The organism is Pseudomonas sp. GW821-FHT02A11 (genome assembly GCF_059421985.1).
The window spans coordinates 1-108,166 of sequence record NZ_JBWKWB010000019.1 but is presented as its reverse complement, the minus strand read 5'-3'; the positions used below and the strand labels follow the sequence as shown (position 1 = coordinate 108,166).

Sequence of the window (108,166 nt, the reverse complement as noted above, 5' to 3'; positions counted from 1 at the left end):
CCGATTTTTCGCGAATGAATTCGCTCCCACAGTTGGATCCGGGCCCGGCCTTGCACTCGCAGCGACTGCGGATTTCTGTGGGAGCGAATTCATTCGCGATTGGCCGGTACATCCGACACATCTGCATCGCCCGTCCGATTTTTCGCGAATGAATTCGCTCCCACAGTTGGATCCGGGCCCGGCCTTGCACTCGCAGCGACTGCGGATTTCTGCGGGAGCGAATTCATTCGCGATTGGCCGTTACATCCGACACATCTTTATTGGTTGTACTGACGTCTCGCGAATGAATCGCTCCCACAGGGAGAACATCGTCAGTCTAGATTCCGCTAAACCAGTTGTACCCCTGATCCTCCCAATACCCGCCCGGGTAATCGTTGGTCACGAAGATCTCGACGATGTGCTTGGGGTTCTTGAAGCCCAGTTTGGTCGGTACGCGGATGCGCAGCGGGTAGCCGTAGCTGGGTGGCAGCGCGACCTCACCGAAATCCAGCGCCAGCAGCGTTTGCGGGTGCAGCGCGGTGGGCATGTCCAGGCTTGAGTAATAACGGTCAGCGCACTTGAAGCCGACGAACTTGGCCGTGGTGTCTGCGCCCACATGCTCAAGAAAGGTCTTGAGCGGCACACCGCCCCACTGCCCGATCGCGCTCCAGCCTTCAACGCAGATCAGCCGCGTGATGTCGGTGCGCTGCGGCAGTTTGCGCAGGCCGTCCAGGGTCCAGGGCGCCTTGTCGCGCACCCGTCCCGAGACGCCGAGTTTCCAGTCGGCGACGTCCAGATCCGGAATGTCGTCCTCGGCGTAAAAGGCGTTGAACGGGAATGGATTGCGGATTTGCTCTTTGCTGAAGGTCGGCGCCAGTTTCTGCCCGCTGAACAACCAGGCCTGAACTCGGTCGTTCCAGCGCGACATGGTCCACAGCACCTTGTCCACCTGGTCGCCATCCTGCAGGTTGCAGCCGCTGAGCATGGCCATCGCGCCGACGGTCAGGCCGCCTTTGAGGAAGTGACGACGTTGAAGGTTTTCCAGCTGTGTCTGTTGCGCCGGTTCCAGCCGGATGCGCTGGATGGCGCGTTTTTTCGGTTCAATCATGCTCGACCTTCCCGCTTTCAATCACACGCGTGCCGCCGGTGATCATCGGCAACAGGGTTTTGGGCACCAGCAACACCAGCGCCAGGTGCATTACGACAAACGCGCCAATGGCCGCCATGGCGGCAAAATGCACGAAACGGGCGAAGTCATAACCGCCCAGCAGCGCGGTGAGTTCCTGCAGCTGAATGGGCTTCCAGATCGCCAGCCCCGAGACCACGATCAACACCCCTGCCGCCAGCACCAGCCAATACATCAAACGCTGGACGGCGTTGTACACGCCCTTCTCGTGCTTGAGGCGAAAGCGCAGGGCGTCGAGCAGATCGCGCTTCACGGCGTTGGGTGTGACCGGCAGGAAGTCGCGCTTGAAGTGTTTGCTGAACAGCCCGTACAGCACGTAAATCAGGCCGTTGATCACCAACAGCCACATCACTGCAAAGTGCCAGGCCAGCGCCCCGCCGAGCCAGCCGCCGAGAGTGAAATCCCGGGGGAAGGAGAAGCGGAACAGGGGCGATGCGTTGTAGATGCCCCAGCCACTCATGAACATGCAGACCATGCCGAAGGCGTTGATCCAGTGCGTGAGGCGAATGGGCCAGGGGTGGATTCTGGTTTTTTTCATGGTTTCTCCGGCAGCAAACTTACCCCTGTGGGAGCGAATTCATTCGCGAAAAATGGGCCAGACGATGGAGATGCGCCGTCTGAACCCACGTCTCGCGAATGAATTCGCTCCCACAGGGTTTCATGTCAACCGTCGATTCAACGGTGTTTCAAAAAACACATTACATCGGCGGCTGGAAACCATCCTTGCCAACGGCTACACCGCGCGCGGTCTTGCCATCTTCAGCCGGGAAGACCACTACCTTGGCGCCCTTGACCAGCTCGTCAACCTTGCCGGCCTGTACATAGGCGATCGGCACGTCGTCCGGCACCACCAGCTGCTTCTCGCCACCTTTATAGCTCACGCTCAGGGTGCGGCCGTTGGCGTTGGTCAGCTTGCCCACGGTGCCATTGGTCATGGTGCCGGTGCTGCCGTCGGCGTTTTGCCAGCCGTAGTGGCCTTCGCCGCTGCCCTTAAGGCTCGCTTCGAACACGGTCACTTCCAGCGCTTTCAGGGTGCCGTCGGCCTGTGGCGTGGCGGCCGAGCCGATGAAGCTGTCGGATTTGATCGAGCCGATGTCCGTCTTGGACACCAGACGCACGCCAGTCTTGTCGGTCAAGCCAATACTTTGATGAGCGCCGGCACGGGTGGTGAAGTTCAAGGTGTTGTTTTCGACGCTGTCGACCGTGCCACGCAGCGGCTTGACCACCGGCATGTCGGCGGCCGAGGCCATCACGGCAGCGCTAAGCGCAAGCAGGCCGAAGGTGGCGGACAGTGCAGTCTTGATTTTCATTGTGACGATCCTTGAGGGCAGGTTGATGAAGCACATGATGCGTTGGATGACAGCCATCCTCCGCCCGCAACCGGTACCGCACAATGACCGGGCGATGACATTTTTGTCATTCGCGCGCCTGTCTTCACGACCCGGAATCAATGACAAAAATGTAACCGACCGCGCGCCCCCAGTTGGTTAAACTCCGCACACGACGCGGCATCCAGCCGTTTCGGCTTTTCATCTGATGCACGTCCGGTCCTGCCCCGCGATGTGAAGCGAGCCCCGCACACGATGCACATCCTGCTTATTGAAGACGACACCAAGACCGGCGAGTACCTGAAAAAGGGCCTCAGCGAATCCGGCTACAAGGTCGACTGGACCCAGCACGGCGCCGATGGCCTGCACATGGCGCTGGAGCAGCGTTACGACCTGTTGGTGCTGGATGTGATGCTGCCGGGGATCGATGGCTGGCAGATCATCGAAATCCTGCGGGCCAAACAGGACGTGCCGGTGCTGTTCCTCACGGCCCGCGATCAGTTGCAGGACCGCATTCGCGGGCTGGAACTGGGGGCTGACGACTACCTGGTCAAGCCGTTTTCCTTCACCGAACTGCTGCTGCGCATCCGCACCATTCTGCGCCGTGGCGTGGTCCGCGAGGCCGATCACTTTCACCTGGCCGACCTTGAGCTGGACCTGCTGCGCCGCCGGGTCACGCGCCAGCAACAGGTGATGACCCTGACCAACAAGGAATTCGCCCTGCTGCATCTGTTCCTGCGTCGCGAAGGCGATGTGCTGTCACGGGCGCAAATCGCCTCGGAGGTCTGGGACATGAACTTCGACAGCGACACCAACGTGGTCGACGTGGCGATCAAGCGCCTGCGCAGCAAGGTCGACCTGCCCTACCCGGTCAAACTCATCCACACCGTGCGCGGCATCGGTTATGTCTGCGAGGTGCGGCCATGCGAGCCCGACGCCAGCCCTCTCTGACCCTGCGCTCGACCCTGGCGTTTGCCGTGGTGGCCATGCTCGCCGTGGCCAGCGCCGGAATGTACCTATACGAGACCATGAAAGCCTCGGTGATGACCCGCAGCGATCACGCCGTGTTGGCGCGGCTCGATCACTTTCGCAAGCTGCTGCAATACGACCTCACCCTCGACACCCTGCAAAGCAGCCCGCAGCTGTTCGAGAACATGCTCGACAGCGAGGACGACATTTTCATTATTGGCGAACCGGGCAAGGCGCCCGTGATCATGGTCAACCCGCTGCACGCGACGTTGCCCCAGATGCCGGTTGTCCAGGCGGGTCAGCCGCTCAGCGTCGCCGACATGCGCAGCGGTGTGGTCAGCGACGACGTGCCGATGCGCGCAGCTACGGTGGCGGCGATCTCCGGCGGCCGGGTCGTGCATCTGACGGCTGCACACCTGGCCGTGAAAGAAATGGCCACCTTGACCAACTTCCGCAATCGCATCCTGTTTTCGGTGGCGCTGGCGTTCCTGCTGACCGCAGGGCTTGGCTATCTGCTGCTGCGTCGGGGGTTGCGACCGCTGCGCAGAATGGCCGATCACGCCACCGCCATCACCCCGGCGCGCCTGGACAGCCGCATGGACAGCCGCGACACCCCGGTGGAACTGCAGCAGTTGAGCGACGCCTACAACGCGATGCTCGACCGGCTCGCCGACGGCTATCAGCGCCTGACGCAGTTTTCCGCCGACCTGGCCCATGAAATCCGCACGCCCGTGGGTTCATTGATGGGCCACTGCCAGGTCGCCCTCAGGCAGCCGCGCACGGCCGATGAATACCAGATGCTGCTGGCTTCCAACCTGGAAGAACTGGAGCGGATTTCGCGCATGGTCGAGAGCATCCTGTTTCTCGCCCGCGCTGATGACGCCCAGGCTGCGCTGAATCGGCAGTCGCTGAACCTGCACGATGAACTGCAGCGGGTTACCGGGTATTTCGAGGGGTTGGCCGAAGAACGGCAGATGACCTTCAACGTTTCAGGCGACGGCTTGCTCGACGCCGACCCTCTGCTGCTGCGCAGGGCGTTGAGCAATCTGGTGGCCAACGCCATCCGCTATGCCGACGAGGGCAGCGAGATTGAGATTCGCGTGGCTCGTAGTACAGCGCGCTGCCGGATTGAAGTGGAAAATCAGGGGCCGGTCCTGAGCGAATCGGCCTTGGGCAAGCTGTTCGACCGCTTCTACCGCGCCGACGCTTCCCGCCATCAGAGTTCCGATTCCAACGGGCTGGGACTGGCGATCGTCGCGGCGATCATGCAGTTGCATGGGGGTGAAGTGGCGGTGAGTCAGCCGGTGCAAGGGAGAATCTGTTTCTCGCTGATCTTCCCGGCAACCTGAATCACGGCCCTGCCCCCCACAGGTCCTGTAGGAGCACTGGAGCTGTGCAACAGTGGCGAATGCGGTTCATCTGAAGCACCGCATTCGCTGCCGTCGTAACCTCCGACGTCTCCTACAGGTTTTGTGCAGGCCCGGAAGATCGCGACCGATCCCTTTCACGCCTTCTTGTCGTGAGAGATCTGCAATTTGTAGAACGTTGCCGCCCCGCCTTCGGTTGCGTACCCGGTGTTGTCCTGGGTGTAGACCCCCGCCTTGAAGTACAGCTGTTTGCCATTCCAGCTCGCGTCCAGCTTGCTGCCCCACTGCATGTCGTGGGCGTTGACCGTCAGGTTGCCGGTCGGAGTCAGGTGGATGGTGTAGGTGAAGCGCTCCTTGAGCAGCACGCCGGTGGCGATCTGGATCACCTCGGGCTCTGAAGTTGGTGTCACCCGAAACTTGGCGACGATGTTGCCGGTCTGAGTTTTTTCCTTGTACTGGTACTCCAGCTTGATCAGCGGCTCGGTGCTGCCATAGCAGTGGATCTGGCCGATGACGATCTTGCCGGACGAGGGCACCTGATCCACGGTCAGCGCTGCGCGCAAGAAGTTGTCCGCCTGATTGTAGGTCCAGTTGTGTACGGCGCCGTTGGCGTAGGTTTCGCGCAATTCCGTGCGGGGGTAGACGGCGTTGTCCGTTTTCGAGCCGGTCACCGGCGCCCAGAAAAACAGTGTGTCGCCGGAGCGGAAATAACCATCCTGGTAGCCCGACATCAGCTTGGGGGTGTCGATGGTGGCGGCAGGAACGCCGACAGGTACGGAGAGGTTCCAGGTAGCAAGGTCGATCATGTTGCGCTCGTGGGTGCGCAACGCGCACCAGCTAAGGAATGTCTCTGGCTCGGGGGTTTGCGCCCCGCTGCCCGTCGCCTTAGCTATCGGCTGAATCGGTTGTTCTTTAGCCTAAGGCCCCAGTCAAGAAACCGCCGAAATCGATCAAAAAACAGACAGTGCCACCATCTTGAGATCACGCAATTCAAACGCTTGATTGCGCGATATTTGATCAACGTCCCGATTTCGGGACACGACACGCTTGATTTATGGCGTCATTTTTTTGGACATGCGAGAGAGCAAATCTGCGATTAGGTTCAAAAATCCCTCAAAAGCCCGACAGACGGTCCGCAGATTTCCTATGGGAGCGAATTCATTCGCGATGCAATCGCTCAAACGATGACCTCAGTCGTGTGTCCCGGCCCCTCGCGCATAAATTCGCTCCCACAGCGACACCACCCATCTGGGTCTTCCACATTTCAATTGACGAAAAAACTTTGTTACCGGATATTAATAGTTAGCTACCTAATAATACGGCGTCTAATCATTCACTGCCTAACCAAATTCTGTCTGTCGATCAACCCAGTGGCACTCTCATGACCCTTGACTCATTGCAAATGCACATCACCGGCGGCGTGGTCGCAGCGTCCCGACAATGGCGCCGCGTGTGTCAGACCACGCTGATGAATTACGGCGTCTCCGAGGCCTGCGCAGGTCCGCTTTTGATGATCGCGCGGCTGGGGGAAAACGTGCGTCAGGTCACCGTGGCCCACGCCTGTGGCCTGGAAAGCCCATCGTTGGTGCGTCTGCTCGATCAGTTGGGCAAGGCCGATCTGGTGCAACGTACTGAAGACCCGACCGACCGCCGCGCCAAGGTCCTGAGCCTGACCGAACAAGGTCGCACCCTGGCCAACTCCATCGAAGACGAGCTGATCCGCCTGCGTCGCGACGTGTTCGGCGACCTCGATCCGGCTGACCTGGAAGCCACCCTGCGCGTGTTCAAAGCCTTCGCCAACGCCAGTCCCGTGGGGCCGGAGCTGTCATCTTGAAAGACATGTTCAAAGGCTTCTTTCAGGGCGTGCCGCCCTCTCGCGACTGGTTCTACGGCGTGCGCACCTTCGCCGCGTCCATGCTCGCCCTGTATCTGGCGCTGATTTTCGAACTGCCGCGCCCTTACTGGGCAATGGCCACGGTGTATATCGTCTCCAGCCCCTTCGTTGCACCCACCAGTTCCAAGGCGCTGTACCGCGCGGCGGGGACATTCCTTGGCGCTGCGGCGTCGGTGCTGGTGGTGCCGATGTTCGTGCAGACGCCGTTTCTGCTGGCAGTGGTCATCGCCCTGTGGACCGGCACCCTGCTCTTCCTGTCGCTGCACCTGCGCACCGCCAACAGCTACGCGCTGATGCTGGCGGGCTACACCATGCCGCTGATTTCCTTTCCGGTGGTCGACAACCCTCAGGCGGTGTTCGACATCGCCGTATCGCGGACCGAAGAAATCCTCCTTGGCATCGTCTGCGCCGCCGTGATCGGCGCGATGTTCTGGCCCCGTCGGCTGGCGCCGGTGCTGGTTGATTCCATGGGCAAATGGTTCAAGGACGCCTCGACCTACAGCGACCTGTTCCTGGCCCGCAGCGCCACGCCGGAAAGCGTCGGAGCCTTGCGCACCGCCATGGTCGGCACCTTCAACACGCTGGAACTGATGATCGGCCAGTTGCCCCACGAAGGCGCCCATCGCCAGACCGTGCGCAACGCCAGGGAACTGCGCGGCCGGATGATCCATCTGCTGCCGGTGATCGACGCCCTCGACGACGCGCTCTGGGCCCTGGAGCGTCGCACCCCGGAACTGGTGGCCGACCTCGCGCCGCTGATCATCGAATGCCGCGACTGGGTGGACAAGACCGCCGAAGGCGCACCGGTCAACTACTGGGAAGCGCTGCACGCCGAGCTCGATCGCCTGCAACCGACCCCGGCACAGCTCGACGATCGTCGCCAGTTGCTGCTGTCCAACGCGCTGTATCGCCTGCGTGAGTGGATCGACCTGTGGCAGGACTGCCGCAGCCTGCAACACGCCATCGAAACCGACGATCACCGCCCATGGCGCGCGGTATATCGTCACTGGCGTCTGGGCCGACTGTCGCCGTTCCTCGACAAGGGCATGATGCTGTATTCGGTGGCCACCTCGGTCAGCGCGATCATCGTAGCCTCCGTGCTGTGGATTCTGCTGGGCTGGCAGGACGGCGCCAGTGCCGTGGCCCTGGCGGCGGTGTCGTGCAGCTTCTTCGCGGCGATGGATGACCCGGCCCCGCAGATCTACCGGTTCTTCTTCTGGACCTTCATGTCGGTGATCTTCGCCAGCCTCTATCTGTTCGTGGTGCTGCCGAACCTGCATGACTTCCCGATGCTGGTGCTGGCCTTCGCCGTGCCGTTCATCTGCGTCGGCACCCTGACCGTGCAGCCGAAGTTCTACCTGGGCACGCTGCTGACCATCGTCAACACCTCATCGTTCATCAGTATCCAGAGCGCCTACGACGCCGACTTTCTCAACTTCGTGAATTCCAACCTTGCCGGTCCCGCAGGCTTGGCGTTCGCCTTTGTCTGGACCCTGATCGTGCGACCGTTCGGCACCGAAGTGGCGGCCAAGCGCCTGACCCGCTTCAGCTGGAACGACATCGTCTCGCTCAGTGAAGAAGCCACCCTGGCCGAACACCGGCAGATGGGCGTGCGCATGCTCGACCGCCTGATGCAGCACCTGCCGCGTCTGGCCATCACCGCCCAGGACAGCAACATCGCCCTGCGCGAGGTGCGCGTGGCGCTGAACATGCTTGACCTGTTGGCCTACATGCCAAGGGTGCAGGCCGTGCCGCGACAGTTGCTGCGGCAGGTAGCCACGGAAGTCGGCACGTATTTTCGTGCCTGCCTCAAGGCTCGCGAGCGTTTGCCCGCGCCCAAGGGTCTGTTGAGGACCATGGACCGCGCGCGCCGCTCGCTGACCTTTGACTGGATGGGCGATGACGAATCGCGCCTGCACCTGCTGCATGCCCTGAGCGGCCTGCGCCTGGCGCTGTTGCCGGGGGTGGAAATCGTCGACGTGCTCGCCGAGCAGGAAGAACAACCGCCGTACGGCATCGATGGAGCGCCACTGTGATCGGTGATCTGGATATCAGCGGGATTTTCCTGCCTACCTTTCTGGTGCTGATGGGCATCGCCTATGTGATCTTTCTGGTGGTCCACGCCGTGCTGTCGCGTGTCCACTTCTATCGCCTGGTCTGGCACCGGGCTTTGTTCAACGTCGGTCTGTACGCCCTGCTGCTCGGCGTGGTGGATACCCTCAGTCGCTACTTGATGAGCTGAAATGAAAAAACCTCTACTGACTTTGGGCCGTGTGGTCCTGACACTGCTGGTCATCATCCTCGCTGCCGTCGTGGTCTGGCGCATGGTGATGTATTACATGTACGCACCCTGGACCCGCGACGGCCACATCCGTGCCGACGTGATCCAGATCGCCCCGGACGTCTCCGGCCTGATCGAAAAGGTCTCGGTCACCGACAACCAGGCGATCAGCAAGGGCCAGGTGCTGTTCACCATCGATCAGGACCGCTTCCGTCTGGCCCTGCGCCAGGCCCAGGCGACCGTGGCCGAACGCAAGGAAACCTGGGAACAGGCCCAGCGCGAGAACAAGCGTAACCGTGGCCTGGGCAACCTGGTCGCCCGCGAGCAACTGGAAGAAAGCCAGTCCAAGGAAGCCCGCGCACTGTCGGCGTTGAACGAAGCGCAAGTGGCGGTGGACGCGGCCCAGTTGAACCTGGACCGTTCGGTAATCCGCAGCCCTGTGGACGGCTACCTCAACGACCGCGCGCCGCGGGATCACGAGTTCGTCAGCGCCGGTCGCCCCGTTTTGTCGGTGGTGGACAGCGCCTCTTACCACATCGACGGCTATTTCGAAGAAACCAAACTGGACGGCATTCGCATCGGCTCCGCTGTGGACATCCGCGTGATCGGCGACAACGCCCGTCTGCGTGGTCACGTGGTCAGCATCGTCGCCGGTATCGAAGACCGCGACCGCACCAGCGGCAACAACCTGCTGCCCAATGTGAACCCTGCATTCAGCTGGGTACGCCTGGCTCAGCGTATCCCGGTGCGTATCGCCTTCGATGAAGTGCCGCAGGACTTCCGCATGATCGCCGGGCGTACCGCCACGGTATCGATAATCGACAATGCACAGGCTGACCAGCACGCCGCCAAAACCACGGATAAAGGAGTCGCTCAATGAAACACAGCGCGCGCCTGCTGACCGTCGGTTTAGGCATGCTTCTGTCGGCGTGCACTGTGGTTGGCCCCAATTACAGCCTGCCCAAGGACGCCGCCGTCAACCGCGTGGACCTGCAGGACGAGATTGCCGGATCGTCGTCGAATGTGATCTCGGCGCCGGTGCCAGCTGACTGGTGGCGCCTGTACCACGACCCGAAACTCGACGAGCTGGTGCGTCAGGCGCTGGTGTCCAGCACCGACCTGCGCGTCGCTGCCGCTAACCTGCAACGGGCGCGTTATCAGACGGATGAAGCAGACGCCGCCGGTGGTTTCACCAACACCGCCAAGGCGGGGGTGCAGCGCCTGCAGGAAGCCGGTCAGGCGTTTCTGCTGCCGGAAAAGGTCCCGGTCGCCAACGTCGCCGATGTCGGCCTGACCACCTCGTATCAATTCGACCTGTTCGGCGTGCTGCAACGGGGCATCGAAGCAGCGCAGGCCAGCACTGACGCGGCCCAGGCGGCGGTCGACACCGCGCGTATCACCCTGGTGGCGGATGTCGTGCGTTCGTACACGCAGATTTGCGCAGCCAACGAAGAGCGCAACATCGCCCTGCACTCTCTCGATCTGCAAAAGCAGAGCGTCGACCTGACCCAGCGCCTGCGCGATGCCGGCCGTGGTGACGAGACGCAAGTGACCCGTTCGCAAACCCAGTTCAAATCCCTGCGCGCCGAACTGCCGCGTTATGAAGCCGCGCAACGGGCCGGGATGTATCGCTTGTCGATGCTGCTGGCCAAGCCGCTGGATCAACTGCCCAAAGGCGTGGCCGACTGCGCCGAGCTGCCGCACATCGCCCAGGTGATGCCGGTGGGCGATGGCGCCGCTCTGCTTAAGCGTCGCCCCGATGTGCGTCAGGCCGAGCGTCGTCTGGCGGTGTCCAGCGCGGCGATTGGCGTGGCCACCGGCGAGCTGTATCCGGACATCAGCATCGGCGCCACCGTCGGCACCGTAGGCATCCTCAAGGAACTGGGCGATCCGTCGACCAACCGCTGGGGCTTTGGCGGCGTGATCAACTGGACCATCCCGTCCAACGGCGCCCGCGCGCGAATTCACGTGGCCGAAGCCTCGAACCAGGCGGCCCTGGCGCATTTCGACGGCGTGGTGCTCAACGCCGTGCGCGAAGCCCAGACCAGCCTGTCGCAGTACACCGCCCTGCTGGAACGCCGTGATGCCCTGGCTGACACTGAAGCGTCCGCCAAACAGGCCGCCGACCAGACTCATCGCTTTTTCATGGCAGGCCGCGAGTCATTCCTCGCGGACCTGCAGGCCACTCGCACCTACACCGACGTGACCGCGCAACTGGCGGCGGCCAATACCCAGGTGGCCATGGGGCAGATCGATCTGTTCCTGGCGCTGGGTGGGGGTTGGGAGAACAAGCAGGCGGAACAGGCACCCAAATAAAGGCGCAGAGCGAAACCTGTGGGAGCGAATTCATTCGCGATGCGGTGGTACACACGATATTTCTCTATCGGGTGTACTGGCCCGTCGCGAATGAATTCGCTCCCACAGAGGTTTCGACCGAAACATCGCGTTTGCCGCCCCTCCCCTGCACCGGCCACATGAAATTGAACCACTGCCCGCCTGCACTGCCTGAGTTCTCACGACACCCACTGGCAGGAGGCACCCCATGCGTACGCTACTACTGGCTGACAAACTCGTCCCTGTCATTGGGCAGGGCACCTGGCACATGGGCGAGGATCGCCATCAGCGTCAGGCCGAGGTGAAGGCGCTGCAGTTGGGTATCGACCTGGGTCTGACCCTGATCGACACCGCCGAGATGTACGGCGAAGGGGGCGCTGAAGAGGTGGTCGGTCAGGCCATCGCCGGCAAGCGCGATCAAGTCACGCTGGTGAGCAAGGTCTATCCCCACAACGCCAGCCGCAAAGGCATTCCTGCCGCATGTGAGCGCAGTCTGCAACGGCTGAAGACCGATCACATCGACCTCTACCTGCTGCACTGGCCGGGCTCCTACCCCCTCGATGAGACCATCGAAGCCTTTGAGCGTCTGCGTGAAGCCGGCAAGATCGGCCGCTGGGGTGTGTCCAATTTCGACGTGTCGGACCTGCTGGAATTGAACGACCCACGCTGCGCCACTAACCAGGTGCTCTACAACCCCGAAGAGCGCGGTATCGAATACGACCTCCTTCCCTGGATGGAAACCGCCAACATGCCGCTCATGGCCTACTGCCCCATCGGTCAGGCCGGTAACTTGCTGATGAACCCGGCCATTCTCGAAGTCGCGGAACGCCACGACGCCACCCCTGCGCAAATCAGCCTGGCCTGGGTGCTGCGCCAGGAAGGGGTGATCGCCATTCCCAAGGCCGTCGATCCGCACCACCTAGCGTTGAACGCCGACGCGCTGCGCATCGAACTGAGCATCGAGGATGAATTGCTGATCGACACTTCCTGGCCCGCACCGATTCGCAAGCGGCCCCTGGCGATGGTTTGACAGCCCTTGTAGGAGCGCGCTCGCCCGCGATAGCGATGCACCCATGAAACACGTTGGGCTGACACGCCGCCATCGCGGGCAAGCGCGCTCCTACAGATGAACGTGCAATCAGCTGATACAAACGGTCACAAAACTGTCAAAAACCCTTGCCATGATGCCGCTTTCGATCCTGTGCCCTCCGGCACTTTTCGCCTGCGAGCCTTCATGAATCAAAGCATCGCCCGCCATCAGGACTCTGACATTTTCGGCCTGCTGTACGGATTCCGCTTTCGCCCAGGCGAGCCAGCACGTGAGGTCGATTCACTCACGGCATTGCAGTGTCTGCGCAACCCGGCCGACCCCACCGAATTCGTCTGGCTGCACCTGAACCTGGCCCATGCCAGTTGCGAGCGCTGGCTGAAAACCAATCTCGAACTGCCGGACGAATTTCTTGAAGCCCTGCATGAGGGCTCGCGTTCGACCCGCATCGAGCACGTCGACTCCGCGCTGCTGGCGGTGGTCAACGACGTGGTGTTCGATTTCAACCGGGTGTCCACCGACATCGCCACGTTGTGGGTCTGCGTGCGCAGTAACCTGATGATCTCGGCGCGGCATCAGCCGTTGCGCTCGGTGGACAAGCTGCGTTCGTCGGTCAAACAAGGCGAGATTTTCCGCTCCCCCCTCGAACTGCTGGCGCATCTGCTGCGCGATCAAAGTGAGGTGCTCGCGCAATTCATGCGCAAGACCAGCATCAGCGTGGACAAGATCGAAGACCAGCTGTTGTCCCAACGGCTGAGCAACAACCGCACTGAGCTTGGCACCATGCGCCGGGTGCTGGTGCGGCTGCAACGTCTGCTGGCGCTGGAACCGGGCTCGCTGATGCGCCTGCTGCATCGCCCGCCGCAATGGTTGCTGGAAGAGGATTTGCAGGAGCTGCGCCAGTCCACCGAGGAGTCGGCACTGGTGATCAGCGACCTGACGGCGCTGGGCGAACGCATCAAGCTGCTGCAGGAAGAAATCGCTGCCAACCTCAACGAACAGAGCAGCCGCACCCTGTTCACCCTCACCGTGGTGACCGTTCTGGCGCTGCCGATCAACATCGTCGCGGGTTTCTTCGGCATGAACGTAGGCGGCATTCCCCTTGCCGCCGACCCCCATGGTTTCTGGATTCTGGTGGCGCTGGTGGCGTCGTTCACCTTTATTGCCGGGCGCTGGGCGTTTCGCAAGAGCCGGGATTATTAAGACCCGCTAAACCGCTTCTGGCCGAAGGCCGAGCGTGACTTGTCCGCGATCAGGTGCGCAGCAACCGTAAAACCGGCACACGTGATTTATCAGGCATATTGAGTCGTCAGGTTTCGCTGCCGCTTCGCGGCAGATCGCGAGCAAGCTGCGCTCCCACGCCCTGCGGGGCAGAATCAACAGCGGCGTTTATTCGATTTTTCGAACACCATCCATCCCTTAGCGCAACAAATCCGTCGCTTCCCTGACCTGCGTCGCATCTCTGTCACATTTTGTAATGATCATTGGCGCCATCCCATCTCAACAGGATTGTGAATCATGGCGACCCCCTCACTGGCCCAAGGCGCTGCCGGGCTGAGTTCTCAATTCGGGCGCAAGCCCGGTGTTCTGACGATGGTGATCTTCTTTGCCGTGCTGGCGCTGGGTCTGCTGTACACGGCCTATAGCCTGAAATCGGACATGGACGATTTGGGCACCGTGGTCACCACCTGGGTGCCTTTCCTGTTGCTGGGGGTTGCGCTGCTGATCGCCCTGGGCTTCGAGTTCGTCAACGGCTTTCACGACACCGCCAACGCCGTGGCGACGGTCATCTACACCCACTCCCTGCCGCCGAACTTCGCGGTGGTCTGGTCGGGCATGTTCAACTTCCTCGGCGTGCTGTTTTCCAGCGGTGCCGTGGCCTTCGGCATCATCGCCCTGCTGCCTGTCGAGCTGATCCTGCAAGTGGGATCGTCTGCCGGTTACGCCATGATCTTCGCCCTGCTCATCGCCGCGATTTTGTGGAACCTGGGCACCTGGTGGCTGGGCCTGCCAGCCTCTTCGTCGCACACCCTGATCGGTTCGATCATCGGCGTGGGTGTGGCCAACGCGCTGATGCATGGCCGTGATGGCACCAGTGGCGTGGACTGGTCGCAGGCCACCAAGATCGGCTACTCGCTGCTGCTGTCGCCGCTGGTGGGTTTCACCTGCGCGGCGCTGTTGCTGCTGGCCCTGCGCGCGTTCGTGAAGAACCGCTCGCTGTACAAGGCGCCGGAAGGCAACACCCCGCCGCCCCTGTGGATTCGCGGTCTGCTGATCCTGACCTGCACCGGCGTGTCGTTCGCCCACGGCTCCAACGACGGTCAGAAAGGCATGGGCCTGATCATGCTGATCCTGGTCGGCACCCTGCCGATGGCCTATGCACTGAACCGCGCCATGCCCGCCGATCAGTCGGTGCAATTCGCAGCAGTGGCGCAAGTGACCCAACAGGCGCTCAGCAAAGCCGCGCCGCTGCCTGCTCCGGCCGATCCGCGCAAGACGCTGTCCGAGTACATCCGCGACAAACAGGCCACCCCTGAGCTGGTGCCTGCGCTGGCGGTGATGGCCGGCAAGATTGGCATTCAGGTCGCCAGCTACGGCTCGCTGGCCAAGGTGCCTGCCGAAGCCACCGCCAACGTGCGTAACGACATGTACCTGACGTCCGAGGCGATCCGCGTCATGGACAAGAACAAAGTCGGCAACTTCGACGCTGACACTCAAGGCAAGGTCATGCAGTTCAAACAGCAAATCGACAGCGCCACGCGCTTCATCCCGCTGTGGGTGAAGATCTCCGTGGCCATTGCGCTGGGCCTGGGGACCTTGGTCGGCTGGAAACGCATCGTGGTCACCGTCGGCGAGAAGATCGGCAAGACTCACATGACCTACGCCCAAGGCGCCTCGGCTGAAGTGGTGGCCATGCTGACTATCGGTGCTGCGGACATATACGGGCTACCGGTGTCGACCACCCACGTGTTGTCGTCGGGTGTGGCGGGCAGTATGGTCGCCAACGGCTCGGGCCTGCAGATGCGCACCCTGCGCAACCTGGCCATGGCCTGGGTGCTGACCCTGCCGGCGGCGATCCTGTTGTCGGGCGGCCTGTATTGGCTGTTCACGCAGATGTTCTGATTCGCAACGCTTCACGTGCTCTCCTTCACAGGCGCTCAGGCGCCTGTTTTTTTGCGCGCTGAAAGCAACATCCACAACGTCTCGGTGCACCGCGAACCCTGTGGGAGACGCCGGAGTTTACGACGGCAGCGATGCAGCGGGTCTGAAAGATGTATTGCCTGACACACCGCATTCGCCAGCGTCGTAACCTGCGCAAGCTCCCACAGGTGCTGCATTGATCCTGCGAATCGTAGCAGGCTCAAATATAAGACGACCCCATCAAACACGATCCATGTCCCAAGTCCTCACCCTTCAGGCATTGATGCCCCTCCCCGCCTGCCTAAGATGGGCGCTACAGCCAGCCTGAACCGTGAGCCTCACATGACACCAACAAGAACCCTCTACGACAAGTACATCGACTCGCACACGGTGTGCACCCTCGACGATCAGGGCCATGTTCTGCTGTACATCGATCGTCAGGTGATCAACGAATACACCAGCCCCCAGGCCTTCAGCGGTCTGCGCGAGGCCGGGCGCAAGGTGTGGCGCCCTGAAACCGCGCTTGCCGTGGTCGATCACGTCAACCCCACCGCGCCTGCGCGAGTCGCTGCCATGGCCGATCCGGGTGGCGCGTTGCAGGTGTCCTACCTGGCCGACAACTGCGAAAAATTCGGCATCGAACTGTTCGACGTGCTCGACCAACGTCAGGGCATCGAACACGTGATCGCCCCCGAACAGGGCTTCATCCTGCCGGGCATGGTCATCGCCGCGGGCGACAGCCACACCACCACCTACGGCGCGCTGGGGGCATTCGGCTTTGGCATCGGCACCTCGGAAATCGAACACCTGCTGGCCTCGCAAACGCTGGTCTACAAACGCCTGAAAACCCTGCGGGTGACGGTCGATGGCGCGCTGTCGAGCGGCCTGACCTCCAAGGACGTGATCATGGCCCTGATCGGCAAGATCGGCGCGTCAGGCGCCACCGGCTACGCCATCGAATTCACCGGCTCGACCATCGCCGCCTTGAGCGTGGAAGCGCGCATGACCATCTGCAACATGGCCGTCGAAGCGGGTGCGCGAGGCGCCTTCATGGCCCCGGACGAGAAGGTCTTCGCCTACCTCAAGGACAAACCCCGCGCGCCAAAAGGCGAACTGTGGGAACAGGCCGTCGCGAAATGGAAACAGCTTTACAGCGATCCGGATGCCGTGTTCGACAAGGAAATCAACCTCGATTCCAGCGACCTGCAACCCATGGTCACCTGGGGCACCAGCCCCGATCAGGCCGCCGCGATCAATGGCAGCGTCCCGGACCCGGAGGCCATCGCCGACCCGATCCTGCGCCAAGACATGCGCCGCGCCCTCACCTACATGGGGCTGGAGGCGGGCATGCCGCTGAGCGACATCGTCATCAGCCACGCCTTCATCGGCTCCTGCACCAACGCGCGTATTGAAGACCTGCGGGAAGCCGCCAACGTGGTGCGCGGCAGACACGTGGCCGAGCACGTGCGGGCGATGATCGTCCCCGGCTCGACTGCCGTGCGCGATCAGGCCGAGGCCGAGGGGCTGGCGTCGATCTTTCGCGACGCGGGATTCGAATGGCGTCAGTCCGGCTGCTCGATGTGCCTGGCGATGAACGACGACGTGCTCGCTCCCGGCGACCGCTGCGCCTCCAGCACCAATCGCAATTTCGAAGGCCGTCAGGGCGCCGGTGCGCGCACCCACCTGATGAGCCCTGCCATGGTCGCCGCCGCTGCCATTACCGGTCATCTGGCCGACGTTCGCAGCCTGCAAGGGAGTTTCTAAAGATGCAGCCGTTCAACCAAGTCACCGGCAAGGCCGCGCCCATGCTGGCCGCCAACATCGACACCGACGTGATCATGCCCAAGCAGTTCCTCAAGGGCATCGACCGCGCGGGGCTGGATCGGGGTGTGTTCTTCGACCTGCGCTTCTTGCCTTCAGGCGCGCCGAACCCGGATTTCGTCCTCAACCAGCCCGGCTGGCAGGGCGCGAAATTCCTCGTGACGGGGCCCAACTTCGGCTGCGGATCGAGCCGCGAACACGCCGTCTGGGGGCTCAAGCAAATGGGTATTCAGGCGCTGATCGGCAGCAGCTTTGCAGGGATTTTCTACGACAACTGCCAGCGCAACGGCGTACTGACCATCGTGCTGGACGAGGCGCAGGTTCAGGCACTGGGTCGTGTGATCAGCCAGGCCGACAGCGCGCAGATCGCGGTCGACTTACCTGCCCAGGAGATTCGCCTGCAGGACGGGCGCGTGATGCCCTTCAACATCGATGAGCTAAGAAAGAACGCCCTGCTGCTGGGGCTGGATGCCATTGGCAGCACGCTGCAAAAGCGCGAGCAGATTCTGGCGTTCGAGCACAAGCACCTGGCGGAGAATCCGTGGCTCTCGTGAAAACCTGTTGACCCAACGCTTACCTACTGTGGGAGCGAATTCATCGCAAGACGGCGGTACATCCGACAGAGGTGTTTCAGGCATACCGGCCCCTTGCGAATGAATTCGCTCCCACAGATTCAGCATGCAGATCATGATCAGCGCGCTACAACGACAACCCCTGAAAATGCGCCTGCAAGAACTCCACACACACCCGCAATTTCCCTGAGTTGGCCAGGCGCGTCGGGTACACCGCCCAGACGTTGGCGCTTTCGGTGTACTCGGGCAGCACCTGCACCAGCCGGCCCTGCTCCAGAAACGGTTTGACGTCCCACAGCGAACGCTGCAGCACCCCTCGCCCGTCCAGCGCCCATTGCAGAACGATCTCGCCGCTGTTGGACGACAACGGCCCGCTCACGCGCACGCTCTCCTGCATGCCGTCGCGCTCGACATGCCAGATGCCAAAGGCGTTGTCGCGCTCCTTGAGTACCAGGCAATCGTGCTGCTCCAGCTCGATCAATTGTTGAGGCGTACCGCGTCGGACAAGGTAATCCGGCGCTGCGCACAGCACGCGACGATTGCTCACCAACTGACGCCCAATGTGCTGGCCGGGGATGTCGTCGCCCACGCGAATTTCCAGATCGAACCCTTCGCTGACGATATCGACCACGCGGTCGAACAGGTCCAGACGCACCTCCAGATCGGGGTAAGCCTCGGCCAGTTTCGAGATCGCGGGGGCGACATGATTGCGCCCGAATCCGAACGAGCTGCACAGGTGCAACTTGCCTCGGGGCGCGGAGTGGGCGTCGGACAGCTCATCGTGCAGCAGCTGAAAGTCTTCGAGAATCCGCACCGCCCAGCGCTGCACGCGCTCGCCATCCTCGGTCAACGCGACTTTGCGGCTGGTGCGATGCAACAGGCGGGTGGCCAGGGTCGATTCCAGGATCTGGATGCGCTTGCTGACGTAGGCGGGTGACAGCCCGAGTTCATCGGCGGCGGCGGCAAAACCGGCCTTGCGAATCACGGTGAGAAATACCCGCAGGTCTTCGGGCAGTGGCGCCACTTCTTTTTTTGAGGTCATGCGGCTTCTTTTTGTGAGGACGAAGGCAACAGCTGTAGCAGCGCGTTTGCCCGCGATGTGATTGTCCGTGCCAAAGGTGAGACTGACACGACGCCATCGCGGGCAGGCGCGCTCCTACGGTTCTGATCGCGCATAACAATAACATTCCTCGCAGCGCAATCGTTTCAAGACGTAAACATCGGCATATCTCTTTAGGTTCTAAAAATATGGAATTCAGTTCTTTTACGGAATAAATCGCAGCCTCTATAAATAGCCGACTTATTCCAAAAGCCACCGATTCCGCTCGAAGGATTTCTCATGGATGTTTTCTGGTTTCTACCGACCCACGGCGACGGCCATTTTCTGGGCACCACCAAGGGCGCACGCCCGGTCACGCTCAACTATTTGAAGCAAGTGGCGCAGGCCGCCGATGATCTGGGCTATCACGGCGTGCTGATCCCGACCGGCCGCTCTTGCGAAGACTCCTGGGTGATCGCTTCGGCACTGGTGCCATTGACCGAGCGCCTGCGTTATCTGGTGGCGATTCGTCCTGGCATCATCTCGCCGACCGTTTCGGCGCGCATGGCCGCAACGCTCGATCGCCTGTCTGGCGGGCGCTTGCTGATCAACGTGGTGACCGGTGGCGACCCTGACGAAAACCGCGGTGATGGCAGCTTCCTGGACCACAGCGAGCGCTACGAAGTCACCGACGAATTCCTGAAAATCTGGCGCCGAGTGTTGCAAGGCGAAGCTGTCGATTTCGAAGGCAAACACCTCAAGGTGCAGAACGCCAAGGCCCTGTACCCGCCGATCCAGAAGCCTTACCCGCCGCTGTACTTCGGGGGTTCGTCGCAGGCCGCTCACGAGCTGGCTGCCGAGCAGGTCGACGTGTACCTGACCTGGGGCGAACCGCCCGCCGCTGTTGCCGAAAAACTGGCGGACATCCGCGAACGCGCTGCCCGCAATGGCCGCACCGTGAAGTTTGGCATTCGTCTGCACGTGATCGTGCGCGAGACCAGCGAAGAGGCGTGGAAAGCCGCCGACACCCTGATCGAACACATCAGCGACGAAACCATCGCCGCCGCACAGAAGTCCTTCTCGCGCTTTGATTCCGAAGGCCAGCGCCGTATGGCCGCGCTGCATGACGGTCGTCGCGACAACCTGGAAATCGCGCCAAACCTGTGGGCCGGTGTCGGCCTGGTGCGCGGCGGCGCAGGCACGGCACTGGTGGGTAACCCGCAAGAAGTTGCAGCTCGCATCAAGGAATACGCGGACCTGGGCATCGAGAGCTTCATTTTCTCCGGCTACCCGCACCTGGAAGAGGCCTATCGCTTCGCCGAACTGGTGTTCCCGCTGCTGCCTGAGCCGTATCGCAGCCTGGCCGGTCGCGGCATCACCAACCTGACCGGCCCGTTCGGCGAAATGATCGCCAACGATTTGCCGCCGCAGAAGTAAGCCGTACCCCGCATGACCTGTAGGAGACGTCGGAGGTTACGACGGCAGCGATCGCGGTGTGTCAGACAACTCACCTGTCGATGACATACCGTTTCGTCCGATCGCGGCCCGCACCGTCGTAACCTCCGCAAGCTCCTACAGGGTATCCGGCGGCATTCGTACAAGGAGTCCCCCACATGACCGCCAGCGTTCCGTTTCAACCACAAGTGATCCCCATGCAGCTACTGACCCTACCGCCCTCACCGGCCCTGGCGACCTCGATCCGTGCCACGGCGCAGGTGTTCGAAGACCCCAAGTCCCAGGCCGTGCTGGCCCATGTGCAGCAGGTCGCGCCCAGTGACGCCAGCGTGCTGATCATCGGCGAAACCGGCACCGGCAAGGAGTTGGTGGCGCGTCATATCCACAATCTGAGCGCCCGTCGTCACCAGCCGTTCGTGGCGGTGAACTGCGGCGCGTTTTCTGAATCGCTGGTCGAGGCCGAGCTGTTCGGCCACGAAAAAGGCGCGTTCACCGGCGCCCTCACCGCCAAGGCCGGCTGGTTCGAAGAGGCCAACGGCGGCACACTGTTCCTTGACGAAATCGGCGATCTGCCGATGGCCATTCAGGTCAAATTGCTGCGGGTGCTGCAGGAGCGCGAAGTCGTGCGCCTGGGCTCGCGCAAAAGCACGCCGATCAACGTGCGTGTGCTGGCGGCGACCAACGTGCAGCTGGAACGCGCGATCAACGCCGGGCATTTTCGTGAAGACCTGTTCTATCGCCTGAACGTGGTCAATCTGGAGCTGAGCACCCTGCGCGAGCGGCCGGGCGACATCATGCCGCTGACCCGCCACTTCATCGAGGTCTACAGCCAGCGTCTGGGCTGCGGACCGATCCAGATCAGCAGCGACGCCGAACACAAGCTGCGCACCTACAGCTGGCCGGGCAACATTCGCGAGCTGGAAAACGTCATTCATCACACCCTGCTGATTTGCCGCAACGGCGTGATTCAGGCAAGCGATCTGCGCCTGTCCAACCTGCGTCTGGAGCGTCAGGAAGAGTCATCTGCGGTCGTGGACGATTCCACCGACGCACTGCTGACGCGAGCGTTCCAGAACCTGTTCGAAGAACAGGCCGGCGCGCTGCATGAGAAGGTCGAAGACGCCCTGCTGCGGGCTGCGTACCGCTTCAGCCACTACAACCAGGTACACACTGCGCAACTGCTGGGCCTGAGTCGCAACGTCATCCGCGCGCGGCTGATCAAGATCGGCGAGCTGGCGGTGAACAAGCGACGTCCCGGCGAGCAATTGCAGGGTGACCGCATGGTGCAGGTTTCGGTTTGAGAATGGGCCGCGATGTCAGCGCGGCCCGACGGTTTCACTCACCAACTCATAGGCGTTGAAGGTCATCGCCTTGGTCTGGTACGCGCGAATCAGCCCCCACAGATCCCCCTCCCCCTGCTCGGCATTTTCCACGGCCCGCTCGCAATAGGACTTTGACTTCCACAACACGTGGCTGAGCACGCGCTGGCGGTCCTCGCTGACGTGCACGCTGGCGCGGATAAAACCTGGGTAGGTGCGGGTAAAGCTTTCAAAGCGCTCGTTGAGGGCGGCAATCAGGCCCACCTCATGACGCGGATCGATGGTGAACTCGACAAACTGACTGAAAGGAAGGGTTGAGTCTTGTGACGTCATGAACGCTCTCCACAGATGACTGATGTCGCTGAACAGAATGCTGCATCCCTTGATCGCCAAGAACTACGTTTCTTGCGTCGTATTGCCTGTTGCGAACCGAGGCTGCGAAGGGTAAAACCTCCACTTAACTAGAGGTCAAGCACCATTTGGCAATCACTACGGTTTCGAAGGCACTTCATGACCATCCTTGACTCCTTGCATCTGGCCCGGGAACTGACCGTCGGCCAGCTCTCCGCACGCAGCGGCGTGGCCATCACCGCGCTGCGCTTCTACGAATCCAAAGGGTTGATCAGCAGCCAGCGCAATGCCGGCAATCAACGTCGCTATCCCCGCGATGTGCTGCGCCGGGTCGCCTTGATCAAGACCGCCCAGCGCCTGGGCATCCCGCTGGCGACCATTCAAGCCGCGCTGGACACTCTGCCCCAGGACCGCGCGCCTACGCTGGACGACTGGAACCGGCTGTCCGAATGCTGGAAAACCGACCTGGACGAACGCATCAACCGCCTCACCGCCCTGCGCGACCAACTCAATGGCTGCATCGGCTGCGGCTGCCTGTCCATGGAGGCCTGCCCGTTGCGCAACTGGGGCGACAGCCTGGGCGAAAACGGCGCCGGGCCACGCCTGCTGGATCAGGATTGAAGGTTCTGCGGGCTCACAAGTGTGCCGGCCAGCGCCCGGTCTTCCAGTGACAACTGCATCTGCTGCATCGCCTGATTAAGCTGGTTGGTGGCCTGAATCAGCGAGTTGGTCATGGCCGAAATCTCCAGCTGCAACTGACGAATCTTGCCTTCGCGAGCCCTGGGCGACAGCGAGCGGTCGCTCATGAACGCCTGCATGTCTTTCATGCGTTTGGCGATGCGTTCCTGGATCGAGCGAATCATCTTCAGCTGATCCTTGATGCGATCCGGCAGGTCGGTCGCGTCGATATCGGCGTCCTTCTTGCCGGTCTTCGCCGTCTTCTGCGCTTCGGGCGACAGCAACACCTCGACGCTCTGGCGCATCTGCTCGGCGGCCGTGGGCAGCTCACTGGCGTCCTCGACCACCTGCTGAGTCTTGGCAGCAGTCAGTTGCACCTGCGCTGCGGCATCGGCGGGGTTTCTGAAACTCAAGCTCAACATGAATGAATGCCTCCATAGCCTTGGCTGATCCTGTGACGCACCGGTGAAACCGCGCACGGTTTCACCGGGTCGATCTCTGGCTGTCGGCCCGTTCGGATAGCTCTTTAGGGTCAGGAGGCGAAATTGTGTCGGGGTCGACACAATCTTCGGAGGCGTTCGGGATCTGCGTTTCTGATTCTGCCCGGAGGGCGTAGGAGCCAACTGGAGCTACTGGAGCTGTGCGACAGTGGCGAATGCGGTGTGTCAGGCAAGACGCTTTCGCGGCCGTCGAACCTGCGACTGCTTCTACAGCGATTGGGGTGAGCCGAATTCTGGCGACCACCACCGAACCTGTAGGAGCTGCCGGGGTGGCGCTGCTACGCCCTCCGGGCAGAAGCCTTACGTTCAAATCTCATGAATCCTCACCAATCGCGCCGCCAAGGCCTTGGCCTGCAAGGCAACGTCGGTGACCGCCGTGCTTTCCCACCACTGGCCACGCAGCGGCGGGCCCATGGCGAACAGGCGCGCCGACACATCCCCGGCAGTATCCCTTACAGCGCCACCGGCATCGGCGGCAATGCCAAGGGCCAGGGGGCCTGGCTGGATCAGCCCGCGAGCCAGCAGTTGCCGAGGCAAGGCCTTGTCCACGCGACGCCAGTCGTACTGGATGCCAGTAGAATTGATCAGGGCCTCGCCACTGATCTCGGTGGGCTGATCCTCGCCGCGATAGCGAACGCGGATTCGCACCTGCCCCGCCTCGCGTTCCAGCACGTCTTGCAGTGAGGCAGCGTGAATGTTCAAGCGGCCTTCCTGCACCAGTCGATCAAGCAACCTGGCGCTGGGCGGCGGCGAGCGGTGATGATGGCTCTCCCACCAGGGCCGCACATGACGGACGAATTGGCGACGCTCGCGATCAGACGCCTGACTCCACAGGCGTGGGATATGCACCCGAACGGTATCCAGCGGCGCTTGCCAGTCGATACCCTCGGCAATGGCCTGGGCGCATTGCTCACGTAAAGCGCGTAGAAGCTGCCGGGTGCTGCGGATGCTGGGGTCGGCGGCGAGAAAATCCGGCCAAGCTGGCGGTTGACGGCGCACGTGAGGCAACAGCCCATGGCGGGAAAAAACGTCGATGGGGCCGCGGTGCCCAGCCTGCTCAAGGGACACCACGGCATCGACCATGGTCAGGCCCGAGCCGATGATCAGCACACGGCCTTGAGGGTCAAGGTGACGCATAGCCTCTACGTCCCATGGATCCACAGCGGCAGCGTTGAGGGCATTGGACTCGCGCTGAGGGGTGCGCGCGGCGGCGAACATGCCCGTGGCCAGCACGCCGAAGCGGCCGCTGAGTTTGCTGCTGTCGGCCAGGGTGATCAGAACGTCGGAAGGCTCGGTTTGCAGGTCGACGGCCTCGCCGTGCACATGCTCGACGGTCGAACCGTGTTGCGCGCCCACGGCCTGGGCCTCGGTCAGACGCTGCTGAACGTACAGCCCGAAAATCCCCCGAGGCGGGAACAGCTCGGCCACCGGCACGTGCTGTTCATCTGACTCCGGCCAGCCGCCGGCGGCGATGAAGTCGCCCAGCCAGCGGGTCAGATCGTCCGGGTCGTCCGGGTCGACGCTCATGCGCGCGGCATTGCCGTTGAGGGTGTGGCCCAGTTCGGTGGCGCTGTAGGCCTCGCCGCGTCCCAGCTCCGGGCGCGGCTCGATGATGACGATGCGCCGCTGTCCCGGCAGGCGCAGCAGTTGCACCGCCAGCAGGGTGCCACTGAGGCCGCCGCCGACGATCAGGACGTCTGCGTCAGTTGGGTTGTTCTCTGAGCTCATTATTCTTCGCCTTGTCTTCGCCACGATGGCGCGCACGCCTGATTATGGAGAGCGTGCGAATGGATTCAAACAGGACGTTGGTCGGCCCGTTCCGGTACGAAGGATGCAAGGCACGGAACATGCCGGGATTGGACGGGTTTGCTGGGTGAATAGCGGGCAAAGTGTTGATGGGGTGTTGCCTGAAAAACACTGACCGGGGATGGACCAAAAACATTGGCAATACCGCACGTCCCCTGTGGGAGCGAATTCATTCGCGAGACGTCGGAACATCCGGCAGAGAGGTGTCAGGTATACCGGCACCTCGCGAATGAATTCGCTCCCACAGGTCAGGGATACAGGCAGCCGCGAGGCTCACGACACCACATTCCTTACAAACCGCACCATGACCTCACCCTCATTGCGATAGGCATGGGGCCGGTGGCTGGCGAACATAAAGAATTCCCCCGCCGCGACCTGCCGGGTTTCATCCGGCAAAGACACGCTCAGATGCCCCTCGATCACGTACACCTGCTCGCTCCAGCCTTCAGGGTCGGCCTCGGACAGGTAGGCCTCCCCCGGCGCCAGGGAAAACTCCCACAGTTCCACCCCATGACGGGCCGACGCCTTGGCCAGCAACACCGCCTTGCTGCCCGGCTGCGTGCCGGCCCAGGCGAGTTCGTTGATGCGGCTGGCATCGGGCTCGTCTGGCGCCTGAATCAGATCGCTGAACGCCACGTCCAACGCCTCGGCGACACGATCGAGAGTCGCCAGGCTGACATTCTTCTCCCCCGCCTCGATGGCCACCAGCATGCGCCGACTGACGCCAGACTTTTCGGCCAGCGCCGTTTGACTCAAATCCGCTCCGTGGCGCAACCGCCGCACATTGAGGCTGACGTGCTGCAACACCGATGCGCGTTGTAAAGGGTCCTTGTGCACTTTGATATTCACTCCTGCGGCGTTGAGCGACACAGCATTTGTTTATGATCGCGTAGGAGCGCGCTTGCCCGCGATGGGGCATCACCAGACACAGCGTCTATCTGGGACTGCCTCAGCGTTATCGCGGGCAAGCGCGCTCCTACAGGCTATCCAGACCCCATCACCCCTTGCGCTTGATATCCAGCCGACGCAAATGGCAGGTCACTTCTTCGCGGTCGTGGTACAGCTGTTTGCAGCCGATGGACACCTTCACCCCTCGCGCCTTGAAACCTTCTTCGATGCGCTCCAGCAATCGCCGCACTTCGGCGTAACGCTGCTTCATCGGCAACTTGAGGTTGACCACGGCCTCGCGGCACAGCCCTTCACCGAGCCAGGTTTCGAGCAAGGCGGCATTTCGCGCAGGTTTCTCGACGATGTCGCACACCATCCAGTCCACGGTCTGACGCGGTTTGTAGGTAAAACCGTCGGCCATCAGGTGCTGCACCAGCCCGGTATCCATCAGGCTTTCGGCCATCGGCCCGTTATCGATAGCGGTCACCAGCATGCCGCGCCGGACCAGCTGATAGGTCCAGCCACCCGGCGCGGCCCCCAGATCGACACCGGTCATGTCGCCGGACAACCGCTCGTCCCACTGATCGCGAGGGATGAAGTGATGCCAGGCCTCTTCCAGCTTCAGGGTCGAACGGCTTGGCGCCTCACGGGGAAACTTCAGACGCGGGATGCCCATGGGCCACATTGCCGAGTTGTCGGCATCCGCCACACCGAGGAAGACCTCCCGGCCGCTTTTGAAGGTCAGCAGCAGACGCGGCAGGCAGGCGTTGTCCACCAGCTTGCCAGCCTTCTCCAGCGCCTTGCGCAGTGGACCTTCGAATTTGCGGCAGAAGGTCGAAAGCTCCTTGCCATCATTGGTGTCGACCACTTCCAGCCACAGGCTGCCGCAGGTGGCAAAACCGGCCATGTGCTCAAGGATGACGCTGATACGGTCGGTTTCCGGCAAGGCGACGAACACCCCCCGCGCCCACTGCCGAGGGAAAATCAGATCGGCGAAACGCAGGCCGGTCATCAAGCGCTCGGCGCCGTCCGGGTCGGTGCAGACGAACTCGGCGCAAGCCGTATCCGCCTTGGCCTTGGCATAACCGGACACGCCCAGCTGCGCGGCGTGCTCACTGATTTCCGAGCAGACTTCGCTTTCGAAACCGGGACGGCAATGCATGAAAAGGGTGTTCACGGGGTGTTCTCCACGGCGCGTCGGTGAGAATTCCCACGCAACCTATACTTGAGGATTAGCCTCAATGACTCGAAAGCCGCGCATGATAGCGGAATCAGGAACCACTGGCGCAGGCCAACGGTCCAGTACTACTCAATGACCATTTGAAAGCCGCCAATCAGAGGGCTGGAACAGATCGTCTTACCGTTTTGTGTGATACGCCCGTCCGTACCGTGCGGACTCGTCAAGGAGTTAGTTCATGCCCTCCCTCGATAGCCTGAAAAGCCTCAAGACACTCGACGTTGGCAACAAGACTTACCACTATTTCAGCCTGCCCGACGCGGCCAAAACACTGGGTGATCTGGACAGACTGCCCATGTCGCTCAAGGTATTGCTGGAAAACCTGTTGCGCTGGGAAGACAACCAGACCGTCACCTTTGAGGACTTCAAATCCCTGGCCGCCTGGCTCACCGAACGCAAATCCGACCGGGAAATCCAGTACCGCCCGGCCCGCGTACTGATGCAGGACTTCACCGGCGTACCCGCCGTGGTCGACCTGGCCGCCATGCGCGCCGCCGTGGCCAAGGCCGGGGGCGATCCGCAGCGCATCAACCCGCTGTCGCCGGTGGACCTGGTCATCGACCACTCAGTGATGGTCGACAAATTCGGCGATCAACAGGCTTTCGGCGAGAACGTCGACATCGAAATGCAGCGCAACGGCGAGCGCTACGCCTTCCTGCGCTGGGGCCAGAGTGCGTTCGACAACTTCAGCGTGGTGCCGCCGGGCACCGGCATCTGCCACCAGGTCAACCTCGAATACCTGGGCCGCACGGTGTGGACCAAGGAAGAAGACGGCCGCACTTACGCCTTTCCGGATACGCTGGTCGGTACCGATTCCCACACCACCATGATCAACGGTCTTGGCGTTTTGGGCTGGGGCGTGGGCGGGATCGAAGCCGAAGCGGCCATGCTCGGCCAGCCGGTGTCGATGCTGATCCCTGAAGTCATCGGCTTCAAACTCACCGGCAAGCTCAAGGAAGGCATTACCGCCACGGACCTGGTGCTGACCGTGACCCAAATGCTGCGCAAGAAAGGCGTGGTCGGCAAGTTCGTCGAGTTCTACGGCGACGGCCTGGCCGACCTGCCCCTGGCCGACCGCGCGACCATTGCCAACATGGCCCCGGAATACGGCGCCACCTGTGGGTTCTTCCCGGTGGACGACGTGACCCTGGAATACCTGCGCCTGTCGGGCCGTCCGGATGACACCGTCAAGCTGGTCGAGGCCTATAGCAAAGCCCAGGGCCTGTGGCGTCTGCCCGGTCAGGAGCCCGTGTTCACCGATGCACTGGAGCTGGACATGGGTTCGGTGGTCGCCAGCCTCGCGGGGCCGAAACGACCGCAGGATCGGGTCGCGTTGCCGGATGTTTCCCAGGCGTTCAGCGATTTCCTCGGCCTGGCCCTGAAACCGACCAAACACGAGGAAGGCCGTCTGGAAAGCGAAGGCGGCGGTGGCGTGGCGGTGGGCAACGCCGATCAGGTCGGTGAAGCCGAATACGAATACCAAGGCAACACCTATCGCCTGAAAAACGGCGCGGTGGTCATCGCCGCGATCACCTCTTGCACCAACACGTCGAACCCCAGCGTAATGATGGCCGCCGGCCTGCTGGCGAAAAAAGCCGTGGAAAAGGGTCTGCAACGCAAACCGTGGGTCAAGAGTTCGTTGGCGCCTGGCTCCAAAGTGGTGACCGACTACTACAAAGCCGCGGGCCTGACCGAATACCTCGACACCTTGGGATTCGATCTGGTGGGTTACGGCTGCACGACCTGCATCGGTAACTCGGGCCCCCTGCCCGACCCGATCGAAAAAGCCATTCAACAATCGGACCTGACCGTCGCCTCGGTGCTGTCCGGCAATCGCAACTTCGAAGGCCGCGTTCATCCACTGGTAAAGACCAACTGGCTGGCCTCTCCTCCGCTGGTCGTCGCCTACGCGCTGGCAGGCACGGTGCGGATCGACCTGAGCAGCGAACCGTTGGGCGAAGGCGGCGACGGTCAGCCGGTTTACCTGCGCGATATCTGGCCGACCCAGAAGGAAATCGCCGACGCCGTGCTCAACGTCAGCACCGGCATGTTCCATAAGGAATACGCCGAAGTGTTCGCCGGGGACGCCCAGTGGCAGGCGATCGAGGTCTCCAAAGACCCGACCTACGTCTGGCAGGACGACTCGACCTACATTCAGCATCCGCCATTTTTCGAGGACGTGGCCGGGCCATTACCGGTAATCGCCGACGTGCAGAAGGCGCGGGTGCTGGCGATCCTGGGCGACTCCGTGACCACCGACCACATCTCGCCGGCCGGCAACATCAAGGCCGACAGCCCGGCTGGCCGCTACCTGCGCGGCAAAGGCGTGGAGCCCAAGGACTTCAACTCCTATGGCTCGCGCCGCGGCAACCACGAAGTGATGATGCGCGGCACCTTCGCCAACATCCGCATTCGTAACGAAATGCTCGGTAACGAAGAAGGCGGTTACACCCTGCACGTACCGACCGACGAGAAGCTGCCGATCTACGACGCCGCCATGCGCTATCAGCAGGAAGGCACGCCGCTGGTGGTCATTGCCGGTCAGGAATACGGCACCGGCTCGAGCCGTGACTGGGCGGCCAAGGGCACCAATCTGCTGGGCGTGAAAGCCGTCATCGCCGAGAGCTTCGAGCGCATTCACCGCTCGAACCTGGTGGGCATGGGCGTGCTGCCGTTGCAGTTCAAGAACGGCCAGAGCCGCAAGACCCTTGAGTTGACCGGCAAAGAGGTGCTGAACATCAGCGGCCTGACTGGCGCGACGCTGCAACCGGGCATGAGCCTGACCTTGCGGATCACCCGTGAGAACGGCCAGCAGGAAGACGTCGACGTGCTGTGCCGGATCGACACCCTGAACGAGGTCGAATACTTCAAGGCCGGAGGGATTCTGCACTACGTGCTGCGGCAGTTGATTGCCTCGTGAGGTGGTGGCTCCGTCGACCGCCGCCTCTGTAGGAGCGCGCTTGCCCGCGATGGCGTTTCGTCAGCCTTACCCGGTTGCCGATCCTCCCTCCTCGCGGGCAAGCGCGCCCCTACGCACTGAGTCCAGGAAACGCCCTACGTCATCATGCGACTCCCCCGCGCCATTTCCGGAAAACTTTCATCCCGATCCCACATGCGCGCGCGTTTAATCAACGTTAAAATCGCCGACCTTATCCGACACTCAAGGACGACATCATGTCGGCGTTGCGCTGGAGCACGCTCACGCTGCTGGCCCTGGGCTACTGCATCGCGCTGGTGTATGGCCAGCTGAGCCTTCCCGTGGTGGTCACCTTCGGCCTGTTGGTCATGGCGGGCATCTGCGTCAGTCATTTCCTACACCGGGCGGTGCGCACGCTCGGTCACGCCTTGTTCATCGCCCTGGCCATGGGGCTGGCCAGTCACTGGCTACCCGGCTTTTTCAGCGCCAGAGTCATCACCGCCGTGCGCTTCACGCCCGAAGCCGCCCCCTTCTCTATGTACCTGGACCTCGACAAACCGCTGATCGGTCTCTGGATCGTGCTGGCTTGCCCCTGGGTGTTCGGCGCCCTTGCACTGCGTCGCACGCTGATTACCAGCAGCCTGACGCTGACGCTGACTACCGGAGTGTGCCTGGCCACCGCAGTGGGCATGGGGTTGATCGGCTGGGCACCGAAATGGCCTGATCAGGGCGGCATCTGGGTGCTCAACAACCTGTTGCTGGTCACCCTCACCCAGGAGCTGCTGTTTCGCGGCTACATCCAGGGCGGTCTGGCCCGCCTGCTGCACCGCGTGCCTTATCAGCAGACCCTCGCCCTGATCATCGCCTCTGCCCTGTTTGGCCTTGCACATTTTGGCGCGGGCTGGCAGTGGATGGTGCTGGCGGGCATGGCCGGGGTTGGCTATGGCATCGCCTACCGGTTCGGCGGGCTGCCGGCAGCGGTCATCACCCATTTCGGGCTCAATCTCGCGCATTTGAGCCTGTTCACCTATCCCATGTTCGACCGCTGAACACTGAGCTGCGGCAATGCGCCCCATGACGCAGTTCACAAAACGCTCAATGTTGCGCGTCCCCCGCCGATACCCCATCAAAGCCTTCCCGGATTGAACAGCTTATGCGCAATAACCAGCCCATCACCCAACGCGAACGGACTTTCCCGGCGCAGCAACGGTTGATTTCCACCACCGATGCCCGCGGCGTGATCACCTACTGCAACGACGCGTTCGTCGAGATCAGTGGTTTTTCCCACGAGGAACTGATCAAGGCGCCCCATAACACCGTTCGCCATCCCGACGTGCCGTCGGCGGTGTTCGAACACATGTGGAGCACCCTCAAGCAGGGGCTGCCGTGGATGGGCATCGTCAAGAACCGCTGCAAAAACGGCGACCATTACTGGGTCAACGCCTATGTCACGCCCATCTTCGAGGGCAAACAGGTGGTCGGCTTCGAGTCGGTGCGGATCAAACCCACCGCCGAGCAGATCCGCCGCGCCGAAGGGCTCTATCAACGCCTGAACAGCGGCAAATCCGCCGTGCCGAGCCGCGACAAGTGGCTGCCGGTGCTGCAGGACTGGCTGCCGTTTATCCTCGTCAGCCAGCTGAGCTTTCTGATCGGCGTCTGGCTCAACTCCTACTGGGGCTTCGCACTGGCCGCCGCACTGGCGGTGCCGCTGGGCCTGCTGGGCCTGAGCTGGCAGCAGCGCGGCATCAAGCGTCTGCTGCGCCTGGCCGAACAGACCACCTCCGACCCGCTGATCGCGCAGATGTACACCGACAGTCGCGGCGCTCAGGCACGTTTGGAGATGTCCATCCTCAGCCAGGAAGCGCGTCTGAAGACCTGCCTCACCCGTTTGCAGGACACCGCCGAACACCTGAACGCCCAGGCTACGCAGTCCGACAGACTGGCACAGGCCAGTTCCAAGGGCCTGGAACGCCAGCGCGTGGAAACCGAACAGGTCGCCACCGCCATCAACCAGATGGCCTCGACCACCCAAGAAGTCGCCAGCCACGTGCAGCGCACCGCCGACGCCACCCAACAGGCGAACGAGCTGACCCGTCGTGGCCGCGACATCGCCAGCGAAACCCGCGAGGCCATTCAGCGACTGTCGGCTTCAGTGGGCGAGACCGGCCTGACTGTCACGCAGCTGGCCAAAGACAGCGATGAAATCGGCGGCGTGGTCGACGTCATCAAAGGCATCGCCGACCAGACCAACCTGCTGGCCCTGAACGCCGCCATCGAAGCGGCACGGGCCGGAGAAATGGGCCGTGGTTTCGCCGTGGTCGCCGACGAAGTTCGCCAATTGGCGCAGCGCACCACCGAATCCACCGGGCAGATCCACTCGCTCATCGCCAAACTGCAAAGCACCGCCAACAACGCGGTGCAGACCATGGAAACCGGCCGTCGCCAGGCTGAAGAAGGCGTCGAGCAAGTGATGGAAGCCGACAAAGCGCTGGTGGGCATCAGCGATGCCGTGGCCAACATCACCGACATGACCACCCAGATTGCCGCCGCTACCGAAGAGCAAAGCTCGGTCGCCGAGGAAGTCAGCCGCAACATCAGCACCATCGCCCACCTGGCCGACCAGACCTCCGACGAAGCCCGCCGCTCCGCGACCCTCAGCGCCGAGCTCACCAACACGGCGCACAGCCAGTACTCGCTGGTGGAGCGGTTCAACCGCTAACACCCTGCGCTTTTAATCAACAGCCTCGACGGGCAACTGTCGGGGCTTTTTTTATTGCCTGTAAAAGTAGGACATTTCTGAAGTTTGCAGTTTTTGCCGATTAGCGGCGGATGACAGATTGACAGAAAAACAAGATCACTATTAGTTGAAGTTCAGATCAGCGATATATATGTACCACCATGAGGTGGATTTCGCTGATCTAGACCAGTCAATTATTTGAGCACCCACCTTCAGGTGAGGAATGGCCAACTGCAATTTACAAACAGTGCCGCTGCTCGCAAAAACATGAACAGGATGACCACCATGACTTTGAAACAGCTAATTGCACCAGAGATCCCAGCAGCAGAGTGCGACGGCCTCATTACTATCAGCAAGCTTGAGGACGATATTGTTGTCCACTTAGAGACTTGGAAGTTCTCGCATCCAGCGGATACCTATCAGCTCCTGCTGAATGGCCAATTGATCGGAACAGCCCAGCCCCTCCCCAGCCCAGTTCCACCCGTCGGGTCAGAGCTGACACTGATGCTGGCCAAGGAAGAGCTTTCCAAAGACGGCGTTTATGAGGTGGCTTATCGAGCGACAAATGTCTTGGGAGAAGTGTTCGCAGACTCTTCCCCGACTCGAATCAGGGTCGACCGCACCCCGCCCGGCGCCGCCCTCCTGGCTCCACTGATCCTCAACACCACTCCCGGCAACCACCTGTCCGCTCTTCTCCCCGGCTACGCCGGCATGGAACCCGGTGATACCATCCAGACCCTGTGCAACGGCCACCCCGGCCCCACGCACATCGTGCAGCCCGATGAACTGACCCTGCGCCCGATCGAAATCGTTTTTGAACGCGAAGTCATGCAGCGACTTGCAGCCGACAACGTGGCGATTTCCTACACGGTCACCGACCGAGCGGGCAACCTGTCGATCGAATCGCTGCCCGTTACCCTCTCACTGAATATGTAACAGCATAATTTCGCTATTCATTCGCATCTTCAACCCTCAGACCTCTATGCATATGCATGGAGGTTCTGAGTCGAAAACGGGATTCGAGAACAGTTCTGAATTATTTTTTCTCGCTTATTTCCGTTTTTCCTACATCCCTTTGGGCAGGGTCCTGATTGAAAATAATTTTTTATTCGGTTCGTTAAAAAAACAAACTTTCAAACCTCCAACAAAACTAGGAAAACAGCGTGAAACACACATATCAGTGCGAACTTCAAGGGTGATGTTTTTCCCGCGACGCTATGCAAACCTCTGCACACCGGGCGATTGACAGGCGACTTGTTCGAATCGACCATATGCAACCTAGACGTCCAATCCTACAACTTCGGTTGTTATCGTCTAAACCGTTTTAAACAGCGCCACCCATCTTTGATCAAGGAGCTTCCATGGAAGACGAAAAGGACATCCAGCCATCCGTTCATCCGCAAAAAAACAAAGCGGACAGCCCTCAGGCCTCAATGGAGAATCAAGTAATGGAACCCCGTGAGCACAAGAGCGCATCACCCGAACAGGATGGCCCCGTTCCCCACTATAAGGACTTGCACGCTGTCCCCGCTGCAGATGCCACGTCCGAAGAAGTGCCCGTCGACTATGCCCAATGCCTGAAAAGCTTGCCGGACTTTCCCTGGCATCTGGACGAGGAAAGCAGGCTGGCCACCCCAACTCTCGACGCACCCTACATCACGGGCCACGCCTCAGGCGTCCTGACCGAGGAAGAACTCGTGGCCGGGATTTTCATCAACGTGCCCCGCTCGCCCAAGCTCTGGACCGGCGATCAACTGAAGATGCGCTGGGGCTGCATCACCTTCTACACCACCATCCCCGCCCCCAACGGCCGCACTGGGCCACGCCTGAGCCAGTACCTGAACTGCGAGCGCCTGGCCACTTACAAGAACGGCGAGATCGAAGTGCGTTACGAAGTCGTACGCCGCTCGCGTCTGGTGGGGGTTTCCGAAACCCTGAAGATCATGCTGCGCGGCGGCAAGGCACGGCCAAAACCGGCCAGCCGCGCGCGGTCGATTCGTCGGCGCAAACTGCATGAGTGACTCTGTCCGCAGGCATTTGACTGACAGTGCCACCTGAAACACGGGCAACAAAAAGCCCCGGCGACCTCACAGTCGCCGGGGCTCATCGGTACAGCGCTACATCACGCGATCAGGCATCAAAAGGCCAGACGTACACCGACGTTTGCGCCCCACGGCTGCTCGACATGCTCACCCTTCATGTAATCGAAGTCGGCATGCACCTGCAGACGCTCGGACAGCGACACCGACACACCGGTGCCCAGCTCGAACCGCGAGCCGAAGACATCGCTGTCGAAGCGCTGGCTATTGACGCTGACATCATTGCCATGGGAGAACTCATGCGCCCCCGCCACCCGCACATAAGGCTGCACGACACCGCCATCCTTGAGCGCAAACTGCCGCCCGACCGTGGCGCCGACCTTGCCCAGCACCGACTGCGTCTGGCTGGTTTTCGCCTGCAAGCCGTTGTCCAGCGTGTAACGATCAGCGTCAATCCACACGCTCGACACCTGCGCGAATGGCTCCACGAACCAATCGTCAGGCAGCTTCACATGCTTGCCGAATTCCAGCGAACCGCCGACGGCCACGTTGTTGTAATCGCCCTTGGCCTTCTCGCCATCGCTCATCGCCACCTTGGACTGGTTGTGAAACTTATTCACCTTCACCACGCCATCCAGGTAATAACCCTCCTCCGACAGCCAGGTGCCGTAGGCGCCGACATAATAGCTGTCGACCTCGCCCGAGGTGCCACGGTCCATGTCCAGATCGGACTGGCTGTAGCCTCCCATCACACCCACCAACAAATGCCCGTCACTGACCGGAATCGGCGCATCGGCGCCGAACGACAGCCCCTGCTGTTTCTGTCGGTACTTCACGCCAGCATCCAGCGAAGCATTGAAGCGGTTGCCATAACTGCGCATCCAGCCACCGCCCTCCTCACGCCCGCGCACCTCGCCCATGCGACTGCGCAACGTGCTCAACTCACTGTTCCAGATCGTCGGCCCGGCGCTGAACAACGCCAGCGCACTTTGCGTCGACGGGCTGATGGTCTTGCCGGAACCGACAATGAACCAGTCCGTGCCTTGTTGCTCCAGGGCGTAGGAGTAGGCGCCGAGGTCGACACGGGCGCCTCTGAGCCTGAACTGCGCATCACCACTCTCGGTGTGCACCACCCGCAGCGCATCAAACTCCGCAGGTACCGCCTCTTCACCCGTGTTGCGGATGTTGAGCAAGTGGTTGCCCGACGCGTTCCCCATGACATTCAGCAGATCGCCAGTACCATTGTTCAGGTTGATGCGCATGTCGAAGCGACCACGCCCCGACAGCTGCCCCAGGGTCAAAGTGTGGTGTGCGTCTTCAGAGAACCCCACGCTGCCGCCATTGATGGCCAGCGACTTCACCGCATTGTCACCGGCAAGCTGCCAGTGGCCGCTTGAGTCAATGACCACGGCGTTGCCGTTGACGATGTTGCCGTCCAGCCGAGCGTGGTTGCGTAGAGTGACGTTGAGAGTGCTCGTGTCGTCGGCGACCAGGTCTCCCTTGAGCTGACTGTTGTTGACTTCGACCTTGGCAGTGCTTTCGTCCCTGACATCGATGAGACGGTTGTTACCGGCTTCGAGGACTGAGTGGTTGGAGATCAGGATGTCGGCGTTTGTCTTTTCGTTTTTGTTATCGGCGGTCTTGATCACTTCAATGGTGGCTCCCTTACGAGCGGTAAGCCTGGAGCCATCCACCTCCAGACGATTCTTCTCTTCATAGCGAGCTTCGGTGCCATTGAAAATCCGGACGGCGCTGGTATCTCCGATAACATGGCTGGATTCTTGGATGTGGGCCACCCCGCCTGCTATCGATATTCCACCAGCCTTCCCCCTCCCGTCTGACATACCCTCAACATTCGATTGGCGGAGCACTAACTGCCCTTGAGGAGAAATCAGTACCCCATAGCCCATCCCTCGCACTTGGCTCCCAGTGACGTCGGCGATGGACAGTGATTGTCGGTCTCCTTGCGCACTCCCAAGAATCATCGCCTCCGCACTGCCATTCGCGATAATCCCGCCATTGATGATCGCAGCCCCTTTGAAAACGCGGATCCCCTCACGAACCTGACCATCATTGATATTGAGTTTTGACTGATTAATCAAAAGGTGATCAACAACCGCTCCACTCAAAACGTTCAAAACACCGCCATTCCAGACCCCGTAGCTTTGCGGAGGCGCTGAACTATCCACTGTATGAGGGACGCCATCCACGATCACCGCAGCCCTTTCGACACCATCGATTTTTACAAAACCTCCCCCCACGCCTCCAGATACTTCACTAGGTACGACCCGATCCACTTCACTGGCCCAGATGAGCGGCGAAACGCAGCTCATCGAAAGTGCCAGCACGCTGTATTTGAACTGGGTCAACGATACTTTCCCGATAGACACTCCACACCCTCCTGCATATGAGAGCGGCGAGTTTGGGAATAAATACCTTCTCCAAAAGTAAAATCAAAAAAAACTGGAGTAGGAAGTTTCCTAATAGAAGCGCGTTTTTTCCTACTTAAAAATCAGTGACAACCAAGATCTTCCGGGCCATCGCCCCAAAAAGCTGCAGGACTTTTCCACAGACCTCCTGCAAGCGTCCTACATGGCTGTAAAGGTTCCTACAAGTCCGCCCTGGCAGCACGTTGACCAGAGAAGAATACTGCGATTAATTTATTTCCAGATCAGGAAAGTCCCTGCTCGCAATAATCGCTGGCGCGCACCACGCCAGCTCCTAAAAAGAAAACAAACACAAAGGATTATTTATGAACGACTTCAAACAAACTCCGACCATTCTGCGCTCGGGTCATCGTGAGCCCATTCAAATCGAAGCACCTGATATTTCGTTCGCCTTTCACGATGAAGATAATCCGGGATTGATCCCCGTGTCCGCGCTGGGCGCGCCGATCAGTGTCGACTTGAAAGTGTGGGAAGGTGCCGAAGCCGGATACACCTACCAATTGATGTGGGACGGTAAAGAATACGGCGAGGAAAAAACAATCAGCAACGCCGATAAACCAGGCGATCCTCTGAAACTTGAGTTGCCTGAAGAGCTACAAACTGAAGGGACACATGCCCTTGGGTTCCGCGTATTCAGCCCAAACACTGGCATCAAAGAATTCTCGGATATTTTTTCCGTCGTGATCGACAAAACAGCGCCAGGCAAACCACAACTGGCAGCCTTACAGTTTCCCGTGGAAGTTCAGAATGGACTGACGCTCGCCGAGCTTGAAAATCTGGGTAACACATTGGAAGTTCAGGTCGCCGGGTATACCGGCATGGCCAAGCACGACGTTATTCAAACTTGGTGGGGCGAAGCCAAAGGCCCATCTGCGACGGTTAGTGTGGATGATATGGGCTTGAACAAAGTTATTTTCGAATTTTCAAAAGACTTCCTTGAGTCCATCGCCGCAGGGGTTCATCCCGTCAAGTACAACGTGACCGACCGCGCCGGTAATGTATCAGAGGACTCGTTGCCAGTAGATATTCTGCTCTTGCTGGAGGAGATACCCGACAATTTCCCCGCGCCGATCCTGGACCCGGCCGTAGGTGACCTGATCGATTACGCGGAAGCGCGCCCTGGCGTACAGGTCGACATCCCTCATTACGCTAGTGCCGCAGCGTTCGACCAGGTCACGCTTTATTGGGGCGCAGACAGGCCGATGTATCCCGTTGAACTCCCGCCAGGCATTGAAAATGAAGACATCGTTCTGTCGTTGCGGGTGCCCTATGAAACGATCGCTGCCAACCCCATTGGAGAAATCGCCATCAGTTACCGGGTAACTCGTCAAAACCAGTTGAGTGGTTCTTCGCTGTCCAAGATCGTCAATGTGTTCATCACGTTGCCTATCCCAGTTCCGACAGCCCCCCTTATTGTTCAGGGGACAAGCGTCGATAATCCAAACAAGGACGATAACTTTATTGATGAGGACGACTACGAACTTAATGGGCGTGCCGTGGTCCCGTGGAGTAATGAATTTCGGATCAATGACGACCTGAATCTTTATTGGGGTGATCAACAGCGGTTGCAATGGCACCAGATCAGCGAGGAGGACATGGCGGTTAAAAACGACTTGGTGATTCCCGTTGCAAATTCGATCATGAAAACGCAAGGCACGGGCGCCGAAATTCCGGTTTGGTACACCGTGACTCGAAGCGGGAATCCAAACGCAGCAACTTCCCCCGTGCAAAAAGTGACTGTGCGATCTAAAGAGGAATTGCCGGGTGGGACGGAGGGGATCGACGGCCCGGTCTTTAAACTGACTCCTGCCGGCTATATCTCATTACTTGTCGCCCCAGATGGCACAAGCGGTCTTATTACCCCTTATCCGAATATTGCCGAACAACAAAAGCTTTTCTTCACCTTTAAAGGTTTTGATCGCGACAACAATCCAATTGAAGCCGCAACCGTCACGGCCACTCGACAACTGGACGATATCGACATCGTTAATGGGTACAGTTTTGAAGTTCCCTATAACAACTTGAGAACTATCTGCACCGGATTCTGCGAGGCCTACGTTAGGGTTGAGCCTGCTCCCGGTAGCAATCAAAGCGCGGTGACATCCAAAGTGACCCGAGTTCCAGTGGATATGCGCCGTCCGAACGAAACGTTCTGCAGTTTGCGCCCATAATAACCCTCAAGTACCAAGGCAAGCCTGGTTTGAATGGGCTTGCCGCCTCTAAAAAGGATAAAAACAATGACCCCACAAAACGAAAAATCGACAAAAGAACCTATTCCTCTTGATCTCCCTAACATTGCAGTGGCCTTAGAGGGAGGGCTGATTCCAATTGAACATCTGACTGCGCCCATCACGGTTAACTTTCCCGTGTGGCCAGCTGCCGAGGCTGGATATACGTATCAGCTGGTTTTTGACGGTCAACGAGTACCGCCGGAGAAAATCATTCTGGATACCGATCAACCTGATGATGTCTTGCAAGTGGAGGTCCCAGTCGAGATGCTGAGTGAGGGTGAACATGCGGTCTCTTATCGCATTCACAGCCCGAACACACTGGATGAAGTTTATTCTGACAGCGTGCCGATGATTGTCGACAAAACCGCCCCAGGCTCCCCCGACCTCGCTCCCATCCTCTTCCCCGCTGACATCCAGGACGGCTTGACCTCCGACGAACTTGAAGCAATGAACAACGTCCTGCCCGGTCGCATCGCCAGCTACAACGGCATGGCCATCGGCGATGTGGTACACACTTCTGGGGTGGGCTGCAAGGACCGATGGTCACGGTCGATGGTAATGACATGGGTTTGAACAGTGTGACGGTGAACTTCACCCGTGAGCTGCTGGAGCAGGCAGACGGGGTAAGTTCCCAGGTCTATTACACCGTGACGGATTTGGCGGGAAATGTGTCGATGAAGTCCGAGGCGCTGTCCATTTCGCTGCAATTATCGGTACTCAATCCCCTCCCGCTCCCATCCATCAAAGAAGCCACCAACAACATCCTCGACCCCGCCAACGCCACCCAGGGCGCCACGGTGGTCGTTGCCGCCTCTGCCAATCTGCGCGAGGGCGAGAAGCTTACTGTGCGTTGGGAGGGGCCCAAGGGCAGTGACCTCAAGGAGCACGTGGTCACTGCCGAGCAATCTGGCCGGGAGGCGTCGGTTGTCATCGCCAGTGCCCTGGTGTCGGTGAACGACGGGCAGACGGTGGAGGTGTCGTACAGCGTCACGCGGCGCAGTGGTGCGGTGCAGGATTCGGAAAAGCTGGCACTGAAGATTCTCAGCGCGGCGCTGGATCTGCCGGCGCCGACGGTCGATACCGTGGGGCCGGACGGGGTGTTGCGGCCATCGCTGATTACCGGGCCCGACGCGATTGCCCGGGCGACGTATCGGGGGATGATTGCCACCGATGAGGTGAAGGTGCGCTGGATCGGCAAGACCACGTTCGAGGGGCCATTCCAGACGGTGGGCGACAGCAGTCATTTGAAGTTCACGATTCCGAAGTCCTTCATCGAAGGGTCCGAGGGCGATACGGCGACGGTGTCCTACCTCGTTAGCCGGGACGGGGTGGAAACCGAGTCTCACAAGCTGGAACTGAGTGTGCGTGAGGAGCTGCTGTTCGACACCTCGCCCGTGGCACTGCCGGGCAAGATTTATCTGATTCCGGGCAGCCCCGATCTGCTGCCGGCCTTCCCCAGCGGGACAACGGTACAACGCACAGCCAGCGGTGGTCGCCCTCCCTATACGTACACCAGCGGCGATCCCCGGGTGGCCCATGTGAACGAAGAGGGGCTGACATCGGTGCGGGGCAATGGCAGCGCGACGATCACAGTGACGGATGCTGGCGGGGAAAGCAGAAGTTACCCGGTAACGGTGTCGGGGGTTATCGAATGCGTAGGCGTAGGGTCGGGCAATCTGACGAAGATGACTAACGCAGCACATGCCGTGGGAGGGCGAATTCCGACCATCAACGAGCTAATCGAAATCTACAACGCGTATGGCAATCGCTGGCCAATGGGCACCAGGAACTTCTGGTCGTCGTCGTACGCAGTGAACCTGCTTGGGGCCAAGTGGTACTACGTGAAAAACATGCAGAACGGGCAGACCTTCAAGTTGCTGCACACCAATTCCAGTTTGGGTGTTGCGATTCGTTGAATGATCGAGCCAGGCCTGTCTTTTAGCTCGCGCTCGAAGCGTTTCCCGGAGGCATCGCCCGTTGGCGGTGCCTTCGACGTTGCCGGTTTTGCGCAACGCTGCAGGAGAATCATCATGAAAAACCCCACTCACTTGCCGTCTTTGAGCCCGTGCGACAGTAGTCCATCGGACCGGTTCGAGGCGCAGGTCAATGGCAAAGCATTTATAAGCACCCATCTGAGAGCCGTGGCGTGCCTGCGAACGGAACTGGACGGCTGGCGCAGTTGCAAGATATGGAAGATTCATGCAGTGGGAAAAGTCGCGGGGCGTCGTACGGTGTTTGGCTTCTTCATGGCGCAGACGCTGCCCTTGGGTACGTACGACCTGGTGCGCGATGCCCGTCTGACCGTGGTCTACCACCTCACGCCCAAACAACACGCGCAGGTCCTTCACTCTCGGGACTTTCAGGAAGGCACCCTGACCCTGCTCGACTGTAACGGCGACACAGGCCGGTTGCGCGGCACGTTCGAGATCGCCATGCCGGCCATCGGCTTCAGTGTTTCGGGCGGCGTGTTCGACCTCGAGTGCCACCCTGAAAAATCGGCCCTTAATCGATGAGAAACCGTGCGATGTGCTCGGCCGATGCCTGCAGGCAAGCGGCGTGGTCAGTGCCTGAGGATTTCAACGGCTTGAGGTCGTGGTTGGCGGTGGGCAGCCAGAGCATGTCGATGCTGGCGGACAGCGTGTAGCCCTCGACGGCTTCGCGATTGCCCAAGGCGTCGCGTTCGCCCTGAATGATCAGGGTGGGGGTGCGCAGCTCGGCCAGGTGTGCGACGCGGGGTTTTTCCGGCTTGCCGACGGCGTAGAACGGGTAGCCCAGACAGATCAGCCCATCGACGCTCAGCTCGTCCGCGACGAGGCTGGCCATGCGCCCACCCATGGACTTGCCGCCGATGGCCAGACGACCACCGACCTCAGCTCGCACCGCAGCGTACACCCTGTGCCAGCATTCAAGGAGTGTTGCCTGGGGGTTGGGAGGGCGCTTGCCGCCGTTTATTCGGCGTTGGGCCATGTAGGGAAATTCGAAACGCAGCACGCCCACGCCGAGTGCGGCCAACCGCTCGGCGATGTCGTTCATGAACTCGCTGTCCATCGGTGCCCCGGCGCCATGGGCAAGGATCAGCGTCGTGGTTTTGCCAGGCTCGGTAGACGCGGGTGCATTCCACAACCAGCCGTGGGTGCGTGCCAGTTGCGCGCAATGATGGGCATCACTGCCTGGCGGAGTTGCTTTGCTCATACTTGCCTCGTTGTGCAGTTCGTGCCGCGAAAAAGTCAGAACGGCCGCCATTATGCCGATCCGATCGATGCGCTGCCGAGCGTCAATCAAGCAATGAAGAAGGCTGGCCAAGACAGCGGCGGTTCAGCTTCGTCTGTTTACCCTTCCAGAACACTTCGGCGAAGAGCCCCGTTAACTGAGCGCCCCAACCCACACGCCACCGGGCGGTTTCAGGATCGGCCATGCTTTTTGTCCGGTGCCGGTCGATCATCCGCGACGATCGCCGGCCTTGTCTGCCAGCTCGGGCCAAATTATTTGGGCAGTTAAAAAGTGCAATTGTCGACGGCTTTTGTATACAACTATCGATGCAAAAAACGCTCTACCACGGCAAGGAATGCAGACAGAGAATCGTTTCAGCCACCATCGATAGCCAGTGAATGCCGCGTCCTGCAATGGGACGCGGCAACCCTCTCCCTCGCGCGGCGAAGTGTCGCAGATCGCTAAATTACGGCTTCCCTCGCTGAGCAAACGCGTCTAAGCTACGCCTCACAGTGGTCCGGCGATAGCTGGCCACAGGCTCAGTGGAAGGATTGTGCACGACCCTCCAACCCTCTTGCAGACCGACAGCGCAGCCCTGTCGTCACCCGCAGGGTTGTATCCAATTTCCCGAACTCACGCGCGCTGCCTCACTCGACCTGTTCTCCCGCCCCCTTCGGCCCACTTGGGCAGACGGCCTTGTCGCGAATTCGCGCAGGCCCTGCCGGACTCCGCAACCATCGCGACCGTTGACCTCGCCCCCCGCTTGCGCGCGGCAAAACGTCTACGCTTAAAACGATGTTGCGGCCGTTACCACACTAATAAAATTCCAAACCGTGGAACCTTAGAATGAGCACAGCAATCAGTCAGACTGCTTATAACTATAAGGTGGTCCGCCAGTTCGCCATCATGACGGTGGTCTGGGGGATTATTGGCATGGGGCTCGGTGTCTTCATCGCCTCCCAACTCGTGTGGCCTGACCTGAATCTCGGGCTCCCGTGGACGACATTCGGACGTCTGCGCCCGCTGCACACCAACCTTGTGATCTTTGCCTTCGGGGGCTGCGCCCTGTTCGGCACGTCTTACTATGTGGTGCAGCGCACCTGTCAGACGCGGCTGATTTCCGACGGCATGGCGGCCTTTCACTTCTGGGGATGGCAAGCCGTAATCATCGGCGCCATCATCACCCTGCCGATGGGCTATACCACCACTAAGGAATACGCTGAGCTCGAGTGGCCGATCGCGATCCTGCTGGCCATCGTCTGGATCACCTACGCGGCGGTGTTCTTCGGCACCATCGTCAAGCGCAAGACCAAGCATATCTATGTCGGCAACTGGTTCTACGGGGCCTTTATCGTGGTCACCGCGATGCTGCACATCGTCAACCACATGTCGCTGCCGGTCAGCCTGTTCAAGTCCTATTCGGCCTATTCGGGTGCGACCGACGCGATGATCCAGTGGTGGTACGGGCACAACGCCGTAGGCTTTTTCCTGACTACGGGCTTTCTCGGGATGATGTACTACTTCGTGCCGAAACAGGCCGAGCGTCCGATCTACTCGTATCGTCTTTCCATCGTGCACTTCTGGGCGCTGATCACCCTGTACATCTGGGCCGGTCCTCACCATTTGCACTACACCGCCCTGCCCGATTGGGCACAATCGCTGGGCATGGTGATGTCGATCATCCTGCTGGCTCCGAGCTGGGGCGGCATGATCAACGGCATGATGACCCTCTCCGGCGCATGGCATAAATTGCGCACCGACCCGATCCTGCGCTTCCTGGTCGTGTCGCTGGCCTTCTACGGCATGTCGACCTTCGAAGGGCCGATGATGGCGATCAAGACCGTCAACTCGCTCTCGCACTACACCGACTGGACCATTGGCCACGTTCACGCCGGCGCCCTGGGCTGGGTGGCGATGATCTCCATCGGCGCCGTGTATCACATGATCCCGCGCCTGTATGGCCGTCCGCAGATGCACAGCATCGGCCTGATCAACGCGCACTTCTGGCTGGCGACCATCGGCACCGTGCTGTACATCGCCTCGATGTGGGTCAACGGCATTACCCAAGGCCTGATGTGGCGCGCCATCAATGATGACGGCACCCTCACCTACTCCTTCGTCGAAGCGCTGCAGGCAAGCCATCCGGGCTACATCGTGCGCGCCCTGGGCGGAGCCTTCTTCGCCAGCGGCATGCTGTTCATGGCCTACAACGTGTTCCGCACCGTGCGCGCGTCGAACACCGAGCAAGCCGAAGAAGCCGCCCAGATCGCTGTCGTGGGAGCGCACTGATGATCAAGCACGAATCCCTCGAAAAGAACATCGGCCTGCTGTCGATCTTCATGGTGATTGCCGTCGCGGTCGGCGGCCTGACGCAGATCGTCCCGCTGTTCTTCCAGGACGTCACCAACAAACCGGTCGAAGGCATGAAGCCGCGCCCGGCGCTGGAAGTCGAAGGCCGCGATGTGTTCATCGCCAATGGCTGTGTGGGCTGCCACTCGCAGATGATCCGGCCGTTCCGCGCCGAAACCGAACGCTACGGTCACTACTCGGTGGCGGGTGAAAGCGTCTGGGATCACCCCTTCCTGTGGGGCTCCAAACGCACCGGGCCGGACCTGGCCCGTGTCGGCGGGCGCTACTCCGACGACTGGCACCGCGCGCACCTCTATAACCCGCGCAACGTGGTGCCAGAGTCGATCATGCCGGCCTACCCGTTCCTGGTGGAAAACAAGCTCGACGGCAAGTTGACCGGTCGCAAGCTCGAAGTACTGCGCAACCTGGGCGTGCCCTACACCGACGACGACATCGCCAAGGCGGCCGACGCCGTCAAGGGCAAGACTGAAATGGATGCGCTGGTGGCCTATCTGCAGGGACTGGGCACCCTCATCAAGAGCAAACGGTGATCGCCATGGATATCGGAATGATTCGAGGTCTGGGTACCGTCGTGGTGATGGTGGCCTTCATCGGTCTGGCGTTGTGGGTCTTCAGCCCCCGGCGCAAAGCCGAATTCGACGATGCGACCCTGCTGCCCTTTGCCGATGATCCCGAGGCCATAAAGCAGCTGGAGCAAGCGAAAGCTTCCAGGAGCAACAAACAATGACTACGTTTTGGAGCCTGTACGTCACCGTACTCTCGCTGGGCACGATCTTCTGCCTGGCCTGGCTGCTGCTGGCGACCCGCAAGGGCCAGCGCGCCGACACCACCGACGAGACCGTGGGCCACTCCTTCGACGGCATCGAGGAGTACGACAATCCGCTGCCCAAGTGGTGGTTCATGCTGTTCGTCGGCACCATCATTTTCGCCCTCGGTTACCTGGCGCTGTACCCCGGCCTTGGCAACTGGACCGGCCTGCTGCCGGGCTACAACTATGTCGACAACGACAAGCAGATCGCTTTCTCCGACGGCAAGACCGGGTGGACCGGCGTGCATGAATGGGAAAAGGAAATGGCCCGTTCGGACGCCCGTTTCGGTCCAATCTTCGCCAAATTCGCAGCGATGCCGATAGAAGAAGTCGCCAAAGACCCGCAAGCCCTGAAAATGGGCGGGCGACTGTTCGCCTCCAACTGCTCGGTTTGCCATGGCTCCGACGCCAAGGGCGCCTACGGCTTCCCCAACCTGACCGACGCCGACTGGCGTTGGGGCGGCGAGCCGCAGACCATCAAGACCACCATCATGGGCGGACGCCACGCAGTGATGCCGGCCTGGGGTGAAGTGGTCGGCGATCAAGGCGTGCGTGACGTGTCGGCTTTCGTATTGACGCAACTGGACGGCCGCAAGCTGCCCGAAGACGCCAAGGCCGACCCCGCTGCCGGCCAGAAAATCTTCGCCGCCAACTGCGTCGCCTGCCACGGCCCCGAAGGCAAAGGCACGCCAGCCATGGGCGCCCCCGACCTGACCCACCCTGCCGCGTTCATCTACGGCTCGAGTTTTGCGCAGTTGCAGCAGACCATCCGCTACGGCCGTCAGGGCCAGATGCCAGCGCAAGAACTGCTGCAGGGGAACGACAAGGTGCATCTGCTGGCGGCGTATGTGTACAGCCTGTCCCATGGGGATAAGTCGCCCGAGTAGCGCCGCCTGCCGTGCTGGTCGGTTTTTACCAGCGGCTGCTGATAAAGACCGACTTGCTCCGGTTACATTCAGTCAACGATTCGCAGATTCGTGAGCAATATGCACCGCATCTCCAGCCCGAAGGGCTTGTACGCTCAGAAGCACAAGTCGCAGGACGCGCACTTGGTGTGACACTCATAAGGACATGTACATGATGAACAAATTCGCACTCGTATTCGGGTCGCTGGGCCTGTGCCTGGCCAGCCTTACCGCCCACGCCACCCAGCCGGTCAGCGATGCGCCGCCGGTGGTTGCCAAAGCCTCAGACCAGCCTTTCATCCACCACTCGGGGTCATCGTTTCTGGTGTTCACTTCAGACCCGCAATATCCGTGGACGACCTATAGCGACGATGACGTCGATATTTCCGCCCGTGAAAATCAACGGTTGGCCCGCCAATTGGTCGAGGAGCAGTATCAGAGCATCGCCGATTTTCGCAATGCCAAAAGCCAGCACTATGTACCGGTGATGATCAACGGCGACATGACCGCCTATGGCCACGGCTGGCAACGCGATTATCTGTATTCCACTCTGGATCGCTACCTCAATGGCGACTATTACTTCGGCCTGGGCAATCATGACTATGACAATAACGTCGATGATTGTGGCAGCAACGGATGTGCGCGAGACAGCCTGTTCGATTTGCGCGACAGGATGCAGCACAAGGTCGACTCGATGGACCTGGACATCCAGCACACGGGTCGCAATGAAACATGGCGTGGAAGCCTCGCGTACAGCAAGCAGATCGGCGACGTTCAGCTCATCCAGCTGAATAACTACCCCAACTACCGGGTTAACTTCGACTCCAGAATCTGGCTGCAGGCACGCACCTACGATTTCAGGATCAGCGACTCGCTGGACTGGCTGGAAAATCAACTGCAGCAAGCACGCGCCAACAACCGCATCATCATTTTGAACATGCACGACTCGCAAGATTGGGTACACAACGCTGCCGAAATCCAGCGCTTCAAAAAGATGATCAATGACTATCAGGTTTCCGCCGTTTTCGCCGGACATCTGCACAAGGTAAACGGGAAGCGCAGCTCTCGTTACCACTTTGGTGACGTTCCGGCCTATGTCAGCGGCTCTGCCTCTCAAGGTACCTACCTGATTGCGGAAGTCGACCGCGCAACAAGGCAACTCAAGATCAGTACCGTTAAAAATAACAATTGGGCCGACATGAAGACCATCGATGCGATTGCGCTACCGGGTCCAGCATGAGCCCGGCCGCTTATGGGGTGCCGTCCTGAAAACAACGGCGACGCCTTTGGGCAGATCTTGCTGCGGCGCGGCCGCACTTGCACCTCACTCGACTAAAATCACAACATCAATGATGGGCGATAGAACAACACCCCATGACCCCGGTCGGCACGCACTGACCGGGGCATTTATCCACTGCCCCTTACCGTGGCAGGCCTCGATGAGGGCGCCAAGATGAGCAACCAGATTCCGGTACACAATGTCACTCCGCCGACCCATAAAGAGAGTGACACCGTTGACCTCTACGCCTCCCGGGAAAAGATCTACACCCGGGCGTTCACGGGTGTATTCCGTAATCTGCGCATCGGTGGCGGGATCGTGCTGTTCGTGCTGTATTTCGGCACGGTCTGGCTCAATTGGGGCGGGCATCAAGCCGTCTGGTGGAACCTGCCGGAGCGCAAGTTCTACATCTTCGGCGCCACCTTCTGGCCGCAGGATTTCATTCTGCTGTCGGGCATTTTGATCGTCGCGGCTTTCGGCCTGTTTTTCATTACCGTGTTCGCTGGCCGCGTGTGGTGCGGCTATACCTGCCCGCAGAGCGTGTGGACGTGGATTTTCATGTGGTGCGAGAAGGTCACCGAGGGCGACCGCAACCAGCGCATGAAGCTGGACAACGCGCCCATGGGCGCCAATAAACTCGTCCGCAAGTCCGCCAAACATGGCCTGTGGCTATTGATCGGGCTGGTCACCGGGCTGACCTTCGTCGGCTATTTCTCGCCGATCCGAGAGCTGACCGTGGATTTCTTCACCGGCCAGGCCGATGGCTGGTCGTACTTCTGGGTCGGGTTCTTCACCTTGGCCACCTACGGCAACGCCGGCTGGCTGCGCGAACAGGTGTGCATTTACATGTGCCCCTATGCGCGTTTTCAAAGTGTGATGTTCGACAAGGACACCCTCATCGTTTCCTATGACCCACGTCGCGGGGAGAAACGCGGCACGCGCAAAAAAGATGTGGACTACAAGGCTCAAGGCCTGGGTGACTGCATCGACTGCACCATGTGCGTTCAGGTCTGCCCCACCGGCATCGACATCCGCGACGGCCTGCAGATCGAGTGCATCGGCTGCGCGGCCTGCATCGACGCCTGCGACACCATCATGGACAAGATGAACTACCCTCGCGGCCTGATCAGCTACACCACCGAACACAACCTCTCCGGCCAGGTCACGCACAAGCTGCGCCCCCGCTTGATCGGCTATGCCGTGGTGCTTTTGCTCATGATCGGCGTACTGGCCGGGGCGTTTTTCATGCGCTCGTTGGTGGGCTTCGATGTCAGCAAGGACCGCGTGCTGTACCGCGAGAACGCCGAGGGCCGAATCGAAAACGTCTACAGCCTCAAAGTGATGAACAAGGATCAAAAGGACCACACCTACCTACTCGACGCCACGGGCCTGCCGGACCTGAAGCTGCAGGGCCGTCGCGAGATCAAGGTGGCCGCGGGTGAAATCTTCACCCTGCCGGTAGAGTTGTCGGTCTCGCCCGAACAACTGCCATCGAGCACCAACGAGATCCGTTTCATCCTTAAAGACCTAGAAGACAGCGGCACCCAAGTGCAGGCCAAGAGCCGGTTCATCGGCCCACACGTTCGTTGAGAGACGCCAGACATGACCCTAGCAACCGCCACAAACCCTTGGTACAAGCACCTTTGGCCGTGGATCATCATCGGCATCCTGATCTGCTCGGTCACCCTCACCCTGTCGATGGTGACCATTGCCGTGACCCATCCGGACAACCTGGTCAGCGACAACTATTACGAAGCGGGCAAAGGTATCAATCGCTCACTGGATCGCGAATTGCTCGCGCAAACCCTGAAGCTGCGCGCCAGCGTGACTCTGGACGACGTGACCGGCGAAGCGGACCTGCGCCTGACCGGCGACAGCCAGCCGGAAACCCTGGTGCTGAACCTGATCTCGCCGACGCAACCGGAAAAGGACCGCAAGATCGTCCTGGCCCGCAACCCGGCGCAACCGGGGCGGTATGTCGGGCAGATGAGCGACAGGGTCGAAGGCCGGCGTTTCGTCGAGCTGCTGGGTGTGGAAAACAGCCAGACCTGGCGCCTGTTCGAGGAAGAGTCCATCAGCCGCGACAAGGATCTGATTCTGGGCGATGAGCCGATTCAGGGTGCCGAAGCGCTGAAGAAGTGATGACGTGAACGTGCCAACCCCCTGCTTCCATTGCGCTCTGCCCGTGCCGCCCGGTGGGCGCTTTACCACTGCCGTGCTGGGCGAGACCCGTGAGTTCTGCTGCCCCGGCTGCCAGGCCGTGGCGCAGACCATCATTGCGGGCGGGCTGGAAAGCTACTACAGCCATCGCAGCGAAGCCTCAACCAATCCTCAGACGTTGCCTACACAACTGATCGACGAACAGGCGCTGTACGATCGCCCCGACGTACAAGCACCGTTCGTGCGTCATGACGCGCAACAGGCCGAGACCACATTGCTGATCGAAGGCATCAGTTGTGCCGCGTGTGGCTGGTTGATCGAACGTCATTTGCGTACCTTCCCCGCCGTTGCCGATGCGCGTCTGAACCTGTCCAACCATCGCCTGCATCTGCGCTGGAACGACGGCGATCTGGCCCTGAGCAAGGTGTTGAACGAGATTCGCCACATCGGTTACGCGGCGCACCCTTACCAACCGGATCAGGCCACCGAGCAGCTGGCTCAGGAAAACCGCCGCAGCCTGCGCCAGTTGGGCGTCGCAGGGCTGCTGTGGTTTCAGGCGATGATGGCGACCATGGCCACCTGGCCAGAATTCAACATCGATTTAAGTCCGCAAATGCACACGATCCTGCGCTGGGTGGCGATGTTTCTGACGACTCCCATCGTGTTCTACAGCTGCGCGCCTTTCTTCAAAGGCGCGCTGCGCGATCTGCGCACCCGTCATCTGACGATGGATGTGTCCGTGTCGCTGGCCATTGGCATGGCCTACGTGGCGGGCATCTGGACAGCGATCACCGGCGTCGGCGAGTTGTACTTCGATGCGGTGGGCATGTTTGCGCTGTTTCTGCTGGCCGGGCGTTATCTGGAGCGCCGCGCTCGGGAGCGCACCGCCGCTGCCACGGCGCAACTGGTGAATCTGTTGCCCGCGTCCTGTCTGCGCCTTAATGAAGACGGCCAGAGCGAGCGCATTCTGCTTGGCGAGTTGCGCGTAGGCGATCGTGTTCTGGTGCAACCTGGCGCGGTGCTGCCGGCGGATGGGTGCATTGTTTCGGGCCGTTCGAGCGTGGATGAGTCGCTGCTGACCGGGGAATACCTGCCGCTACCGCGCCTCATCGGTGATGCCGTCACCGCCGGGACGCTGAACATCGAGAGCGCGCTGACCGTCGAAGTCCTGGCCCTAGGCCACGACACACGGCTGTCGGCGATCGTTCGTTTGCTCGACCGTGCGCAATCGGAAAAGCCCCCGGTGGCGCAGATGGCGGACCGGGCAGCCCAGTGGTTTCTGCTGATTTCGCTGGGGTGCGCCCTTGGCATCGGCTTGCTGTGGTGGCAACTGGACCCGCAACGGGCGTTCTGGATTGTGTTGGCGATGTTGGTAGCCACCTGCCCGTGCGCGCTGTCGCTGGCCACGCCCACGGCGCTGACCTCGGCTACCGGCACCCTGCATGGCCTGGGCCTGTTGCTAACCCGAGGCCACGTGCTCGAAGGCTTGAATCAGATCGACACGGTGATTTTCGACAAGACTGGCACTCTGACCGAAGGCCGTCTGACTCTCAAGGCGATTCGCAGCCTGGGGACGCTGAACAGCGACGACTGTTTGTGTCTGGCCGCCGCGCTGGAAAACCACTCCGAGCACCCCATCGCCCGTGCCTTTGGCGGCACGCCGCTCACTGCCGAGCAGGTCATCACCACGCCGGGGTCAGGCCTCGAAGGCCTGGTTGAGGGACGCCGCCTGCGCATTGGCGAGCCGGGGTTTGTCTGCGCGCTGAGCGGCAGCCCGGTGCCGGCGCTGCCTGATGAACCCGGACAGTGGCTGATGCTCGGCGATGAAAAGCAGCTGCTGGCCTGGCTGGTGCTGGATGACCACCTGCGTGACGACGCGGCGCTGTTGATCGATGCCTGCAAGCAACGGGGCTGGAAGACCTTGCTGCTGTCAGGCGACAGCTCGCCGATGGTCGGCATTGTCGCCGCGCAATTGAAGATCGATGAGGTGCGGGGCAGCCTGCGCCCTGATGACAAGCTGCAGATTCTTCAACAACTACGCGCCGAGGGCCGCAAGGTGTTGATGATCGGCGACGGGGTCAACGACGTGCCGGCATTGGCGGCCGCTGACATCAGCGTAGCGATGGGCTCGGCGACGGATCTGGCCAAGACCAGCGCCGATGCCGTGCTGTTGTCCAACCGATTGCAGGCGCTGGTGCAGGCCTTCGCCCTCGCCCGCCGCACTCGGCGCATCATCATCGAGAATTTGCTCTGGGCCGGGCTGTACAATGGCCTCATGCTGCCGTTCGCCGCCCTCGGCTGGATCACACCGTTGTGGGCGGCGGCAGGCATGTCGGTGAGTTCGCTGATCGTCGTGCTCAACGCCTTGCGCCTGACGCGCCGCCCCACTCGCGACACCTCATTCACCCCGGTCGGCGCTGCTCGCCCACTGGTCACGTAACGGATTGCGGAGGCTCGATGCCCGCGCTTTACATCATGATTCCGGTGGCCCTGCTGATCGTGGCCGTGGCGATCTACGTGTTCTTCTGGGCCGTGGACAGCGGCCAGTACGACGACATGGATGGCCCGGCCCATAGCATTCTGTTCGACGATCAGGACCCGAGCCACAAGGCTGGCGTGGATGAGGCGTCGGGCAAACCCGGCACCGCCTCAGATCCGGCTAAGGACAAAAAGCTGCCCCATGCCTGACCTCCTCCCCCAACTGCTTTGCGCGCTGATACTCGGCCTGCTCGGCGGCGGCCATTGCCTGGGCATGTGCGGCGGGCTGATGGGCGCGCTGACCTTGGCCATCCCCAAGGAGCAACGCAGCCGACGTTTGCGCCTGCTGCTGGCCTACAACCTGGGGCGCATTTTCAGCTATGCCTGCGCCGGTTTGCTGATCGGGCTGGCCGGCTGGGCCGTGGCCAACAGTCCGGGTGCGATGGTGTTGCGGGTCATTGCTGCCGTGCTGCTGATCTGTATGGGGTTGTACCTGGCGGGATGGTGGAGCGGCCTGACGCGCATCGAAGCCTTGGGGCGCTGGCTGTGGCGTTACATTCAGCCGCTTGCCAGCCGCCTGCTGCCCGTGTCGAGCCTGCCTCGGGCCCTGCTGCTCGGCGCGCTATGGGGCTGGCTGCCGTGCGGGCTGGTGTACAGCACCTTGCTGTGGTCGGCCAGTCAGGGCGATGCCTTTTACAGTGCGCTGCTCATGCTGGCCTTCGGCCTTGGCACTTGGCCGGTGCTCCTCGCCACCGGTCTTGCCGCTGAGCGCACCACTACCTTGCTGCGTCAGCGTGGTGTGCGCGTGGCAGGTGGTTTGCTGGTCATGCTGTTCGGTCTCTGGACCCTCCCAGGCCCCCATCAGCATTGGTTGATGGGGCATTAGCCAGCTGCCAATGCCGTGAAACATCTCCTTAAACTCCCCCACCGCCACCGGTCTGTACGGCAATTGCCGATTCAAGTGCACATCCGTACACTGCGCAACCTTTTGTTACCGGGTGGTCTTCATGCTGTTCGTGCTGCGTATGTTGCTGATGACGGTGCATTTCATCGCTGCGGGTTGTCTGGGGCTGATGCTTGGCCTGTGCCGCCCGTTCAACCCCGACAACAGCCGCCTGTGCGCGCGCCTTTATGCGCTACCCGCGATGTGGATTCTGCGTCTTCGCTTGAAAGCCGAAATGGGCGCGCAGTTCGATCGCACGCGCCCGTGCGTGATCGTTGCCAACCATCAGTCCAACTACGACCTGTTCATCCTTGGCAACATCGTGCCGCCGCGCACGGTGTGCATCGGCAAGAAGAGCCTCAAATGGGTGCCCTTTTTCGGTCAGTTGTTCTGGTTGGCCGGCAACGTGCTGATCGATCGCGGTAATCCGCTGCGGGCACGCCTGTCCATTCGCCAGACCACCGAAACCCTGCAACATAAAGACACCTCGATCTGGGTGTTCCCGGAAGGCACGCGCAACCAGGGCAAGGGCTTGCTGCCGTTCAAACGCGGCGCGTTCCAGATGGCCATCGACGCGGGCGTGCCCATCGTGCCGGTGTGCGTGAGTACCTATGTGCGCGACATGCGCCTGGGCCAGTGGGACAGCGGCCAGGTGATGATTCGCTCGCTGCCTGAGCTGCCGACCACAGGCCTGACCGGCGACGACATCCCGGACCTGATTGCCCGTTGCCACAGCCAGATGCAGGCCTGCATCGAGCAGATGGACGCGCACCTGCGCGCGCCCAGGATCGTTGCCCAAACCGCGCCTGAACAGCTCTCACAAAACCCTCGAACTCCTTGAATTTCGCCGACTCTGAGTAGGCAGAGCGCGCTAAGCTGCGCGTGATTCCCTCCTAGAAGAAGCGAATACCATGGGCCGAGTAGTTGCTGCCGCGGTTTACAGCGCCGGAAAAAAGGTCACCAACATTAGCCTCGACGAAGGGGCCGCCTGGGCCGCAAAGCCTGGGCATTTCGTCTGGATCGGCCTGGAGCAGCCCAGTGCTCAGGAGCTGGCCACCCTGCAAAAACAATTCTGTCTGCATGAACTGGCCATCGAAGATGCGCTGGAGGTGCACAGCCGACCGAAGCTGGAAACCTTCGGCGACGCCCTGTTCATCGTCACCTACGCGCCCATTCGCGAGAATGGCAAGCTGATCTTCATCGAGACGCACATCTTCGCGGGCAAGGGGTACATCATCACTTCGCGCAATGGCGACTCCAAATCCTACGGTCTGGTGCGTCAGCGTTGCGAAGCGCGGCCATTGCTGCTGGAGCACGGCGAGGATTTCGTCCTCTACGCGCTGCTGGATTTTGTCACCGAGAACTACCAGCCGGTCACCGAGGCCATTCATTGCGAGCTCGAGGAGCTGGAGCACAGCGTCCTGAGCACCGAACTCAACGAAGCCGACATTCACCGCATCCACAGCTTGCGTCGCGATCTGCTGCGATTGCGCCGTTATGTTGCGCCAATGGTGGAGATTGGCGAAGAGCTGCAGAAGCTGGATTTTCCCTTTATCGACAAAAACATGCGCCCGTACTTTCGCGACGTGGAAATCCACGTGAAGCGGCAGATGGAGGACTTGGCCAATCTGAGGGACATCGCCAGCCAGACCATCGAAATCGGCTTGCTGCTGGAGTCCTCACGGCAAAGCCTGACCCAGCGCAAGTTCGCGGCCTGGGCGGCGATTCTGGCGTTTCCCACAGCGATTGCCGGGATCTATGGGATGAATTTCCAGAACATGCCGGAGCTGAGCTGGCATTACGGCTATTTTGCCGTGCTGGGGGTGATTCTGGGTGGGTGCGGGATCTTGTTTGCCAGCTTCAAGCGGTCGGGGTGGTTGTAACAGACGGCGGCATCTTTTGACCTTGTAGGAGCGCGCTTGCCCGCGATGACGTTGGCACATTCAACATTTATGGGAATGCCAAAGTGCAATCGCGGGCAAGCGCGCTCCTACAGGAATGAGGCGAGGCGAGATAACTCAGGCGACTTCAGGCTTGTTCGCCACAAACCGCATCATCCATTCGGCCACCGTGGTGCCGTGGTGATCTTCTTCCAGGCTGGCGATGCCTTTGCTGTACACCTGCTCGCCCAGTGCCTCCTGACGAATGTCGAGCAAGGTGCGCGAGTAGTCATGGATGAACTCCGGGTGGCCCTGGAAGCACAGCACCTGATCGTTGATGTGGTACGCAGCGAACTGGCAGAACGGGCTGGACGCAATGACCGTCGCGCCTTCCGGCAGCGCAGTGACCTGGTCCTGATGGCTGATCAGCAGGGTCAGTTTGTCCATGGAAGGGCTCATCCACGGTTTGGCCGGTGCCAGGTCATAGTGGTGAATGCCAACGCCCCAGCCTTGGGTGGCACGCTCGGTCTTGCCGCCGAGCAACAGCGCCAGCAACTGATGCCCGAAGCACACACCCAGCAGCTTGTCGCCGCGCTCGTAGCGTTCCAAAAGGTAGGTCTTGAGCGTTTGAATCCAGGGGTCGGCGCCGAAGGAGTCGGCCTTGGAGCCGGTCACCAGGTACGCATCGAAGCGCTCTTCATCTGGCGGGTAGTTGCCCTGCATCACGTTGTAGACGACGAATTCGGCCGGGATGGGCTGGCGAGAGAACAGCGACTCGAACATCCGTCCATAACCGGTGTATTGATCGACCAGTTCCGGGCGAAGAACGTCGGTTTCCAGAATGCAGATGCGTAACGACATAAAAATACCTGAAGCGACAAGGCGAAAATGCACACACCCAAGCCTGCCTTGAACCCTGAGGCAAGGCAAGGGCCGCTTGTGCGTTTACAGCAGGGGTTGCTGAATCGTCGCTGTACCGCTTGGAAATCCTGCGACGCAGTTGTCGTCTCAAAACGTGCTGCCGTTCAGCGCCTTGTCCAGCAGCAATGCAGGTGGCTCGAAACGCTCACCATAGTGCTCGGCCAGGTACTGCGCACGGGCGATGAAATCCTTGAGCCCGTACTGATTTATGAACTGCAGCGCCCCACCGGTCCAGGCGGGAAAGCCGATGCCGTAGATCGAGCCGATATTGGCGTCAGCGGTTGAGCGCAGCACGCCCTCTTCCACACAGCGGACGGTTTCGATGGCCTGAATGAACAGCAAACGATCGCGAATTTCCTGCCCGGCGATCTGCGCTTGGGGCTTTTCAAAACGCGTCTTGAGCTCCGGCCACAGGCGTTTGGGCACGCCCTCGGGGTAGTCGTAAAAACCGCCGCCTGCCGCCTTGCCTGCGCGTTTGTACTCGTTGAGCAACAAATCGATCACGGCCGTCGCCGGATGCTCCTCAACGGTTTCGCCCTGCTCGGCCAAATCCTTGCGCGCCTGCTGACGAATGTGGCTCATCAGGCTCAGCGACACTTCATCCGACACCGCCAAGGGCCCGACCGGCATCCCGGCCTTGCGCGCTTCGGTTTCGATCATCACCGCCGAGATGCCCTCGCCGAGCATGGCGATACCCTCGTTGGTGAAGGTCGCGAAAACCCGCGAAGTAAAGAAGCCTCGCGCATCGTTGACCACGATGGGCGTCTTGTTGATCTGCTGCACGAAATCGAAGGCGCGGGCCAGGGTCATGTCGTTGGTGCGCGCGCCTTTGATGATTTCCACCAGGCGCATCTTGTCCACGGGGCTGAAGAAATGCAGGCCGACGAAGCGTTCCTGGCGACTGATCGCCGTGGCCAGCCCGGTGATCGGCAAGGTCGAGGTGTTGGAGGCGATCACCGCGTATGGCACCACCACTTGCTCGGCAGCAGCGCTGACCTGAGCCTTGAGCGCGCGGTCTTCGAACACGGCCTCGATGATCAGGTCGCAGCCTTCCAGATCGCTGTCGCGGCCCGTGGTCTTGATCCGGCCGAGGATGGCGTCGCGCTGTTCGGGCTGCAGGCGGCCACTGGCGACTTGTTTGTCCAGCAGACGCACCGAGTAATCCTTGCCCTTCTGCGCGGCGGCCATGTTGACGTCCTTGAGCACCACATTGACCCCGGCCAATGCCGTGACATAGGCAATCCCGCCGCCCATCATCCCGGCGCCCAGGATGCCGACCTTGCGCATGTGATAGACCGGCGGCGCCTTGGGCCGGGAGTCGCCAGCGTTGAGCTCGTTGAGCTGAAACCAGGTGCCGATCATGTTCTTGGCGATCTGGCCGGTGGTCAGTTCGGTGAAATAACGCGCCTCGATCTTCTCGGCGGTGTGGAAATCCACCTGTGCGCCTTCGACGGCTGCAGCGAGGATTTTCTCGGGCGCGGGATAACAGCCTTGCGTCTTGCTGCGCAGGATAGACGGCGCGATGGCCAGCATTTGCGCGATTTTCGGGTGCGATGGTGTGCCTCCCGGAATCTGAAAGCCCGGCTGATCCCACGCCTTGCTCGGCGCCGGATTGGCCAAAATCCACTCCCGGGCCTTGGCCAACAGATCGTCGGCGTCGTTGGCGACTTGATCGACGAGGCCTGCCTTGAGGGCCTGTTGTGCGCTCAAGGTCCGGCCTTCCATCAACAACGGCAGGGCCTTTTCCAGCCCCAACATGCGCACCAGCCGCACCGTGCCGCCGCCACCGGGAAGCAGGCCCAAGGTCACTTCGGGCAGGCCGAGGCGCACGTGTTTTTCATCCAGAGCAATGCGCCAATGACAGGCCAGGCACAACTCCCAACCCCCGCCCAGTGCTGCTCCGTTTATGGCCGCGACCACCGGTTTGCCAAAGGTTTCCAGCGCCCGCAACTGCGCCTTGAGGTCAAGCGTCATCTGGTAAAACCACTCGGCACGGGCCTTGTCGACCTGGACCAGCTCGTTGAGATCGCCCCCTGCGAAAAAGGTCTTTTTCGCCGAGCGGATGATCACGCCGACGATCCCGTCCTCGTCGGCCTGCAAACGGGCCAGCGTCGCGGCCATGGCCAGGCGCCAGGTCTCGTTCATGGTGTTGGCCTGCTGGCCGGGCATGTCCAGCGTCAGTGTGACGATCTGATCGGGGCCGATTTCGTACTGGATGGCGTCAGTCATGCGGTCGTTCTTCCTGAAGCTGTTTTTATGTAAATGACGATTCGGCGTCTGCCCGGAGGGCGTAGGAGCAAGCTTGCTCCTACGCCCTGCGGCCAGAATCAAAAGCCAACGACAAAAGCGGCTAAACCCGCTCGATAATCGTCGCGATGCCCATGCCACCGCCCACGCACAAGGTCGCCAGGCCGTAACGCAACTGCCGCGCTTCCAGCTCGTCGAGCAAGGTGCCGAGAATGATGCAACCGGTCGCTCCCAAGGGGTGACCAAGGGCGATTGAGCCGCCGTTGACGTTGACCTTCAGCGGGTCGACGCGCATGTCCTTGATGAACTTGAGCACCACCGAGGCGAAGGCTTCGTTGACTTCGAACAGGTCGATGTCCTCGAGCTTCAGCCCTGCCCGCGCCAGTGCCTTGCGCGTGGCAGGTCCGGGGCCGGTGAGCATGATGGTCGGGTCGGTGCTGGTGACGGCCGTTGCCACGATGCGCGCCCGAGGCTGCAAACCCAGTTCCTGGCCCTTGCGCTCCGAGCCCAGCAACATCAGGGCCGCGCCGTCGACGATGCCCGAGCTGTTGCCGGGGGTGTGCACGTGATCGATACGCTCGACGTGGCTGTACACCCGCAGGGCCGTGGCGTCGTATCCCAGCTGGCCGATGGCCTCGAAACTGGGCTTGAGCTTGCTCAGCCCTTGCAGGGTGGAATCGGGGCGAATGAATTCATCGTGATCAAGCAGCAACATGCCGTTCTGATCCCGCACCGGCACCAGTGAACGCTTGAACGCGCCTGTCTCGGACGCTCGCGCGGCTTTTTGCTGGGATTGCAGGGCGAAACGGTCGACGTCTTCGCGGCTGAAACCTTCAAGGGTCGCGATCAGGTCGGCGCCGATGCCCTGCGGAGTGAAGTGGGTGTGCAGGTTGGTCTGCGGGTCGAGCACCCAGGCGCCGCCGTCGCTGCCCATCGGCACCCGTGACATCGATTCCACGCCGCCGACCACCACCAGGTCCTCGAACCCGGACCGCACTTTCATCGCGCCCAGGTTCACCGCTTCAAGGCCCGAGGCGCAGAAGCGGTTGACCTGCACCCCCGCCACATTGACCGCCCAATCGGCTACCAGCGCGGCGGTCTTGGCAATGTCCGCGCCTTGATCGCCCACCGGGGTCACACAGCCCAGGACGATGTCATCGACCTGAGTGGTATCCAGGCGATTGCGCACTTGCAATTCGCTCAGTAAGCCGGCGACCAGATTCACCGGCTTGACGCCGTATAAGGAACCATCAGCCTTGCCCTTGCCTCGCGGTGTGCGCAGCGCATCGTAAATAAACGCCTCAGTCATTGTGTCCTCGCTGCCCTGCTGTTTTTTATGCTGCTGACACCTTAAATGTCACACAGATACATTCAATGATCGAAGTGCTCAGTTCGCTTGACTGGGATGAAGGTTAGCTGGTTGTGGGAAGTTTCGGACTCGGACGAACGGTAGTGAGCTATCGGACAGCTCTTTATTTCGCCGAACGTGTCTAGCAAGGGAATGTTGGATACTAGCAAAAGGCTTTATCACCATTTCTCCTAACCAAATCGAATGATTCATAGCAAACCGATCTAAACAGCCCCGCACGTGGGCTCTAAGGTTATGTCTGTAGCAGAAGCGCAATAACAAATTCTTTTAGCGCCTGGTCTCCGGCCACCTTGTTCGGGACACCTGCTCTCTGGATTTTACCTTTGCCAGCTGCCGCTTCTTTCATTCATCGAAGCCGGTGAGCTTTTGTCGCTCAGGAATAACAAAAAGAAGGCCTACGCCATGTTCAAGCATTCGAAAGTACGTCAAGCGGGACTGATTGTTTTCGCTACCACACTCTTGTTGATCTTGCCGAACCTGACTCGGTTGTTCGGCTGACGCCTGCAACACGTTTGCGCCATAGCACATTTGTGCCACCCTTTCCCTATCCAGGGAGAGGATGAACACATGCGTCATGTGGCTGGCAGTATTCGCACTGGCTACATGCATTAGCGCACAGGCAGGGCCTGTCGAACAGGCCGAAGCCGTGGCCGCAATCTGCGATGGCAAGTTGGCTATCAATGTCGCCGCCAGAGGGAGTATGAGGCCGGGACGTTGCCGTGCGCGTCGATGACCGGCGCCTGGTCAATTCAGTTCAAGCAGGTCATGACCGACCGCAATCTGGTACTGGTGATCTTCAGATCCACCGGCAGCCGCGCGGGCCGGACGCAGGACAAGCTGATAAAGGCTGGTTATACCAGTATCATCAACGGCGGCTCCTACGACGAGTTGCACAATGCGCTGTATGACATCACCGACGATCCTGCGGAGTACCCCCCATCTTGCGCCCGTTTTTGATGCTGGCAAGCGTTCTGCTGGCCCTGCCCGTTCATGCTGCCCAACTGACCCTCGATCTCGCCCACGGCACTCGCACTTGGGACACCGAGCAACTGCTCAATCATCCTCAGGCCCGTGAGATCGATATTCCTCAAGACGTTTCGTACAAGCGCGCCATGCACTATCGCGCAGTGCCCGTCGCCGCGCTTCTGGAGGGTGTCTCCAGCGATGCGCATCTTCAGGCCGTCGCCACCGATGGCTTCGCCGCAGAAATACCAGCAGCGCCCCTTCTGCAGAAAACCGGCTCCCAAGCCTGGCTGGCCATCGAAGACCCTGCGCACCCCTGGCCAGACTTGAGCAAGGACAAACCCAGCGCGGGGCCGTTTTATCTCGTGTGGACCGACCCTGCGGCCAGCAAGATCAGCCCCGAGCAATGGCCCTACGCCGTCGGCAAGATTCGTCTGTTGGCTTCGGTGGCCGAGCGCTTCCCGGCCCTCTTGCCCGACCCCAAGCTTGCGGCAGACGACCCGGTGACCAAGGGGTTCGCGCTGTTTCAGAGGAACTGTTTCGCCTGTCACCGCTTGAATGGCGCGGGGGATTCGCAACTCGGCCCGGACCTGAACATTCCCCATAACCCCACCGAATACTTCGCCGGGGACTACCTGAAACTGTACATCCGCAACCCGCAAAACCTGCGGCAGTGGCCGCAGGCGAAGATGCCGGCGATCCCGCCGGAAGTGTTATCGGATGAGGAATTGGGGCAGGTGGTGAGTTATTTGAAGCACATGGCGGGACGTAAGGTCGATCAATGACAAGATGATCGGAAACCTGTGGGAGCCAATTCATCCGCGATGGGTCGGTACAGCCGACACATTCGTATCGGACGGGCTATTTTTCGCGAATGAATTCGCTCCCACAGATCATCTGTCGTTCATACATTTTTTATGTACTAACACCACCTCACACCCTACGACTGTCGCTGCACCTGCATCTGCACCACCGGCTTTGCAACAGGGACTGCAATCGGCGCAGAAGGCGACACCACGACCTTGGCATGCATCTGCTCGCAACCGCCGCCACGGCGCATACCGCGCACCGGGCAGGCATCCAGGTAATCGAGCCCGACCGCCAGCTTCAAATGACGCTCCGGGATCGCCAACTGGTTGGTCACGTCAAAGCTGTACCAGGCGTCATCGATCCAGGCCTCGGCCCAGGCATGGCTGGCCAGGTGCTCGCTGGTGTCGCTGTACAGATACCCCGACACATAACGCGCAGGTACGCCCAGGCTGCGGGCGCAGGCCAGGAACGCATGGGTGTGGTCCTGGCAGACGCCCGCGCCGTTGGCAAAGGCTTGCGCCGCAGGGGTGTCGACGGCCGTGGCGCCGGGGGTGTACACGATGTGCTGGTTCAGCGCCTGCATCAGGTCAATCAGCGCAGTGCGATCGGTACGTTTTTTCGTTTCTTTGGCCGCGAACGCGCGAATCGCTTCGTCCGCTTCGGTCAGGCGCGTGAAGCGCAGAAATGGCAGCGAGGACTGGCTTTCATGCTCGGCCTCACGTTTTTCATCGATTTCCACCTGCCCGCGCGCGCCGATGACGATGGCTTCATGGGGCTCGTCCATGGTCAGAACGTGGAGGATATTGCCGAACGGATCGACCTGCGCACGCACCGGGCGCGGCAGTGCCAGCTGCCAGCTGAGCACCTGCTGGCGCTCGCTGTCGTGTGGGGTCAGACGCAAATACTGGATGCTGGCGCGGACCTGATCGTCGTAGTGATAGGTGGTCTCGTGGCTAATTGAGAGTCTCATGCAGCCTCCAGATAAGAAGTGTGAATAACGTTACCCAATTGGGCCAGCAGCGGAATGAATTCGTTCAACCATTCATGCAGGCCTTCGCCGAGGATTTCGTCGATGCCGGTGTAACGCAGACGGGCATCGAGCTCGGCCGCCAGACGCTGCGCAGGACGCCCGTTGGCCCCCGGCAGGCTGGCCAGGATCATGTCCAGTTCTTCGAGGCACGCACGCAGCGAACGCGGAATGTCCGCGCGCAACAGCAGTAATTCGGCGACCTGACGCGCACCCGGCGCATCGCGATAGACCTCGGTGTAGGCCTCGAACGACGACAGCGCTCGCAGCAGAGCGCTCCATTGGTAGTAACCGGCGGCCGAGCTGTCTGCCGCCGCGTTCGCCGACGGCCCGCGCAGTTCGAGCATTTCGTAGCGGGCATCGAGCATGCGCAAAGTATTGTCGGCGCGCTCGATGAAGGTGCCCAGGCGGATGAAACGGAACGCATCGTTGCGCATGATGGTGCCGTAGGTGGCGCCGCGGAACAGGTGCGAACGCTCCTTGACCCACTCGCAGAAGCGACTCATGCCATAGCGGCTCAGGCCCTGTTCGGCGATGCCGCGAATTTCCAGATACGTGGAATTGATGTTTTCCCACATGTCCGCGGTAATGCGCCCACGCACCGCATGGGCACTGGCCCGCGCCGCCGCCAGGCAGCTGAAGATGCTGGCCGGGTTGGCGGCATCCAGCGCGAAGAAATGCAGCAGGCGCTCGGCGTGCAGCTCGCCATGGCGCTCGCGGTAATCGTCCAGGGTGCCGGTAATCAGCAGCGGCATGGCGAGTTCATTGAGGCCATCCCCGCGTCCATCCTGAGGCATCAGCGACAGCGAGTAGCTGACGTCCAGCATCCGTGCGAGGTTTTCCGCCCGCTCCAGGTACCGCGACATCCAATATAAATCCGAGGCAGTTCTACTTAACATTGGCAGGCATCCTTAATCCTCGACCACCCAGGTGTCCTTGGTTCCGCCACCCTGCGACGAGTTCACCACCAACGAGCCTTCGCGCAAAGCGACGCGAGTCAGGCCGCCAGGCACGACGCGGGTTTCGCGGCCAGACAGAACGAATGGGCGCAGGTCGATGTGTCGCGGGGCGATGCCGTTCTCGACGAAGGTCGGACAGGTCGACAGGGACAAGGTGGGTTGAGCGATGTACGCGTGTGGCTTGGCTTTGAGGCGTGCGCGGAAGGACTCGATCTCGGCCGCCGTCGCCGCAGGACCGACCAGCATGCCGTAGCCGCCGGAGCCCTGGGTCTCCTTGACCACCAGGTCGCCGAGGTTGGCCAGCACGTGAGACAACTCTTCGGGTTTGCGGCATTGCCAGGTCGGTACGTTCTTGAGGATAGGCTCCTCGTCGAGGTAGAAGCGGATCATGTCAGTCACGAACGGGTACACCGATTTGTCGTCGGCCACGCCGGTGCCAATGGCGTTGGCCAGCACCACATTGCCCGAGCGGTAGGCCGACAGCAGGCCCGGCACGCCGAGCATTGAATCCGGGTTGAATGCCAGCGGATCGAGAAACGCATCGTCGAGACGGCGATAGATCACGTCCACTGCTTTCGGGCCGTCCGTGGTGCGCATGTACACACGATCGTCACGCACGAACAGGTCGGCGCCTTCCACTAGCTCAACGCCCATTTCCCGCGCCAGAAACGCATGCTCGAAGAACGCACTGTTGAAACGACCGGGCGTCAGCACCACCACGCTGGGGTTATCCAGCGGGCTCGAGCTTTTCAACGTATCGAGCAACAGGTTGGGGTAGTGATCGATCGGAGCGATGCGTTGCGCGGCGAACAGTTCGGGAAACAGGCGCATCATCATCTTGCGGTCTTCGAGCATGTAGCTCACGCCGCTTGGGGTGCGCAGATTGTCTTCGAGAACGTAATAGGTCCCGTCGCCGTCGCGCACCAGGTCGACCCCGGAGATGTGTGAATACAGGTCACGGTGAAGGGTCAGGCCTTGCATCGCCAACTGGTACTGCTCGTTGGCCAGCACCTGTTCGGCGGGAATGATGCCAGCCTTGATGATGCGTTGGTCGTGGTAAAGGTCGGCGAGAAACATGTTCAGCGCCTTGACCCGCTGGATGCAGCCCTTTTCGACCACACGCCACTCACTGGCGGGGATACTGCGTGGAATCGTATCGAAGGGGATCAGACGCTCGGTCCCCTGCTCGTCACCGTACAGCGTGAAGGTAATCCCGGCGCGATGAAACAAAAGATCGGCCTCACGCCGACGCTGAGCCAGCAGCTCAGGTGGCGCTTCGCCCAGCCAGCGGGCGAATTCCCGATAATGCGGACGGACAGTGCCGTCAACATCGTACATCTCATCATAAAAGGTGCGGATCATGCCGTACTCCTTGTCACCATGGACACAGGGACCTTCGCAAGGCCCGTGCCAGCGGCATAAACGCTTTAAAATCAATGAGTTGAATAAACCAGCGAAACCCCTCGCACCATTCCTGTGCAAGAAGCGCCCTCACCCATTCTCCTACGCTTCATAGAGAAGCGTCCCGCCACCGGGAAATCTATGACCAGCATAGCCAGAGTTGATTTCCGGATCGGGCTTTTTGTGCGGATAATCGCCCCATCGACGCAGAGCAACGGGCTTCAGACTGCCCACAGATGGCTTCTGTGTTACCGGATTTTTAAACGAAATTCCCTTTCCGCCGCTCTCATCCGAGCGGCTTTTTTTTGCCCTGTTTTGGCTGATGGCGATTCGGCAACTTCGGTGATCTTCGGGTGGTGCACCCTCAGCCGGTGCAAAGCCTGTGGGAGCGAATTCATTCGCGATAGGCCCGCACAACCGACACGTCTGTATCGACCAGACCATTTTTCGCGGATGAATTCGCTCCCACAGAGGTTCAGTGCCAGGCTCATGCGTGCAGCATCAATGAACCCGCTTGATCTCCTGCTTCACGCCCCAGCCTTCGACCTCGCCATCCAGGCCGAAGATCGCGCTTTGAAAGTCCTGCTCGAAATCTCCTATTGCGTCGTAAGTGGCGTACATCACTTTGCTCAATTGCAGATGCCACGCGCCGTCCTCGCGGGCGTTGATCTGGGCATTGATGGATTCGCCGCGAAACTTCTCGGCGGCCTGACGCGCGCGCTCCTCATCCGGGAACACGGCGTAGAACTCGATGGGATAGATACGTGCGAAGTCGAAACCGCTCTCTTTCATGCGGCGCAGTACGTGGCTGCTGATGTCTTCTTGATAGGCTGTGCTCATGAAACGTCCTCCTATGCAACGATAGATAGAGTTTCAACGATCCCGAAACGCCTCCTGGGGAGGCGTAGAGCAGCGGATCATCCGCCACCCGGGACTCAAGCATGTCGCTGGCAAGGCCGGCGCTGGTGTGACACATCAGGCACCGTTGCACAAGTAGGCTCGGGCGATGTTTCACCGACCTCATTGGCAGATTACGCTCATTGCTAGCCCGTTGCCAATCGGCAACGTGCGGTTATTTCAGGGGTTTTCTCAAGATGCCTCGACGATGGAAAGGATCTGTACCGCATTCTGTTCTTTTAACACTTCCGCCGTAGGCGCTTTTGATCGGCCGTCCAGATCGTTCAGATCAAGCTCATTGACGACCGGGAACAGAATCGGGCGCAAAAACCGCGCAGCTTCTTCCTCACTGGGACGGTGCTCGAGTTCAAGATTATGGGTTTGCTGCACGCCATCTTTATCCTGAAACGAAATAGTCCAGACTTTCATCAATGTCTCCTCAGTCAGGGCCGGAAACCGGCCTAATGATCTTGACCCTGCTGTGCCTGCGACGTTCCAACGATGTGAATGGCCGGAGCGTCATGAAGCGACGCAAAAAAACGCCCCGATATCGGGGCGTTTTTCAGAGGGGCTGGCTTATTGCGGCTTGGCGTCTTTCACCCCCGCCGTGTTGTCTAGCAAACTCTTGGTCGCAGTCTGCAGGAAGCTGTCGAGCTTCCTGCGCAGCTCGGCGACGTCAGGTGCGTTCGGGACCAGTTCGGCGTGCGGCTTGGTGCCCAGCTCGTAGCTGTAGACCTTCGGCTCCATTTCCTTGGGCTCGATCAGGATGCGGTTGCCGGTAACCAGCGCCACGGTCTGCTCGCTGCCCGACGGCTTGATCACACCAAAGCCCAGATCGCCCGCCGGCAGGTTCAGCAGGTCACGACCCCAGCACTGGTGCACGGTGTCACCGCCCAGACGGCCCATGATGGTCGGCACGATGTCGATCTGCGTGCCGACGATGCTGCTGCGCTTGCCGAACTTGTCCTGCAGGCCCGGGGCGATCATCAGCATCGGCACGTTGAAACGGCCCAGGTCCATCTCGGTGATCTGCTCGTTGTTGCCGAAGCCATGGTCGCCGACCACGACGAACAGGGTGTCCTTGTAGTACGGCTCTTTCTTGGCCTTCTCGAAAAACTGACCCAGCGCCCAGTCCGAATAACGCATCGCCGTCAGGTGCTCGTCCAGGGTGCCGTGGCCGGTCACGCGCTCAACCGGCAGGTTGGCAGGCAAGGCGTACGGCGTGTGGTTGGACAGGGTCTGCAGCAAGGCATAGAACGGCTTGCCTTTGGCCTGGCGGGCTTTGAGCTCTTCGGCGCCACGGTCGAACATGTCCTGGTCGGACACGCCCCACGTCGGGTCGGAGAACACCGGATTGACGAAGTCGTTGCGGCCGATGAAGTTGGTCATGCCCTGGTTGCTGAAGAAACCGGACTGGTTATCCCAGGCGAAGTCGCCGTTGTAAACGTACACGTCGTCGTATTTGCGCGCGCTCAGCAACTGCGGCAGGCCCGACAGCTTGTGACTGCCTTCCGGGGTCTGCATCAGGTATTCGAAGCCTGGCAGGTTCGGGAAGCAGGCCATGGTCGCGAACATACCCTGATGGGTGTGCGTGCCGTTGGAGAAGAAACGATCGAAGAGCAGCCCCTCTTCCGACAGCTTGTCGAAATAAGGCGTGATGTTCGACTCATCGCCCAACGCCCCTACCGAGTGACCGGCGAAGCTTTCCATCAGGATGACGACCACGTTCTTGATCGGCAGCGTGTTGCTCTCTGGCGGCGTGAATTCGCGGCGCACCGCGGCGCTGTCCGAGTCCACCAGTTTGTCGTTGGCGGTCAGCAGCATGTCACGCACGGTCTGCTGAGCCTCGGGCTGTGGCAGCGTGGCTTTCCAGATGTTGTCGCGATCTTCGGACATCCGGCTCTTGGCGGCCGCGATCAGCGTCAGCGTACCGTTCAGGCCCAGGGTGTTGGCGAAATTGGATTCGGTGGTGTAGGCATCCCCCCAACGCAGTGGAGGCCCCTGGCGCAACGTGCCACGCGCTGCGATCACCGCGACCACCAGACACAGCACGAACACGCCGACGCGGGTGTACCACGGCGCGGCAATGCGGTTGCTGGCACTGCTGATATTGAAGCCGCCGCGAGGACGGGTCATACGGTCGATGCCCTTGAACACCAGGCTCAGCAGCCAGGTCAGCAGCGCCCAAGCGAGCAGGTAGCGCACCACCGGGTAGCCGTACCAGATCATGCTCAGTACGGTTTTCGGGTCTTCCTTCACGTACTGAAAGACCAGGCCGTTGAGGCGCTGGTGGAATTCGCGGTAGAAGTCCATCTCCATCAGGCCGAAGAAGGTGGTCAGGCTCGCGACCAGCGTCAGCCAGAAACGAAACACGCCCCGCGCCGCCATCAGGCGGGCGCTGAACAGGGCCAGCAGCAGCGGGATCAGGATGTAGACCACCAGGCGCAGGTCGAACCGCAGGCCGTTGCCGAATGCCTCAATGAACGACGAGGCAGGCGTGGCGCCAATGCCTTCACGGTTGTAGACCAGCAGCGCCACGCGCAACAGGGTGTACATAACCATCAGCGCCAGGCCGCTCAGGAGCGTGTAAGCCAGGTGCGATTTGACGGTAGGTTGCGGCGCGCGCGCCGGGGCGTCCGGTTTGGCCATGTGTTGTAGGATCCGTTGGATTCAGGTTTAAGTTCGAAAAGCCAGTGCGCCCGGTGACATCGAAACGCCGGTTGGGTCGCGGGGGGCAAATATTACGTGATCAGACAGTCTTTACCACCGATGTGGCACATTCTTAATGGCCGCGGTCGGGCAATTTCAGGTTCCGTTCAGCAAGCGAGCCGCAAGCGACGCGGATTTTCCCCATCAGGCAGTGAAAATTCCGTTGATTGGGTGCGGTTCTAATATTTTCTTACAAACCTCTATCATGGCTTTGCCTTGAAGGTCTGGGCATACAGACCGACCGCATACTCGATGGCGCTGAACACATGCGGTGCGTGCTCGGCCAACGCCGCGTTGGCCTCCAGCGATTGGTAAACAGCGGCAACCAGGCGCGCAAGACGCGGCGCTGGTTTGCGAATATTGCAAGCCGACGCCAGCTCCAGAATTCCCAAACGTGAGCCGAACAGGCTTTTCGATCCGGCCAGTTGCAGCGCCAGGGAGTCTTCTTCGATGTAGGCAGTGGTGTTGACGATGTCGTAAGCCGGCGCTAGCTGCGCGTCGGAGCCAAAAGGGTCGCGGTACAACAGCCCGAAGTTTTTCAGATGCGCGTCGCCGTTGCCGACCATGCAGCTCAACGCCACGATGTCGAAGAACTGCTCAAGCGACGCGGGAATATGCTCAGGGGCGCAGAACAACCGGATGGCCCGCGCAATTTTCTCGTAGCTTGAATCGTATTTCTGCTCAGTGCCCAGCCCCATCAGCACCGCCATGTCTTCGAAGCCGATCGGGCACTGATCGGGCTCTCGATCAAAACGGCGCATCACAAACAGTTGCCGGTTTTGTGAGAGGTAGAACTCAGGCACCGGCATGTCAGCCCGGCGCGCCGCATCCATGCAGACGAACTCATTGATCGCCAGGCCCGGAAAATCGGCCCTGCCTGATTTCACGATCAGCTCGGGCATTAACAGGGTGGCCTTGGGGTCAGCCTCGAACGCCGATTCAGGCACGATCACTTTGGGCTGAACGCCAGAAATGCCGCTGCGCAGAATGTAGCTGTCCACCAGCTCGGCGAACAGATCGTGAGCGCCATCCCAGCTGAGGATCTGCGCCAGACTGCGCCCTTGGGTCTTCGTCGGATGACCCAGCAACTCGTCGATCAACGGCGATTGCACAGCCACCCGGCCAATCGGCGAACCGCTGCCGGTCAGCGCCATCAACAGCATTGGATTGATCGGTGTGGTCTTCGCCAGACGATTGCGTAACTGCTCCAGCACGTAGCCTTCTGGCAGGTTCATTTGAAACACAGGGTGCAGGCTTCGCGACGTGTACGCTGCGTCGCGCACTGGCATGGTCAGGCTGATCGAGGTTTGTGCCCCGGCATCCAGGCCATAGCGAAACAGGTAATCACCGGACTCGGACGCCGCCAGTTCTCCGCTTTCGCCTTGCGGTGTGAAGATCCGTACACGATCCAGCGGCTTCATCGAAAGACCTCCCGCAACTCTTCAAAGGAGGGCCGTCGCGCGGGCACGACACTGATTTCTGCCCCCAGCGCCGCGAGCGCTTTCGCATAGAAGCTCATGGATACCGTAGGGCTGCCTTTCTCGATTTCAGCCAGCTTTTGGCGGGTCAACCCGGATCGAGCGGCCAGTTGCACCTGCGTCAGGCCTCGCGCCTTGCGCATGTCCTCAATCTGTTTGCCCAACCGCTCGATAAGCAGGATCGCATCCATTTTGTTACACCTACATAACATTCTCTGAAGAATGGAATGTATACGTAACATCTAGGTTCTTCAATCAAGGTTACGCATAAATAACATCAAACATGAGATGTTACGTATACATAACAAAAACGCCTGATCAAGCGGGTTGATCAGGCGTCGATGTTCTTGAAGCGGTGAGGCGAATGCTAAACCCGCACATTCCCGCGGGGGCCGGCGATTGCCCAGATGATCAGACCCAGGACTGGCAGCAATGCGATCAGCAGTACCCAGAGAATCTTCATTCCGGTTTCCGCGCCGCTTTTGAGCACATTGAGAATGGCCCAGATGTCGAGGGCCAAAATGATCAGTCCAACCAGACCATTGAAGGTGGAACCCATGGTGTCGCTCCTTAATGAAAGCTTGCCCAGTTAGGAGTAGCGCCGCTTGACGAGGGTTCCGTTGGTCGGGAGGGATATTTCAGGGTGCCAACCGCGGCGAAATTCAGCTCTGCGCCTTGAGGGCTTCGAGGGCAGGCTCGATGAGAATGCCCAGCTCGACACCTAGCGCCATCACCCGGGCCTGGTCATTGCCGTAGACCAGGACCGTTTGCAACTCGTCATCCAGTGGCTCGCTGAAGTTCATCAGCACGTAGCCGCCCGCTTCCCTGTTCATGCTGCTCAGCTGGATCTGGATGCGATTGAGCGCGGTCAACGGCTCGGTCTTGGCCAGTTGCTTGGGCTTGATATTAAAGGGCACGCTCGGGCCGAAGGAGGCAATGATTTCGCCGAGCAAATCCATGTAGTTATCGGCCTGAAACATCACGGTTTCCGGCAGACTGCCGACCACCACCCATTCACCGAGCGGAATCGGGAAGGTGTCATCGTAATTGACGTCGGGGTTGGCAGCCAGGAAGGCGTCGGGGTCGGCGTAGGCCTGGGCGGCCTCGTCGGCAACTTTGGCGATTTCCTCGTCGCTCATGCAGCCGGAGCTGATCTTGCTGATGAATTCGAGGAGTGAGGCTTTCATGACAATGGCATCCGGGGAGAGAACGGCCGCGAAGGATAGCGGGAAATCCTTCGCGGCTCTATTGCCCAGTGCCACAGGGCGGGTCTAGACGCCCAACCGGGTCAACTGCTCAGCGGTCTCGGTCGCGCCCATGGTCTGCGCAGCCATCAGCGGGGTGACGCCCTTGGCGTCCTGGATATGCGGATTAGCACCCTTGGAAATCAGGTAATCGACGATCGCCGTGCGGTTGAACATCGCCGCCATCATCAATGCCGTACGGCCGTCGGCCGAGGCGCCTTCGACATCCGCGCCGCCCTCCACCAGAATCCGCACCACTTCCAGATCGCCCTTGAACGCCGCGCCGGCAATCGGGCTCTGGCCGTTGTCGTTGCGAATTTCCGGGTCAGCCTTGTGCTTGAGCAGCACTTTCACGGCGTCCTGATGGCCGTGATAACTGGCCAGCATCAGCAAGGTGTCGCCTTTATGGTTGCGCAGGTTCGGCGTCAGGCCGTTTTCCAGCAGGCGGTCCAGCATGTTCGCGTCACCCGCTCGGGCACGGTCGAACACCTGCTCGGCGAATTCCAATGCTTCCTCGTCCGACATGCGCGTTGCGGTGTCCGGTATTTTCGGGGTGTCAGACATTCCATTTCTCCTGTCGCGTGCCGCAGGGGCACCCATGATCATTCAATCGGCTGCGCAATCTCTCAGAGGCCAACGCCGGGTTTCCAGTCGGTCTGTGAGGTCATGTTGATGGCGGCAACGATGGCAGTTTTGAGCCACCGCAGGCCAGAAAAGTTTTCCGATGGTCGTCATAGAATTTGCCGTCTATCGCCACCGCAAGAATTCCCCGCAACAAGGTGAAATAAATCCGGGATATCGCTGTCTCAGATTTCAACAGCGCCTCGTTTATCTCCTCCTCCACTCTTCGGCTCCGGCAAAATGCAGGATGCCCGAACGTCATTCATGCAAATTGCACGAAAACAAACAATCTAAAAATTTATAACTACCTGATTTACAAAGAGTTTTCTTAACCGCGAATACTGGCACAGTCACTGCACTAGTCCTTCCAAGCTTGTTATCACTGAGCAATGGAGCCGCTAGACATGACTTTCATCCAAGAAAAATTCGCTTCTGTATTTTCCGATTACGAAGTCACTACTCAGCCTCGTCCCGACGGCGGCGTGTTGCTGACCCTGCGCAATGGCCAAGGCACGCATATGCGCCGCTCGGTTTCGTACGCTCAGCTTCACACTCCGGTACAGCTGGAATGGGTGATCAGCGCGATCCGTCGCGACCTGGCAGCCCAGGCCAGCGAACTTCCGGCCATTTCGATGCTGCAAAGCCAGCACCGTTTTGACTTGCCGACCTACCACACCCGGTAAGATCGCCTCATCACGTTTGAAGCATCCCTTGCAAATGCCGCGATAGCCCTGATGGGTTATCGCGGTTTTTTTGCAGAGGATTGAGCAATGCTGGCGCATTCCCACCTGCGGCACACGCTCAATCGATCAACTGATAATGCCCCGGCAAAGCGCTTCACCCACCGCCTGCGCGCGATTGGTGACACCCAGCTTGGCGTAGATGCTCTTGAAGTGATGCTTGACCGTCGCCTCGGATACTTCCTTGATCAGGGCGATTTCCCACGCGGTCTTGCCCTCTCGGGCCCACTTGAGGATTTCCAGCTCCTTCATCGTCAAGGCGCGAGTCTGGAACTGACGCCCATTCCCCGCGACATGCAGCATCGGCACAAGGCTGGCAAGCAGATAGCGATCGTTGTGGGTGAGCATCCGCTCCATGCCGTTGAGCGAGCATATGGTCACCACGCCACGATTGGCGCGGTTCTCGCTGCTGTAGCCATAGGAGAATGCAGGCAACAGCCTGCAGTCCTGAACGGCCGCCAGATAGGCCGACGAAGGCGGATAATTATGAAACGCCTCTTCCCAGTCCAGAAAACCCCTGGCATGGCGGTAGCAACGGACCACCGGGTCTTCGATCATCAACCGCCCCTGGGAATACACTTCCTTCCAGTAGTTGTCGACGTTGGAAGTAATGCAGTTGAGCAATGTGCCATCCCTGTATTGATACAGCATCGCTCGCTCACAACGACACTCCTTGCGCAGCCAGTCCAGCGCGTTGGCGATTGCCGTATTGCTGTCCTGTTCGGTGACGCTACTCACCATCTGTTCGATCAGCGGGCTCAGCGTCCCTGTCTGTGCGTTTTTCATCTTCCCCTCCGTTTAAAAAACGTCATAAGTCGTCCCTGAGTGCTCTTTAGAGTTTTAGTGGATATCGGCCCTTGAGCACGCAAACCTGTGCAAGAAAATGCACAGCGGCCAACGTGTTCAAAGGCCGTCAGGCTCCGACAGGCGAAGGGTTACACAGTCCGGCGGGGTTAAACACAAAGGTGAAAACAAACAGTCATGCCTGACTGACAAACAGGCGACTTCCCACAAAACAACCAAAATTCGCTTACATTTTTCAGGTTTTAGAAACAAAAACGGCCAATGTCAGAGGCATTGGCCGTTGGCGAAAATCCATCGAATAGAACGACTCGAATGTCATCCGTCAGCCGGATGATCTCAATCGTCAAGTCCCGGGAATTGGCGGGACAGGGTTTCACCGGTCGCTTGGCCGACCCGTCCGGCTGCATCGCGGAACAGGCGAATGACGGCCAGACGCGGATGATCGCCCAGGTCGAACCACTGTCGGGTGCCTGCAGGCACAGCGATCAGATCGTTCTTTTCGCACAGCACCGCGTATACGAATTCACCGATGCGCAACGACACCAACCCACGGCCCGCGACGAAATATCTCACTTCATCGGCGCCGTGCTGATGCTCGCTCAGCAGCCCTGCGTGCAGTTCTGTGTGTTGTCCGGGCTGGCCATCCACACTGATCACATCGACCTCGGTGTGACCGTGTTCGGTCATCAACTGGTCGATCTGCACGCGGCAGATGTGGGCGACGTCCTCGTGGCCCGCGCCCGCTTTGACAGCGGTCATCACCGGCAGCTGTTTGAAGGCGACGCCAACCGCCGCGAGCGTCGAGGCGATGTCTTCGAAATGGGTCAGGACCTTGTTGGGCAGCTCCGGGGAGGACACGTGATACACGGAGAGAATGCTCATTGCGGGGTTTCCTCGGTTCAGTCGACGTTCGCCGATTCAGGCTTGGCCGGACGCGGTTCAGACAGGCTAATCGATAACAGGCCGATGGGGTGCTGGCCGTTCATGGGTGCTCTCGTTTCATACGCGTCATGGCCAGCATAGCGGCGATCAGCGCGGCGAGGCTGGCGATGGCGAAGGTCCAGCCAGCGCCCAGTGCGTTCCAGGCGTAACCGGAGTACAGCGCCCCCATTGCCCCGCCCGTGCCGGACAAGGCGGCATACAGCGCCTGGCCCTGACCTTGCTGACGCGGGCCGAAACTACGCTGCAGAAACTGGATGGCCGCAGCGTGAAAACTGCCGAACGTGGCCGCATGCAGCAATTGGGCGAACAACAACACCCACAGATGATCCGCCAGACTCCCCAGCAGCAGCCAGCGCACGGAGGCTAGCGCGAAGCTGGCGATCAGTACATGACGCACGCTGAAACGCTGCAGGATGCGGCTCATGGCCATGAACATCAGCACCTCGGCCACCACGCCGACGGCCCAGAGCATGCCGATGATGCCGCGACTGTAGCCCAGGTGCTCAAGGTGCAGCGTGAGAAAGGTGTAGTACGGGCCGTGGCTCAGCTGCATCAACGCCACACAGAGATAGAAAGCCAGCACGCCCGGACTGAACAGCTGCTGCAAAAAGCCCTCGCCCGCCGGGCGTTGACTCGCCGCCACGGGCTGCGCATTGGGCACCCACCAGCTACTGGCGACGATACCGACCATGATCAGCAGCAGGGCCTGAGGGTAGAGATCGAGGCTGGACCATTCGAACAGACGTCCCAGCCCCACCACCGTGAGGATGAAACCGATCGAGCCCCACAAGCGGATCTGGCTGTAGCGGGCGGTCTGGCCTTGCAGATGCGCGAGGGTAATGACCTCGAATTGCGGCAATACCGCGTGCCAGAAAAACGCATGCAGCGCCATGACCATAGCCAGCCAGGTGTAGGACTTGTCCACGAGGATCAGTGAAAAACAGGCCAGCGTACAGATGGCCCCAAAGCGCACGATGGCCAGACGCCGACCGGTGTAGTCACCCAGCCAGCCCCAGATGTTCGGCGCCACGCAGCGCATGAGCATCGGAATGGCCACCAGCTCGCCGATACGCGGGCTGGGAAAGCCCAGGTGATCGAAGTACAGCGCCAGAAACGGCGCCGTCGAACCGAGCAAGGCGAAATAGAAAAGATAGAAGCTGGACAGTCGCCAGTAAGGAAGCGCCGCCACGGTCAACTGCCCGTGGCGGCCGCGCCGGGGTCCGGCATTACAGCTGGCCCAGAACCGGCGTGGTGACGCGCACGTCCTGATTTTGGCCGCGATGACGCAGCAGGTGATCCAGCAGCACGATGGCCATCATCGCCTCGGCGATGGGCGTGGCGCGAATGCCGACGCACGGGTCGTGGCGACCCTTGGTGATCATCTCCACCGCGTTGCCATTCACATCGATGGAACGGCCCGGAACGGTGATGCTCGATGTCGGCTTGAGGGCCAGGTGCGCAACGATAGGCTGGCCCGACGAGATGCCGCCGAGGATGCCGCCGGCGTTGTTGGACAGAAAGCCTTCCGGCGTCAACTCGTCGCGGTGTTCAGTGCCGCGCTGGGCGATGCTGTCGAAACCGGCGCCGATTTCGATGCCCTTCACCGCGTTGATGCTCATCAGCGCGTGGGCCAGTTCGGCGTCCAGACGGTCGAAGATCGGCTCGCCCAGTCCCGGCATCACGCCTTCGGCGACGACAGTGATCTTCGCCCCGACCGAATCCTGATCGCGTCGCAGTTGGTCCATGTAGGCTTCCAGTTCCGGTACCTTGTCGGGATCGGCGCTGAAAAAGGCGTTCTGCTCGACCGACTCCCAGGTCTTGAACGGGATTTCGATCGGGCCCAACTGGCTCATGTAGCCACGCACGGTGATGCCCTGAGTCAGCAGGTACTTCTTGGCAATCGCCCCGGCCGCCACGCGCATGGCGGTTTCGCGGGCTGAACTGCGGCCACCGCCACGGTAGTCGCGTACGCCGTATTTGTGGTGGTAGGTGTAGTCAGCGTGGGCCGGACGGAACAGATCCTTGATCTGCGAATAGTCCTTGGATTTCTGGTCGGTGTTGCGAATCAGCAGGCCGATGGAGGTGCCAGTGGTCTTGCCCTCGAACACGCCGGAGAGGATTTCGACCTCGTCGGCCTCCTGGCGCTGGGTGGTGTGGCGGCTGGTGCCGGGCTTGCGGCGATCCAGGTCGCGCTGCAGGTCCTCCAGCGACAGCTCGACACCTGGCGGACAGCCGTCAACGATGGCGACCAGCGCCGGACCATGGCTTTCGCCAGCGGTGGTGACCGAGAACAGCTTGCCGAAGGTATTGCCGGACATGCGGGAGGCTCCGAAAAAACGACCAAAAACACGAGGGCGCCAGTATACGCAGGGTCGCCGCTCAGATCACGCGCGAACCTTATTCGATTGCCTGCGTCCAATTTCACACTTTATTGATGATGGCCCTGCGATGCTACGTGGTATGTCCCTGATTTACGGCTTGCTGCCGCTGCGAGTAATCGCCTTGACCCTGACCCTCCTATCGTCCATTGCCCACGCAGGCACGCCCGTTGTGCTGCAACGCCCCATCTCGCTTGAGACAGGCACCGGCGAGCTGTTTGGCACCCTGCTGCTGCCCAAATCCAAGGCCCCGGTGCCCGTGGTGCTGATCATTGCAGGCTCCGGCCCCACCGATCGCGACGGCAACAACACCGACGGCGGGCGCAACGACAGCATGAAGCGCCTGGCGTTGATTCTGGCTCGGCACAACATCGCCAGCGTGCGCTACGACAAGCGCGGCGTGGCGGCCAGCCGGCCTGCCACGCCTGATGAGCGCGACCTGACCATCGAGAAATACGTCGATGACGCTGTGGCGTGGGCCGACAAGCTCAAGGCTGACCCTCGGCTGGGCCAGTTGATTCTGCTGGGTCACAGCGAAGGCGCGCTGGTCGCGTCGCTGGCCGCCGAGCGCGCTGGCGCTACGGCACTGATTTCCGTTGCTGGCACCGGTCGGCCGGTGGATCAGGTGGTCCGCGAACAGCTGCAATATCGCCTGCCGCCTGCTCTGCTGGCGCGCAGCGAAGAGTTGATCGAAGAGATCAAAGCCGGCAAGACCGATGACAACGTACCCGAGCCTTTACAGGTGGTGTTCCGCCCGAGCGTTCAGCCCTACCTGATTTCGCTGTTCCGGCAGAACCCCGCCCAAGCCTTTGGCCAGCTGAAGATTCCGACGCTGATCATTCAAGGCCGCAATGACATGCAGGTCGGGGTGGGCGACGCCGAGTTGCTGCACAAAGCCAAGCCGGACTCTGACATCGCACTGATCGGCGGCATGAACCACGTGCTGCGCATCGTGCCGATGGACATGAAACGCCAGCTGGCGTCCTATAAGGACCCGCAGTTGCCGCTGGCCAGCGAGCTGTCGGACCGGATCATGAAGTTCATCGGTTCGGTGCCTGCGGCCTGACGCCCTATCGCAATCGACCTGTGGGAATGAGTTCATACGTGAGAAGCCCGTGCATCCGCCTCATATACGTCGGATGTGAGGTTGTTTCCCGAATGATTTCCCTGCCACAGGTTCCCTCTCCGATCTGCACAGGTTTTCCCTTCAGCTTCGTCGCAAACGGCCGATAGCGGGATGCTGGCATTGTGTTTGCCAAGCAATGCCGATAACAGGATCGCCGTAATGACAGAAGCAACCATGCAGGCCGAACTGGCCGCCCCGACTGAAGAAGGTGAAGTGGCCGCCCCGGTGCTGTGGGAGGACGTTCAGGCCGAGCATTTTTCCATGCTGCGTCTGGCGCCTCTGCCGACCGATCGCGCGACGGGCGGACGTCCTTTGCGCTTCGTCGAATTCGGCCGTGCCGAGCGCCATAACAGGGAGTTCAGCCTGCTGCGCATGAGCTATCACCTGCCTGGGCAGAAAACCCGTAAAGAACAGAACCACCTGGACATTTGGGTCGATCACGCCCAGCGCACCGTTCGCGTGGGGCCTGAGTCCGGCTTGCAGATCGAACCGTGGAACCGGGGGCTGGGGCGCTTCATGCTCGCCCAGGGCATTCACTGGGCGCAGAAACGCTGGTCGGAATACCGCATCGAAGGTACGGCGCTGGCCAACAAGGACGCACTGAACGAAGACACGCGCCTGCGCCGCGATCACTTTCTCAAGACCCACGGCTTCGAGGTCGCCTACGCCGATCCGCAGCATCTCAAAGGCAGCGTAAAGGACGCCAAGGTCGGCAACCTGAACAACACCTGGAACGCCGAGAAGGTGCAGATCGTGGAGATTCTCGACGCCGCGCAAATGCTGCAGCAGGCCGAACAGAAGATTCAGGAGCAGGAAGTCACGATCAAGAAGGCCGAAGATCGCGTCAGCAAGTACCGCCGCGATGACAGCGGGTTGCGCTTTACCATCGCGTGTCTGGTGACCTTTGCCGTGTTTCAGGCGGGTTTGCTGATCTGGATCGCGACGCATCGCTAGATCGAACCCGATCTGACGTTGTGGAACCGGCAAGCCGGCTCCCACAATCAGGTTTGCGCCGGGCTTAAACCCGCGACGCAAACACCGCCTGATGCGCGCGGCACTGCTCGGCCGTCAACATGAACACACCATGCCCGCCGCGCTGGAACTCCAACCAGGCAAAGTCCACTTCCGGGTACAGCGCTTCAACGTGCACCTGGCTGTTGCCCACTTCCACGATCAGCAAACCCTTCTCGGTCAGGTGATCGGCGGCCTGCGCCAGCATGCGCCGCACCAGGTTCAGACCATCGTCGCCACAGGCCAGTGCCAGTTCAGGTTCGTGCTGGTATTCGTCTGGCATGTCGGCGAAGTCTTCGGCATCGACGTAAGGCGGGTTGGACACGATGAGGTCGAAACGCTGACCCGGCAGCCCCTCGAAACCATCGCCCTGAACGGTGTACACGCGCTCCTCCAGACCATGCCGCTCGATGTTCTGATTGGCGACTTCCAACGCTTCAAACGAGAGGTCCGCCAGCGCTACTTCCGCGTCCGAGAACACGTCGGCACAGGCGATGCCAATGCAGCCGGAGCCGGTGCACAGGTCAAGAATGCGTGCAGGCTCAGTGCCCAGCCACGGTTCGAAACGCTGCTCGATCAGCTCGCCAATGGGGGAACGCGGGATCAGCACCCGCTCATCGACGATGAACGACATGCCGCAGAACCAGGCTTCGCCCAGCAGGTAGGCAGTGGGGACACGCTCGTCGATGCGGCGTTTGATCAAGCGCTGCACGTTGACCAGTTCGTCGTCTTCCAGATTGCAGTCCAGGTAGCTGTCGGCGATTTCCCAAGGCAGGTGCAGCGCGCCCAACACCAATTGACGGGCCTCGTCCCAGGCGTTGTCGGTGCCGTGACCGTAAAACAGGTCTTCCCCGTGAAAGCGGCTGACGGCCCAACGGATATGATCGCGCAGGGTGCGCAGGCGGGAAGTGATCACGAGAGACTCCTTGAAAAAACGACGGGCGATTCTATCAGCCATCGCATCAACAAACGATGCCTGAGCCCGATGCGCCCCTTGAGCGGAAAACTTTCCACAGCCTTTCAGCGAATTTGCAGGCAATATGACAGCAAACCGCGACCTGCTCGACGGCTTGAAGCCCGGCAAAAAAGCGACGCCTGTGAGCATTGAGATTCACAGAATCGTTCTGCCAGTGGACAATGTGGCAAAAGCCCCACTCGAAGGAGCCCCAGATGTCTGTTTCAAACACCGGTCCAAAGACCATGTTTCAACTCAGTGGCCGTGAATACGCAGCGGCCACCTTGAGTAATGCCACACTGATCATCATTGACGCCCAGAAGGAATACCTCAGCGGGCCACTGGCCCTGACCGGGGTTCAGGCGGCGATCGACAACATCGTCAAACTGGTCGACGCCGCGCGCGCCGCCAAGTCGCCGATCATTCACGTGCGCCACCTGGGCACCGTGGGTGGCATGTTCGACCCTCAGGGCGAGCGCGGAAAATTCGTACCCGAGCTGCAGCCTCAGGGCGACGAAATCGTCATCGAAAAGCGCCTGCCCAACGCGCTGAACGGCACTGTCGCCACCGACGATCGCAAGACCCTGCACAAGCTGCTCGAAGAACTCGGACGCCTGGATCTGGTGGTCTGCGGGTTCATGAGCCACTCCAGCGTCAGCACCACCGTGCGCGCGACCAAGGACTACGGCTTTCGCTGCACACTGGTCGAAGACGCCTGCGCCACCCGCGACCTGCCGACCCCGACCGGCGTGATCAAGGCCGAGCTCGTGCAACAGGCCGAGATGGCCATCATGAACGACAACTTTGCCAAGCTTGCGCTGACCAAAGACCTGATCTGACTGACCCCCATCATCAGGAGCTGACCTCTTGATCCGCAGAGCCTTGACCACGCCTCGGACATCATTTTCCGGCAGTTCCTGAAGAAAAAGCGTACAAAGACAGTCATCGGGTTGTGTGATCTCCCTCACATAACCGCCTATCCGTTAATCACGCGTGTTTGCCTTCAAGCGCTGACCAGACGGGAACCACCCCGATATGCGCTGGTCAGAGCGCCGATACCCATAGAGGAAGTCGGAATGAAGATATCCGATGGTTTCGATGCCCGCCGCCTGCGCCCCAAAGGCCAGAGCAACTGGCGGATGCGCATTGGCGCGGCCATCTCCGCGATATTCGCAACAGCCGGTGTGTTGCTGGCCATGGCAGGCGTTGCCAGCCTGATAGGCCACCCCGCAGCGCTGGGCGAATTGAATGCAAGCCCTGCTGGCGCAGTCGTCACGATCGTCGTTGGGCTGTTCCTGCTGTACATCGGTGTCTGGCTGTGGCGCCGGAGCCGTCGTCGGCGCCGCCGCGCGGGCGAACTGAGCATGTCCGCGCACCTCATGAAGAAACACGACTGACCCCTCCCCCGCGTCTTGCAGGGCCGTTTGATCGCTTTTAGTCGCGCCGAATCCGGCGTGACTTGGTTAAACTGGCGTCCTTCGCGGAGACCGACATGCAAGACGACGACTTTTCCCTGTTCAGAAACGAGATCCGTGGCGTCAAGCCCATCAAGACCGAACAGGCCGATGTAGGCAAACCCAAAATCGATCGTAAGAACTTGGCCAGACTGCGGCAGGCCGCGACCGTGCGCTCGGACGGCCCCATCACCGTGGACGGTCTGTCCGACCAATTCGTGATCGACGTGGGGCCGGAAGACACCCTGTATTGGGCGCGGGACGGCGTTCAGGAAGGACAGATGCGCAAGCTCAAGCTGGGGCAGATCAGCTTCGATGGCAGCCTGGACCTGCACGGCATGAGCGTGGAAATGGCGCGGGAAACCCTGTGGGAGTTTCTGGCCGAGGCGACCAGACTGGAAATCCGCTGCGTGCGCATCACCCATGGCAAGGCGGTGCGGCTCGATGGCAAACGGCCCATGATCAAGAGCCACGTCAACACCTGGCTGCGCCAGCATCAGCAGGTGCTGGGCTTCACCTCGTGCATCGCCAAACACGGCGGCGCGGGTGCGGTTTACGTCATGCTCAAACGCACGATGATGGATGGGCGGGACGAGTAGCACGCGCCTTGGCGCTGCATTCACTGTGGAAACATGTCCTGTGGGAGTGAGCTTGCTCATTAAGGCCGGTACACCTGCAGCATCTCAGGCATTTGAAGCCAGCATTTCGGGAGCAAGCTCACTCCCACAGATTCGGGCCTCGCAGGTCATTTTCCGCAAGGCCCGAAGTTCAGGAGCCAATCAGCGAGGACCTGGTCCACCACCGCCAGGACCGCCGCCGCCACCCGGGCCGCCCCCCTCATAATGACCGCCACCACCTCCGTGGCCACCGCCATGACCACCACCGGGACCCCAGAAAGGCCAGCAGCCGGACATGGCCGACATCACCGCGATGACCATCGCGACTTTCGCTATACGACTCAACATTTTGCTTACTCTCTTTGAAGACGGGCTCCACGACAGGCGTTCACCACCTGCAAAGTCTGACAGCACACCCCGGCCAAACCGCGTCGTCATTTGGTAGCCAACCGGTGTCGGGGCTGATACGAACCCGCGCGCAAACGAAAAAGGCCGCTACGGAAAAACACATCCGCAGCGGCCTTTATTCAGTGATATCCAATGGGGGTTGCGAGCGGGGTGTCAACAACCGATCAGGTCAGCAATGGAAATCAACGGCGGTAGTCGCCAGGGCCCGGGCCGTAGCCACCGCGCCCGTCGTAATAATGGCCTCCATCGTAGTGACGATGATCCCAACCACCATGACGGCCCCATCCAGGGCCAAAGAAACATCCCGAAACCGACGACGTCAGGGCGATCACCAGTGCGATTTTCGCGATTCGGCTCAACATAATTTCACTCTCTTCATCCGGGCATCTGTCACCCATTAACTCAGACACCGAACAGATACATTTCGACATAACCACTGGGTAAAGGTTGGGTAAAGTCCCCCTGACAGACCTGCAGGTGGCGACGTGCCGCAGGTTTGTCGGTCGCCCGCCGTACCCCTCATCGTCGAGCTACGCTACTATGTGCGCCTTTGCAGGCTACCAACCCTGCGTTTTTCTTGAACCCACACGGAACACAACCCTGTGACACTGGAACAGAATTACACGGCTGTTTTCAGTGCGTTTATCAGGGTTTTCCAATGTATCTAACGCCCGTAAATAGGGGCGTCTCTGCACCCTGACACCCGCACTGGAACCCACAGTACAAAAGCATTGATACAAAAATTGGTACGGCCCAACCGCTCGGCACTCGGCACTTGGCACTTGGCACTTGGCACTTGGCACTTGGCACTTGCGTCTCATTATCGCCCCCACCACTAAATATATAAACAGCATCCAAATGTGGCGGTACTCCCGTGATCAAAGACAGCTACGAGATGTGCGTCAACGATGATGACGTAATCGTCATTCCTATCGTCGCATGGAGCGACATGACGATGGGGATTTGGGCTGAGTCTTGGGCGATGACAGCGCCGAAGGGAGGATTCGTTGCGTTGCCTGCGCTAGAGAGCAGGCCAGCAGTCGCAACGATATGCCATTCATCCATGAGCGGCACTGTCGGCTCAAGGTCAAGTAAACTCAGCGACCTTGGGTTCTGCTGAAAAGCCTGATGACCGACCTGCCGATCGAGAGCGCGCAGCAACGGACACGTTCTAGGCTTCAGGTAATGGGGATTCGAACCCGACCGGTTCGCCGCCCAGCCCGCCATAGGCCAGGATTATGGCGCTTTCCGCAATGATGACTAGGGCAGAATCGTTCTGTAGCGGCCTGGCTTTTGCCCCACACAGGCAATCAATGGCCTGCCCGCACTAGCGCATCTATCCCCTCGTCAAATCTGCTGATAAACCTTCGAGGATCGTCAAGCAGGGAGCTACAACGTGTACACACTTACGTTCTTCAATCATAAAGGCGGAGTCGGTAAACCAACCCTCACCATAAATGTCGCCGAGGCGCTGGCAGATGATGGTCTAAAGGTCCTGATGGTAGATGCAGACCCCCAATGCAATTTGACCGCGTTTTACCTGACCGAGAAGAGTTTGGATGAGCTTTTGGGTGAATCCGACGACGAGGATAGCGGAAGCACGATCTGGTCCGCCATTAAACCGGTGGTGGATGGTAAGGGCGGAATCAAGGACATCGATGCCCTTGAGGTCAGGCCGAACATTTTCCTGTGTCCCGGGGACGTACTCCTCGCGGATTATGAGGAGAACTTCCAGCCGCTTGGACAGGATCGTTCGCAAGAAAAGGGCGCGATTATGATGTGATGTGCGCGCTATCTAATGCCGCGCGTGGTATGGGAGCGCATTATGATGTTGACGTCGTCATCTATGATATAGGTCCCAACGTAGGTCCACTCAATAGGGCAGTTCTTCTCGATTCAGACTTTTTCTGCACCCCCGTCGCTGCTGATTTGTTTTCGCTCAGAGCGCTTTCCACCTAGGCAGATCTGTGAGTCGGTGGATCAATGATTGGAGTACCGTTCGCAATCTGGCGAATGATCATGCACGAGATCAATTACTTCACGGCCATCCTGTGTATTTGGTATATGTAACCTCCGCTTACAAGGTATCGTCAGGCAGAAACTCAACTAAGCCTCACGAACGGTGGGAAGGTAAAATTGCGCCCCGCGTTAAGAATCGTGTTGTTGATGCTCTCCGTGGAATTGATCCAGCGCTAGCTCCTTTCCAGGTTAGTAAGCTCGCCTCAATCAAGGACTTCCACAGCCTCGCCCCACAAGCTCAAGAGTACGGATTACCCATCGGCGACCTCAAGGGGTACGTCAATTCTGGGTACAACGACCAAGTGAAGGAAGCTGCTGCGGAGTTTTCTGGGCTAGCTGCGACAATCAGGAAACGAATAGGCATCTGACTCCCACGCCCTCATTGTGCTCATGAATCAGCTCAGACATTGCCGGGAAGTCGGGTCGAATTAGGCTTTCAGGCAGTTCCAAAAATTCTCGAACGTCTCACACAGCAAAAAAAAGCGTACGGCCCCCATTTGTCTTACAAATGAAATGTTGCCGACGCTGTGACTGATTAAGTCGGGAGCAGAGGCAAACCAGCTTTGCAACTATGTCGTCATCGCGCATAAGACTATGCATTTCATCAAATCGCTGAGTAACCATAATGGAAAATCTAGTTGCAGCACTGAAGCTGCTAGGTCCAATAATGCTAACACCACTGATCAATCGCGTTATTTCCTCCTTCCGTTTTCGCCAGCTGTATTTATCATTTGAAGATGTGCTGCCGTACACCCTACCTGAGAACAATGGCTATATAGCCAACATTCGCCTTTACAATAAAGGCAAAAACAAAGAAACCAAAATCGAGATAATATTCCCGAGAACCTCAACATGCCAAATTCTGTCAAGCAACTATCCAACTGTGAGCAATGAGGGAGCACGCATTATTGATAGACCGCATCCTGCCGAAACAAACCATCATACTGACGGCATATCTCAAAACAGAATTCAAAATCACCAAAACCAACAAACCTTTTCTCAAATCGGAGGATACAAACGGCAAGGTTTACGATGATCGGCGTAATGTTCCGCCTAGTGCAGCACCAGCGGCTTTGTGTGCCTCAATAGTCATCGCACTCACATTATCATTCATGTACGTAGCAGTAAGCGGTACCAATATCTTATCTCCCTACTACAATTACAAATATAAACCCTTACTAGACCAAGGCTTTAGACCACTAATTTTTTCCCGTGTACATTTAGCGCAGAATGTAGACCATTCATCAAAGTCACCATTAACAACAGGAAAGCCTTACATTGAAAACTCTCAAATGGTTTTACCGATCACAATAAAAAACATTCACACCCAGCGAATATCGGTTTCAATACAACCTAACTATCCAGAGGCCCGCACAAAGGAAATCGAAAAAGCCACCCGAAACAATCCTGAGTTATAAACGAGAGCAAAGGCATGGCGAGTTATTGATGAAAAGTATGGCTCAAATGCAGACGATAAGCTTTTTATAGATAGTTTTTTGCTACCTACAACAAAGTTCTAAAAAGGTGCTAACCGATAGCTAAATCGATGACAAGGATCATCAGCATGATGCATGGGGTCAATTTGTGAGATGCCGGGATGACGCAAGCGTTCATATTTTCGGAGAAATATCATTTTTCCAAATATTCATTGACAATCTTTTTTGAGTAGTACTAGGATAAAAATCCAAATCAAGGAAGGAGTTTACAAAATGGATCTTAATATGATGTGTGTGGGCAAATCGATTTCTTTCAACCAGTTCCAAGCTATTTTTGCTGCCACGGGTGTCACCACCACTATATCTTTATCTGATGCCTAGGCTCTACCACCTGCCAATCTGTTCAGTTTGATGTCTACCGCGAGAACCAAAAAACTTTCGCTAAAGGTTTCTGGAACATCTATATCAGTGCCTAATTTAACCTCAATGATTCAGGCTGCCATTGGCATTAACACAGTGATCTCCATCTCTGATATAAACAATTATTCCCAGGCAAGTATTCCTCAGATCGTCTCCGTTATAGGCGTGAAGGCATATTCCTTATCCATTGATGGAACTGCTGTCAACCAGGCAACTGTCAGCCCGTTAATCTCGTCGTTGACAAGCCCAAATACTCCTATTTCAATTGGGTCTTTCAATGCTCTCAACGATGCAGCGATCGACTCGGCCATTGCGGCAATGGGAAGCAAGACCCACAGTCTGTCTCTAGACGCTGGCATATCCAACCCTGCGCGGATCATCCAGATTATTCAGAAAGTAGGTAGCGATGCGAATATTTCGTTGACGAACACTAAATTTATCCCCGCCGATACGCTGCTTGAGGTTTTGGCGTCAGTTGGGACGAAAAAGCTTTCGATCACTATTGATTCGCCAGACTTCACACCCGGCTATTTGAAAAGTTTCATTTCCGCAGCAACGGCCACCACATCAGTTTCGTTGACTTCGGCGCAGGTCCTCACCACAGCAGACCTGCTGGCTATGCTACAACTCAACGGTAATAAAAGATTGGCTGTCGATTTCAATGGCAGACAGCTTTCGGTTGATCCTGTAAATGGAGATAAACTTCAGCAAGTTGTCAATGCAGCCAATGCATCTCATACAATCAGTGTTAATACGATGCAGTACCCCCCACTCAGCTACATTCCCCCAATCATCCAATCATCCAATCATCCAATCATCCAATCATCCAATCATCGGGACATACCAACATGGGGCTTTCCTACAATGGATCTCAACTGACTGACACCGAACCACACGGAAACGTAGTAGTGCGAGGGATTGAGGTTGCTCAACCCACAACTTCTATTGTGGTCACATCGGTAGGAGTCACGAACTATGCCGTTGAGAACTACGTCGAAATTGTTCAGGCTGCTGGATAAAAACTTTAAATCGAAAACTCATCTTGATGAGGTCGAAATGAGAAAACCCCTCTATCAGTTAGCCATAACTGGTTTTCTTCTATGCTCCGTTGGTCAGGCGCAGGCCACAATGCGCTGTGGCACATCGGTGATAAGCGCCGGGGACACGAAACAAACAGTGTTGGAAAAATGTGGAAGTCCAATCAAACAGAGCAGTGAAGGACCAGCACGATGGCCTAACGGTGTTCCGCGTCGAAATGCTGCGGAGATCACTATTTTCATCTATGGACCTAACGGAGGGGCTTACCAGCACTTGCGCTTTATCGATGACAAGTTGATTGATATAACCTGAAGCGTGGCTTAGATAACTAAGCACTTAGCGGATGCAAATTGACGGTGGTCGCTATCTTTGCCCTGCCAGGAATTGCGGCTACCGCGTGTTCATATTTTTTGTCGAATAGGATCATTTTTTGATCCACCGCAAACCATTTATTTGGTTTTTCCGGAGCCGGGCGAATTTTAAATATTGATATAGATGATCAACCAGTGAAGAGTCATCCGCTGCCAGATCGCTTAAAATAGACTAGAAAATAGAAAATGGTTCCCGACGTGTAATTACCAGCTCGTTGAGGATCAGGAAAGATTCACTTTAGGTGTTCCGCAACGCGCATCAGCGAGTAGCTGCAGCAGGCCAGCTTGACGGATGACTTCTTCAAGAAGGCGGTGGAGCATCCGGGCATTTGGAGCAGAGGGCAGTACAACTGCGGTCACACCTACGCTACCATGTGTCTCATGGCGGGTATGAATCCTGCGATCATCGCCAATCAGCTCGGTCACAGCATTCAGATGCTGCTGCCTACCTTCGCCAAATGGTTCAATACCGGCACTGACTGGAATGAGCTTGAGAAATTGGAAATGAGCCTGATTGGTACAAATTTGGTACAGACTCAACAGTACCCCTCTGAAACCCACACGGAACACAACCCTGTGACACTGGAACAGAATTACTCGGCGATCCTTGGTCAACTTGGCGAAGACGTCTCCCGCGAAGGCCTGCTCGACACCCCTAAACGTGCAGCCAAAGCCATGCAGTACCTCTGCCGCGGCTACCAGCAGACCCTGGAAGAAGTCACCAACGGCGCGCTGTTCAGCTCCGACAACAGTGAAATGGTGCTGGTCAAGGACATCGAGCTGTACTCGCTGTGCGAACACCACCTGCTGCCCTTCATCGGCAAGGCCCACGTGGCCTACATCCCGAGCGGCAAAGTGCTGGGCCTGTCCAAGGTCGCGCGCATCGTCGACATGTTCGCCCGTCGCCTGCAGATCCAGGAAAACCTCAGCCGCCAGATCGCCGAAGCTGTTCAGCAGGTCACCGGCGCCTTGGGTGTGGCGGTGGTCATCGAGGCCAAGCACATGTGCATGATGATGCGCGGCGTCGAGAAGCAGAATTCCTCGATGATCACCTCGGTCATGCTGGGTGAGTTCCGCGAAAACGCCGCCACTCGTACTGAGTTCCTTAGCCTGATCAAGTGATCCGGGCGTCCTGAAGCGCCGCAACGCCTGTTGCGGCGGCGAGGTTTCAAGCATGTTGATGAAGGCACTGCGGGTCGGCCTTGGCCAGTTGGTCATTCTGGTTGACTTTCTGACCCGCCCAAGCAAGAAAAAACGTTCGCCCCAAGCCCAGGCCGTCGTCGAGGCTTCGGCCAAGGACCTGACGCTCTACCAGTTCCACGCCTGCCCGTTCTGCGTGAAAACCCGTCGCACCCTGCGTCGGCTGAACGTGCCGGTCGCCTTGCGCGACGCGAAGAACAACGAGCTGGATCGCCAGACCCTGCTCAGCGAAGGCGGCAAGATCAAGGTGCCCTGCCTGCGCATCGAAGAAGCCGGCCAGACCGTGTGGATGTACGAGTCGAAAGTCATCATCGACTACCTCGAACAACGCTTCGCCACCGCTTGAATCCCCTCCAATGATCAGCCCTGTGTCACAGGGCTTGATCAGCGCGTGCCCTTTGGACATCATGTATACAATAAAAACAAATATTGAATACACCTATGTCCATCCACGAAACTGCCCGCTCTTCCCAGTGCCCCGATTGGGCTGAAGCCCTGCTCAACGGCTTCAGCCAGGTGCTGTTGCAGCGTAATCCGCTGTGCGGCCTGATGTGCCTGCTGGCGATCCTCATCAGCGCTCCCTCCTCCCTGGGCGGCGCTTTGCTCGGCGCTGTGGCGGGGCTGCTGACGGCGCAGCGTCGCGGCTACGCCAAGGCCGAGCGCCAATCCGGCGTCTATAGCTACAACGGTGTGCTGCTGGGGCTGCTGATCAGCTACCGCTTCGAGTGGTCGCCCCTGCTGCCGCTGTTGATCATCGCCTGCGGCGGCCTTAGCGCGATGCTCATGCACGCTTGGCTGCGACGCACGCCGCGCGCCTCTTGCCTGAAGGCTTACACCGCACCGTTCGTGCTGTTCAGCTGGGTACTGCTGATGTTTGCCGAGCCGCTACCGAGCCTGCGTGTGGCTGACGCTGACCTGATTCAAGCGCTGCCACTGGGGCTGGGGCAGGTGTTTCTGCTCGACCATCCACTGGCCGGCGTGTTGATCGGCGTCGGCCTGTTGATCGCCAACCGCACGGCCGCGCTGTGGGCGGCACTGGGCTGCATCAGCGGTATCGCCTTTGCCCTGTGGCAGCAGGAAAGCAACCTGGCGCTGCTGGGCCTGTCGGGCTACAACCCGGCATTGGCGGCGTTGGCGTTCAGCCATGTGCGCTACAGGCCCTGGCTGCCGGGCATTGCCATTGTCCTGGCCATCCTCCTGCAACCGGGTTTTTCCGGGCTGGGGCTGGCGACCCTAACCGCGCCGTTCATCCTCGCCTGCTGGCTGGTGCAGGCCAGCGGTCGCTTGTTGCGACAATCGATCAACGATCAGCGGTTGCGCTCCTGAGCGGATTGCCACAGGCTCTGCCGACCCTGTATTCGGAACTGCACCATGGACAGCAACACCGGCTGGCGCGAACAGCTGCGCATCATCGTTTTTCAGACCGACACCAAGGCCGGACGGCGCTTCGACAAGATCCTGCTGCTGATCATCCTCAGCAGCCTGTTGATTGTCATGCTCGACAGCATCGAGGCCGTGCATCGCAATTACGCCGATGTGCTGGCGTATATCGAGTGGGGCTTCACCTTGGTGTTTCTCGTCGAGTACATCCTGCGTCTGTATTGCTCGCCCCAGCCGCTGAAGTACGCCTTCAGCTTCTATGGCCTGATCGACCTGCTGGCCATCGTGCCGGGCATCCTGGCGCTGTATAACGCCGATGCGCAGTACCTGCTGATCATCCGCGTGGTGCGGATGCTGCGGATCTTCCGCGTACTCAAGCTCAGCCCTTACCTCAAGCAGGCCAACTACCTGCTGGCGGCCCTGCGCGGCAGCAAGCAGAAAATCATCGTGTTTCTGGTAACGGTCTCGACGCTGGTCACCGTGTTCGGCACGCTGATGTACGTCATCGAAGGCCCGGAACATGGCTTCACCAGCATCCCCAAAGGCATCTACTGGGCGATCGTGACCCTGACCACCGTGGGCTTTGGCGACATTGTGCCGAAGACGCCGGTGGGCCAGATCCTGTCGTCGCTGGTGATGATCACCGGTTACTCGATCATCGCGGTGCCCACCGGGATTTTCACTGCGGAACTGGCCAACGCCATGCGCGGCGATCAGCTGCAGCACGACTGCCCCGTCTGCGCCAAGAACAGCCACGAGGGCAGCGCGGCGTTTTGCAGCCGTTGCGGCAACGCGCTGTTTCCCAAAGTCGACTCAATGGCTGCAGTGGCCCCTGACGGAAAACCATAAGCACAGACGTTTTTAATCTATTAAGGGCTTAAGGGTTTTCGTTATAGTCGCGGCCATTAGCCATCGCTTTTTTCATAAGAATAATCTCTGACACGACAAAGGAATTCGCAGTGAACAAACTCTTCGCCGCTTCTCTTCTGGCCGCCGGAATGGCCTTTGGCAGCGCCGCCCAGGCCGCCCCTGAACTGCTCAACGTCTCCTACGACGTGATGCGCGACTTCTACAAGGACTACAACGCCGCCTTCCAGAAACACTGGCAGGCCGAGCACAAGGAAGACGTCAAACTGCAGATGTCCTTCGGCGGCTCGAGCAAACAGGCGCGCGCCGTGATCGACGGCCTGCAGGCTGACGTGATCACCATGAACATGGCCACCGACATCAACGCCTTGGCTGACAACGGCGAGCTGGTGCCGAAGAACTGGGTGACCCGCCTGCCGAACAGCAGCGCGCCGTTCACCTCGGCCACGGTTTTCATCGTGCGCAAAGGCAACCCGAAAGCCCTGAAGGACTGGAACGATCTGGTCAAAGATGGCGTTGAAGTCGTAGTGCCGAACCCGAAAACCTCAGGCAACGGTCGCTACACTTACCTGTCTGCCTGGGGCTACACCCTGAAGAACGGTGGCGATGAAGCCGCTGCGAAGAAATTCGTCGGCCAGTTGTTCAGCCACGTGCCGGTCCTCGACACCGGCGGTCGCGGCGCCACCACCACCTTCATGACCAACCACATCGGCGACGTGCTGGTGACCTTCGAAAACGAAGCCGAAATGATCGCCCGCGAGTTCGGTCGCGATCAATTCGAAGTGGTCTACCCAAGCGTGTCTGCTGAAGCCGAGCCACCGGTGAGCGTGGTCGATAAAGTCGTCGACAAGAAAGGCTCCCGCGCCTTGGCCGAGGATTACCTGAAGTACCTCTGGTCGCCAGAAGGTCAGGAAATTGCCGCGGCAAACTACCTGCGCCCGCGTGACCCGGCAGTGCTGGCCAAATACACCGACCGCTTCCCGAAAGTCGACTTCCTCAATGTCGAGAAAACCTTCGGCGACTGGCGCACCGTGCAAAAGACCCATTTCGTTGATGGCGGCGTGTTCGATCAGATCTACCCGGCCAAGTAAGCGCTGGATGGAATGAAAAACGGCGACCTCTTGAGGTCGCCGTTTTTTTGCCTGCATCGTCTGCGGCCAAAATATCGATTCCGGGATTTCGAAAGACCCGCTTCTGGCCGAAGGCCGGAGCATGCTTGCTCGCGATCTGGCGCGAAGCGGCAGCAAAACCAGTGAACACGGTGTGTCAGGTCAATTCTGGATATCGATTTTACGACTGCTGCGCAGCCGATCGCGAGCAAGCTGCGCTCCTACGCCCTGTGGGCAGAATCAAAAGCAGCAGCGACTCTCAATTCCCGAACTGCCGACTCAGCCCCGGCGGCACGCCGCTGGCATCGGTTTCCTGCCAGGGGCCGCTTGGCGAGGTGGACCACGTCCAGCCGTTGTTCCAACGGTAGTAAGTGCGCTGGCGATAGAACGTGTTGGGCACGTTATCGAGCACATGCACGCCCAGTTTCGCATCCCAGTGGCTGTTGCCACCCGGCGGCGGAGCGAAGTGGGACGAGGTTTTCGGGCCGGAAGGAATCGGCGTCGACGGCGGGGTTTGTGGCGTGGTGCGGGGCGTTCCCGGTTGTGGGGTCGGCTGGGGTTGTGAAGATCCACCAGGACTCGTTGGAATCGGCTCCGAACTCTGCGGTCCGGGGCGCTGGACCGCACAGGCCGCGCTCAGGGCCACCACCACACTCAACAAGGCAAATCGTGCGACGCGATACATAGTGTTCTCTGCTGTGTCTGGGCCGCACGATCAGGTCTTTTAGGGCTACTGATCGGGGCTGTCGATGGTCAGGGCCTGTCGGGCAGTCACGTTGCTGGGCAACGGCTGACTGCGACCGATCCACTCTCCGGAGGTGGGCTGGCCTGCGCGGGATACTCGCGCAACCAGTTGGACTTCCGGAAAGTTCGACAGTTTCAGTTGCGGCATCATTGCATCAGCATCGGTCAGCTCGACCTCCACCGGCAGGTCGGCCACGGTCACCCGCTTGACTGCCAAAGGTGCAGGCGGGCCGGACACCGCGCGGGCAAACACGAACACCGTGTCACCAGGCTGCACCTTGCCTTTAAGGTCGTCAGACAGCGTCACGCGAACCTTCAGGTGCGCGCCAGGCGCGGCCACCAAGGGGGCGCCCTGCACCTGGCCGCCGCTCTGTACCAGCCGGTCGCTGGCACGGGCGATGCCACCCTCGAGCGCCGCGCGGGATGGATCGTTGGGCGGCAGCACGGCGAGCAGGCGCTTCCAGTAATCCACGGCTTCCTGGAAATGCTGGCTTTCGAAGGCGTTGATGCCCTTGAGCCCCAGGCTGGTGACTTCCTTGGGGTCGGTCTTCAGCGCTTCATCGGCCAGCGCCTGAATCTGCGCAGTCCACGCCTTGTTCCCAGCGAAATACAGCGACTGCGCCCACTGCCCCAGCAGCTCCGGTTGACGCCCGGCCAGTGCGACCGCGCGTTCGAACATCCGCGCCGCATCGGCCGGACGGTCCTGTGCCATGTAGGTGCGGGCGAGGAAATACAGGCTTTCTGCCGAGTCCGGCTGGGCCTTGACCGCGCGTTCGAGACGATCGGTCATCTGCGCCAGAGACGCCGGCGGCTGGGCGAATTCGCGGGCCAGCTCGACCTTGTCGCTGGCGCCGAAATGCAGGTACAGCGCAAAGCCCATGATCGGCACCAGCACCGCCACCAGCAACGGCAGCGGCTTGCCCAGACGCGAAACCCGCTCGGCCGACGCGCCTTCGGTGTCGGCCAGCAGCTCGCGCGCAGCCTCGGCACGACCGCTGTCCATCTGCGCGGTCGTCAGCACGCCTTCAGCCTGCTGCGTCTGCAGCTCGGCCAGACGCTCCTGATACAGCGCGACATTAAGGGCGGTGCGGTCTTCTTCGCTTTGGGCGCGACGGCCACGCAGCAGAGGGATCAGCAGGAAACTCAGGGCCACCAGCAACAGCAGGCCGGCCGCTAGCCAGAAATCGATCATTCGTGGTTTTTATCCAGCAGGTGGGCGAGGCGCTGACGCTCCTCGTCGGAAAGCACGTCGGCGCCCTGGGCACGTTGGCCACGGCGGCGCGCAACGATCACGCCAATCAACAGCACCCCGCCCAGCAGCAGGCCGGCAGGGCCGAACCAGAGCAGCCAGGTGTGGGCGTTCAGCTCAGGCTTGTAGCGCACGAACTCGCCATAGCGGTCGACCATGAAGTCGATGATCTGCTGATTGCTCTGGCCTTCGCCGAGCATACGGTAGATCTCCTTGCGCAGGTCTGCGGCAATCGGTGCATTGGAATCAGCGATGTCCTGGTTCTGGCATTTCGGGCAACGCAGCTCGCGAGTCAGCTCGGTGTAGAGCGCGCGCTCGGCTTCGTCCTTGAAGGTGTAGGCGTCGATGGCGGCGTGGGCGATGCTCGCGCTGCCCAGCAGCAACACCACAGCGGCGACCAGTGAACGAACAGACGCATTCAACCCTGTGGGCGGCTTGCCCTCCAGCGAGACCTCTGGATGCTCGTGATCGAAAACTGTGGGAGCGAATTCATTCGCGAGACGGCGGCCCAGCCGATAGAGATGCGCCGCCCGAACAACCGATTCGCGAATGAATTCGCTCACACAGAGGGACCTGCGGCCAGCCGTGCCTAGCGACGAGGCCTCGGGATGCCCGCTCCCGCAGATCGATCTGCGAACCCCATGAGCCCAGGCACATACAGCGCGGCGCAGAAGGCTCATTGCCTACCCTCATCCACCAGTCCCTGATACTGAGCAGCCAGCTTCTCGCGCCACACGGTCTCGTCGATCACGCCCACGTGCTTGTAGCGAATGATGCCCTTGCGATCGATGAGGAAGGTTTCCGGCGCGCCATAGACGCCCAGGTTCAGCCCCAGGCTGCCGGCTTCGTCATTGATGTTCATCTGGTAGGGATCGTGAAATTCCTTGAGCCACTTCAAGGCGTCGGCGTTGACGTCCTTGTAGTTGATGCCGTAAATCACCACGCCCTGCTGCGCCAGTTTGGTCAGCACCGGGTGCTCGACGCGGCAGGCGATGCACCAGGTGCCCCAGACGTTGACCAGCGCCGGTTTGCCCAGCAGATCTGCGCGGGTCAGGGGTTTGCCATCTTGCACGGCGGGCAGGGAAAACTCCGGGAACGGCTTATCGATCAGCGCCGAGGGCAGCTCCGAAGGGTCCAGATACAGCCCCCTGTAGAGAAACGCAGCCAGCCCCAGAAACAGCGCCAGCGGAATCAACAACACCCAACGCTTCATACCGCAGCTCCCGACAGACCCAACGCGTCACGCACCTTTGCCCTGACCTTGACCCGATAACGTTTATCCAGCGCCGCCAGCAGACCGCCCAGTGCGGTGATCAGGCCGCCGAACCAGATCCAGCGCACGAACGGCTTGACGTGCACGCGCACCGCCCACGCCCCGTTGTCCAGAGGCTCGCCCAGCGCGACGTACAGATCGCGGGTGAACCCGGCGTCGATGCCGGCCTCGGTCATCATCGAGCGCTGCACGGTGTACAGGCGTTTCTCCGGGTACAGGACCGTCACTTCCTTGCCGTTGTCGAGCACGCGAATGGTGCCCTCATCGGAGGTGAAGTTGGGGCCCTGAACGTGCCGGGCGCCCTCGAAGACGAACTGATAGCCGCCCAGCTCCACCGTATCGCCCGGGGCCAGACGCAGGTCGCGCTCGGCACTGTTCTGGCTCGACAGCACGACGCCCAGCGCGACCACGGCGATGCCGATGTGCGAAACCTGCATGCCCCAGTAACTGCGGGTCATCGAGCGCATGCCCTTGATCAGGCCCTTATGGCGGGTCTTGTCGAGCAGGTCGCGTACGCCCGCCAGCAGCACCCAGGCAGCGAGCAGGAAGGTGGCAAGTACCGCCCAGTGGAAATCGGCCATGGCGAATCCGGCGACCACCGCCAACACCGCGCTGCCCACCAGCACCGGCGTGAGCATGCTCAGCAGCCATTTGAGCGGCGTGTCTTTCCAGCGCACCAGCACGCCGATGGCCATGACGAACATCAGCAAGCCCATCAGCGGCACGAACAGCGCATTGAAATACGGTGGACCCACCGACATCTTCGCCCCGCTCAAGGCATCCAGCACCAGCGGATACAGCGTGCCGAGCAGAATCATCGATGCTGCCACGACCAGCACCAGATTGTTGCCCAGCAACAGTGTTTCCCGGGACCACAGGCCAAAACCGACGTGGCTTTTCACCACCGGCGCGCGAATGGCGAACAGGGTCAGCGAACCGCCCACCACCATCAGCAGGAAGATCAGGATGAACACGCCGCGCGCAGGGTCGGAGGCAAACGCGTGCACCGAGGTCAGCACCCCGGAACGCACGAGAAAAGTGCCCAGCAGGCTCAACGAGAACGCGGCAATGGCCAGCAACACGGTCCAGCTCTTGAACACGCCGCGTTTTTCAGTGACCGCCAGCGAGTGAATCAGCGCAGTGCCCACCAGCCATGGCATGAACGAGGCGTTTTCCACCGGGTCCCAAAACCACCAGCCGCCCCAGCCCAGTTCGTAATAGGCCCACCAAGAGCCCAGGGTGATGCCGATGCCGAGAAAGGCCCAGGCGACGATGGTCCACGGGCGGGACCAGCGGGCCCACGCGGCATCGAGACGACCGCCGAGCAAGGCCGCGATGGCAAAGGCAAAGGCCACGGAGAAGCCGACATAGCCCATGTAGAGCATGGGCGGGTGAATGATCAGGCCGGGGTCTTGCAGCAGCGGATTGAGGTCGCGACCGTCCTGTGGCATCTGCGGCAGCAAGCGGCTGAACGGGTTGGAGGTGAGGATCAGGAACAGCAGGAAGCCCACGCTGATCATGCCCATTACCGCCAGCACCCGCGCGAGCATCACTTGCGGCAACTGACGGGAGAACACCGACACGGCAAAGGTCCAGCCGCCGAGGATCAACGCCCAGAGCAGCAAGGAACCTTCGTGAGCGCCCCATACGGCGCTGAATTTGTAAAACCACGGCAAGGCGCTGTTGGAGTTTTCGGCGATGTAGGTGACGGAGAAGTCGTCGACCATGAACGAGTAGCTCAGGCAACCGAAGGCGAACAGCAGAAAGGCGAACTGCCCCCACGCCGCCGGCTGGGCCAGGCCCATCCACAGACGATCGCCACGCCAGGCGCCGAACAGCGGCACCACCGCCTGCACGACGGCGAAACACAGGGCCAGGATCATGGCCAGATGGCCGAGTTCGGGAATCATGGCTTACCCCTGCTTGGCGGGCGTGTAGGACGCGCCTGCCGGTTGATTCGGTGCGTTTTGACCGCTGTCTTTCAACGCCTTGGTGACTTCCGGCGGCATGTATTTCTCGTCGTGTTTGGCCAGCACTTCATCGGCCACCACCACGCCATCGGCATTGAGTTTGCCGAGCGCGACAATGCCCTGCCCTTCGCGGAACAGGTCGGGAAGAATGCCGCGATAGGTGATGGTCACCGACTTGTTGAAGTCAGTGACCACGAAGGTCACGTCCAGCGAGTCGGCGGACCGTTGCAGCGAGCCTTTCTCGACCATGCCTCCGGCGCGAATGCGCGTGTCATGGGGGGCCTCGCCGCTGGCGATCTGGGTCGGGGTGTAGAACAGGTTGATGTTTTCCTGCAGCGCGCTGAGGGCCAGCGTGACGGCAATGCCGACCCCGGCGAGGATCGCCACGATGATCAACAGGCGTTTTTTTCGCAGCGCATTCACGTGTTGCTCTCCCGGCGCAGACGGCGCGCCTCTTGTTGCAGGTAACGCCGACGCGCCAACAGCGGAGACGCGACGTTGATCGCCAATACGGTCAGACAGATGCCATAAGCGGTCCAGACGAACAGCCCGTGTTTGCCCATGGCCAGAAAATCGCTGAAGGAATCGAAGCTCATTGCGCGCCTCCCTTGCCCGGACGCTGCCCAAGGCTCTTCAAGACTTCATCCTTGACCCAACTGGCGCGGGACTCGCGCTTGAGCACTTCGAGGCGCATGCGCAGCAGCAACACCGTGCCGAAGAAACAGTAGAAGCCCAAGGCCGTGAACAGCAGCGGCAACCACATTTCGGCCGGCATCGCCGGTTTTTCCGTGAGACTGAAGGTCGCGCCCTGGTGCAAGGTGTTCCACCACTCGACCGAGTATTTGATGATCGGGATGTTGATCACGCCGACGATGGCCAGTACCGCACAGGCCTTGGCCGCGCTGTCCCGGTTGCTGATGGCGTTGCCCAGTGCAATCAGACCGAAGTACAGGAACAGCAGAATCAGCATGGAAGTCAGGCGCGCGTCCCACACCCACCACGAGCCCCAGGTCGGCTTGCCCCAGATGGCCCCGGTCACCAGTGCCAGGGCAGTCATCCAGGCCCCAATGGGCGCGGCGCATTGCAGCGCGACGTCGGCCAGTTTCATTTTCCAGACCAGCCCGACCACGCCGCACACCGCGAGCATCACATAGCAGGACTGCGCCAGCATCGCCGATGGGACGTGGATATAAATGATGCGGAAACTGTTGCCCTGCTGGTAATCCGGCGGCGCGAAGGCCAGGCCCCAGACCACGCCGATGCCGATCAGCAGCGCGGCGGCGATGCTCAGCCACGGCAGCAGGCGCCCGCTGATGCCATAAAACCACTTCGGCGAGGCCAGCTTGTGGAACCAGGCCCAGCTGATGCCGCTTTTCGTCTTGGCGCTTGTGTTCATCGCGCGGCCTTTTTGATCATGCTATTCATCACGGTTTCATTCATGTTCGTGCGCTTCTGTTGTTCGAAGCGTCGTGTGTGTCAGGACTAAAAACCTGTCCGATCGATCAGGAATTGATTATTCGCCAACACTGATCTTCAAGCCAGCGGCAATTGCAAAAGGTGTCAGCGTTATAGCGAGTGCGGTCAGGCTGCCAAGCCAAAGCAGATAGCCGGTCGCAGGCATCCCCTGAAGTGCAGCCTGCAAGGCGCCGCTGCCAAGAATCAGCACCGGGATGTACAGCGGCAGGATCAGCAACGCCAGCAGCAGCCCCCCGCGCTTGAGCCCCACCGTCAGCGCCGCGCCGACCGCACCCAGCAGGCTCAGCACCGGCGTGCCTAATAACAGTGACAATAGCAACACCGGCAGGCACGCACTCGGCAAACCGAGCATCAAGGCCAGCACAGGCGACAGCAAGACCAGCGCCAGACCGGAAAACGCCCAGTGTGCCAGCACCTTGGCCAGCACCAGCAACGGCAGCGGGTGCGACGACAGCACCCATTGTTCGAGGGAGCCGTCTTCAAAGTCGCTGCGGAACAGGCCGTCCAGCGACAGCAGCACCGACAACAGCGCCGCCACCCAAACCAGCCCCGGCGACAGCGTTTGCAGCAACTGTGCCTCGGGGCCTACGGCCAACGGGAACAGGGCGATGACGATGGCGAAAAACACCAGCGGGTTGAGCAATTCGGCGGGACGGCGAAACAGCAGGCGGGCTTCGCGAGCAATCAGCAAGGTGAACACATGACTCATACGGCCCACTGCCCCAGGTCTAGATCGCGGTAACCAGTCGGCGTGCGGCTCAGCGTGTGATGAGTGGTCAGCACCACCGTTCCGCCGTGCTCGCAGTGGCGGGCCAGGTGTTCTTCGAGTTGCGCCACGCCTTGCTTGTCCAGCGCAGTGAACGGCTCATCGAGCATCCACAACGCCGGCCCCGGCAAATAGAGACGCGCCAGCGCCACGCGGCGTTTTTGCCCGGCAGACAACGTATGGCACGGCACATCTTCGAAGCCGCGCAGTCCAACCGCTTCGAGGGCCTGCCAGATGTCGGCGGTGTCGACGCTGTGGTGCAGGGCGCAGAGCCAGGAGAGGTTTTCCACGGGGGTGAGCAGATCCTTGATGCCGGCGGCGTGACCGATCCACAACAGGTTGTGCGCCAGCTCGCTGCGTTGTTCGGCCAAAGGTTTGCCATCGAGAAGGATGTCGCCAGCGGTGGGCTGCATCAGGCCGCCGAGCAGGCGTAGCAGGCTGGTCTTGCCGCTGCCGTTGGGCCCGCTGATCTGCACCATGTCGCCCGCCGCCAGCCGCAGATCGAGGTGCTCGAACAGCAAGCGCCAGTCACGCTCACAGGCAAGCGCCACGGCTTCAAGAACGGGGATCGGCATGTGGACCTTCTTTTCGGATGACAGGTGTGCACGGCGGTTCAAGTCGGGGTCGTGGCGGCCGTTATACTGATGCGACTCCAATGGCCTGCCGATGACGCCGGTGCTGGATTATGCCAGCTTGAGCCCTTGAGAGCGCAATTTTACCGAGTCGGGATCCGATGACAGGCGATATACCCAACCTTTCTCCCGTTGCAGCCGCCACCGCCCTGTTGCGTGCGGGCGTGCCACCGGGTGAAGTGCTCAAGCTGATGGAACCGCGCGAAGGCATGCTCAATTCCGGCCAGGTCGCCAATGCCGAAGTGGTCAGCCTTAAACAACTCGGCCAGGATTTCCAGCTGCTGCTCAAGCTGACCATGGACAACGGTCGCCAGACCACCCTCCCCGTCAGCAGCTCGTTGCCGCTTACGCCCGGCACCACCGTTACGGTCGCCCAGGGCTCGGCCGACACCCTGACCATCGGCGTGCAGGACCTGCAAAAAGCCATCGCCAACAGCCTGACCAGCATCGACACCCGGCAACTGCCTGCCGGCACCCTGCTGCAAGGCAAGGTGCTGACCACTCAGGTTGCCGCGCAAAACGTCGCGCAACTGGGCAGCCAGCCCGCTGGCGGCGCGTCGGCACAACCGGCTAACTACCGCTCCATCGTCATGCTGCTCAACACCGCGCTGGCCGGCAGCAGCCTGACCATCGACAGCCCGCAGCCGCTGCGAGTCGGCAGCCTGCTCAGCGCGCAAGTGCAGAACAGCCAGGCGCTGAACTTCGTCGCCATGCCCAATCGTCTGGATGAACTGGCCCTGGCGCAACAACTGTCGACCCAGCAAAGCCGTCAGGGCTCGCTGCAAAGCCTGATCACCGCGTTGCAGAACCTGCCATCCCCGACCACCGACAGCCCCGACACGCTGACCCCGTCCCTGCGCGCCAGCATCGATCAGCTCTTCGCCGACCTGCCCGACCTGCAACAGATGACCACCGCCAAAGGCGTAGCTCAGGCCTTGAACGCCAGCGGCCTGTTCATGGAATCGCGCCTCTTGGCCGGGGAAAACCCGACGCTGGTGCCGGACCTCAAGGCCAACCTGCTGCGGGTCATCTCGCAGATCCTGCCGGGCCTGCCTGGCAACAGTTACGACGGCGCCGCGGCGGCCAACACCCTCGCCCGGGCAATGCCCAGTTTCGTTCGTAACGCCTTGGGTACGCTGGGGCTGGTGTCGGCGCCGAGCGTGCCGAGCAACTTCCCATTACCGTCGCGCACGCTCGGCAACCCCGAGAGCAAGGACGATCTGGAAACCCTGCTCAAACTCGCGGCGGGTGCTATCTCACGCCTGCAAAGCCACCAACTGGGCGGCCTGGAACAGACCCGCACCAACGCCGATGGCACCCAAGTGACCACCTGGCAACTGGAAATCCCCATGCGCAACGCCCACGATGTGGTGCCGTTGCAAGTCAAGCTGCAGCGCGAGGACGCCCCCGAGCATCAACAAAGCCCGGAAACCGCACCGCAGGAGGTCAAGGAGAAGGAAAAACTCTGGCGCGTCGAACTGGCCTTCGACTTGGAGCCGCTAGGCCCGTTGCAGGTCCAAGCGCAACTCATCGCCGGCAGCCTGTCCAGCCAGATGTGGGCACAACGCGAAGGGGCCGCCGAATTGATCTCCAGCGAACTGGACAACCTCCGCGCACGGCTGGTGTCCTGCGGCCTGAACGTGAAGGAACTGGCCTGCAATCGCGGCGTGCCCGCCCAAGGCGCGCGAACCGTGCTGGAACAACGCTGGATCGACGAGAACGCCTGATGAGCAAGCCCGAACAGAATCCGCGCCAAGCCATCGCCCTGAGCTACGACGGCCACCAGGCCCCGACCCTCACCGCCAAAGGCGACGACGCACTGGCCGAAGCCATCCTGGCCATCGCCCGCGAGTACAAAGTGCCGATTTATGAGAACGCCGAACTGGTGACCATGCTGGCGCGCATGGAGCTCGGGGACAGCATTCCGCAGGAGCTGTACCTGACCATCGCCGAAATCATCGCGTTTGCCTGGCGGCTGAAGGGGAAATTTCCAGAAGGGTTTGATCAGGATCCGCAGCCGGTTGAGCGGGATATTACGCCGCATTGAGCGTCGGCCTGCGCCCGTTAAGGATGAAGACACAAGCTTCTTGAGGTTACGAAAGTAGGGACGCGGTGAATCAGATTCAGATGTCGAGCCTGACACACCGCTTTCGCGGCCGTCGTAACCTCCGACTGCTCCTACAAGAGATCGGGGCGAAGGCTGGATAGGCGTTCACTTTTGATCTTGATCTTCTTACGCGATAGCGTCAGACGCCGCAGAACGCGACTTCGGTGCAGGGCCCTGCCAGGAGCAGGGGCTGAAGTGACCCGCTGTAAAAGCGGAACCTTAAGCAGCCGTCACCGAAGAACGGATAGACACGCGCCCCTCTCGAACAAAGACAGAGTCGCAAACCGTAAGGTCAGTTATTCCCGTGCAACTTGCTCATCAACTGCGCCTCAGCCTGGGTCAAGCCGCAGGACTGAGTCAGCTCATCGACACTGGCCCCCATGCTCACCAGGCGCGCCGCCTGAGCAAAGGACAATGTCGAAGGGTCACGCTGCTCCAGTGCCGTGATCTTGTCCGGCAAAGGCGCGACGATCGCACGCAACTCGTGCAGGTCATCACCCATCTTCACCGTTCCACCCTGGTAATTCTCGAGGCGACGGGCCAGTTCGCGGATGCGTTGATCACGCAGCGAGTCGGCTTCGAGCTGCTGCGTGGCCAAGGTGCGTAGGCGTTTGGTATGGGCCATGAACATCGCGACGCTCGCGACCCAGAGTACCGCCAGAAAAATGACTGCAACCTCAAGAATCAATCAGATGTTCTCCAGCTCGGACCACTCTTCCTCGGACATCATCTTGTCCAGTTCCACCAGGATCAGCAGCTCGCCGTTCTTGTTGCATACGCCCTGGATGAACTTGGCGGATTCGTCGTTGCCCACGTTCGGCGCGGTTTCGACTTCCGACTGACGCAGATAAACCACTTCTGCGACGCTGTCGACCAGGATCCCGACCACTTGCTTGTCGGCCTCGATGATCACGATACGCGTGTTGTCGCTGACTTCAACCGGTGGCAGACCAAAGCGCTGACGCGTGTCGATCACCGTGACCACGTTACCGCGCAGGTTGATGATGCCCAGCACGTAGCTTGGCGCTCCCGGCACTGGCGCAATCTCGGTATAGCGCAGCACTTCCTGAACCTGCATCACGTTGATGCCATACGTTTCGTTGTCCAGGCGGAAGGTGACCCATTGCAGGATCGGATCTTCGGAACCCTGTGCTGACGACTTCTTCATACCCCTAACCCCTTGCGTGTTGTGCTCTGCGAATGACGCCGTAACGCCACCCTGTGTTTATCTGATGATGCTTCTGGATACAGCTATTTTCGCGTTTGCATCTGCTTGACCGCGCCGCTGGCAATCAGCTCGGCCAGTTCGGAAACGTCCAGCAGCGCACACATGTGCTCGATCACCGTCCCGGCAAGCCAGGGACGTTGGCCGCGATGAGTGCGCCATTTGATTTCATTGGGCTCCAGGCGCAGCGAACGGCTGACCTGATGCACCGCCAGGCCCCACTCGTAGCCCTGAACCGAGATCACGTATTGCAAGCCCTGACGAAAATCGTCGCGGTAGCGGTCCGGCATGATCCAGCGCGCGGTGTCCAGCACCTTCAAGTTGCCGGCTTGGCTGGGCAGAATGCCGAGAAACCAGTCAGGCTGACCGAACAATGGCGTCAGGTCATGGCCCGCCAGCGGGTAGATCGAGCCCAGGCACACCAGCGGCACGGCCAGGGTCAGGCCTGCGACGTCGAACAACAGGCATTCGAATGGCTCGGCAGCCCAGTCCGGACGTTCGTCAGAAGTCGGGGGCGGCGTGGGCGTGCGCTGTGACGCCAGATGCACTTCGGCCACCGGCTCGATCAGCGTGACTTCAGGCGCTACCTCAACGGGCTCGATCACAGGCGGTACGACAACCGGTGGAGCAATGACAGGCGGCAGGATGACCGGTTTTTCCAGCACCTTGGCGACCACCGGCTCCGCAACCGGCCTGGCCTCAGGCACGAACGCCAGCGACACAGGCGCAGGTCGGCTTGTTACAGCGGCAGCAGGTACCGCCGCCGCCACCGCTTCGGCCACCGCCGAGCGCATGCGCGCGTCATGGGCCTGCTCTTCGAGCACGGCCGCTTGAAACTCATCGATGACAGGAACGGCCTCCAGCTCCTCCGTGGCGTCCTGAAGCAACGCGTCGAGATAGTTCTGCAGCGCCAGTTTTGGTCGTGATGCGATGTCCAGAGGGCGGTTCATACAGGAGCCCGAAAATAAGTGATGCGATTACCGCCTGATCCAGATATCGGCTGCACAGGCAGTCGACTTGAGCGCGCAGGCGCAAGGCTCATGAATAAACGATCAGCGGACACGTCAGGCCACCTGCCCTACGAGCTGCTCGGTGAGCATGTGTTTGAGCAACGCCCGGTAAGCCAGCACACCCCGGCTCTTGCCATCGAACTGCGACGGCGTGACACCCGCACGACTGGCATCGCGCAGGCGCGTGTCGACCGGAATGTAAGCTTTCCAGACGTGTTCCGCAAAGCTGTCGCGCAACAGTTTAAGGGTGCCCATCGAGGCCTGGGTGCGGCGGTCGAACAGGGTCGGCACGATGGTGTACGGCAGCGGCACTTTGCGTGAACGGTTGATCATGGTCAGGGTGTTGACCATGCGCTCCAGGCCCTTGACCGCCAGAAACTCGGTCTGCACCGGAATCGCCAACTGCTGGCTCGCGGCCAGAGCGTTGACCATCAACACGCCCAGCAGCGGCGGGCTGTCGATGATCGCGTAATCGAAATCCTGCCACAGCTGCGCCAGGCTCTTGGCGATCACCAGGCCCAAGCCGCTCTGCCCCGGCGTCTGCCGCTCAAGGGTAGCCAGTGCGGTGCTCGATGGCAGCAGGGAAATGCGTAGGTCGCTGGTGGGCAGCAGCAACTGGGCCGGCAGCCCTTGCGGCACCACGCCCTTGTTCAGGAACAGGTCGTAGCAGCTGTGCTCCAGTTCATCAGGATTGTGGCCGAAGTAGCTGGTCATCGAGCCGTGGGGGTCCAGGTCGACGACGACCACGCGCTTGCCCGCCTCAGCCAGCAAGCCGGCTAAAGCGATCGAGGTGGTGGTCTTGCCGACCCCGCCTTTCTGATTGGCGACTGCCCAGACTCTCATGTGTTCGTTTTCCCACCGATCAGGGTGTGCGCCTGATCGAGACCGTTAAGGGGCAGATGACGAAGATTTGACGCCTTGCGGCGGTTTGGCTGGAGGCGGTGCAGTTTGTGTGCCAGCACGGCGCAATGCCGCATCAGGTTTTGCACTGGCTGCCGTGCCCGAGCCGGTGAGGCTGCGACGCACGTCCAGATTGCGCGAAATTACCAGCACCACGCGACGGTTGCGCGCGCGACCATCAGCGGTGGCGTTGGAGGTCAGCGGCTGGAATTCGCCATAACCCACCGAGGCCATGCGCACCGGGTTGATTCCGTCCATGGCCAGCATGCGCACGATGCTCGATGCCCGCGCCGACGACAGTTCCCAGTTGCTCGGATACTGCGCGGAGTTGATCGGCTGGTCATCGGTGAAGCCCTCGACGTGAATCGGATTGTCGAACGGCTTGATGATTTTCGCTACCTTGTCGATCAGATCGAACGCCAGGTTGCTGGGCATGGCATCGCCGCTGCCGAACAGCAGGCTGGAGTTGAGTTCGATCTCGATCCACAGCTCGTTGCCGCGCACGGTCATCTGCTTGGAAGCGATCAAGTCGCCAAAGGCTGTGTTGACGTCATCGGCGATGGATTTGAGCGGGTCCTGGGCGGCCTGCCCCAGCGCGGCGTCAGTCTGGTCGCTGTCCTGGACCAGTGGGTCGGCCGGGCGCACCGTCTGTGGCTTCTGCTCGCCGATGGGGATCGGCCGCACGCTGCGCTCGGCTTCGTTGAACACGCCGACCAGCGCCTCGGAAAGCACCTTGTATTTGCCTTCGTTGAGCGAAGAGATGGAGTACATGACCACGAAAAACGCGAACAGCAAGGTGATGAAGTCCGCGTAGGACACCAGCCAGCGTTCGTGATTTTCGTGCTCTTCGTGGTGGCGACGTCGACGGGCCATCAGTCCATCACTCCATGAAACCTTGCAGCTTCAGTTCGATGGAACGCGGGTTCTCGCCTTCGGCAATCGACAGCAAGCCTTCCAGGAGCATCTCGCGATAGCGGGACTGGCGCACGGCCACAGCCTTGAGCTTGTTGGCCACCGGCAACAGGATAAGGTTGGCCGACGCCACGCCGTAGATGGTCGCAACGAATGCCACGGCAATACCGCTGCCCAACTGGTTCGGGTCAGCCAGGTTGCCCATGACGTGAATCAGGCCCATCACCGCGCCGATGATGCCGATGGTCGGTGCGTAACCGCCCATGCTTTCAAAGACTTTGGCAGCCTGGATGTCGCGGCTTTCCTGGGTCAGGAAATCCACTTCGAGAATGCTGCGAATGGCCTCGGGCTCTGCGCCATCGACCAACAGTTGCAGGCCTTTGCGCGAGTAGGCGTCGGGCTCGGTGTCGGCCACGGTTTCAAGCCCCAGCAGGCCTTCCTTGCGTGCGGTGAGGCTCCAGGACACGACGCGGTCGATGCCGCCGGCCAGGTCGATGCGTGGCGGAAACAGAATCCAGATGAAGATCTGGATCGCCCGCTTGAACGCGCTCATGGGCGTCTGCAGCAGGCAGGCTGCAACGGTGCCGCCGACCACGATCAGCGCCGCCGGGCCGTTGAGCAACGCCCCTAGATGACCGCCTTCGAGGAAGTTGCCGCCGATGATGGCAACGAACGCGAGAATGATCCCTATCAGCGTCAAAACATCCATTACAGACACGCCTCGACCAGATGACGCCCGATATCGTCCAGGCTGTAAACGGCGTCGGCCAGGTCGGCTTTGACGATGGCCATGGGCATGCCGTAGATCACGCAACTGGCTTCGTCCTGCGCCCAGATGTGACTGCCGCCCTGCTTGAGCAAACGCGCGCCCTCGCGACCGTCGGCCCCCATGCCCGTGAGGACCACAGCCAGCACTTTGTCACCGTAGGATTTGGCTGCAGAGCCAAAGGTAATGTCGACGCATGGCTTGTAGTTCAGGCGTTCGTCGCCGGGCAGGATTTTCACCGCGCCACGACCGTCGACCATCATCTGCTTGCCGCCTGGGGCCAGCAGCGCCAGCCCCGGACGCAGGATGTCGCCGTCCTCGGCTTCCTTGACGCTGATCCGGCACAGCTTGTCCAGACGCTCGGCGAAGGCTTTGGTAAACGCGGCGGGCATGTGCTGAATGAGCACGATGGGTGCCGGAAAATTGGCTGGCAACTGAGTGAGTACCCGTTGCAGCGCCACGGGGCCGCCCGTCGAGGTGCCGATGGCGACCAGTTTGTAGGCCTTGCGCTTGGGCGCAGGCGAAGTCGGCGCATGAGCCGACGCAGCCGTGCGAGCTGGCGCAGGGGCTGGCGCGGGACGTGCCGCAGCGGCCGTCGGCGCCGGGCTACGCGAAGCG

105 protein-coding genes and 1 pseudogene are annotated in these 108,166 nt (G+C 60.3%); 55 read left to right on the top strand and 51 right to left on the bottom strand.

Features of this window, described 5'->3' with window-relative positions; all coding sequences use genetic code 11:
- Window positions 1–316 precede the first annotated feature (316 nt).
- The 3 genes from AC07V9_RS22680 to AC07V9_RS22670 form a co-directional block, all read right to left on the bottom strand.
- On the bottom strand, window positions 317–1,087 hold the full coding sequence (locus tag AC07V9_RS22680; protein ID WP_495017871.1) for a molybdopterin-dependent oxidoreductase: 771 nt from the start codon (window positions 1,085–1,087) through the stop codon (window positions 317–319).
- Window positions 1,080–1,703, bottom strand: a complete 624-nt coding sequence (locus AC07V9_RS22675; RefSeq protein WP_495017870.1) for a cytochrome b/b6 domain-containing protein — start codon at window positions 1,701–1,703, stop codon at window positions 1,080–1,082. Before AC07V9_RS22675 ends, AC07V9_RS22680 begins: the two co-directional genes overlap by 8 nt.
- Before the next feature lie 160 nt (window positions 1,704–1,863).
- Window positions 1,864–2,469 carry a hypothetical protein gene (locus AC07V9_RS22670; RefSeq protein ID WP_495017879.1) on the bottom strand — a complete coding sequence of 202 codons (606 nt, stop codon included), beginning with the start codon at window positions 2,467–2,469 and terminating at the stop codon, window positions 1,864–1,866.
- A gap of 279 nt (window positions 2,470–2,748) precedes the next feature.
- Here AC07V9_RS22670 and AC07V9_RS22665 point away from each other — a divergent pair, with 279 nt between their 5' ends.
- On the top strand, window positions 2,749–3,444 hold the full coding sequence (locus AC07V9_RS22665; protein ID WP_495017869.1) for a heavy metal response regulator transcription factor: 696 nt from the start codon (window positions 2,749–2,751) through the stop codon (window positions 3,442–3,444).
- Complete coding sequence (locus AC07V9_RS22660) at window positions 3,417–4,811, top strand: heavy metal sensor histidine kinase (RefSeq protein ID WP_495017868.1); 1,395 nt, start codon at window positions 3,417–3,419, stop codon at window positions 4,809–4,811. The genes AC07V9_RS22665 and AC07V9_RS22660 overlap by 28 nt, the downstream gene beginning before the upstream one ends.
- Window positions 4,812–4,966: 155 nt before the next feature.
- Here AC07V9_RS22660 and AC07V9_RS22655 read toward each other — a convergent pair whose 3' ends face one another.
- Window positions 4,967–5,635, bottom strand: a complete 669-nt coding sequence (locus tag AC07V9_RS22655; RefSeq protein WP_495017867.1) for a polysaccharide lyase family 7 protein — start codon at window positions 5,633–5,635, stop codon at window positions 4,967–4,969.
- A gap of 575 nt (window positions 5,636–6,210) precedes the next feature.
- Here AC07V9_RS22655 and AC07V9_RS22650 point away from each other — a divergent pair.
- From AC07V9_RS22650 to leuD, 10 genes are all read left to right on the top strand, one after another.
- Complete coding sequence (locus AC07V9_RS22650) at window positions 6,211–6,663, top strand: MarR family winged helix-turn-helix transcriptional regulator (protein WP_495017866.1); 453 nt, start codon at window positions 6,211–6,213, stop codon at window positions 6,661–6,663.
- A 5-nt stretch (window positions 6,664–6,668) separates the two neighbouring features.
- The gene (locus AC07V9_RS22645) at window positions 6,669–8,759 is read left to right on the top strand and encodes an FUSC family protein (protein WP_495017878.1); all 2,091 of its coding nucleotides are present in this window, start codon (window positions 6,669–6,671) and stop codon (window positions 8,757–8,759) included.
- Window positions 8,756–8,965 carry a DUF1656 domain-containing protein gene (locus AC07V9_RS22640; protein WP_274131970.1) on the top strand — a complete coding sequence of 70 codons (210 nt, stop codon included), beginning with the start codon at window positions 8,756–8,758 and terminating at the stop codon, window positions 8,963–8,965. The genes AC07V9_RS22645 and AC07V9_RS22640 overlap by 4 nt, the downstream gene beginning before the upstream one ends.
- A 1-nt stretch (window position 8,966) precedes the next feature.
- The gene (locus tag AC07V9_RS22635) at window positions 8,967–9,884 is read left to right on the top strand and encodes an efflux RND transporter periplasmic adaptor subunit (RefSeq protein WP_495017865.1); all 918 of its coding nucleotides are present in this window, start codon (window positions 8,967–8,969) and stop codon (window positions 9,882–9,884) included.
- Entirely contained in the window at window positions 9,881–11,320 is a 1,440-nt protein-coding gene (locus AC07V9_RS22630; RefSeq protein WP_495017864.1) for an efflux transporter outer membrane subunit, read from the top strand. Before AC07V9_RS22635 ends, AC07V9_RS22630 begins: the two co-directional genes overlap by 4 nt.
- A gap of 226 nt (window positions 11,321–11,546) precedes the next feature.
- Window positions 11,547–12,368, top strand: coding sequence for an aldo/keto reductase (locus AC07V9_RS22625; RefSeq protein WP_495017863.1), 822 nt, complete (start codon window positions 11,547–11,549; stop codon window positions 12,366–12,368).
- 204 nt (window positions 12,369–12,572) lie between these two features.
- Window positions 12,573–13,589, top strand: coding sequence for a transporter (locus AC07V9_RS22620; RefSeq protein ID WP_495017862.1), 1,017 nt, complete (start codon window positions 12,573–12,575; stop codon window positions 13,587–13,589).
- A 315-nt stretch (window positions 13,590–13,904) separates the two neighbouring features.
- The gene (locus AC07V9_RS22615; protein ID WP_495017861.1) at window positions 13,905–15,509 is read left to right on the top strand and encodes an inorganic phosphate transporter; all 1,605 of its coding nucleotides are present in this window, start codon (window positions 13,905–13,907) and stop codon (window positions 15,507–15,509) included.
- A gap of 360 nt (window positions 15,510–15,869) precedes the next feature.
- Window positions 15,870–17,291, top strand: coding sequence for a 3-isopropylmalate dehydratase large subunit (gene leuC, locus AC07V9_RS22610; protein ID WP_495017860.1), 1,422 nt, complete (start codon window positions 15,870–15,872; stop codon window positions 17,289–17,291).
- 2 nt (window positions 17,292–17,293) lie between these two features.
- Window positions 17,294–17,902, top strand: coding sequence for a 3-isopropylmalate dehydratase small subunit (gene leuD, locus AC07V9_RS22605; protein ID WP_495017859.1), 609 nt, complete (start codon window positions 17,294–17,296; stop codon window positions 17,900–17,902).
- A gap of 145 nt (window positions 17,903–18,047) precedes the next feature.
- On the opposite strand, the gene AC07V9_RS22600 is transcribed toward leuD, so the two are convergent.
- The gene (locus AC07V9_RS22600) at window positions 18,048–18,962 is read right to left on the bottom strand and encodes a LysR substrate-binding domain-containing protein (protein ID WP_495017858.1); all 915 of its coding nucleotides are present in this window, start codon (window positions 18,960–18,962) and stop codon (window positions 18,048–18,050) included.
- Window positions 18,963–19,259: 297 nt separating this feature from the next.
- On the opposite strand from AC07V9_RS22600, the gene ssuD reads away from it, so the two are divergent.
- Both ssuD and AC07V9_RS22590 read left to right on the top strand, forming a co-directional pair.
- Window positions 19,260–20,396, top strand: a complete 1,137-nt coding sequence (gene ssuD / locus AC07V9_RS22595; RefSeq protein WP_495017857.1) for an FMNH2-dependent alkanesulfonate monooxygenase — start codon at window positions 19,260–19,262, stop codon at window positions 20,394–20,396.
- A 215-nt stretch (window positions 20,397–20,611) separates the two neighbouring features.
- Entirely contained in the window at window positions 20,612–21,715 is a 1,104-nt protein-coding gene (locus tag AC07V9_RS22590) for a sigma-54 interaction domain-containing protein (RefSeq protein ID WP_495017877.1), read from the top strand.
- A 15-nt stretch (window positions 21,716–21,730) separates the two neighbouring features.
- On the opposite strand, the gene AC07V9_RS22585 is transcribed toward AC07V9_RS22590, so the two are convergent.
- Window positions 21,731–22,066, bottom strand: coding sequence for an antibiotic biosynthesis monooxygenase (locus tag AC07V9_RS22585; RefSeq protein WP_495017856.1), 336 nt, complete (start codon window positions 22,064–22,066; stop codon window positions 21,731–21,733).
- Window positions 22,067–22,243: 177 nt separating this feature from the next.
- On the opposite strand from AC07V9_RS22585, the gene soxR reads away from it, so the two are divergent.
- Window positions 22,244–22,705 (top strand): redox-sensitive transcriptional activator SoxR, encoded by a 462-nt coding sequence (gene soxR, locus AC07V9_RS22580; protein WP_495017855.1) that lies wholly within the window; start codon window positions 22,244–22,246, stop codon window positions 22,703–22,705.
- Here soxR and AC07V9_RS22575 read toward each other — a convergent pair.
- The 4 genes from AC07V9_RS22575 to rlmM form a co-directional block, all read right to left on the bottom strand.
- A complete protein-coding gene (locus tag AC07V9_RS22575) occupies window positions 22,696–23,184 on the bottom strand; it encodes a hypothetical protein (RefSeq protein ID WP_495017854.1) in 489 nt (162 codons plus the stop codon). The two genes, soxR and AC07V9_RS22575, sit on opposite strands and share 10 nt — an antisense overlap.
- A gap of 384 nt (window positions 23,185–23,568) precedes the next feature.
- On the bottom strand, window positions 23,569–24,990 hold the full coding sequence (locus AC07V9_RS22570; protein WP_495017853.1) for an FAD/NAD(P)-binding protein: 1,422 nt from the start codon (window positions 24,988–24,990) through the stop codon (window positions 23,569–23,571).
- A gap of 351 nt (window positions 24,991–25,341) precedes the next feature.
- Window positions 25,342–25,905, bottom strand: a complete 564-nt coding sequence (locus AC07V9_RS22565; protein WP_495017852.1) for a helix-turn-helix domain-containing protein — start codon at window positions 25,903–25,905, stop codon at window positions 25,342–25,344.
- A gap of 160 nt (window positions 25,906–26,065) precedes the next feature.
- Window positions 26,066–27,133: a 23S rRNA (cytidine(2498)-2'-O)-methyltransferase RlmM gene (gene rlmM, locus AC07V9_RS22560; protein ID WP_495017851.1), complete on the bottom strand. Its 1,068-nt coding sequence runs from the start codon at window positions 27,131–27,133 to the stop codon at window positions 26,066–26,068.
- Between the two features lie 238 nt (window positions 27,134–27,371).
- Here rlmM and acnA point away from each other — a divergent pair, with 238 nt between their 5' ends.
- The 5 genes from acnA (at window position 27,372) to AC07V9_RS22535 (ending at window position 34,868) form a co-directional block, all read left to right on the top strand.
- On the top strand, window positions 27,372–30,113 hold the full coding sequence (gene acnA, locus AC07V9_RS22555; protein ID WP_495017850.1) for an aconitate hydratase AcnA: 2,742 nt from the start codon (window positions 27,372–27,374) through the stop codon (window positions 30,111–30,113).
- 254 nt (window positions 30,114–30,367) lie between these two features.
- Complete coding sequence (locus tag AC07V9_RS22550) at window positions 30,368–31,159, top strand: CPBP family intramembrane glutamic endopeptidase (protein ID WP_495017849.1); 792 nt, start codon at window positions 30,368–30,370, stop codon at window positions 31,157–31,159.
- Between the two features lie 104 nt (window positions 31,160–31,263).
- Window positions 31,264–32,829, top strand: a complete 1,566-nt coding sequence (locus AC07V9_RS22545) for a methyl-accepting chemotaxis protein (RefSeq protein ID WP_495017848.1) — start codon at window positions 31,264–31,266, stop codon at window positions 32,827–32,829.
- Window positions 32,830–33,132: 303 nt separating this feature from the next.
- Window positions 33,133–33,783, top strand: coding sequence for a hypothetical protein (locus tag AC07V9_RS22540; protein WP_495017847.1), 651 nt, complete (start codon window positions 33,133–33,135; stop codon window positions 33,781–33,783).
- A 425-nt stretch (window positions 33,784–34,208) separates the two neighbouring features.
- Window positions 34,209–34,868, top strand: coding sequence for a hypothetical protein (locus AC07V9_RS22535; protein WP_495017846.1), 660 nt, complete (start codon window positions 34,209–34,211; stop codon window positions 34,866–34,868).
- Window positions 34,869–34,984: 116 nt separating this feature from the next.
- Here the strand turns inward: AC07V9_RS22535 and AC07V9_RS22530 are convergent, their stop codons facing one another.
- A complete protein-coding gene (locus AC07V9_RS22530; protein ID WP_495017876.1) occupies window positions 34,985–36,871 on the bottom strand; it encodes an autotransporter outer membrane beta-barrel domain-containing protein in 1,887 nt (628 codons plus the stop codon).
- Between the two features lie 767 nt (window positions 36,872–37,638).
- On the opposite strand from AC07V9_RS22530, the gene AC07V9_RS22525 reads away from it, so the two are divergent.
- The 4 genes from AC07V9_RS22525 to AC07V9_RS22510 all read left to right on the top strand — a co-directional run bounded on the left by AC07V9_RS22525 (window position 37,639) and on the right by AC07V9_RS22510 (window position 42,077).
- Entirely contained in the window at window positions 37,639–39,504 is a 1,866-nt protein-coding gene (locus AC07V9_RS22525) for a hypothetical protein (protein ID WP_495017845.1), read from the top strand.
- 66 nt (window positions 39,505–39,570) lie between these two features.
- Window positions 39,571–40,137, top strand: coding sequence for a hypothetical protein (locus AC07V9_RS22520; protein ID WP_495017844.1), 567 nt, complete (start codon window positions 39,571–39,573; stop codon window positions 40,135–40,137).
- Window positions 40,128–41,480 carry an immunoglobulin-like domain-containing protein gene (locus AC07V9_RS22515; RefSeq protein ID WP_495017843.1) on the top strand — a complete coding sequence of 451 codons (1,353 nt, stop codon included), beginning with the start codon at window positions 40,128–40,130 and terminating at the stop codon, window positions 41,478–41,480. The genes AC07V9_RS22520 and AC07V9_RS22515 overlap by 10 nt, the downstream gene beginning before the upstream one ends.
- 114 nt (window positions 41,481–41,594) lie before the next feature.
- A complete protein-coding gene (locus AC07V9_RS22510) occupies window positions 41,595–42,077 on the top strand; it encodes a hypothetical protein (protein ID WP_495017842.1) in 483 nt (160 codons plus the stop codon).
- Here AC07V9_RS22510 and AC07V9_RS22505 read toward each other — a convergent pair.
- Together AC07V9_RS22505 and AC07V9_RS22500 are read right to left on the bottom strand one after the other, a co-directional pair.
- Complete coding sequence (locus tag AC07V9_RS22505) at window positions 42,067–42,756, bottom strand: alpha/beta family hydrolase (RefSeq protein WP_495017841.1); 690 nt, start codon at window positions 42,754–42,756, stop codon at window positions 42,067–42,069. The genes AC07V9_RS22510 and AC07V9_RS22505 overlap by 11 nt on opposite strands.
- 82 nt (window positions 42,757–42,838) lie before the next feature.
- Window positions 42,839–42,979, bottom strand: a complete 141-nt coding sequence (locus AC07V9_RS22500; RefSeq protein ID WP_495017840.1) for a hypothetical protein — start codon at window positions 42,977–42,979, stop codon at window positions 42,839–42,841.
- Between the two features lie 641 nt (window positions 42,980–43,620).
- On the opposite strand from AC07V9_RS22500, the gene ccoN reads away from it, so the two are divergent.
- The 12 genes from ccoN to AC07V9_RS22440 all read left to right on the top strand — a co-directional run bounded on the left by ccoN (window position 43,621) and on the right by AC07V9_RS22440 (window position 55,600).
- Window positions 43,621–45,063 (top strand): cytochrome-c oxidase, cbb3-type subunit I, encoded by a 1,443-nt coding sequence (gene ccoN, locus AC07V9_RS22495; RefSeq protein WP_495017839.1) that lies wholly within the window; start codon window positions 43,621–43,623, stop codon window positions 45,061–45,063.
- On the top strand, window positions 45,063–45,674 hold the full coding sequence (gene ccoO / locus AC07V9_RS22490; RefSeq protein WP_495017838.1) for a cytochrome-c oxidase, cbb3-type subunit II: 612 nt from the start codon (window positions 45,063–45,065) through the stop codon (window positions 45,672–45,674). The genes ccoN and ccoO overlap by 1 nt, the downstream gene beginning before the upstream one ends.
- Window positions 45,675–45,679: 5 nt before the next feature.
- Window positions 45,680–45,871: a cbb3-type cytochrome oxidase subunit 3 gene (locus AC07V9_RS22485; protein ID WP_495017875.1), complete on the top strand. Its 192-nt coding sequence runs from the start codon at window positions 45,680–45,682 to the stop codon at window positions 45,869–45,871.
- Window positions 45,868–46,839, top strand: a complete 972-nt coding sequence (gene ccoP / locus AC07V9_RS22480) for a cytochrome-c oxidase, cbb3-type subunit III (protein ID WP_495017837.1) — start codon at window positions 45,868–45,870, stop codon at window positions 46,837–46,839. The genes AC07V9_RS22485 and ccoP overlap by 4 nt, the downstream gene beginning before the upstream one ends.
- A gap of 190 nt (window positions 46,840–47,029) precedes the next feature.
- A complete protein-coding gene (locus tag AC07V9_RS22475) occupies window positions 47,030–48,097 on the top strand; it encodes a metallophosphoesterase family protein (protein ID WP_495017836.1) in 1,068 nt (355 codons plus the stop codon).
- 213 nt (window positions 48,098–48,310) lie between these two features.
- Complete coding sequence (gene ccoG / locus AC07V9_RS22470; protein WP_495017835.1) at window positions 48,311–49,726, top strand: cytochrome c oxidase accessory protein CcoG; 1,416 nt, start codon at window positions 48,311–48,313, stop codon at window positions 49,724–49,726.
- A gap of 12 nt (window positions 49,727–49,738) precedes the next feature.
- A complete protein-coding gene (locus tag AC07V9_RS22465; protein WP_495017834.1) occupies window positions 49,739–50,278 on the top strand; it encodes a FixH family protein in 540 nt (179 codons plus the stop codon).
- 4 nt (window positions 50,279–50,282) lie between these two features.
- Window positions 50,283–52,736, top strand: a complete 2,454-nt coding sequence (locus AC07V9_RS22460) for a heavy metal translocating P-type ATPase (RefSeq protein WP_495017833.1) — start codon at window positions 50,283–50,285, stop codon at window positions 52,734–52,736.
- A gap of 17 nt (window positions 52,737–52,753) precedes the next feature.
- Window positions 52,754–52,984, top strand: a complete 231-nt coding sequence (gene ccoS, locus AC07V9_RS22455; RefSeq protein ID WP_495017832.1) for a cbb3-type cytochrome oxidase assembly protein CcoS — start codon at window positions 52,754–52,756, stop codon at window positions 52,982–52,984.
- Window positions 52,977–53,660: a sulfite exporter TauE/SafE family protein gene (locus tag AC07V9_RS22450; protein ID WP_495017831.1), complete on the top strand. Its 684-nt coding sequence runs from the start codon at window positions 52,977–52,979 to the stop codon at window positions 53,658–53,660. Before ccoS ends, AC07V9_RS22450 begins: the two co-directional genes overlap by 8 nt.
- A 121-nt stretch (window positions 53,661–53,781) precedes the next feature.
- Window positions 53,782–54,558, top strand: a complete 777-nt coding sequence (locus AC07V9_RS22445) for a lysophospholipid acyltransferase family protein (protein ID WP_495017830.1) — start codon at window positions 53,782–53,784, stop codon at window positions 54,556–54,558.
- A gap of 70 nt (window positions 54,559–54,628) precedes the next feature.
- A complete protein-coding gene (locus AC07V9_RS22440; RefSeq protein WP_495017829.1) occupies window positions 54,629–55,600 on the top strand; it encodes a magnesium and cobalt transport protein CorA in 972 nt (323 codons plus the stop codon).
- 135 nt (window positions 55,601–55,735) lie between these two features.
- On the opposite strand, the gene AC07V9_RS22435 is transcribed toward AC07V9_RS22440, so the two are convergent.
- The 3 genes from AC07V9_RS22435 to AC07V9_RS22425 form a co-directional block, all read right to left on the bottom strand.
- Entirely contained in the window at window positions 55,736–56,458 is a 723-nt protein-coding gene (locus AC07V9_RS22435; RefSeq protein WP_495017828.1) for an amidotransferase, read from the bottom strand.
- A 147-nt stretch (window positions 56,459–56,605) separates the two neighbouring features.
- On the bottom strand, window positions 56,606–58,747 hold the full coding sequence (locus AC07V9_RS22430; protein ID WP_495017827.1) for a 3-hydroxyacyl-CoA dehydrogenase NAD-binding domain-containing protein: 2,142 nt from the start codon (window positions 58,745–58,747) through the stop codon (window positions 56,606–56,608).
- Window positions 58,748–58,868: 121 nt separating this feature from the next.
- A complete protein-coding gene (locus tag AC07V9_RS22425) occupies window positions 58,869–60,074 on the bottom strand; it encodes an acetyl-CoA C-acetyltransferase (RefSeq protein ID WP_495017826.1) in 1,206 nt (401 codons plus the stop codon).
- Between the two features lie 634 nt (window positions 60,075–60,708).
- Here AC07V9_RS22425 and AC07V9_RS22420 point away from each other — a divergent pair.
- Window positions 60,709–61,091, top strand: a pseudogene (locus AC07V9_RS22420) (rhodanese-like domain-containing protein).
- Entirely contained in the window at window positions 61,091–61,882 is a 792-nt protein-coding gene (locus AC07V9_RS22415; RefSeq protein ID WP_495017874.1) for a cytochrome c, read from the top strand. Before AC07V9_RS22420 ends, AC07V9_RS22415 begins: the two are co-directional and overlap by 1 nt.
- 155 nt (window positions 61,883–62,037) lie before the next feature.
- Here the strand turns inward: AC07V9_RS22415 and AC07V9_RS22410 are convergent, their stop codons facing one another.
- The 11 genes from AC07V9_RS22410 to AC07V9_RS22360 all read right to left on the bottom strand — a co-directional run bounded on the left by AC07V9_RS22410 (window position 62,038) and on the right by AC07V9_RS22360 (window position 72,186).
- Complete coding sequence (locus tag AC07V9_RS22410) at window positions 62,038–62,877, bottom strand: transglutaminase family protein (protein ID WP_495017825.1); 840 nt, start codon at window positions 62,875–62,877, stop codon at window positions 62,038–62,040.
- The gene (locus AC07V9_RS22405; RefSeq protein WP_495017824.1) at window positions 62,874–63,833 is read right to left on the bottom strand and encodes an alpha-E domain-containing protein; all 960 of its coding nucleotides are present in this window, start codon (window positions 63,831–63,833) and stop codon (window positions 62,874–62,876) included. Before AC07V9_RS22405 ends, AC07V9_RS22410 begins: the two co-directional genes overlap by 4 nt.
- Window positions 63,834–63,845: 12 nt before the next feature.
- Complete coding sequence (locus AC07V9_RS22400; RefSeq protein ID WP_495017823.1) at window positions 63,846–65,255, bottom strand: circularly permuted type 2 ATP-grasp protein; 1,410 nt, start codon at window positions 65,253–65,255, stop codon at window positions 63,846–63,848.
- A 540-nt stretch (window positions 65,256–65,795) separates the two neighbouring features.
- Entirely contained in the window at window positions 65,796–66,134 is a 339-nt protein-coding gene (locus AC07V9_RS22395; RefSeq protein WP_495017822.1) for a ribonuclease E inhibitor RraB, read from the bottom strand.
- 249 nt (window positions 66,135–66,383) lie between these two features.
- The gene (locus tag AC07V9_RS22390) at window positions 66,384–66,620 is read right to left on the bottom strand and encodes a hypothetical protein (RefSeq protein ID WP_495017821.1); all 237 of its coding nucleotides are present in this window, start codon (window positions 66,618–66,620) and stop codon (window positions 66,384–66,386) included.
- 147 nt (window positions 66,621–66,767) lie between these two features.
- Window positions 66,768–68,840 carry an LTA synthase family protein gene (locus AC07V9_RS22385; RefSeq protein WP_495017820.1) on the bottom strand — a complete coding sequence of 691 codons (2,073 nt, stop codon included), beginning with the start codon at window positions 68,838–68,840 and terminating at the stop codon, window positions 66,768–66,770.
- 263 nt (window positions 68,841–69,103) lie between these two features.
- The gene (locus AC07V9_RS22380; protein WP_495017819.1) at window positions 69,104–70,321 is read right to left on the bottom strand and encodes a type II toxin-antitoxin system HipA family toxin; all 1,218 of its coding nucleotides are present in this window, start codon (window positions 70,319–70,321) and stop codon (window positions 69,104–69,106) included.
- The gene (locus AC07V9_RS22375) at window positions 70,318–70,569 is read right to left on the bottom strand and encodes a helix-turn-helix domain-containing protein (RefSeq protein WP_495017818.1); all 252 of its coding nucleotides are present in this window, start codon (window positions 70,567–70,569) and stop codon (window positions 70,318–70,320) included. Before AC07V9_RS22375 ends, AC07V9_RS22380 begins: the two co-directional genes overlap by 4 nt.
- 176 nt (window positions 70,570–70,745) lie before the next feature.
- Window positions 70,746–70,937: a PLD nuclease N-terminal domain-containing protein gene (locus AC07V9_RS22370; protein ID WP_108239855.1), complete on the bottom strand. Its 192-nt coding sequence runs from the start codon at window positions 70,935–70,937 to the stop codon at window positions 70,746–70,748.
- 103 nt (window positions 70,938–71,040) lie between these two features.
- Window positions 71,041–71,565 (bottom strand): hypothetical protein, encoded by a 525-nt coding sequence (locus tag AC07V9_RS22365; RefSeq protein WP_495017817.1) that lies wholly within the window; start codon window positions 71,563–71,565, stop codon window positions 71,041–71,043.
- Window positions 71,566–71,649: 84 nt separating this feature from the next.
- Window positions 71,650–72,186 (bottom strand): ankyrin repeat domain-containing protein, encoded by a 537-nt coding sequence (locus AC07V9_RS22360; RefSeq protein ID WP_495017816.1) that lies wholly within the window; start codon window positions 72,184–72,186, stop codon window positions 71,650–71,652.
- Window positions 72,187–72,647: 461 nt separating this feature from the next.
- Here AC07V9_RS22360 and AC07V9_RS22355 point away from each other — a divergent pair, with 461 nt between their 5' ends.
- Window positions 72,648–72,926: a DUF3509 domain-containing protein gene (locus AC07V9_RS22355; protein ID WP_495017815.1), complete on the top strand. Its 279-nt coding sequence runs from the start codon at window positions 72,648–72,650 to the stop codon at window positions 72,924–72,926.
- A 126-nt stretch (window positions 72,927–73,052) separates the two neighbouring features.
- Here AC07V9_RS22355 and AC07V9_RS22350 read toward each other — a convergent pair whose 3' ends face one another.
- The 4 genes from AC07V9_RS22350 to aroC all read right to left on the bottom strand — a co-directional run bounded on the left by AC07V9_RS22350 (window position 73,053) and on the right by aroC (window position 77,047).
- Window positions 73,053–73,769 (bottom strand): helix-turn-helix transcriptional regulator, encoded by a 717-nt coding sequence (locus AC07V9_RS22350; protein ID WP_495017814.1) that lies wholly within the window; start codon window positions 73,767–73,769, stop codon window positions 73,053–73,055.
- Between the two features lie 354 nt (window positions 73,770–74,123).
- Entirely contained in the window at window positions 74,124–74,669 is a 546-nt protein-coding gene (locus tag AC07V9_RS22345; RefSeq protein ID WP_495017813.1) for an acireductone dioxygenase, read from the bottom strand.
- Between the two features lie 100 nt (window positions 74,670–74,769).
- The gene (locus AC07V9_RS22340; RefSeq protein WP_495017812.1) at window positions 74,770–75,918 is read right to left on the bottom strand and encodes an MFS transporter; all 1,149 of its coding nucleotides are present in this window, start codon (window positions 75,916–75,918) and stop codon (window positions 74,770–74,772) included.
- Between the two features lie 37 nt (window positions 75,919–75,955).
- Complete coding sequence (gene aroC, locus AC07V9_RS22335; RefSeq protein ID WP_495017811.1) at window positions 75,956–77,047, bottom strand: chorismate synthase; 1,092 nt, start codon at window positions 77,045–77,047, stop codon at window positions 75,956–75,958.
- A gap of 130 nt (window positions 77,048–77,177) precedes the next feature.
- Here aroC and AC07V9_RS22330 point away from each other — a divergent pair, with 130 nt between their 5' ends.
- On the top strand, window positions 77,178–78,173 hold the full coding sequence (locus AC07V9_RS22330; RefSeq protein ID WP_495017810.1) for an alpha/beta hydrolase: 996 nt from the start codon (window positions 77,178–77,180) through the stop codon (window positions 78,171–78,173).
- Window positions 78,174–78,407: 234 nt separating this feature from the next.
- Window positions 78,408–79,187: a hypothetical protein gene (locus tag AC07V9_RS22325; RefSeq protein WP_495017873.1), complete on the top strand. Its 780-nt coding sequence runs from the start codon at window positions 78,408–78,410 to the stop codon at window positions 79,185–79,187.
- A gap of 64 nt (window positions 79,188–79,251) precedes the next feature.
- On the opposite strand, the gene prmB is transcribed toward AC07V9_RS22325, so the two are convergent.
- The gene (gene prmB / locus AC07V9_RS22320; RefSeq protein WP_495017809.1) at window positions 79,252–80,160 is read right to left on the bottom strand and encodes a 50S ribosomal protein L3 N(5)-glutamine methyltransferase; all 909 of its coding nucleotides are present in this window, start codon (window positions 80,158–80,160) and stop codon (window positions 79,252–79,254) included.
- A 254-nt stretch (window positions 80,161–80,414) separates the two neighbouring features.
- Between prmB and AC07V9_RS22315 the strand changes: the two genes are divergently transcribed.
- From AC07V9_RS22315 to AC07V9_RS22305, 3 genes are all read left to right on the top strand, one after another.
- Complete coding sequence (locus AC07V9_RS22315) at window positions 80,415–81,038, top strand: cysteine hydrolase family protein (RefSeq protein ID WP_495017808.1); 624 nt, start codon at window positions 80,415–80,417, stop codon at window positions 81,036–81,038.
- A gap of 237 nt (window positions 81,039–81,275) precedes the next feature.
- The gene (locus AC07V9_RS22310) at window positions 81,276–81,596 is read left to right on the top strand and encodes a hypothetical protein (RefSeq protein ID WP_495017807.1); all 321 of its coding nucleotides are present in this window, start codon (window positions 81,276–81,278) and stop codon (window positions 81,594–81,596) included.
- A gap of 95 nt (window positions 81,597–81,691) precedes the next feature.
- Complete coding sequence (locus tag AC07V9_RS22305; RefSeq protein WP_495017806.1) at window positions 81,692–82,252, top strand: Smr/MutS family protein; 561 nt, start codon at window positions 81,692–81,694, stop codon at window positions 82,250–82,252.
- Between the two features lie 608 nt (window positions 82,253–82,860).
- Here the strand turns inward: AC07V9_RS22305 and AC07V9_RS22300 are convergent.
- Window positions 82,861–83,040, bottom strand: a complete 180-nt coding sequence (locus AC07V9_RS22300; protein ID WP_495017805.1) for a hypothetical protein — start codon at window positions 83,038–83,040, stop codon at window positions 82,861–82,863.
- A 1,034-nt stretch (window positions 83,041–84,074) separates the two neighbouring features.
- Between AC07V9_RS22300 and AC07V9_RS22295 the strand changes: the two genes are divergently transcribed.
- The 4 genes from AC07V9_RS22295 to AC07V9_RS22280 all read left to right on the top strand — a co-directional run bounded on the left by AC07V9_RS22295 (window position 84,075) and on the right by AC07V9_RS22280 (window position 87,903).
- Window positions 84,075–84,461: a ParA family protein gene (locus tag AC07V9_RS22295; protein ID WP_495017804.1), complete on the top strand. Its 387-nt coding sequence runs from the start codon at window positions 84,075–84,077 to the stop codon at window positions 84,459–84,461.
- Window positions 84,462–85,322: 861 nt separating this feature from the next.
- Complete coding sequence (locus AC07V9_RS22290) at window positions 85,323–85,733, top strand: hypothetical protein (RefSeq protein ID WP_495017803.1); 411 nt, start codon at window positions 85,323–85,325, stop codon at window positions 85,731–85,733.
- Window positions 85,734–86,601: 868 nt separating this feature from the next.
- Window positions 86,602–87,432 carry a hypothetical protein gene (locus AC07V9_RS22285; protein WP_495017802.1) on the top strand — a complete coding sequence of 277 codons (831 nt, stop codon included), beginning with the start codon at window positions 86,602–86,604 and terminating at the stop codon, window positions 87,430–87,432.
- A 96-nt stretch (window positions 87,433–87,528) separates the two neighbouring features.
- Complete coding sequence (locus AC07V9_RS22280) at window positions 87,529–87,903, top strand: DUF2845 domain-containing protein (RefSeq protein WP_495017801.1); 375 nt, start codon at window positions 87,529–87,531, stop codon at window positions 87,901–87,903.
- Window positions 87,904–88,184: 281 nt separating this feature from the next.
- Here AC07V9_RS22280 and AC07V9_RS22275 read toward each other — a convergent pair whose 3' ends face one another.
- Window positions 88,185–88,502 (bottom strand): hypothetical protein, encoded by a 318-nt coding sequence (locus tag AC07V9_RS22275; RefSeq protein WP_495017800.1) that lies wholly within the window; start codon window positions 88,500–88,502, stop codon window positions 88,185–88,187.
- A 36-nt stretch (window positions 88,503–88,538) separates the two neighbouring features.
- Here AC07V9_RS22275 and folE point away from each other — a divergent pair, with 36 nt between their 5' ends.
- From folE to AC07V9_RS22250, 5 genes are all read left to right on the top strand, one after another.
- Window positions 88,539–89,084 carry a GTP cyclohydrolase I FolE gene (gene folE / locus AC07V9_RS22270; RefSeq protein ID WP_495017799.1) on the top strand — a complete coding sequence of 182 codons (546 nt, stop codon included), beginning with the start codon at window positions 88,539–88,541 and terminating at the stop codon, window positions 89,082–89,084.
- 52 nt (window positions 89,085–89,136) lie between these two features.
- Window positions 89,137–89,508, top strand: a complete 372-nt coding sequence (locus AC07V9_RS22265) for a glutathione S-transferase N-terminal domain-containing protein (RefSeq protein WP_495017798.1) — start codon at window positions 89,137–89,139, stop codon at window positions 89,506–89,508.
- Between the two features lie 95 nt (window positions 89,509–89,603).
- Window positions 89,604–90,488: an urea transporter gene (locus tag AC07V9_RS22260; RefSeq protein WP_495017797.1), complete on the top strand. Its 885-nt coding sequence runs from the start codon at window positions 89,604–89,606 to the stop codon at window positions 90,486–90,488.
- Window positions 90,489–90,533: 45 nt separating this feature from the next.
- Entirely contained in the window at window positions 90,534–91,391 is an 858-nt protein-coding gene (locus tag AC07V9_RS22255; protein ID WP_495017796.1) for an ion transporter, read from the top strand.
- A gap of 110 nt (window positions 91,392–91,501) precedes the next feature.
- Window positions 91,502–92,500, top strand: coding sequence for a sulfate ABC transporter substrate-binding protein (locus AC07V9_RS22250; protein WP_495017795.1), 999 nt, complete (start codon window positions 91,502–91,504; stop codon window positions 92,498–92,500).
- 277 nt (window positions 92,501–92,777) lie between these two features.
- On the opposite strand, the gene AC07V9_RS22245 is transcribed toward AC07V9_RS22250, so the two are convergent.
- The 10 genes from AC07V9_RS22245 to ccmA form a co-directional block, all read right to left on the bottom strand.
- Window positions 92,778–93,203 carry a hypothetical protein gene (locus AC07V9_RS22245; RefSeq protein ID WP_495017794.1) on the bottom strand — a complete coding sequence of 142 codons (426 nt, stop codon included), beginning with the start codon at window positions 93,201–93,203 and terminating at the stop codon, window positions 92,778–92,780.
- A gap of 45 nt (window positions 93,204–93,248) precedes the next feature.
- Complete coding sequence (ccmI, locus tag AC07V9_RS22240) at window positions 93,249–94,454, bottom strand: c-type cytochrome biogenesis protein CcmI (RefSeq protein ID WP_495017793.1); 1,206 nt, start codon at window positions 94,452–94,454, stop codon at window positions 93,249–93,251.
- Window positions 94,451–94,912 carry a cytochrome c-type biogenesis protein gene (locus tag AC07V9_RS22235; protein ID WP_495017872.1) on the bottom strand — a complete coding sequence of 154 codons (462 nt, stop codon included), beginning with the start codon at window positions 94,910–94,912 and terminating at the stop codon, window positions 94,451–94,453. The genes ccmI and AC07V9_RS22235 overlap by 4 nt, the downstream gene beginning before the upstream one ends.
- 275 nt (window positions 94,913–95,187) lie before the next feature.
- Window positions 95,188–95,724 carry a DsbE family thiol:disulfide interchange protein gene (locus AC07V9_RS22230; protein ID WP_495017792.1) on the bottom strand — a complete coding sequence of 179 codons (537 nt, stop codon included), beginning with the start codon at window positions 95,722–95,724 and terminating at the stop codon, window positions 95,188–95,190.
- A complete protein-coding gene (locus AC07V9_RS22225; RefSeq protein ID WP_495017791.1) occupies window positions 95,721–97,694 on the bottom strand; it encodes a heme lyase CcmF/NrfE family subunit in 1,974 nt (657 codons plus the stop codon). Before AC07V9_RS22225 ends, AC07V9_RS22230 begins: the two co-directional genes overlap by 4 nt.
- Before the next feature lie 3 nt (window positions 97,695–97,697).
- Complete coding sequence (gene ccmE, locus AC07V9_RS22220; protein ID WP_495017790.1) at window positions 97,698–98,177, bottom strand: cytochrome c maturation protein CcmE; 480 nt, start codon at window positions 98,175–98,177, stop codon at window positions 97,698–97,700.
- Window positions 98,174–98,350, bottom strand: coding sequence for a heme exporter protein CcmD (gene ccmD / locus AC07V9_RS22215; RefSeq protein WP_404632981.1), 177 nt, complete (start codon window positions 98,348–98,350; stop codon window positions 98,174–98,176). Before ccmD ends, ccmE begins: the two co-directional genes overlap by 4 nt.
- A complete protein-coding gene (locus tag AC07V9_RS22210) occupies window positions 98,347–99,150 on the bottom strand; it encodes a heme ABC transporter permease (protein WP_495017789.1) in 804 nt (267 codons plus the stop codon). Before AC07V9_RS22210 ends, ccmD begins: the two co-directional genes overlap by 4 nt.
- Window positions 99,151–99,267: 117 nt before the next feature.
- Window positions 99,268–99,939 (bottom strand): heme exporter protein CcmB, encoded by a 672-nt coding sequence (gene ccmB / locus AC07V9_RS22205; RefSeq protein ID WP_495017788.1) that lies wholly within the window; start codon window positions 99,937–99,939, stop codon window positions 99,268–99,270.
- Window positions 99,936–100,571, bottom strand: a complete 636-nt coding sequence (gene ccmA / locus AC07V9_RS22200) for a cytochrome c biogenesis heme-transporting ATPase CcmA (RefSeq protein ID WP_495017787.1) — start codon at window positions 100,569–100,571, stop codon at window positions 99,936–99,938. The genes ccmB and ccmA overlap by 4 nt, the downstream gene beginning before the upstream one ends.
- Window positions 100,572–100,729: 158 nt before the next feature.
- Between ccmA and fliK the strand changes: the two genes are divergently transcribed.
- Both fliK and AC07V9_RS22190 read left to right on the top strand, forming a co-directional pair.
- On the top strand, window positions 100,730–102,355 hold the full coding sequence (gene fliK / locus AC07V9_RS22195) for a flagellar hook-length control protein FliK (protein WP_495017786.1): 1,626 nt from the start codon (window positions 100,730–100,732) through the stop codon (window positions 102,353–102,355).
- Entirely contained in the window at window positions 102,355–102,675 is a 321-nt protein-coding gene (locus tag AC07V9_RS22190) for an EscU/YscU/HrcU family type III secretion system export apparatus switch protein (RefSeq protein ID WP_495017785.1), read from the top strand. The genes fliK and AC07V9_RS22190 overlap by 1 nt, the downstream gene beginning before the upstream one ends.
- A 352-nt stretch (window positions 102,676–103,027) precedes the next feature.
- Here the strand turns inward: AC07V9_RS22190 and AC07V9_RS22185 are convergent, their stop codons facing one another.
- The 7 genes from AC07V9_RS22185 to cheB all read right to left on the bottom strand — a co-directional run.
- Window positions 103,028–103,423, bottom strand: coding sequence for a DUF2802 domain-containing protein (locus AC07V9_RS22185; RefSeq protein ID WP_495017784.1), 396 nt, complete (start codon window positions 103,421–103,423; stop codon window positions 103,028–103,030).
- Entirely contained in the window at window positions 103,424–103,903 is a 480-nt protein-coding gene (locus AC07V9_RS22180; protein WP_062385949.1) for a chemotaxis protein CheW, read from the bottom strand. It lies immediately after the preceding gene.
- 83 nt (window positions 103,904–103,986) lie between these two features.
- Window positions 103,987–104,910 carry a CheW domain-containing protein gene (locus tag AC07V9_RS22175; protein WP_495017783.1) on the bottom strand — a complete coding sequence of 308 codons (924 nt, stop codon included), beginning with the start codon at window positions 104,908–104,910 and terminating at the stop codon, window positions 103,987–103,989.
- Window positions 104,911–105,024: 114 nt separating this feature from the next.
- Window positions 105,025–105,813 carry a ParA family protein gene (locus AC07V9_RS22170; protein ID WP_495017782.1) on the bottom strand — a complete coding sequence of 263 codons (789 nt, stop codon included), beginning with the start codon at window positions 105,811–105,813 and terminating at the stop codon, window positions 105,025–105,027.
- 45 nt (window positions 105,814–105,858) lie between these two features.
- On the bottom strand, window positions 105,859–106,743 hold the full coding sequence (motD, locus tag AC07V9_RS22165; RefSeq protein ID WP_495017781.1) for a flagellar motor protein MotD: 885 nt from the start codon (window positions 106,741–106,743) through the stop codon (window positions 105,859–105,861).
- Between the two features lie 7 nt (window positions 106,744–106,750).
- Entirely contained in the window at window positions 106,751–107,491 is a 741-nt protein-coding gene (locus tag AC07V9_RS22160; protein ID WP_495017780.1) for a flagellar motor protein, read from the bottom strand.
- On the bottom strand, window positions 107,491–108,166 hold a 676-nt coding region (cheB, locus tag AC07V9_RS22155), incomplete at its 5' end, for a chemotaxis-specific protein-glutamate methyltransferase CheB (RefSeq protein ID WP_495017779.1). The genes cheB and AC07V9_RS22160, both read right to left, overlap by 1 nt.

Bases quoted from the DNA above. Each gene is read 5' to 3' on its own strand.
- AC07V9_RS22680 (WP_495017871.1), bottom strand. From the start codon at position 1,087: ATGATTGAACCGAAAAAACGCGCCATCCAGCGCATCCGGCTGGAACCG.
- AC07V9_RS22675 (WP_495017870.1), bottom strand. From the start codon at position 1,703: ATGAAAAAAACCAGAATCCACCCCTGGCCCATTCGCCTCACGCACTGG.
- AC07V9_RS22665 (WP_495017869.1), top strand. From the start codon at position 2,749: ATGCACATCCTGCTTATTGAAGACGACACCAAGACCGGCGAGTACCTG.
- AC07V9_RS22660 (WP_495017868.1), top strand. From the start codon at position 3,417: ATGCGAGCCCGACGCCAGCCCTCTCTGACCCTGCGCTCGACCCTGGCG.
- AC07V9_RS22655 (WP_495017867.1), bottom strand. From the start codon at position 5,635: ATGATCGACCTTGCTACCTGGAACCTCTCCGTACCTGTCGGCGTTCCT.
- AC07V9_RS22650 (WP_495017866.1), top strand. From the start codon at position 6,211: ATGACCCTTGACTCATTGCAAATGCACATCACCGGCGGCGTGGTCGCA.
- AC07V9_RS22645 (WP_495017878.1), top strand. From the start codon at position 6,669: ATGTTCAAAGGCTTCTTTCAGGGCGTGCCGCCCTCTCGCGACTGGTTC.
- AC07V9_RS22635 (WP_495017865.1), top strand. From the start codon at position 8,967: ATGAAAAAACCTCTACTGACTTTGGGCCGTGTGGTCCTGACACTGCTG.
- AC07V9_RS22630 (WP_495017864.1), top strand. From the start codon at position 9,881: ATGAAACACAGCGCGCGCCTGCTGACCGTCGGTTTAGGCATGCTTCTG.
- AC07V9_RS22625 (WP_495017863.1), top strand. From the start codon at position 11,547: ATGCGTACGCTACTACTGGCTGACAAACTCGTCCCTGTCATTGGGCAG.
- AC07V9_RS22620 (WP_495017862.1), top strand. From the start codon at position 12,573: ATGAATCAAAGCATCGCCCGCCATCAGGACTCTGACATTTTCGGCCTG.
- AC07V9_RS22615 (WP_495017861.1), top strand. From the start codon at position 13,905: ATGGCGACCCCCTCACTGGCCCAAGGCGCTGCCGGGCTGAGTTCTCAA.
- leuC (WP_495017860.1), top strand. From the start codon at position 15,870: ATGACACCAACAAGAACCCTCTACGACAAGTACATCGACTCGCACACG.
- leuD (WP_495017859.1), top strand. From the start codon at position 17,294: ATGCAGCCGTTCAACCAAGTCACCGGCAAGGCCGCGCCCATGCTGGCC.
- AC07V9_RS22600 (WP_495017858.1), bottom strand. From the start codon at position 18,962: ATGACCTCAAAAAAAGAAGTGGCGCCACTGCCCGAAGACCTGCGGGTA.
- ssuD (WP_495017857.1), top strand. From the start codon at position 19,260: ATGGATGTTTTCTGGTTTCTACCGACCCACGGCGACGGCCATTTTCTG.
- AC07V9_RS22590 (WP_495017877.1), top strand. From the start codon at position 20,612: ATGCAGCTACTGACCCTACCGCCCTCACCGGCCCTGGCGACCTCGATC.
- AC07V9_RS22585 (WP_495017856.1), bottom strand. From the start codon at position 22,066: ATGACGTCACAAGACTCAACCCTTCCTTTCAGTCAGTTTGTCGAGTTC.
- soxR (WP_495017855.1), top strand. From the start codon at position 22,244: ATGACCATCCTTGACTCCTTGCATCTGGCCCGGGAACTGACCGTCGGC.
- AC07V9_RS22575 (WP_495017854.1), bottom strand. From the start codon at position 23,184: ATGTTGAGCTTGAGTTTCAGAAACCCCGCCGATGCCGCAGCGCAGGTG.
- AC07V9_RS22570 (WP_495017853.1), bottom strand. From the start codon at position 24,990: ATGAGCTCAGAGAACAACCCAACTGACGCAGACGTCCTGATCGTCGGC.
- acnA (WP_495017850.1), top strand. From the start codon at position 27,372: ATGCCCTCCCTCGATAGCCTGAAAAGCCTCAAGACACTCGACGTTGGC.
- AC07V9_RS22550 (WP_495017849.1), top strand. From the start codon at position 30,368: ATGTCGGCGTTGCGCTGGAGCACGCTCACGCTGCTGGCCCTGGGCTAC.
- AC07V9_RS22545 (WP_495017848.1), top strand. From the start codon at position 31,264: ATGCGCAATAACCAGCCCATCACCCAACGCGAACGGACTTTCCCGGCG.
- AC07V9_RS22540 (WP_495017847.1), top strand. From the start codon at position 33,133: ATGACTTTGAAACAGCTAATTGCACCAGAGATCCCAGCAGCAGAGTGC.
- AC07V9_RS22535 (WP_495017846.1), top strand. From the start codon at position 34,209: ATGGAAGACGAAAAGGACATCCAGCCATCCGTTCATCCGCAAAAAAAC.
- AC07V9_RS22530 (WP_495017876.1), bottom strand. From the start codon at position 36,871: ATGATTCTTGGGAGTGCGCAAGGAGACCGACAATCACTGTCCATCGCC.
- AC07V9_RS22525 (WP_495017845.1), top strand. From the start codon at position 37,639: ATGAACGACTTCAAACAAACTCCGACCATTCTGCGCTCGGGTCATCGT.
- AC07V9_RS22520 (WP_495017844.1), top strand. From the start codon at position 39,571: ATGACCCCACAAAACGAAAAATCGACAAAAGAACCTATTCCTCTTGAT.
- AC07V9_RS22515 (WP_495017843.1), top strand. From the start codon at position 40,128: ATGGGTTTGAACAGTGTGACGGTGAACTTCACCCGTGAGCTGCTGGAG.
- AC07V9_RS22510 (WP_495017842.1), top strand. From the start codon at position 41,595: ATGAAAAACCCCACTCACTTGCCGTCTTTGAGCCCGTGCGACAGTAGT.
- AC07V9_RS22505 (WP_495017841.1), bottom strand. From the start codon at position 42,756: ATGAGCAAAGCAACTCCGCCAGGCAGTGATGCCCATCATTGCGCGCAA.
- AC07V9_RS22500 (WP_495017840.1), bottom strand. From the start codon at position 42,979: ATGGCCGATCCTGAAACCGCCCGGTGGCGTGTGGGTTGGGGCGCTCAG.
- ccoN (WP_495017839.1), top strand. From the start codon at position 43,621: ATGAGCACAGCAATCAGTCAGACTGCTTATAACTATAAGGTGGTCCGC.
- ccoO (WP_495017838.1), top strand. From the start codon at position 45,063: ATGATCAAGCACGAATCCCTCGAAAAGAACATCGGCCTGCTGTCGATC.
- AC07V9_RS22485 (WP_495017875.1), top strand. From the start codon at position 45,680: ATGGATATCGGAATGATTCGAGGTCTGGGTACCGTCGTGGTGATGGTG.
- ccoP (WP_495017837.1), top strand. From the start codon at position 45,868: ATGACTACGTTTTGGAGCCTGTACGTCACCGTACTCTCGCTGGGCACG.
- AC07V9_RS22475 (WP_495017836.1), top strand. From the start codon at position 47,030: ATGATGAACAAATTCGCACTCGTATTCGGGTCGCTGGGCCTGTGCCTG.
- ccoG (WP_495017835.1), top strand. From the start codon at position 48,311: ATGAGCAACCAGATTCCGGTACACAATGTCACTCCGCCGACCCATAAA.
- AC07V9_RS22465 (WP_495017834.1), top strand. From the start codon at position 49,739: ATGACCCTAGCAACCGCCACAAACCCTTGGTACAAGCACCTTTGGCCG.
- ccoS (WP_495017832.1), top strand. From the start codon at position 52,754: ATGCCCGCGCTTTACATCATGATTCCGGTGGCCCTGCTGATCGTGGCC.
- AC07V9_RS22450 (WP_495017831.1), top strand. From the start codon at position 52,977: ATGCCTGACCTCCTCCCCCAACTGCTTTGCGCGCTGATACTCGGCCTG.
- AC07V9_RS22445 (WP_495017830.1), top strand. From the start codon at position 53,782: ATGCTGTTCGTGCTGCGTATGTTGCTGATGACGGTGCATTTCATCGCT.
- AC07V9_RS22440 (WP_495017829.1), top strand. From the start codon at position 54,629: ATGGGCCGAGTAGTTGCTGCCGCGGTTTACAGCGCCGGAAAAAAGGTC.
- AC07V9_RS22435 (WP_495017828.1), bottom strand. From the start codon at position 56,458: ATGTCGTTACGCATCTGCATTCTGGAAACCGACGTTCTTCGCCCGGAA.
- AC07V9_RS22430 (WP_495017827.1), bottom strand. From the start codon at position 58,747: ATGACTGACGCCATCCAGTACGAAATCGGCCCCGATCAGATCGTCACA.
- AC07V9_RS22425 (WP_495017826.1), bottom strand. From the start codon at position 60,074: ATGACTGAGGCGTTTATTTACGATGCGCTGCGCACACCGCGAGGCAAG.
- AC07V9_RS22415 (WP_495017874.1), top strand. From the start codon at position 61,091: ATGCTGGCAAGCGTTCTGCTGGCCCTGCCCGTTCATGCTGCCCAACTG.
- AC07V9_RS22410 (WP_495017825.1), bottom strand. From the start codon at position 62,877: ATGAGACTCTCAATTAGCCACGAGACCACCTATCACTACGACGATCAG.
- AC07V9_RS22405 (WP_495017824.1), bottom strand. From the start codon at position 63,833: ATGTTAAGTAGAACTGCCTCGGATTTATATTGGATGTCGCGGTACCTG.
- AC07V9_RS22400 (WP_495017823.1), bottom strand. From the start codon at position 65,255: ATGATCCGCACCTTTTATGATGAGATGTACGATGTTGACGGCACTGTC.
- AC07V9_RS22395 (WP_495017822.1), bottom strand. From the start codon at position 66,134: ATGAGCACAGCCTATCAAGAAGACATCAGCAGCCACGTACTGCGCCGC.
- AC07V9_RS22390 (WP_495017821.1), bottom strand. From the start codon at position 66,620: ATGAAAGTCTGGACTATTTCGTTTCAGGATAAAGATGGCGTGCAGCAA.
- AC07V9_RS22385 (WP_495017820.1), bottom strand. From the start codon at position 68,840: ATGGCCAAACCGGACGCCCCGGCGCGCGCGCCGCAACCTACCGTCAAA.
- AC07V9_RS22380 (WP_495017819.1), bottom strand. From the start codon at position 70,321: ATGAAGCCGCTGGATCGTGTACGGATCTTCACACCGCAAGGCGAAAGC.
- AC07V9_RS22375 (WP_495017818.1), bottom strand. From the start codon at position 70,569: ATGGATGCGATCCTGCTTATCGAGCGGTTGGGCAAACAGATTGAGGAC.
- AC07V9_RS22370 (WP_108239855.1), bottom strand. From the start codon at position 70,937: ATGGGTTCCACCTTCAATGGTCTGGTTGGACTGATCATTTTGGCCCTC.
- AC07V9_RS22365 (WP_495017817.1), bottom strand. From the start codon at position 71,565: ATGAAAGCCTCACTCCTCGAATTCATCAGCAAGATCAGCTCCGGCTGC.
- AC07V9_RS22360 (WP_495017816.1), bottom strand. From the start codon at position 72,186: ATGTCTGACACCCCGAAAATACCGGACACCGCAACGCGCATGTCGGAC.
- AC07V9_RS22355 (WP_495017815.1), top strand. From the start codon at position 72,648: ATGACTTTCATCCAAGAAAAATTCGCTTCTGTATTTTCCGATTACGAA.
- AC07V9_RS22350 (WP_495017814.1), bottom strand. From the start codon at position 73,769: ATGAAAAACGCACAGACAGGGACGCTGAGCCCGCTGATCGAACAGATG.
- AC07V9_RS22345 (WP_495017813.1), bottom strand. From the start codon at position 74,669: ATGAGCATTCTCTCCGTGTATCACGTGTCCTCCCCGGAGCTGCCCAAC.
- aroC (WP_495017811.1), bottom strand. From the start codon at position 77,047: ATGTCCGGCAATACCTTCGGCAAGCTGTTCTCGGTCACCACCGCTGGC.
- AC07V9_RS22330 (WP_495017810.1), top strand. From the start codon at position 77,178: ATGCTACGTGGTATGTCCCTGATTTACGGCTTGCTGCCGCTGCGAGTA.
- AC07V9_RS22325 (WP_495017873.1), top strand. From the start codon at position 78,408: ATGCAGGCCGAACTGGCCGCCCCGACTGAAGAAGGTGAAGTGGCCGCC.
- AC07V9_RS22315 (WP_495017808.1), top strand. From the start codon at position 80,415: ATGTCTGTTTCAAACACCGGTCCAAAGACCATGTTTCAACTCAGTGGC.
- AC07V9_RS22310 (WP_495017807.1), top strand. From the start codon at position 81,276: ATGAAGATATCCGATGGTTTCGATGCCCGCCGCCTGCGCCCCAAAGGC.
- AC07V9_RS22305 (WP_495017806.1), top strand. From the start codon at position 81,692: ATGCAAGACGACGACTTTTCCCTGTTCAGAAACGAGATCCGTGGCGTC.
- AC07V9_RS22300 (WP_495017805.1), bottom strand. From the start codon at position 83,040: ATGTTGAGCCGAATCGCGAAAATCGCACTGGTGATCGCCCTGACGTCG.
- AC07V9_RS22290 (WP_495017803.1), top strand. From the start codon at position 85,323: ATGGAAAATCTAGTTGCAGCACTGAAGCTGCTAGGTCCAATAATGCTA.
- AC07V9_RS22280 (WP_495017801.1), top strand. From the start codon at position 87,529: ATGCCGTTGAGAACTACGTCGAAATTGTTCAGGCTGCTGGATAAAAAC.
- AC07V9_RS22265 (WP_495017798.1), top strand. From the start codon at position 89,137: ATGTTGATGAAGGCACTGCGGGTCGGCCTTGGCCAGTTGGTCATTCTG.
- AC07V9_RS22260 (WP_495017797.1), top strand. From the start codon at position 89,604: ATGTCCATCCACGAAACTGCCCGCTCTTCCCAGTGCCCCGATTGGGCT.
- AC07V9_RS22255 (WP_495017796.1), top strand. From the start codon at position 90,534: ATGGACAGCAACACCGGCTGGCGCGAACAGCTGCGCATCATCGTTTTT.
- AC07V9_RS22245 (WP_495017794.1), bottom strand. From the start codon at position 93,203: ATGTATCGCGTCGCACGATTTGCCTTGTTGAGTGTGGTGGTGGCCCTG.
- ccmI (WP_495017793.1), bottom strand. From the start codon at position 94,454: ATGATCGATTTCTGGCTAGCGGCCGGCCTGCTGTTGCTGGTGGCCCTG.
- AC07V9_RS22230 (WP_495017792.1), bottom strand. From the start codon at position 95,724: ATGAAGCGTTGGGTGTTGTTGATTCCGCTGGCGCTGTTTCTGGGGCTG.
- AC07V9_RS22225 (WP_495017791.1), bottom strand. From the start codon at position 97,694: ATGATTCCCGAACTCGGCCATCTGGCCATGATCCTGGCCCTGTGTTTC.
- ccmD (WP_404632981.1), bottom strand. From the start codon at position 98,350: ATGAGCTTCGATTCCTTCAGCGATTTTCTGGCCATGGGCAAACACGGG.
- AC07V9_RS22210 (WP_495017789.1), bottom strand. From the start codon at position 99,150: ATGAACACAAGCGCCAAGACGAAAAGCGGCATCAGCTGGGCCTGGTTC.
- ccmB (WP_495017788.1), bottom strand. From the start codon at position 99,939: ATGAGTCATGTGTTCACCTTGCTGATTGCTCGCGAAGCCCGCCTGCTG.
- ccmA (WP_495017787.1), bottom strand. From the start codon at position 100,571: ATGCCGATCCCCGTTCTTGAAGCCGTGGCGCTTGCCTGTGAGCGTGAC.
- fliK (WP_495017786.1), top strand. From the start codon at position 100,730: ATGACAGGCGATATACCCAACCTTTCTCCCGTTGCAGCCGCCACCGCC.
- AC07V9_RS22190 (WP_495017785.1), top strand. From the start codon at position 102,355: ATGAGCAAGCCCGAACAGAATCCGCGCCAAGCCATCGCCCTGAGCTAC.
- AC07V9_RS22180 (WP_062385949.1), bottom strand. From the start codon at position 103,903: ATGAAGAAGTCGTCAGCACAGGGTTCCGAAGATCCGATCCTGCAATGG.
- AC07V9_RS22175 (WP_495017783.1), bottom strand. From the start codon at position 104,910: ATGAACCGCCCTCTGGACATCGCATCACGACCAAAACTGGCGCTGCAG.
- AC07V9_RS22170 (WP_495017782.1), bottom strand. From the start codon at position 105,813: ATGAGAGTCTGGGCAGTCGCCAATCAGAAAGGCGGGGTCGGCAAGACC.
- motD (WP_495017781.1), bottom strand. From the start codon at position 106,743: ATGGCCCGTCGACGTCGCCACCACGAAGAGCACGAAAATCACGAACGC.
- AC07V9_RS22160 (WP_495017780.1), bottom strand. From the start codon at position 107,491: ATGGATGTTTTGACGCTGATAGGGATCATTCTCGCGTTCGTTGCCATC.